Here is a 90,912-nt window from a genome sequence, read left to right on the forward strand (position 1 = left end):
AAAACCGCGTCGTCGAACACGGCGCCGCACTCGGCGTCGACGTCGAGACCGTCACCAAAGACCCCCAGGCCAAAGGCTTCAGCGTGGTCAAACGGCGATGGGTCGTCGAACGCACCATCGGCTGGCTCATGCACCACCGCCGACTCGTCCGCGACTATGAAGCACGACCCGACAACTCCGCCAGCATGATCACCCTCGCCATGATCGACAACCTCGCCAAACGCCTCACCGCCGAAACCACCCCAACCTGGCGAGAACCACTACAACCACAACACACACAAAATACGTGAATCAGACGTCCTCTAAGAAGTGATGCCCGCCAGGGCGTCACTGCGATCGGGACTTTCCTCCTCCCTCCTGCGGCGGGTGGTGGAGCCAAGGGGGTTGGCTCCACCACCCGCCGCGTCCTTGGTGACGGTGGTTCACCCCTGGGCGGGTGAACCACCGTCAACCCGGCTCTCCAGGCGCTGTCGGGGTGAACCAGGACCGGCCGGGCAGCGGAGGCGCATGTCCGTCTTGTCCGGTTTACTCGGGTGGCAACCGGGAATCCGCCCCCGACTGGCAGCCGTGCCGTGCTGGGGTGGGCATGGCGGTGCCCATGCCCACCAGGGGCCGGAGGGGGGACTCGTGGCGCGCAACCGCGGGGACGGCAGCGTGGCCGGACGGCCACTCCGGATCGCGATGGTGGTCCCGCCGTGGCTGTCGGTGCCGCCAGCCGGCTACGGCGGCCTGGAGCACGTCGTCGCCGCTCTGGTTGACGGGCTGATCGCCCGGGGCCATCCGGTGACCCTCTTCGGTGCGGGTGAGCAGACCGGGACCGCCGCCCGTTACGTCTCGACCGACGCGGAGCTGAAGTTTCACCGGATGGGTGAGGCGCTGCCCGAGTTGGCCCACCTCGTTCAGGTGAATCAGCGCATCACGCCGGAGCGCTTCGACGTGGTCCACGACCACACCACGATCGGACCGCTGTTGGCCGGACGTCGGTCTGTGCCCACCGTTGCGACCGTGCACGGCAACCCGGTCGGGGAGTATGGCACGGTCCTCGGGGAGATCGACCGGGGTGTCGGTCTGGTGGCCATCTCCCACGCCCAACGGCGACTCAACCTGCGGCTGCCCTGGGTCGGCACGGTGCACAACGGGCTGGACATCGAAGACATCCCGCACAAGTCGCAGCCGGGCCGGGGGCCGGTGCTCTGGCTGGCCCGGTTCAGTCCGGACAAGGGACCCGATCTCGCCATCCGTGCCTGCCGGGCGGCTGGCCTGCCACTGATCCTCGCCGGCAAGTGCAACGAGCCGGCCGAACGTCGCTACTTCGACGAGGTGGTCCGGCCGATGTTGGGCGACGATGTCACCGTCATCCTCGACGCCGACCGACGGGACTCGTTCCGCCTGCTCCTCGACGCCCGCTGTCTGGTGCTGCCGATCCAGTGGGAGGAGCCGTTCGGCGTCGTCATGCTGGAGGCGATGGCCACCGGGACCCCGGTGGTGGCGCTACGTCGAGGTGCCGTACCGGAGTTGATCGTGCCGGGCCGCACCGGTCTGATCTGCGAGAGCGGGGACGAGTTGCCGGGGGCGCTGCGGGTGGCGGGCGGACTGGACCCGGCGGTCTGCGTCGCGCACGTGGCGGAGAACTTCTCCACCCCTCGGCTGGTTGACGGCTACGAGGCGGTGCTGCAGCGGTTCGTCTCGGCGGTGGTCCCCGCGCGCGAGCCCGCCCCCATCACGTTCCGCTGAGGGGGGCGGCCGGATCAGTCCGCGCGGGGGAGGCGGGTGACGGGCCGCCGGGCGGGCTGCGGAGCCATGCCAGGATGGCAGCTATGGCTGAGGGTCCGGTGGCGTTCGTGCTCGGTGGCGGCGGCGTCCTCGGTGCGGTCGAGGTCGGCATGCTGCGCGCTCTGTTCCGCGCCGACATCCGGCCCGACCTGGTGTTCGGCACATCGATTGGTGCGGTCAACGGGGTGCTGGTGGCCGCCGATCCGTCCACTGCGGTCACCGACCGGCTGGTCCGCCTCTGGGCCTCCCCCGAGGCGAGCGAGGTGTACGGCGACTCGGTGGCCCGGCAGTTACGCCGGTTCGCCGCGCGTACCCATCTGCACTCGACGCGGCCACTGCGCAAGCTGTTGGAGCGGGAACTCGGCGCCGACACCACCTTCGCGGACCTGCGGGTGCCCTTTCGCTGCTGCGCGGCGAACATCGAGCGGGCCGCCGAGCACTGGTTTGACACCGGGCCGGTGGTGCCGGCTGTCCTCGCCAGCGCCGCTGTGCCGGGTCTTCTCCCCCCGGCCCAGATCGATGGCCAGCACTACATCGACGGGGGTGTGGTCAACTCGATCCCGATCGGCGAGGCGGTGGCGGCTGGAGCCACCCGGATCTTCGTGCTTCAGGTGGGGCGAATCGAACGCGAGCTCAGTCCACCGCGGCGCCCCTGGGAGATTGCCCAGGTGGCATTCGAGATCGCCCGCCGGCATCGGTTCGCCCGCGAGTTGGCCGCCGTGCCCGACGGGGTCCAGGTGCACGTGCTGCCGACCGGAGGCATCCAGCCTCGGGAGGACTCGCCGTGGGCGTACCGCGACCGGGCGGCGGTGGGGCGGCGGATCAGCCGGGCCTACACGGCCACGCGGCACTACCTGGCCCAGCTGGACCGCTGATGCGCCTACCACCCCGGTGGCTGCGCCGGCTGCTCCTGGCTCCGGGTGTGGTTGTGCTGGCGGTCACCGTGGTGACGACCGTGCCGGTGTGGGCCCTGCTCGCCCTGGCCGCCTCGCCGTTCGTGCCGGGCCGGCTGCGTCCACTGCGACTGCTCTGGATCGGTCTCGTCTATCTGGTGTGGGACGCGGTAGCGCTGATCGCGCTCTTCGTGCTCTGGGTCGCCTCCGGGTTCGGCTGGCGGGTCCGGTCCCCGGCGTTCGAACAGGCGCACTACCGGCTCGCCGGCTGGTTCCTGCGGGTGCTGTTCTGGCAGGCCCGGTGGACCCTGCGGCTCTCCATTGAGGTGGCCGGCGCCGATCCGGACACGGCCCTGGCCGGACGGCCGGAGCTGGTGTTGTGTCGGCATGCCGGCCCGGGTGACTCGTTCATTCTGATCCATGCTCTGGTCAACTGGTTCTGTCGGGAGCCGCGGATCGTGCTCAAGCACACCCTGCAGTGGGATCCGGCGGTTGACGTGCTGCTCAACCGGCTACCGAACCGCTTTCTCGCGCCCGGACCAGACGGCCGCGCGGCATTGCCCGAGCAGATCGGGCAACTCGCCACCGGCCTGGACGATGACAGTGCCTTCGTGCTCTTTCCCGAGGGCGGTAACTTCACGCCGAAGCGTCGCCTGCGGGCGATCGCCCGGTTGCGGGAACTGGGCCACGAGTTGATGGCGTCGCGGGCCGAACGGATGCGCCACGTGCTTGCCCCGCAGCCGGGCGGGCTGCTGGCCGCTTTGGACGCCGCCCCCGACGCCGGCGTCATCTTCGTCGCCCACACCGGCCTGGACCGGATGGTGACCATCGCCGACGTGTGGCGGGAACTTCCGATGGACAAACGGATCGTGATGCGCTTCTGGTCTGTGCCCCCGGAGGAGGTGCCGGTCGGTGCGCAGGCGCGCATCGACTGGCTCTTCGACTGGTGGGGGCGGATGGACGCGTGGATCGCCAAGCATCAGAACGGGGCCACGTAGGGTGACTGGGTGGAAGAGATCTGTGTGGTGACGACGGTGGTGGACGAGCGCTCGGTCGCCGGGGGGCTCGCGGACGCGGCGGTGGCCGCCCACCTGGCGGCCTGCGCGCAGGTGGGTGGCCAGGTGGACAGCACGTACTGGTGGCAACAGCGTGTCGAGACCAATTCCGAATGGTCCGTGCAGTTCAAGACCGCCCCGGACCGAGTCGGTGCGTTGGTCGGGCAGATTCGGGCCAACTACCCGTACGACGTCCCGGAGATCCTGGTCAACCGGGTGGAGAGTAACCCCGACTACGCCGCCTGGATCCACGAGCAGACCCATCCGTAACCCGCCCGGTAGGGCGTACCCCACCTCCAGCCGGGGGCGTACCACCACCTCCAGCCGGGGGCGTATTCCCACCTCCAGTTGGGGGGCGTACCGGCTTACTCGGCGCAACCGTCCTCGGCAGACTCGGTGGCGATGGTCGAGCTGACCGGCGCGACCGGAGTCGAGGAGGGGGTGGGCGATGACGCGGCAGCTGGTGGCGGATCCGCCGGTACGGGGCAGTGACTACGCCGAGTTGTCCCGGCGGATTCGGGCGGCGGGGCTCCTGGAGCGCCGTCCCGGCTGGTACGCGGTTCGGATCGCGGCAACCGCCGCGTTCTTCGGCGCGGTCTGGGCGCTGGTCATTCTCGTCGGCGACGCCTGGGGGCAGGTGGCGGTCGCGGCGCTGATGGCGGTGGCCAGCACCCAGGTGGCCTTCCTCGGTCACGATGCCGGGCACCGGCAGATGTTCCGGCGGCGGGGGCCCAGCGAACTGGTCGGCCTGCTCGCCGGGAACCTGGCGGTCGGGCTCAGCTACGGGTGGTGGGTGGAGAAGCACAACCGGCACCACGCCAACCCCAATCACGCCGACGAGGACCCGGACGTGGGGGCGGGGGCGTTGGTCTGGTCGGTGGAGCAGGCCCGGGCGACCCGAGGGTTCGCTCGATGGCTGGCTCGCCGGCAGGCGTTCCTCTTCTTTCCGATGCTGCTGCTGGAAGGGCTGAACCTGCACCTGTCGAGCCTACGAGCCATCGCTGGGCGGGGACCGGATGGGCGGTTCCAGACGCCGATGCGGCACCGGGGTGCCGAGGCGTTCCTGCTCGTCGCACACACCGTCCTCTACGTTGGTGGCCTGCTGCTGGTGATGGCACCGGGAAAGGCGTTGGTCTTCGCGGTTGTTCACCAGGGGCTGTGGGGGCTGTACATGGGGTGTTCGTTCGCCCCGAATCACAAGGGCATGCCGATGCCGACCGCCGTCGACCAGCTGGACTTCCTGCGTAAGCAGGTAATCACGTCGCGCAACGTGCGAGGTGGTTGGTTTGTCGATGTCGCGTTGGGTGGGTTGAACCAGCAGATCGAGCACCACCTCTTCCCGAGCATGCCGCGCGACAATCTGCGCCGAGCCCGACCGATCGTCCAGGCCTACTGCGCGCAGCGGGGTGTCCCGTACGTCGAGGTGGGGCTGGTGGAGTCGTACCGGCAAGCGCTCGCGCACCTGTATGCGGTTGGCCAGCCACTACGTTGAGTGAGTAGCTGAGTAGCGGGTCTCGGTGGCGAGGTGGCGCCGACACCCGCTGGTCAGCTCCGGGCCCGCGGTGCCGGTAGGGTCTGCTCATGGCAGACGTGTGCACCGGGCGGAGGGTGACCTTCGTGGGGGAGATCCGATGAGATTCGAGATCAGTAAGGTGCTGGACGCCATTGAGGGCCGGGTATCCACCGACCCCTGGCTGACCCGCGCGGTGCTCGACCTGGCCGAGGTGATCCGGTACCAGAATATTGACGGCGGCCGACCGGCCAGTCTGCTCCGCCTCGGCATGGTGATTGACGCCCTGTCGCGTCACCTGGAGGAGGACAGCGTCCCGGTCTACGCGGTGGTGCATCGGGGCGTGCTCTCCGACGCCGATCTGACCTCGAACGAGCGGATGGTGGTGCGGCGCTGGGCCGACGACGGCTTGGTGGAGGTGCTCGACAATCCCGGTGGTCGGATGCTGGAGGTCGCCGACCTGCTCGGGCTTCCGGTGCTGAGCCGCGCCCGGTTCGACGGGTTGCGGGGACGCTACCCCTGGGTGGCCGACCAGCCCGGCCGGGTGGTGGCCCCGGTGCCCGCCCAGAGTGGGCCGACCTTCGTCGCGCACGTCGGCGGCGGGGGCACCCTCTCCGCCGGGGACCGCTCGGTGGCCGGCAACAAGCTGTTGGCGCGGCACTGGCGGTGCCCCGAGTCCCCGTGCGCGCTCTTCGGCCAGGGCGGTGGGGGTGGAGCCTTCGCCGATCTGGCCGCGGTCAGCGATCGCAGCCCGGTGACGCAGCCGCCGCCCAGCCTGCGCGGCGGAGTGCCGACCTGCCCCCGGCACGGCGTTCGGCTCAGCGACGCGGGTCCGCGTCCGCGGTCGGCGGTGTTGGCGGTCCGGGTCGGTGGCCTGATCCGACGCCGGTTCGTGCTCACCGACTCCGAACCCGTGCTGGTCGGGCGTGCTCCGGAGGCCGACGACGGGATCGTCCTCGGTCAGTGGCTCAACGACGAGGCCCGCCGGTGGATCAGCCGCAGCCACCTGCGACTGGAGCTGCGCGTTGGCGAGATCATCGTCACCGACGTGAGCACCAACGGCTCGGGGATCCGGCCGAACGGCTCGATGGTTGAGGCGGAGCGAGTCCCGCTGGCACCGCAGCAGTCTCGGGTGCTGGCCGAGGGGTACATGGTGGAGCTGTACCCGGGCGTGCAGGTCGGGCGCCCGGACGAACTGCCGGCTGGCGCGCCGTACACCCCGGCCTCGGTGATGGCCGAGGCGCCGACGATGGCGATGCGCCTGCCGCGTTGACCGGCCCGGCAGGGGCGCCGGCTCACCCGGCCCGGCACCCCTGCCGCGATACGAGGGCTATTCGGCGAGAATCGCAGCGAGCTGCGCCACCGCGTAGTCGATCTCTTCCTCGGTGATGACCAGGGGTGGGGCCAGCCGGATGGTGGAGCCGTGGGTGTCCTTGGCGAGGACACCGCGGCTCATCAGCCGTTCGCTCGCCTCCCGCCCGGTCATCAGGGCCGGGTCGATGTCCAGGCCGGCCCAGAGCCCACGGCCCCGGACCGCGAGCAGGCCCTTGCCGACCAGGGCCTGAAGCCCGGCGTGCAACCGGGCGCCGAGCTCGGTGGAGCGGCGCTGGAACTCGCCGGTAGCCAGGAGCCGGACCACCTCGGTGGCGACCGCGGCGGCCAGGGGGTTCCCGCCGAAGGTGGAGCCGTGCTGGCCCGGTTGGAGTACGCCGAGCACGCGGGCATCCGCCGCGACGGCCGAGACCGGCACGATGCCACCGCCGAGAGCCTTGCCGAGCAGGTACATGTCCGGCACGACATCTTCGTGTTCGCAGGCGAACGTGGTGCCGGTGCGGCCGAGGCCGGACTGGATCTCGTCGGCGATCAGGAGCACGTCCCGGTCCGTGCAGACCCGCCGTACGCCCGGCAGGTAGCCAGCCGGGGGCACGATGACCCCCTGCTCGCCCTGGATCGGCTCGAGCAGCACCGCGACGGTGTTCTCGTCGATGGCGGCGGTCAGCCCCGCCAGGTCGCCATAGGCGACGAGGCGGAAACCCGGCGTGTACGGCCCGAAGTCGGCGCGAGCGTCCTCGTCGGTGGAGAAGCTGACGATAGTGGTGGTGCGACCGTGGAAGTTGCCCTCGGCCACCACAATGTTCGCCTGCTCCGCCGCGACTCCCTTGACCTGGTAGCCCCACTTGCGGGCCACCTTGATGCCGGTCTCGACGGCCTCGGCCCCGGTGTTCATCGGCAGCACCAGCTCCTTGCCGCAGAGCTGGGACAACTCCCGACAGAAGTCGGCGAACTGGTCGTGGATGAAGGCGCGGCTGGTCAGGGTGAGTCGGTCCAGTTGGGTGTGGGCGGCCTCGACCAGCTTCGGGTGGCGGTGCCCGAAATTGAGTGCCGAGTAGCCGGCCAGGCAGTCCAGGTAGCGGCGGCCGTCCACGTCGGTCACCCAGGCGCCCTCGGCCGAGGAGATGACCACCGGCAGCGGGTGGTAGTTGTGTGCTGTCCACCGTTGCGCATCACGTACGGCCGCGGGCGTCCGTACCTCGTCTTTGATCATCTATTCGCCTCCCTGCTGGAGTCGCAACGTGCAGCACTTCGGACCTCCGCCGGCCTTACGCAGCTCGGACAGGTCGATCCCGATCGTCTGGTAGCCCCGTTCCCGCAGCTGCGCCGCCAAGCCGGTGGCCTGCTCCGGCAGGACGACGTGCTGGCCGTCGCTGACCGCGTTGAGGCCCAGGACCGCGGCGTCGGCCATGCTGGCGAGTACGGCGTCCGGGAAGAGCCGGCGCAGCACCGCCTGGCTGCCGGGGGAGAAGGCCTCGGGGAGGTACGCGACGGTGCGCTCGTCCAGCACGGTCAGCGCGGTGTCCAGGTGGTAGAAGCGGGGGTCCACCAGCTGCATGGTGAGGACCGGGTAGCCGAAGACCTCCTGCAACTGCGCATGGGCGGGGTGCGCGGTCCGGAATCCGGTGCCGGCGAGGAGGTGGCCACCGGCGAGCAGGATGTCGCCTTCTCCCTCATTGACGTGCTTCGGGTCGTGCACCTCGAGGCCGGCGGCTTCGAACCAGGCGCGGTAGGCGGGTGCCTCGTCGGCGCGCTGCGGGTCCCGGAATTGCACCGCCATGGCCCGGTCGCCGAGGACCGTGCCGCCGTTCGCGGCGAAGACCATGTCGGGTAGGCCCGGCAGCGGGGTGATCTCCTCGACGGTGTGGCCGAGCTCCCGGTAGGTCTGGCGTAGCTGCTCCCACTGCCGGATCGCCAGGTCGACGTCGACCGGCGCGGTCGGGTCCATCCACGGATTGATGGCGTAGTCGACAGCGAAGTATGTCGGCCGGCACATGAGGAAGCGCTGGCGGGTGGCGTCCATCGGCATTGTCCTGCTCCCAGGGTTGGGCGCGCCCCGGCCACCGTGGCCCGCGGGCTGGCGCCGTTGCTCCACGGTATGTGGGGCAGGTCAGCAGGATCCACCGTCGGAAGTTGCTTTGGTCGTCGGATCATTGCGTTTGACGGCTCTTTTGCAGCGTTTCATTGCAGGTGCTCTGCAGCGGGGGAGTGTAGGTGCTCTCCCGAGGGAGTCCCCCGCTGCTTCGGCCCGGACGGGGAGGTGGGCCCGCGTCACCGCCCGAGGGCGTCGACGGCCTTACGCGCGGCGATCAGCACCGGATCCCAGACCGGGGAGTACGGCGGGGCGTACCCGAGGTCGAGGGCGGTCATGTCATCCACCGTCATGCCGTTCCAGAGCGCCACGGCCAGGGCGTCGATCCGCTTCGCCGCCTCCGACCAGCCCACGATCTGGGCGCCGAGGAGCCGACCGGTGGGCCGTTCGGCGATGAGCTTGACGGTCATCGGGCGGGAGCCGGGGAAGTAGCCGGCGCGGTTGGTGGACTCCGTGATCACCGAGACGAACTCGAAACCCGCCGCCGCGGCGTCCTGCTCCCGGAGCCCGGTGCGGCCGACCTCCAGGTCGCAGACCTTGATCACCGCGGTGCCGATCACCCCGGGGAAGGTCGCGTACCCGCCACCGATGTTGACGCCGGCGACCCGGCCCTGCTTGTTGGCGTGCGTGCCCAGCGGGATGTGTACGGGCATTCCGCTGACCCGGTGCAGGCACTCCACGCAGTCACCGGCGGCCCACACGTCGTCAACTCCGGGTACCCGCATGCGCCGGTCCACCCGTAGCGCCCCGCTGGGCCCGATCGGCAGCCCCGCGGCCTCGGCGAGCGCGACGTTGGGGCGGACACCGAGGCCGAGGACGACCAGGTCGGCGGGGATCGGCCCGTCGGAGGTGAGCACCGCGCAGACCCGCCCGTCTCGCTCCTGTAGGCCGGTCACCTCCAGGTCGGTGCGGATCTGCACCCCCACTCCGTGCATGGCCTCGTTGACCAGCTTGGCCATGTCCGGGTCTACGGTCGACATCGGTTGACTGGCCTTCTCGACCAGGGTGACCGCCAGCCCGCGCTGGATCAGCGCCTCGGCCATCTCGACTCCGATGTAGCCCCCGCCGACCACGACCGCCTGGCGGGGGCGCGGATCAGTGTCCAGCCACTCCCGGAGGGCGGCGCCGTCGTCGAGGGTCTGCACGCCGAAGACGCCCTCCACCCCGGTGCGCGCCCAGGCGGGCCGCAGCGGGTGGGCGCCGGTGGCGTAGACCAGGGTGTCGAATCGCTCGCGGACCTCGCCACCGTTGGCCAGGTCCCGGGCGACTACTTCGCGCCGGTCGAGGTCGACCGCGGTGACCTCGTGGCGTAGCCGGACCCCGATGTCGAACCGCTCGCGGAAGGTCGTCGGATCGCGGGCGATCAGCTGGTCGCGTTGCGGCACCAGGCCGCTGATCCAGTACGGGATGCCGCACGCCGAGTAGGACGTGAACCGGCCCCGCTCGAAGGCGATGATCTCCAGGTCGTCCGGGCTGCGGCGGCGGCGGGCCTGGGATGCCGCCGCCATCCCGGCGGCATCGCCGCCGATGACGATCAACCGTTCTGCCACCAGCTCATCCTGTCACGGATCGACCCGCGCCCGGGGGCGCTGTGCGGAGGTGAGGGAGATCGACATTGACAACTGCGTGGTGGGCACGTACAACACGGAGAGAGCGCTCTCTCGACCCGTCCCCCAGAGAGGCACGTTCATGCACACCCGACCCGGGGCGCCTGCCGCCCTGCCCGCGAGACGCCGGAAGCGACTGGCGTTGGCGCTGTTCACTGCCCTCACCACCACCGTCCTGGGCGGTGTCGCGGTCACCGCGAACGCCGCCGTACCCACGCCCGCCCCTGGCTGGAGTCTGGTCTGGAGCGACGACTTCGACGGCGCGGCCGGCACCCTGCCCTCCTCAGCCAACTGGATCATCGACCTCGGCACCAGCTACCCCGGCGGCCCACCCAACTGGGGCACCGGTGAGATCCAGACCTACACCAACAGCACCGCCAACCTCAGTCACGATGGTGCGGGCAACCTACGGATCACCCCCCTGCGGGACTCGGGCGGTGGGTGGACCTCGGCCCGGATCGAGACCGTACGGACCGACTTCAAGCCGCCGGCCGGAGGTGTCCTCGCGATCGAGGGCCGGCTCCAGGTGCCGAATGTGACCGGGGCTCCGGCGGCCGGCTACTGGCCGGCGTTCTGGGCGCTCGGGTCGCCGTACCGGGGTAACTACCAGAACTGGCCGAGTGTCGGCGAGTTCGACGTGATGGAGAACGTCAACGGGATCAACTCGGTGTGGGGCGTGCTGCACTGCGGCTTCGCGCCGGGCGGGCCGTGCGACGAGTTCAACGGCATCGGTGCCTCCCGAACCTGCCCGGGAGCCACCTGTCAGTCGGCGTTCCACACCTACCGGTTCGAGTGGGACGCCTCGGTCAGCCCGCAGGAGCTGCGCTGGTACGTCGACGGCGAGCAGTACCACACGGTGACGCAGACCCGGGTCGGTGAGCCGGCCTGGTCGCAGATGACCAGCCACGACGGCTACTTCCTGCTGCTCAACGTGGCGATGGGTGGTGCCTTCCCGAATGGTGTCGCCGGGGGAACCACTCCGACCGCCGCGACGGTGCCGGGCCGGCCGATGCTCGTTGACTACGTCGCGGTCTACAGCCGGGGCGCCGGCACCGCCCCGCCGACCACCGCCCCGCCGACCACCCCACCGCCGGGTGAGGCGCGGGACGCGTACGCGACGATCGAGGCCGAGTCGTTCGACGGTCAATACGGCGTTCAGGTGGAGGACGCCACCGAGGGCGGAGAGAACATCGGCTACCTACGCAACGGTGACTGGGCCCGCTACGACAACGTCGAGTTCGGCGCCACCGCACCACGGGACTTCGTCGCTCGGGTCGCCTCCGGCGCCGGCAGTGGGGTGAGTGGGTTGGTCGAGGTACGCCTGGACAGCCCGACCAGCCCACCGATCGGCAGCTTCGCGATCGGCAGCACCGGCGGCTGGCAGAGCTGGCGTTCGGTGCCCGGCAACGTCGCCGGCCCCACCGGTCGCCACACGGTCTACCTGACCTTCACCAGCGGCCAGCCGAACGATTTCGTCAACGTCAACTGGTTCACCTTCCGCCGTTAGCGGCGCGAGCGGCCCTGGTCGGCTTCCCGTCGGCGTACACCAGGGCCGCTCGGCTGCTCCTCCCCGTCGGTAGCACCGCTTCCGCATCGGCCAGCGAGTTGACCCGAATGGGTTAAGCTCCTTCGATCGATCGAGGTTACTGGGAGGTAGCATGTCGGAGCAGCGGGTCGCGATCGTGACCGGCGCGGCGCGGGGCATCGGGGCGGCCACCGCCCGACGGTTGGCCGCCGATGGGTTGGCCGTGGCAGTGGTGGACATCGATGAGTCCGCGACCAGTGCGACCGTCGCCGCCATCGCCGACGCGGGTGGGCGGGCGCTCGGTGTCGGCGCGGACGTGTCGGACCGAGCCCAGGTGGCGGCGGCCGTCGAGCGGGTCGCCGCCGAGCTCGGTGCGCCCACCGTTCTGGTGAACAACGCCGGTGTGCTGCGGGACAATCTGCTGTTCAAGATGTCCGATGCCGACTGGGACACGGTGCTGGGCGTGCACCTGCGGGGTGCCTTCCTGTTCAGTCAGGCCACCCAGCAGCACATGGTCGAGCAGCAGTGGGGCCGGATCGTCAACCTCTCCAGCATCTCCGCGCTCGGCAACCGGGGACAGGCGAACTACGCCGCGGCCAAGGCCGGTCTGCAGGGCTTCACGAAGACCCTCGCGATCGAGTTGGGCCCGTTCGGGGTGACGGTCAACGCGGTCGCTCCGGGCTTCATCGTCACCGACATGACCGCGGCGACCGCCACCCGAATGAAGGTCGACTTCGAGGCGCTGCAGAAACACGCTGCGGCGGAGATCCCGGTCCGCCGGGTGGGCCGCCCGGAGGACATCGCGCACACCATCTCGTTCCTGGCCAGTGCGGGCGCGTCGTTCGTCTCCGGGCAGGTACTCTACGTCGCTGGCGGACCGAAGGACTGATCCGACTCGACCCGCGACGGCCTCGGCCGGCTGGTCACAGCCAGGTCGAGGTCGTGGCGGGTCCGCCAGAGCCAGAGCAGACCGAGCACCGGCAGCACCAGCGGGATGTAGCCGTACCCACTGCCGAAGCCGGACCAGACCGTCTCGTCCGGGAACCACTCCGGCCGGGCCTGGCTGACCGCACCGACACCCACTACCCCGACCAACTCGACCGTGCAGCAAGCCAGCGCGATCAGGCGGCCGGTGCGACCGGCCCGGCCCAGCCCCACCGCCGCCACGATGTAGACCGCCGCGGCGAAGGCGGAGAGGAGGTACGCCATCGGCGCCGCCTCGAACCGGGTGGCGATCTGGAGGCCGGCCCGGCTGGTGGCGGCGATGGCGAAGAGCAGGTAGACCGCGATCAGGAGGCGGCCGGGGCCGGAATTGGTCCGGGTCCGGTCGACGGGTTGGGGGCGCTCGGCGGGTTGCGGGTCAGCCACCGAGCACCGTCCAGGTCTGCTGGAGTCGGACCAGAACCACCGGGGTGACCAGGCAGATCGTGCAGACGATGGCCGACCCCCAGCGGGTGGGCTCCATTCGGGCCAGCACCCAGGCCAGCGGGGGTAGGCAGACCAGGGTGGCCAGGTAGCCGAAGAAGGATCCCGGTTCGTCCGGCCGCTGGCCGCCGCCGAGGGCGATCAGGGTGAGAACGGTGAGCACGAGCAGCGCCGCTTCCAGCACGGCCAGGCCGGCGAACTGCGCCCGGTCCGGGGCGCGATGCCGCAGCGTCGCCACGAGGGCCCAACCCGCGACGAGGAGGGAGAGCGCGATCGGGACGGCGGCGAGGACCCCGTCGACTGGAAGGTCGCCAGCAGCGCTGGTGGTCGCGCTCGCTTCGGTCACCGGCACACTCTACTAATCCGGGTAGTACACCTGCCGGTGGCGTCCTGACCCCGCCGGATAGCGTTGTCTGCGACACTGCGGTGGGTCGCGGTGCCGACTGGTTGGAGGTTCGTGGTGCGGTTCGGGTTGTTCGGTACCGGGCACTGGGCGGGCGAGACGCACGGAGCGGGCCTGGCCGCCCATCCCCGTGCCGAGTTGGTCGGTGTCTGGGGGCGGGATCCGGCCAAGGCCGCTGCGCTCGCCAAGCGGTACGGCGTGCCGGCGTTTGCCGACGCCGACGCGTTGATTGAGGCGTGCGATGCCGTGGCGATCGCCCTGCCACCAGATGTGCAGGTCGAGTTGGCGACCAGGGCCGCCGCGGCGGGACGGCACCTGCTGCTCGACAAGCCGCTCGCGTTGACCCTCGCCGACGCCGACCGTCTGGTCGCCACGGCCCGGGCTGCCAACGTGGCGTCGCTGGTCTTCTTCACCCAGCGCTATCACCAGAACGTCACCACCTTTCTCGCCGCCACCGCCGCCGATGGCGGCTGGCAACACGCCGAGGCGACCCTCTTCACCTCGATCTTCCAGCCCGGCAGCCTGTACGTGGGCTCTACCTGGCGGCGTGAGCACGGCGGGCTCTGGGACATTGGTCCGCACGCGCTGTCACTGATCCTGCCGGTCATGGGGCGAGTCACCCGGGTCGCGGCGATGGACGGCCCCCGGGGTCTGGTGCACCTGCTGCTCAACCACGACAACGGCGCCACGAGCAGACTGTCGCTCACCCTGGACGCTCCCAGTTCAGTGGCCCGCCGGGACATCGTCTTCTATGGCGAGAGCGGCGTCGTGACCGCTCCCGACGGCAACGACACCCTGGCGGGGGCGTTCGAGACGGCGATCGACCAGCTCCTGGCGGAGGTCGACTCGGGGACCCGAGATCACCGCCTCGACGTCCGGTTCGGCCGTGATGTGGTGGCCATCCTGGCGGCTGCGGAGACGGCCCGCGCCGAGGCCCGCACCGTTGAGGTGCCCGCGTAGCCGCCCAGCACGTCCTGACCGACGTCGGTACGGCGAAAGACCGTACCGACGTCGGTATGGCGAAAATCGGTCGAGCGGGGGTGACCGGGGCGACTACAGTCCGGACCATGTTCGTGTACCCCCTGACCGAGTGGGCCGCCGTGCCGGCTGCCCACGGGCCGATGTTGGTGGTCCGCCCGCGCGGTCGGCGTCCGGCCTCGGCCGGCGCCCGCCGCGCCTGACCTAACCGCGCGCCAGCGCCGAGGGCCGTCCGAGTCCCGATCCACCCGGACAGGCCCCGATTCCGGCTGCCTGTCCAGTGTCGCCAGCGGGCGACAGACAGGACGACGATCCATGGCGCCCCGCCGTACCCGAGCAACCGAACGCGACCGGTCCCGTCGCGTACTTTCCCAGAACTTTCTCGTTGACCCGGCCGCGGTCAACCGGCTGACCCGGGCGGCCCGGCCCGACCCGGACCGCCTCCTGCTGGAGGTGGGTGCCGGGCGTGGCCGGCTGACCCGGCTGCTCGCCGCCCGCAGCCATCGCCTCGTCGCCTACGAGGTAGACCCGGTCGCCGCTGCCGAACTGGTCCGAAGCTGCGCGGACCTGCCCACTGTGACCTGTCGGCAGGCCGACTTCCTGACCGCCCCGCCGCCGCGGGCACCGTTCGACGTGGTCGGCAACATTCCCTGGTCGCTGACCTCCGCCGTGGTCCGATGGTGTCTGGCCGCTCCGGGCCTGGGCGCGGCCACCCTGCTCACCCAACTCGAGTACGCCCGCAAGCGCAGTGGTGACTACGGGCGGTGGACGCGGTTGACCGTGCGCAGCTGGCCGGAGTTCAGCTGGCGGCTGGCCGGGCGGGTGCCCCGGACGGCGTTCCGGCCGATACCGCGGGTGGATGCCGGCATCCTTCGCGTCGAGCGCCGCCGGGAGCCGCTGTTGCCGGTGGTGGCGCTGCCCGCGTACCGCCGGATGGTGGAGTTGGGCTTCGACGGCACCGGCGGCTCGCTCGCGGCGTCGCTGGCTCGCCGCCACCCGCGGGCACGGCTGGCGGCGGCGCTGCGCGCGACCCGACTTGATCCGGCGACCCCGGTCGGTCAGGTCTGGCCGGAGCAGTGGCTGGTGCTGTTCCGGCTGCTGTGGCCCTAGCGCATGTTCAGCGCCGCGGACAGCTCGGCCGGGGAGTTGAAGCTCTCCTCTGGCAGTAGCCGCAGCACCTGCAACAGCTCCGTGCTCATCCCGTTCTCCTGGCCCCAGCGGACCAGGTCCTCGCGGGAGACGGGGTAGTCGAGGACGGCGATGTAGTCCTGCAACTGCGCGCCGGAGACGGTCATGCGCCCGGGTACCCGCTCCGCGCGCCGGCACACCGGGTTTGCCCACCCGGCGGGCAGGGTAGCCGCCCAGCATGCTGGTGCAGCCGCTCGGCGCTCCGAGTGATTTTGATCCGTTGTTGGAGCGCGCCCGGGACGCCCGGATCGTGATGCTCGGGGAGGCGACCCACGGCAGCCATGACTACTACCGGCTACGCGGGGAGCTGACCCGGCGATTGATCACCGAGGGGGGCTTCTCGTTCGTCGCGGTGGAGGGGGACTGGCCGGACTGCGACCGGGTGCATCGCTCGGTCACGGCCGCCCCCGACGCCGCCGTCGAACCGCAGGCCGCCCTCGAACGGTTCGAGCGGTGGCCCACCTGGATGTGGGCGAACGCGGAGGTGGCCCGCTTCTGCCACTGGCTGCGGGAGTGGAACGGGCAACGGCCCGAGCCGGAACGGGTCGGTTTCCACGGGTTGGACGTCTACAGCCTGTGGGAGTCGATGCAGGCCATCTTCGACTACCTGGGGGAGGAGGCGCCCGGGACATTGGACGCCGCGCAGGACGCCTACCGGTGCTTCGAGCCGTACGGCCGGCGGATCGAGGAGTACGGCACCGCAAGCCGGTTCGTCTCCGCGCGCTGTGAGGACGAGGTGGTCTGCCTGCTGGCGCGGATTCGGGAACACGCGGCGACCGACGGTGCGGACGCCTTCTCGGCCTGGCAGAACGCGGAGGTCGTCTCCGGTGCGGAGCGGTACTACCGGGCCATGGTCGGCGGTGGCCCGGAGTCGTGGAACGTCCGGGACAACCACATGGCTGACACCCTGGACCGGCTGCTGGAGCGCTACGGACCGGGGGCGCGGGGGGTGGTGTGGGCCCACAACACCCACGTCGGGGACGCGCGAGCAACCGACATGGTCGCGGACGGCATGGTGAGCCTCGGCCAGTTGGCCCGGGACCGGCACGGCCGGTCCGAGGTCGTCCTGGTCGGCTTCGGCAGCCATCGGGGCACGGTGGTCGCCGCGCCGCACTGGGGCTCGCCGGCCGAGAAGATGAACGTTCCGCCGGCCCGGGAGGGGTCGGTGGAGTGGCGGCTACACGAACTGCTACCGGAACAGGCAGTGCTGATCTTCGGCGGCGGCGACCAGCCCGGCTGGGTGACCGAGCCGCTGGAGCACCGGGCGATCGGGGTGGTCTACAACCCCTCGTTCGAGTCCTGGGGTAACTATCAGCCGACGCGACTGGGGGAGCGGTACGACGGGTTCGTCTGGTGCGACGAGGCGACCGCCCTGGACCCGCTCCCCGCTCGGGGCACCGGCGGTGAGCTGGAGACGTACCCGGCCGGGGTGTAGCGGGGACGTACGCCGACGGGTAGCGGGGAGGGCCCCGATCCGGGGCCGCACAGGAGGGGCCCCTTGCCCGGCGCGTCCTACCCCGGGCAAGGGGCCCCGCACTGACCTCAGGTGCGGGCGGGCTCCTGCTCCGCCAGGTGGTTGCGCAGTCCCTCACCCTCCACATCCACGTTGGGCAGGACCCGGTTCAGCCAGCGCGGCAGCCACCAACCGGCGTCGCCGAGCAGGGACATGACCGCCGGCACGATCGTCATCCGGACCACGAACGCATCGATGGCGACGCCGACCGCCAGCGCGAAGCCCATCGACTTGATCACCGGGTCTTCCATGAAGATGAAGCCACCGAAGACGGAGATCATGATGAGCGCGGCCGCGGTGACCACCCGGGCACCGTGCCCCATCCCGTTGATGGTGGCCTGCCGGGCGGTGTCACCGTGGACGAAGTCCTCCCGCATCCGGGAGACGAGGAAGACCTCGTAGTCCATCGCCAGGCCGAAGAGGATACCGATGAGCAGGATCGGCAGGAAGCTGATCAGCGGCCCTGGCGTGTCCAGACCGACCAGTTCGGCGAGGTGGCCCTGCTGGAAGACCGCGACGGTGAGCCCGAAGGTGGCCGCCACGGTGAGCAGGAAGCCCAGCGCGGCCTTCACCGGCACCAGCAGCGAGCGGAACACCAGCATCAGCAGCACGATCGACAGCCCGACCACCAGGAGCAGATAGATCGGCAGGGCGTCGGCGAGCTTCTCCGAGACGTCGATGCCGATCGCGGTCACGCCGGTGAGGAACACGTCAGCGCCCTGGATGCCACCGACCGAGCCGCGGATGTCGTCCACCACCTGCTCGGTCGCCGGGTCGGTGGGCCCGGTCTCCGGGATCACGCCGAGTAGGGCGGTCCGCCCGTCCGGACTCAGCTGCGGTGGCGTCACGGCCAGGACGTTGTCGGTGTCCTGGACCAGGGCCGCGACCTGGGGTACGGCTGCCGCCGTCGCCTCCGGGCTGTCCCCGGCCACCACGATCGCCAGCCGACCGGTGAAGCCCGGCCCGAAGCCCTCACTGATCAGGTCGTTGGAGACCCGGGCCGGCGAGCCGACCGGCGCGGTCCCCTGGTCCGGGAGGGCCAGCCGCATGTCGGAGGTGGGCAGCGCGAGCGCGCCGAGCCCGAGCAGGGCGACCAGGATCACCGGCACCCGGAACCGGATGGCCAACCGAGCCCAGCGGAAGCCGAACGTGGAGCGGTCCTCGGCCGGCGCGGTCGGCTCGGGTGCATCGGTTCCCGGCTCGATCGGGTTGGCCCGGTACTGGTGTCGTTGCTTACGGCGGAGCACCCGCCGCCCGGCGAAGCCGAGCAGCGCGGGCTGCAGGGTGAGGGCGACCAGCACGGCGATGACGATCGTTCCGGCGGCGGCCAGACCCATCACGGTCAGGAACGGGATGTTCACCACCGCCAGACCGGAGAGCGCGATGACCACGGTGGCGCCGGCGAAGAGCACAGCCGAGCCGGCGGTGCCGACCGCCCGGCCGACCGCCTCGTCCGGCGGTAGCCCCTCGAGCAGGTTCTGCCGGTAGCGGGAGGTGATGAAGAGCGAGTAGTCGATGCCGACCGCGAGACCGAGCATCAGGGCGAGGATCGGCGCGGTGCTGGTCAACTCGACCGTGCCGCTGAGCGCGTAGAGACCGGCCATGCCGACGCCGACCCCGATCAGCGCGTTCAGCATGGTCATTCCCGCCGCTACCAGCGAGCCGAAGGTGACGACCAGGACGATTGCCGCGACGGCGACGCCGATCGCCTCCGAGGAGCCGGCCTGCGGCTCGGCGTTGAGCACCTCGCCGCCGGGGGCTACCTGCCAGCCCTCCGCCTTGGCCGCGGCGCCGACCTGTTCGTACGCCTCCCGCTCTTCGTTGGTGACCTTGTCCGCGCCCTCGGCGAACTGGACCTGGATCAGCCCGTACTGGCCGTCGGGGCTGATCGCCTGCGCCGTGAGTGGGTCCACCGCGCCGATCACACCGGGCAGCGTCGCGGCCTCCTGGGTGACCTCGGTCGCCACCGCCTGGCCCTCTGGCGTGCCGAGCAGGCCCGGCTGTGGAGCTTTGAGCGCGATCGTGCCGGTGGCGCCGCTGGCCGCGGAGAACTGCTCATCGAGCAGGTCCTTCGCCTGCTGCGACTCGGTGCCGGGCATGCTGAAGTCGCTCGCCGTCGGGCCGCGCAGGGTCAGGGCAGCCAGGCCGAGACCGACGAGCACGACGAGCCAGATCGTGGCGACGAGGCGTCGTCTGCGCATCGCACCACGGCCGAGCCGGTAGAGCAGGGTCGACATGGGTCGGTGTCCTCCGTCGTTATTGGTTGGGTCAGTTGACCGGTTCGAGTGCCCGGCGGACCAGCGCGAGTAGCGCCGGACGTAGTTCCGCCTCGGGGAGATCGATGAATTCCCCGCACGTCTCGGCGATGCCGGCGAGGATCACCAGCGCCGAGACCCGGGCAGCCGGGCGGTCGGAATGTCCGGCAAAGGCACGGACGAGCCGATCCGGGATGTGTTGTAGGTGGCTGAAGGGGGGTTGTTGGAACAGACCGGGGAACTCACCGCGGAGGAACGCGGTCTCGCGGCGGAACTGGACGGCCAGGTCGACGTAGCCCTCGGCCGCGACCCGTTGCGCCTCCGCCGGGCTGCTCGTGGCGGCGATGCGCTCGTCAAGTTCCCGTAGCTGATCGATCGGCCTGGCTACCAATTCGGCAAGAATGGCCTTCTTGTCGGCGAAGTGGTAGAGCACCGCCGCCTTCGAACAGCCCACGTCTGCCGCGATGTCCTGCAACGACGTGCCCCGGTAGCCGGATTGCGCAAACCGTCGCCCCGCCGCCGCGAGAATATCGTCGTGCCGCTCGGGCGCTGCCCGTGTCATGTCGGTCCCACCTCCTCGAACAGCATGCCTGACCGATCGGTCAGATGCCGACTGATGGGCAAACCAGTGGCGTTCGCCACATGCAGGTGGGTCCGTTTGGCCGTGTCGGAGGAACTTCGGGCGATGCTCTGGCGGTGGCTGCCGGTTCCGGGCCGAGGGGCTGGCCGCCATGCTCGCGTCGACGGCCGGGCGTGTTGACCGCTGCCTCCGCTGCCGGCAGGGTGATCCGATGGGCAAGGTCGAGGAGACCCGGGACGGGGTCGCACTGACTAACCTGAATCAGCCGCTGTTCGACGGGGCGGGCGCGACAAAGCGCGACCTGGTGAACTACCTGGACGCGGTGCGCGAACGGATCCTGCCGCAGCTGCGGCAACGGCCGCTGTCGGTGATGCGGGTACGCCCCGGGCAGCCCCCGTTCATGCAGAAGAACCTGCCGAAGTACACCCCGGACTGGGTTCCTCGTACCGGGGTGTGGGCGGCGGCGTCGCACCGCGAGATCTCGTACGCCCTCTGCGGCGACCGACGTACGTTGCTCTGGCTCGCCAACCAGCGGGCGGTGGAGTTCCACCCCACCGTCGCCACGGTCGCCGACCTGCAGTGCCCGACCCACCTCGTGCTCGACCTGGACCCGCCGGAGGGTGCCCCGTTCGAGACGGCGGTGGCCGCGGCCCTCCTGGTCCGACGGGCGCTCGCCGGTGCCGGGCTTGCCGGGGCGGTGAAGACCAGCGGCGCCAAGGGGGTGCACGTGTTCGTGCCGGTGACGGCGGAGGCGACGGCGGAGGAGTTGGCCGCCGCCACCCGAGCGCTCGCGCTTCGGGCGGCACGCCTCGACCCGGACCTCGCGACGACCGCCTTCATCCGGGAGGATCGGAGTGGGAAGGTATTCATCGACTCCACCCGAGCTGGCGGGGCGACGGTGGTGGCCGCGTACAGCCCGAGGCTACGGCCGGGCGTGCCGGTTTCGTTCCCGGTGCCCTGGGACGTCCTGCCCTCGGTCACGCCCGCCGACTTCACGATTCAGACCGCGCCCGCCCTGGTCGCCACCGGGGACCCGTGGGCGGACGGAATGCCCCCGGCGCAACGGCTCCCGGCCGAACTGATCGCCGAGGGGCGCACCATCCCGGTGGCTCGGGTGCAGGCGATGCAGGAGGGGAAGCGTCGGGCCCGTGTCCGGCGGGCCGCCGGCTGAGTGCCGTCGTGGTGACCGTCGGGCATCCGACGCCGTTCGAATGCCGCACCGCGTTCCGGCTTCGCTGTCAGCTGACGGCCACATCGAGGACGCCAGCGAGCTCAGCGGGGGCAGACAACATCGGCCAGTGCCCCGTGTGCAGGTCGAAACGCCGCCACGGCGGCTCGTGGAGGGACGCCAGAGCCGGTGCGCCGGCGTGCAACAACTCCCGGAAGTCGTTGCACGCGACCAGGACCCGGTCGACGTCGTGGTGGGGTTCGGCTGAGCCAGCGAGCCGCTGCTCATAGGTCCCGAATGGTTGGGCGGTGGCCCGCGCCCGCAGCAGCTCCCGCTTGTTCTGGTCGAGTCCGTCGAGGCTGCTGGACATTCCCAGAACTTCAACCGGGGGCATTGGTAGTCGCCACCCCTCGCCATCCGCTGCGACCTGCTGGCGCAGCTGGTCGGCGGCCTCCGGTGGCATGAGGTCGAGCATGCACATGCCCGGGGCGAACGGAGCGCTGTCCACGTACACCACTCGCTTCAGTCGTTCACCGAGTCGTGCGGCTGCTCCGGTGACGGGAGCGCCCGCGTAGCTGTGGGCGACCAGGGTGACGTCGTGCAGGTCACGTCGCGTGATGAAGTCGACTATGTCTGCGATGTGGGTTTCCAGGTTCGTCGCCGGAGTGCCACGGTCGGCGTACTCGCCGAGGCCGGTCAGCGTCAGCGGTAGCGCCGTGTGCCCGCGCCCAACTAGGGCGTGCGCGGTGTCTTGCCAGGCCCATGCGCCGAGCCAGGCGCCGGGAACGAGTACGAAGGTAGCCATGTCATCTCCCTGACCTGAGGTGTCGCAAGCGTAGGATCAATACAGGACAGATCTCGCCCGGATATGGTGAGTGACCCATGTCTCATCCGCTTACCCGCGTCCTGACCCTGCTGGAGCTCCTGCAGTCGCACCCGCGGCTTGCTGGTCGGGAACTGGCCGACCGGCTCGGCACTGACGTCCGAACTGTCCGTCGCTACGCCGCACACCTGCGCGATCTCGGGATCCCGGTAGCGGCCGAACGGGGCCGCCACGGCGGCTACCGCCTGGCCCGCGGCTATCGGATGCCGCCCTTGGTCCTCACCAACGACGAGGCCCTCGCCGTTGTCGTGGGACTGCTCGCCGCGGAGTGGCTGGGCATGAGCATGACAACTCCGGCGCACTCGGGTGCCCTGGCCAAGGTCGAACGGGTCCTCCCCCGCGGCCTGCGGGAGCCGCTGGCCGCCATCCGAGAGACCCTGTCCTTCACGACGAACGCGGTGACCGCACAGGCGCCCGAGACGGATGTGCTGCTGACCCTGGCCCAGGCGTCGCGCGCCCGCACGGCCGTCCGGATGAGCTACCTGTCCTGGCAACAGGAACAGACCGAACGCGACCTCGACCCTTACGGTGTCGTCTTCCATCGCGGCCGCTGGTATGTGGTCGGACGCGACCACCGGTACGACAGCCTGAGAACCTTCCGTATCGACCGGATCGCTTCGCTGGCAACTGGTACGCAGACCTTCACGGTGCCTGACGGTTTTGACCCCGTCACCCATCTGACGTCGGCGCTGGCTCGTGTTCCGTACCGCTGGGAGGTCGAAGTCCTCATCCACGGACCGCTGGACGACGTCGCCCGCCGACTGCCGCGCTCCGCCGTGACGCTCGAGGCAGATGTCGCCGGTGTCGTGCTGCACGCGCGGGCCGAGCGCCTGGACGGTATGGCCCGGTTGCTGGCCGCACTGGAATGGCCCTTCACCATCCGCCGCCCCGACGAGTTACGGCCGGCGCTGAGGAACCTGGCTGACCAGCTCACGGCAGCCGCAGACCGGGTGGCGAACGAGCCGTCGTAGCGGGATAGCGCGACCCGGGCGATGCCGACGGCATCGCACGGGTCCGTTCCGGATTCCGGTGTGGCTGTCGGCCTGGGTTGCTGGCCCTGACTGCGCGACTCGAGTGGTCACAGCCTCTTGATGGCGGCCCCCGGCAGGGCATGTCGCAGAACTGTGCAGGAATCGGCCGGTGGACCGTCAACAACCACCAGGGCACCGGCCAAGTCCAGATCGATGCCGGCACCCTCCGGCGACATCTACGAACTCGAGTCGTACGCCCTCGGCGGCATCGACGCCATGACCGCGACGTGGCTCAACGGGGGCGTGCCTCCGACGCAGGTAGCTGAGTGGGCAGGGCGCTCCGTCGAGGTGCTGCTGAGGACGGCCAGGCATGGCCGGACATGAAACGAAGCCCCCTGACCTGGTTTGTCTGGTCAGAGGGCTTTCGCTCTCGCTATCGATGGTGCCCCCGGCAGGATTCGAACCTGCGCTCCCGCCTCCGGAGGGCGGTGCTCTATCCCCTGAGCTACGGGGGCTCAGCGACCGGAGAAGAGTAGCAAACTCTTTCCGCGATCACCGAATCGGTATGCACGGATACGCTCCAGTCGCCCGCGCCCGGCCGAGTTGGGTCATGCGGCGACGGCGCGACCGCAGCTGGGCAATGGGTGCAGCGAGATGCGGCGGGGTAGCCGACGTGGCCACTCATTGCGGGGCCACGAGCCGTCCACGATCAGGTGGACGGTGCGTTGCTCCGCTCCGCTGAGTCGGAGTACAAAGTCGCGGGGGAGCGGGGGGTCCACCGACGGTGTAGTGACCATGAATTGGACCCGCCCTCGGGATGAGACCGCGGAGATGATGTCCGCCGCCGGCATCGTGCCGCGGAGCCGGATCCGGCCGATCCAGTGCACGTCGGCCAGGTGCTCCTGAGCGGCCCTGATGATCGCTGGATACTCGGTGCGTACCCAGCGCTCCACCGCGCCAACACAGAGCCCGCAGGCGCGCTCGCGTGGCTCCCGTGGGCCGAGTCCCCACGCCCGCAGGTACGCCCCGACGGCACCGGGGTCGAGCGGCAACCCGAACCGGTTCTGGATGAGGGTGTGTAGACCCTGTCGCGTCCAGAGCTCCTCGTCCAAGCCGAACGCGTCGGGGTAGCTGCCCCGCAAGGTGTCGATCAGCTCGAGTTCCTGTTCGCGGCTGAGCGCTCCTGGCTCGCTCTGCCGCACTCCGCGACGGACGGCCGCCACCGCCCCGTCACCGCCGATTGTGTGGCGCCGGCACCAGCTGGTGACCGAACGCCGTGCGTCTCTCAGTGCAACACCCACGTCTTACGCAACGAGCACGAATCGCAACTGGTCACGATATGTGCGGAGAAACTTCTCTTTGAGATGTATTCGCCCGCAAGGTGAGCAACCTCGCGAATCGGACTTACCGTGTCAGCTGGGTTTAGTCGGTCCCGCTCTGGCGCGCTGGGTGGGACCCCGACTCGGCGGGCCCGCGGAGCGCACCTCTGACCATGACAAACGACCCGCACCACCCGGTGGTGGTGCGGGTCGCAGGACGGCCCAGCCGCCCGATCAGCCCCGGATGCGCTCGAGTGCGTTGCGCAGGTTGGTCAGATCTGTCTGCTGGGTGTTCTTCATGGTCTGCGCGGTCTGGACCACGTCCTTCTCGTCGCTCTGCTCGAGCAGCGCATCAACCATGTGGATGCCGCCGATGTGGTGTGTGATCATCAGCTCGAGGAAGAGGACATCCAACTCCGTGCCCCGGGCCTCCCGTAACTGTGTCATCTGCTCCGCGGTCGCCATCCCCGGCATCAGCCCGTCGCGGATCATCTCGGTGCCGTCCGGCAGCCACGCCATCCGGGGCTCGGAGCCGGTCGGGTCCAGCTCCCACGATCGCAGCCAGGCCTGCATGATGCCGATGTCACCCTGCTGGCCAAGCGCGATGTCGTTACCGATCGTCTGGACCTCCCGGTCCGTGCCGTGCTTGAAGGCGATCAACCCCATCTCCACCGCCTGGGCGTGGTGGGTGGTCATGTCCCGAGCGAAACCCGCCTCGGCGGAGGTGTCCCCCGGCCGATTGAGGTCGGGGGTGAGTAGGCCGCCCGCGTAACCGAGCAGGAGGCCGATCACGATGGCAATCGCCACCACCGCCGTGCCGAACTGGGCAGCGGGGCGACGGGCGCTGTCGGCGGGCGGAGCCCCGTCTGGCTTGTCTTCGAGGGTCGTGAGGGCGGACATCCCGGCTCCTTAACTACTGCGGCATCTGCGGGCCGAGGTCCCGCGGCGTGGTGCCGACGGCGGTGACGCCCTGGGCGCAGAGGGCGGTCGGGCCCTCGACGGAGGCATTGACCCTCAGCGTCTTGATGAAATCGTCGATCCGACCGTCGTCGGCGTTGTCGACCTTGAGTTGGTAGCCCCAGGCCTGGAGCGAGATCGCCTTGTCCAGGCCTTCGTACGGGCTGAGGAAGAGCTTCTCGTTGCCGCGTACCCGCTCGGCCAGCTTCTCGACCTGGCCGGCGTCGAGGTCGGGCTGGTAAGTGATCCACACCGCGCCGTGCTCCAGGCTGTGCACGGCGTGCTCGCTGGCGATCGGGGCGTCGTAGATGTCGCCCATGCAGTTCTGCCAGGCGTCGTTGTGCGGGCCGGCGACCGGGGGCAGGACGGAGTACTGGATCGAGCCCTGCTGGTGGTTGCCGCCCGCGACCAACTCCGGGTCCTTCTCGCGGTAGTTGACGATGCCGGAGATCTCGTTCGCCCGCTCGTCCCACGGCTTGGAGCCCTGGAACGTCGCCCAGCCGCCGTAGCCAACGATCGCGACGGCGATCACGCCGACGGCGACGAAAAGGGCGATCGGCCCCCAGTTGCGTTCCTGGGTCACCTTGACCGGAGTGATCGGCTTGCGTGGCTTCTTGCCACCGCGCTGGCCGCCCGCTGCTTTGCCGGACCCCGGTCTGCCCCCCGCTGGCTTGCCGGACCCGGGCTTGCCACTGGCCGGTCTGCCCCCGGCTGACTTCTTCGTGGTGCTGGCAACGGTCGGGTGGCGTTCCGGGCCGCCCGGGGTGCTGATGCTCATCGTGCCTCGTCAGGTCGGTCGGTCGGGGGATCTGGCGGGCTGGGGTCACATGCTGGGTCGCCGCCGCGGGGACTGAGTCTACCCCCGATAGCATGGTTCGGTGACTCCCGCAGAACTCGCCGAGGTCGTCCTCACCGCAGCCCACGCCGTCTTCACCGAGCGGGGCCTGGACCGCTCCACGCTTCCGGAGCAGACCGCGGTGGAGCGACCCCGCAACGTCGAGCACGGGGACTACGCCTCGACGCTGGCCCTGCAGCTCAGCAAGAAGGTGGGGGTCCCGCCGCGGGAACTCGCCGCTGCGCTGGCCGAGCAGCTCGGCCAGGCCGTGGGGGTCAAGTCGGTGGAGGTCGCCGGCCCGGGCTTCCTGAACATCCGTCTCGACGCGGCCGCCGCGGGCCAGCTGGCCCAGGTGATCGTCGAGACCGGCGCGGAGTACGGCCGTAGTGGCCGGCTCGCCGGTCAGTCGATCAACCTTGAGTTCGTGTCGGCCAACCCGACCGGCCCGGTGCACATCGGCGGCGTCCGGTGGGCGGCGGTCGGTGACGCGTTGAGCCGGTTACTGCGCGCCACCGGCGCTGCGGTCGCGACCGAGTACTACTTCAACGATGCCGGTTCGCAGATCGACCGGTTCGCCCGCTCCCTGCTGGCCGCCGCGAAGGGGGAGCCGCCGCCGGAGGACGGGTACGCCGGCGCGTACCTCGCGGAGATCGCACAGCAGGTCCAGTCCCGGCGGCCGGACGTGCTGGCGCTCGACGACGCCGCCGCCCGGGAGGTGTTCCGGGTCGAGGGCGTCGAGTTGATGTTCGCTGAGATCAAGTCGTCGCTGCGTGACTTCGGCGTGGAGTTCGACACCTACTTCAACGAGAAGGACCTGCACGACCGGGGCGAGTTGGAGCTCACCCTGGAGCGGCTACGGCAGCAGGGCCACATCTTCGAAGCCGACGGCGCCACCTGGCTGCGCACCACCGACTTCGGCGACGACAAGGACCGGGTGCTGCGCAAGTCCGACGGCGAGTGGACGTACTTCGCCGCGGACTGTGCCTACTACCTGGACAAGCGGGAGCGTGGCTTCGAGCGGGTCGTGCTGATGCTCGGCGCGGACCACCACGGCTACCTGGGCCGGATGAAGGCGATGGTCGCCTGCTTCGGCGATGACCCGAGCCGCAACCTGGAGATCCTTATCGGGCAGATGGTCAACCTGGTCCGCGACGGGGCCCCGATGCGGATGAGTAAGCGAGCCGGCACCGTGGTGAGCCTGGAGGACCTGGTTGACGCGATCGGTGTGGACGCCGCCCGGTACGCGCTGGCGCGCTACTCCACCGACTCGCCGATCGACATCGACATCGAGCTGTGGACCCGGGCCACCCGCGACAACCCGGTCTACTACGTGCAGTACGTGGCGGCACGTACGGCGAGTGTCGGGCGCAATGCCGCGGAGGTCGGGCTGTCCCGGGGCGGCTCGGCGGACTTCCACCCCGAGCTGCTCGACCATGACAAGGAAAACGAGCTGTTGAAGGCGCTGGCTGAGTTCCCCGCCGTGGTGGCCACCGCCGCCGAGCTGCGGGAGCCGCACCGGATCGCCCGGTACCTGGAGGACCTGGCCGGGGCGTACCACCGCTTCTATGACAACTGTCGGGTGCTGCCACGGGGCGACGAGGAGATCACCGACCTGCACCGCGCCCGGCTCTGGCTCAACGACGCCACCCGCGTGGTCATCGCCAACGGTCTGCGGCTGCTCGGCGTCGCGGCCCCAGAGCGGATGTGACATGCGAGCGCGAGGAGTGAGCTTGCGAGCCCCGCAGTCGGGAAGCGGAGATAAGTAATGCGTGCACACGAGGCCGGTGCCCTGCACGGGGAGATCGGCAGCCAGGGGGCGGCATGGCTGCGTGCCCCGCGGGACGTGAACGCCCTGCTGCCCGGGCTGTGGCCGCGTACCGTCAGCCGGGCGGCCGACGGCGCGCTCGCCGTCGCAGGCTGCTCGGTGCGGGATCTCGCGGCCGAGTTCGGCACCGCGGTGTACCTGCTGGACGAGGAGGACCTGCGGAGCCGCTGTCGGGATTTCCGTGCCGCCTTCCCGACCGAGGATGTCTACTACGCCGGTAAGGCCTTCCTCTGTCGGGCGGTGGCCCGAATGGTTGCCGAGGAGGGACTGTACCTGGACGTGTGCAGCGGGGGCGAGTTGGCTACCGCGCTGGCGGCCGGGATGCCGCCGGAGCGGATCGGCTTCCACGGCAACAACAAGTCGGCCGCCGAGCTGAGCCGGGCGGTGGAGGTCGGGGTGGGGCGGATCATCGTCGACTCATCCCACGAGATCGACCGGCTCACCGCGTTGGCTCGCGAGTGGGGCGTCCGTCCCCGGGTGTTGGTGCGGGTCACCGTCGGCGTGGAGGCGCACACCCACGAGTTCATCGCCACCGCGCACGAGGACCAGAAGTTCGGTTTCTCGCTGGCGGACGGCGCGGCGATCGCCGCTGTGCTGCGCATCCTCGACGAGGGCGTGCTGGAGCTACGCGGTCTGCATTCGCACATTGGGTCGCAGATCTTCGACGCGAGCGGGTTCGAGGTCTCCGCCCGCCGGGTGCTGGCGCTCCAGGCGCAGATCCGCGACGCGCGGGGGGTGCAGCTACCGGAGCTGGACCTGGGCGGCGGCTTCGGCATCGCGTACACCTCGCAGGACGACCCGGCCACGCCGGCCGACCTGGCGAAACGGCTACGCAAGATCGTTGACGGGGAGTGTGCCGCCGAGCGGCTGGCGGTGCCGCACCTGTCGATCGAGCCGGGCCGGGCGATCGTCGGCCCGGCCATGTTCACGCTCTACGAGGTGGGCACGGTCAAGTCGGTGCCGGTCGGTGCCGGCGGGGATGCGGCCGACGGGCGTCGTTGCTATGTGAGTGTTGACGGCGGCATGAGCGACAACATCCGAACCGCGCTCTACGACGCGTCGTACTCGGCGACCCTGGCGTCCCGGGCGAGCGTCGCCGAGCCGGTGCTTGCCCGCGTTGTGGGAAAGCACTGTGAGTCCGGGGACATCGTGGTGAAGGATGAATTCCTGCCCGCCGACGTGCAGCCCGGAGATCTTGTCGCCGTGCCTGGCACGGGCGCGTACTGCCGGAGCATGGCCAGCAACTACAACCACGTGCCGCGCCCTCCGGTGGTCGCGGTGCGCGACGGTCGGGCTCGCCTGATCGTCCGCCGGGAAACCGAAGAGGATCTGCTCGCTTTGGATGTGGGATGACATCACCTGTGCGCTTGGCGCTGCTCGGCTGCGGCACGGTCGGCAGCGAGGTGGTTCGGCTGCTGCACTCGCAGTCCGCCGATCTCGCCGCCCGGATCGGTGCCCCGCTGGAGATCGCCGGCATTGCCGTCCGGCGGATCGGCCGGGACCGGGGGGAGCTGCCGGTCGATCCGGCCGTCTTCACCGCTGACCCGTTCGACCTGGTCAAACGGGACGACATCGACGTGGTGGTCGAGTGTGTCGGCGGCATCGAACCGGCCCGGAGCTGGCTGGTGGAGGCGCTGCGGGCGGGTAAGAGCGTGGTAACCGCGAACAAGGCGCTGCTCGCCGAGGACGGCGGGACGCTGCACGACGCGGCGGCGCAGGGCGGGGGCGACCTCTACTACGAGGCGGCTGTGGCCGGCGCGATTCCCCTGCTGCGCCCACTGCGGGAGTCGCTGCACGGGGATCGGGTCACCCAGGTGACCGGCATCGTCAATGGCACCACCAACTTCATCCTCTCCGCCATGGACACCACCGGCGCCGGCTTCGCCGAGGCGTTGGCCGAGGCGACTGATCTGGGGTACGCCGAGGCTGACCCGACGGCCGACGTGGAGGGCTTCGACGCGGCGGCAAAGGCGGCGATCCTCGCCTCACTGGCCTTCCACACCCGGGTCGGCGCGGCGGATGTGCACCGGGAGGGCATCACCGAGGTGACCGCCGCCGATGTCGCCAGCGCCAAGGCGATGGGCTGCACCATCAAGCTGCTCTGCATCGCGGCGCGGGGTATCGCCGCAGATGGCCGGGAGACCGTCAGCGTACGGGTGCATCCGGCGATGATTCCGCTCACCCATCCCCTCGCCAGCGTGGGCGACGCCTTCAACGCGGTGTTCGTGGAGGCCGAGGCGGCGGGGCAGCTGATGTTCTACGGGCCGGGTGCGGGTGGGGCGCCGACCGCCAGCGCGGTGCTCGGCGACGTGGTGGCGGTTTCCCGCAACCGGCTGGCCGGGGTCCGGGCGGCCAGTGAGTCCGCCTACGCCGACCTGCCGGTGCGGCCGATGGGGGAGGCGCTCACCCGCTACCACATCAGCCTCGACGTGACCGACCGACCCGGGGTGTTGGCGGCGGTGGCGGGCGTGTTCGCGCAGCACGATGTATCGATCGCGACGGTTCGGCAGGGCGCCGCGGGCAGCGGCATGGCCGGCCGGGACGAGGACGCCGACCTGGTCATCGTCACCCATGTCGCGCCGGACGCCGCACTCGCCGCGACGGTCCAGGAGTTGCGCGGGCTGGACGCGGTCCGGTCGGTAGCCAGCGTGCTGCGGGTCGAGGGCAGCGCATAGCTCAGTCCGGGCGGGACCGGGAGAGGCGGAGGAGAGGACATGTGGCGGGGTCTTATCGACGCGTACCGAGATCGGCTGCCGGTCACGGCGGCCACCCCGGTCGTCACCCTGCACGAGGGGAACACCCCGCTGCTGCCGGCGCCGGTGCTGTCGGCGCGGACCAGGTGTGAGGTCTATCTGAAGGTCGAGGGCGCCAACCCGACCGGCTCCTTCAAGGATCGGGGGATGACCGTCGCGGTCTCCAAAGCGGTCGAGGCCGACAACAAGGTGATCATTTGCGCCTCGACCGGCAACACCAGTGCCTCGGCCGCGGCCTACGCGGCGCGAGCTGGCCTGACCTGCGCGGTGCTGGTGCCACAGGGCAAGATCGCGTTGGGCAAACTCGCCCAGGCGTTGGTGCACGGTGCCCGACTGCTCCAGGTCAGCGGCAACTTCGACGACTGCCTGTCGTTGGCCGCCAAGCTCGCCCAGGACTATCCGGTGGCCCTGGTGAACTCGGTGAACACGGATCGTCTACACGGCCAGAAGACCGCCGCGTTCGAGATCGTCGAGGCGCTCGGCGCGGCGCCGGACATCCACTGCATGCCGGTCGGTAACGCGGGGAACATTTCTGCCTACTGGCTCGGCTACTCGGAGGAACAGGCGGCCGGAAATATCACCCGGGCCCCAAAACTCTATGGTTTTCAGGCCGCTGGCGCCGCGCCGATCGTCACCGGCCAGGCGGTGCGGGAACCAGCCACGATCGCCACCGCGATCCGGATCGGTAATCCGGCGAGCTGGCCGAGAGCGCTGGATGCCCGGGACGCCTCGGGCGGTCTGATCGCCGCGGTCACCGACCGGGAGATTCTGACCGCGTACCGGCTGCTCGCTCGCGAGGTCGGGGTCTTCGTCGAGTTGGGTAGCGCCGCGAGTGTCGCGGGACTGCTCCAGCAGGCCGCCGCGGGCACGGTGCCGCCGGGTTCGACGGTTGTCTGCACGGTTACCGGTCATGGCCTGAAAGACCCGGAGTGGGCGATCTCGACCGCCCCGGCGCCGGTGACCATCGCCAATGACCCCCTGGCTGCGGCCCGTTCGCTCGATTTGGCCTGAGGGCCGGGGCTGGGCTCGCCCGCGGTACCGGCGAGCGAACTCGCGGGGTGCCGAGCCGAACCCCGCCGTACCGGTGTAGAACCAGTACGGGACACTCGACTCACCCGCACCCAATTTTCCCGCATCAGGAGTGAGCCCAGCCGATGTCGCTGCTCGCCAGATTTAGTCTTGCCAATAGAGGGCTGATAGCCCTTGTCGCGGTGGTCACCACGGTGTTCGGAGCGTTCGCCGTACCGTCGCTGAAGCAGCAACTCCTGCCGTCGCTGGAGTTCCCGGCCGCCTTTATCGTGGCGGCCTATCCGGGCGCCGGTCCGGAGGCTGTTGAGTCACAGGTAACCGCGCCGATCGAGAACAGCCTGCAGGGCGTCACCGGGTTGGAGAAGATCACCTCCACCTCGCGCGAGGGGTCGGCGACCATCCAGGTTGAGTACGAGTTCGGTACCGATGTGGATGATGCGGTCAACCAGCTGCAGAGCGCGGTCAACCGGGTCGTCGAGCTGCCGGACGGGGTTGACCCGCAGGTCATTGCCGGCGGCACGGATGACCTGCCGGCGGTGGTGCTCGCCGCCTCCGGCGATGCCGACCAGCGGGCGCTCGGCGAGCAGCTGCGCAGTACGGTCCTGCCGGAGCTGGCCGCGATCGAGGGCGTCCGTACGGTCGACCTGACGGGCGCCCGCGACGAGGTGGTGGTGATCACACCGGATGTGGCGAAGCTCACGGCGGCCGGGATTCAGCCCAGCGCCTTCGGCGGGGCGTTGCGGGCCAACGGCGTCGCCATTCCGGCCGGCGCGGTTGTGGACGGCCAGCAGACGCTCCCGGTGCAGGTCGGCACCCCGCTGGGCACCCTCGACGAACTGCGTGGTCTCATCCTCACCGTGGCGCCGGCTGCCCCGGTGCGCCTCGGCGACGTGGCGACGGTGGAGGAGCGGCTCACGCCGGTCACCGCGATCACGCGTACCAACGGCCAGGAAAGCCTCGGCATCGCCGTAACCGCGACCCCGGACGGGAACGCCGTGAAGATCTCCCAGGAGATCCGGGACCGGCTCGCGGAGCTGCGCACGGCCTCCGGCGCCGAGCTGACCGTCGTCTTCGACCAGGCCCCCTTCGTCGAGAAGTCGATCAAGGGTCTCGCCACCAAGGGGCTGATCGGCCTTGTGATGGCCGCCTTGGTGATCCTGGTCTTCCTCCTCTCGGTGCGCTCCACCGTCGTCACCGCGGTCTCCATCCCGTTGTCGGTGCTGGTCGCGCTCATTGCGCTCTGGATCGGTGACTACTCACTCAACCTGCTCACCCTCGGCGCATTGACCATCGCCGTCGGCCGCGTCGTCGACGACTCGATCGTGGTGCTGGAGAACATCAAACGACATCTCGAGTACGGCGAGTCCAAGCAGGAGGCCATCCGTGCCGCGGTCCGCGAGGTGGCCGGTGCGGTGACCGCCTCCACCCTCACCACGGTCGCCGTCTTCGCCCCGATCGCGCTGGTCGGTGGATTCATCGGGCAGCTCTTCGCGCCGTTCGCGATCACCGTCACGGTGGCGCTCCTCGCCTCGCTGCTGGTGTCGCTGACCCTCATTCCGGTGTTGGCGTACTGGTTCCTCCAACCGGCCGGCCAGACGGCGGGCGAGGCGGCGGTGCGCCGGGCGGCGGAGGAGAAGGAGCTGCGTAGTCCGCTGCAGCGCGCATACCTGCCGGTCATCGGCTTCGCCACCCGCGAGCGGTCGACCCGATGGATCACCCTCGGCCTCGGCGTCCTGGTCCTCTTCGGCACGTTCGGCCTCTCCCGCCAACTGGAGACGAACTTCCTCGACGACTCCGGCCAGGACACGATGACCATCACCCAGGAACTGCCGGCGGGCACCGGACTGGCCGGAACGGACGCGGCGGCCCAACAGGTGGAGGAGGTGCTGGCCGAGACCGAGGGCATCGAGACCTACCAGGTGACGGCGGGCGCCGGGGGCAACCCGTTTGCCGGTTCCGGCGGCAACAACGTGGCGACCTGGTCGCTTACCCTCGTGGATACCGACGCCGAGCAGATGCGCGCTGTCCTGCGCGAGAAGTTCGACGGGTTCGGTGCCGAGGCGGGTGAGTTCCGGTTCGGGGCCGGGCAGGGCGGTGCCGCCGCGAATCAGCTCGAGGTGGTCGTACAGGCTACCGATCCGGCGACCCGGACCCAGGCCATCGACGCGGCGTCGGCGGCGATGACGGAGCTGCCCGGCGTCGAGGATGTGACCACCAGCGTGGCCACCCAGGTCGGGCAGGTCGAGGTCAAGGTTGATCGGGCGAAGGCGGCGGCGGCCGGGCTCACCGAGGCGACGGTCGGGCAGCTCGTCGCGCAGGTCTTCCGGGGTGCCCCGCTGGGGCAGCTGACGATCGAGGGCCAGCAGCGGGACGTGGTCCTGCAAACCGCCCAGCCGCCAGTGTCCATCGAGCAGTTGCGGGCGCTGCCGGTCGGTGCGGTCCCGCTGGGCGCCATCGCTGAGGTGAGTGAGGTTCTCGGCCCCCAGCAGATCACCCGGATCGACGGTGCGCGCAGCGTCTCGGTGACTGGCACGGCCACCGGCTCCGACCTCGGCGCGACCAGTCAGGAGCTGCAGGAGCGGCTGGACGCGATCGATGTCCCCGGGGCCACCTTCGTCATCGGTGGGGTCAGCGCGGACCAGGAGGAGGCCTTCGCTGATCTGGGGCTGGCGGTGCTCGCCGCGATCGCGATCGTCTTCCTGATCATGGTTGTGACCTTCCGTAGCCTGACTCAGGCGTTGATTCTGCTGGTCTCCGTGCCGTTCGCGGCGACCGGCGCGATCGGGCTGCTGCTTGCTACCGGTACCCCGCTGGGCGTACCGGCGTTGATCGGTGTTCTCATGCTGGTCGGCATCGTGGTGACCAACGCGATCGTCCTGCTCGACCTGGTCAACCAGTACCGGGCGCAGGGCCTGGGGGTCCGGGAGGCGGTTGTCGAGGGCGGCCGGCGTCGGCTGCGCCCGATTCTGATGACCGCGGTCGCGACCATCTTCGCGCTGCTGCCGATGGCCCTCGGCCTCACCGGCGAGGGCGGTTTCATCTCGGAGCCCCTGGCGATCGTGGTGATCGGTGGTCTACTCAGCTCGACGTTGCTCACCCTGGTGCTGGTACCGACCCTGTACGTCATGGTCGAGCACGCCAAGGAGTCGATCCGGGACTGGCGGGCCGGTCGGCGGGGGACGCGGGCCGTGGCCGAGACCTCGGTCGCCACGTCCACCTCGGCTGCGCCGGCGGCCAGCGGGCCCGGTGCGGCCTCCCCGGCGGCCACCGAGCCGGGTGCGGCTGAGCCGGCAAGTCCAGGCGCCACCGCCACCACCACCGGGGAGGCGTCCGAACAACCGACGCCCTCGCCGGCGCTGGTTGAGGGAACCGACCAGTTTGAGGTGCTGCGACTGCCCAGAAGCCGTACCTCGCCGCTTCCGCCGGCGGAGTAGCGGCCCTGGCCCGCGGACGCCCTCGACAGTTGGTCGAGGGCGTCCGCGCCGTTTCCGGGCCCCTGCTGTCCGCACGATGACCGAAGCGCGGCACGGCGGTGGATAGGGTTCGGGGATGCCGTCCGTCCTCTCGGTCCTGCGTCGTAACCGGAATTTCCGCAAACTGCTCTTGGCCGAGCTGATGGTCTTCGGCGTTGACTGGTTCGTCATGGTGCCGTTGCTGGTGCTCTTGCCGGCGTTGACCGGCAGCGGCGTGTGGGGTGCGCTGCTGCTGGCCATGGACACCGGCATCGTGGCGCTGCTGCTGCCGTACACCGGGGCGGTCGCGGACCGGTTCGACCGTCGCCGGATCATGATCGGAGCCAACATCGCCGCGCTGGTCGGCGTCCTGCTGCTGCTCGGCGTACGCGATGCCAACACCGCCTGGCTGGCGTTGGTCGGGATCGGGGTGGTGGCGGTAGCCAAGGCGTTCTACTCGCCGGCCGCCCAGGCCGCGCTGCCAAACGTGCTGGACCGGGACGAGTTGGCTGCGGGTAATGCGGTTGCGGGTTCGGCGTGGGGCACGATGACGATTGTCGGGGCGTCGCTGGGTGGTGTGCTGAGCAGCGCCACCGGACCGTACGTCGCCTTCTGGGTCGCCGCCGGCGGCCTGGTCCTGGCGGCGGTCCTGGCCGGGATGATCCGTCGGCCGCTGCAGGCTCCCCGAGATCGGGACCGGCCGGTACAGCCGACCTGGGCGGCTGTTCGGGAGGCGCTCGGCTACATCGGCCACCGGCCCCGGGTGCTGGCGTTGGTGACGGTGAAGTCGGCGGTCGGTCTCGGTAATGGGGTGTTGACGGTCTTTCCCCTGCTGGCAGCGACCTATGGGGCAGGCCCGATCGGTGCCGGTCTGCTCTTCGCGGTACGTGGGGCGGGGGCTCTGGTCGGTCCGATCCTGATGCGACGGGTCCTGGGCAACCGGGCCTGGCTGCTGCCGGGCCTGGCACTGTCCATGTCGCTGTACGGGCTGGCCTATCTGGGCACCTCGGTGGTGAACTGGTTCCCGCTGGTGCTCGCGTTGGTCTTTGTGGCGCACTTCGCCGGGGGCAGTAACTGGGTCATGTCCAACTACGCCCTCCAGGGCGAGGTCCCGGATCGGCTACGGGGGCGGGTCTTCGCCACCGACATGATGCTGGCGACCCTTGCCATCTCGGTGAGCCAGCTGGTGGTGGCATCGGTGATCGACGTGGTGGACGAACGGGTGGTGCTGGCCGGTGGCGGTCTGGTCACCCTGGTCTACGCGATCGGCTGGCGGGTGGCGACCCGCCGCCTTTCGCTGACCGGGCCGGTCGCCGATTCGGAGTCGGCGCTGCGCTGACCTGCCGAGGGTTCTCCGCCCGCTATCTTCCCGACAGTCGGGCCGGGGGCGGTGGTTTGGAACGTCGGTGCGCGGTCCTAGCATGAGCGCGTGTCCACTAACTTCAAGCCCGGTCCGGTCCGGGTGCGAGTCGCTGCCACGAGCGCCAATCTGGGGCCGGGTTTCGACGCCGTCGGGCTCGCCCTTGGACTCTACGACGACGTCTGTGCCGAGGTTACCGCTGACGGTGTCACCGTGCAGGTGGTCGGCGAGGGCGCCGGTGATCTGCCCAGCGACGAGCGGCACCTCGTCGTGGGCGCGATGCGGGCCGCCTTTGCCGAGTGCGGCAGCCAGCCAGCGGGGCTGGCGGTGGAGTGCGTCAATCGGATTCCCCAGGCGCGTGGCCTCGGCTCGTCCTCGGCGGCGATCGTAGCCGGGGTGCTGCTGGCCCGGGCGTTGGTGCGCGACGGGCGGCAGCGGCTGGACGACGCGGCCGTGCTCCGTCTCGCGGCCCGGCTCGAGGGCCACCCGGACAATGTGGCGCCCTGCCTGCTGGGTGGGTTCACCGTCGCGTGGACCGAGCCGGAGGGCGCCCGAGCGGTGTCGCTTCCGGTCGCCGCCGGGGTCCGGCCGACGGTGTTCGTGCCGACGGAGCGGGGGCTCACAGCCGCCGCGCGGGCCGCGCTGCCGGCCACTGTGCCGCACCAGGATGCGGCGCACAACGCTGGCCGGGCCGCCCTGCTGGTCCATGCGCTCGGTGCCGCGCCGGAACTGTTGCTGCCGGCCACGGTTGACCGGTTGCACCAGGACTACCGGGCCGAGAGCATGCCGGCGACGGCCGCGCTGGTTGCCGAGCTACGCGCGGCGGATGTGCCAGCGGTGGTGTCTGGGGCCGGCCCGACTGTGCTGGCGCTGCGCGATCCCCCCGCCGACCTGGAAACGGGGCCAGAATGGCAGGTTTGGTCGTTGCCGGTAGAGGTGCACGGCGCCCGGGTTGGGCGAGGTAGACTGGGACACGCGGAGCGGGATCCTGTTGCCGCAGGTCGGAAGAGTTGATTACGCTCTAGACTTAGCACAGCCGCGAAGCACGCGATTTTCCTACGGGTCGGCGCACCCCCGAAGCTGTCGGCGGTCTGCCCGTCACCCCTGCCTAGACACGCCGCACCGCAGTGCGCACCGGTCGCGGCAGACGGCGAGCCCGTCCTCATCACCTCGGTGAGTCGGGAAGGCGACCGGCTGCTGTGTCACCATCTCCCGCGACGCGTCCATGCGAGGCGGGTGCACCGAGGCCGCCCGGCCACCTGTTTGTCGATCCCGGGCAGTCCCGGCCTATCGAGGGAAGGATTCCATTGAGCGACACCACCGACGTGACGTCGGATGTTTCCAACGTCGCTGGCGATGCCACGACCGCTGCTCCCACCCGTCGTCGGCGTAGCGGCACAGGTCTGTCGGCGATGCTGCTGCCGGAGCTTCAGAGCCTGGCCGCGTCGCTCGGCATCTCGGGCACGGCTCGCATGCGCAAGGGTGAGCTGATCAGCGCGATCACCGAGCGCCAGAGTGGCGGGGCAGCCACCGGAACCCCTCGACCGCGGGCCGAGGTTGCGGCTGCTGCGACCCCTGCCCGGGGGGAGGTTCACGCGGAGGTCTGGGAATCGGGCGAGCGGCCGGAGACCGAGTCGCGTCCTGCCGAGTCGTCGACAACCACGCCGACCACGTCGACCACCGGCCGCGCCCGTGGCCGACGTGGTCGGGCAGTCAGTGAGGCCGGTGAGGCCCGCGCCGAGACGCGTACGGAGGGTGCCGAGGCCGGCGAACGCCGGGAGCGGGGTGAGGGCCGCGGTGGCCGGGACCGTGCCGACCGTGCCGACCGTGCCGACCGTGCCGACCGTGCTGAGCGTGCCGACCGTGCCGAGCGTGGCGACCGTGCTGAGCGTGCCGAGCGTGGCGACCGTGCTGAGCGTGCCGACCGTGCCGAGCGTGGCGACCGTGGCGACCGTGCTGAGCATGGTGACCGTGGTGACCGTGGTGAGCGTGGTGACCGTGCTCGGGGCGAGCGTGGCGACCGTGCCGAGCGTGGCGACCGGAACGACCGGAACGACCGGGGCCAGCGTGACAACGATGGCGAGGAGGAGAACGAGGGCGGCGGTCGGCGTGGCCGGCGCAGTCGCTTCCGGGACCGTCGGCGCGGCCGTGGCGACCGGGACGGCGATGGCGGTCGGGAGCCCCAGGTCAGCGAGGACGACGTCCTCGTCCCAGTGGCAGGCATCATCGATGTGCTCGACAACTACGCCTTCGTCCGCACCACCGGCTATCTTGCCGGGCCGAATGATGTTTACGTCTCGATGTCCCAGATCAAGCGGTATGGTCTGCGGCGCGGTGACGCGATCACCGGTGCCGTGCGTGCGGCGCGGGAGGGCGAGCAGCGGCGGGACAAGTACAACCCGCTGGTCCGACTGGACACCATCAACGGGATGGAGCCGGAGGAGGCGAAGCGCCGACCGGAGTTCTATCGCCTGACCCCGCTCTACCCGCAGGAGCGGCTGCGGTTGGAGAGCGAGCCGCACATCCTCACCACTCGAGTGATCGACCTGGTGATGCCGATCGGTAAGGGACAGCGGGCGCTCATCGTTTCGCCGCCCAAGGCCGGTAAGACGATGGTGTTGCAGGCGATCGCGAACGCGATCACCCACAACAACCCGGAGTGCCACCTGATGGTGGTGTTGGTGGACGAGCGCCCAGAAGAGGTCACCGACATGCAGCGGTCGGTGAAGGGTGAGGTCGTCGCGGCCACCTTCGACCGTCCGCCGCAGGACCACACCACCGTCGCCGAGCTGGCGATCGAGCGGGCGAAGCGGCTGGTTGAGCTGGGCCACGACGTGGTCGTGCTGCTCGACTCGGTGACGCGGCTCGGCCGGTCGTACAACCTGGCGGCGCCGGCCAGCGGCCGGATCATGTCGGGTGGTATCGACTCCACCGCGCTGTACCCGCCCAAGCGGTTCCTCGGTGCGGCCCGCAACATCGAAAACGGCGGTTCGCTGACCATCCTCGCCACCGCGCTGGTGGAGACCGGTTCGACGGCGGACACGGTCATCTTCGAGGAGTTCAAGGGCACCGGCAACGCGGAGTTGAAGCTGGACCGGAAGATCGCCGACAAGCGGACCTTCCCGGCCATCGACATCCACCCGTCCGGTACGCGCAAGGAGGAGATCCTGCTCGCGCCGGAGGAACTGGCCATCGTCCACAAGCTTCGGAAGGTGCTGCACGCGCTGGACTCGCAGGCCGCGCTGGACCTGCTACTGGACCGGCTCAAGCAGTCGCGGACCAACATCGAGTTCCTGATGCAGATTGCGAAGTCGACGCCCGGGGAGTGAGCCCCAGGTCGGCCCGGGGCGCGGCCGCGTGGGTCGTGCCCCGGCGCCGGTAACAGCGGCGAGACTGCGGCGGGTTGTGCGCGTACCCGGAACGGGACCGCCGGGGCGAATGCTCGGCGGCGGATCGGGGAATGCGGTGGTACGGGCCGACGTTTGCGCTGCCAGTGCCGCGGTTCGGCCCGCCTGCCGAGCCGACCTGCCCCCGTGGCAGACTGGTTAGTCGGCCACTGGTTCCGGTTCACGCCCGATCCGCGTACACCCGCGGCCGGGCGACCCGGCGACCACCAACGAGAGGACCGAGGCGACATGAAGCCCAACATCCACCCGGAGTACGTGACCACCGAGGTCGTCTGCTCCTGCGGTAACACCTTCACCACCCGCAGCACCGCCAAGGGCGGTTCCATCCACGTGGAGACCTGCAGCGCCTGCCACCCGTTCTACACCGGTAAGCAGCGCGTTCTGGACACCGCCGGCCGGGTGGCCAAGTTCCAGCAGAAGTACGCCAAGGTTCAGGCCAAGAAGGGCAAGTAACGCCCAACGCGGCGCCCGTGTCCGGTTTCCTGTCCGGGCGCGGGCGCTGTCCGTATTCCGCCCCGGTTCCGGGGCGTCGCCGTCCAGCGCCGTTGTCGAAGGAGTAGCTGTCCATGAGTAGCGAGCGTCTGGCCACCCTCCTGGACGAGTACGCGGAGCTGGAAGAGCGGCTGGCCGACCCGGCGATTCACGCCGACCAGAACCGGGCTCGCCGAGTCGGCCGCCGGTACGCGGAGCTGGTGCCGCTGCACAAGGCCGCCACCGAGCTGGCGCAGGCCCGAGACGACCTGACGGCGGCGAAGGAACTGGCGGCCGAGGATCCTGCCTTCGCCGCCGAGGCTGAGGCGATTGCGGCGACCCTGCCGGCGCTGGAGGAGTGCCTCGCCGAGCTGTTGATTCCGCGGGACCCACACGACGCCAAGGACGTCATCGTCGAGATCAAGGCGGGGGAGGGGGGCGAGGAGTCGGCGCTCTTCGCCGGCGACCTGCTGCGGATGTACACCCGGTACGCCGAGCGCTGTGGCTGGCTGGTCGAGGTGATCGACGCGCAGGATTCCGACCTGGGTGGCGTGAAGGATGTCTCGCTGGCCATCAAGAGCAAGGGAGTGCCGGAGGGCAGCAACGGGGTGTGGTCCCGACTCAAGTGGGAGGGCGGCGTGCACCGCGTGCAGCGGGTGCCGGTCACCGAGTCGCAGGGACGCATCCACACCAGCGCGGCCGGCGTGCTGGTGCTGCCGGAGGCCGAGGAGATCGACGTGACGGTCGACCCGAACGAGCTTCGGATTGACGTGTTTCGTTCGTCTGGTCCCGGTGGTCAGTCGGTGAACACCACCGATTCCGCGGTCCGGATCACCCACCTGCCGACCGGCATCGTCGTCTCCTGCCAGAACGAGAAGTCCCAGTTGCAGAACCGCGAGCAGGCGATGCGGATCCTGCGGGCCCGACTCCTGGCGGTGGCGCAGGAGCAGGCCGACGCCGCCGCCTCCGATGCGCGTAAGGCGCAGGTACGGACGGTGGATCGCTCGGAGCGGATCCGCACGTACAACTTCCCGCAGAACCGGATCACCGACCACCGGATCGGCTACACGGCGTACAACCTGGACCTGGCCCTGGCCGGAGAGCTGGACGGCGTGCTGGCGGCGCTGGCGGAGGCCGACCGGGCAGCCCGGCTGGCGGGCAACGCGGACCTGGGCCGCCGCTGACCCCACCGGCTCGCCCCGGTCGGTGGTCTGCGGGGCCGTCAGGAGGCGCGGGGGCGGGTCTTGGCGCGCAGCATCTCCCGGTCGGCGGTCTCGAAGGCGATGCTCAGGGCATCCTGTACGTCGGGACCGGTGGCGGCGACCTCGGCGAAGCCGATGCTGACCCCGACCGGAGTGCCGGGCACGAGGGATTCCCAGTCCTCGGTCCGCACGGCGGACCTGATCCGGCGCGCCACCTCCTCCGCCTCGGCCATGTTCGTTCCGGGTAGCACCACGACGAACTCGTCGCCGCCGTAGCGGGCCACGAAGTCGTTGCGCCGCATCACCCGGTTGACCACTCCGGCGACGCGCTGTAGGACCAGGTCGCCGGAGTGGTGCCCGTGGTACGTGTTCACCGCCTTGAACCCGTCCAGGTCGCAGACGCCGATCACCACCCGCTTCCCCTCGGCCATCACGGTGGCGATGTGCCGTTCCAGCCGGCGTCGGTTGGGTAGCCCGGTCAGTGGGTCGGTGAGTGCCTCTCCCTCGAAGCGGGCGGCCTCGCGGCGCATCTCCTCGTGGTCGATGCGGGCGGCGATTCCGTCGATGTAGACGTCTCGAAGTCGATCGTTGCGCTGCGCGGCGAGCCGGAATGCCCGCCGGTCGGCCCGGTGCGCGGCGACGTGTTCACCGGCCCGGCCGAGCGCGATGCTGCGGAGCCGATCGGGCTCGGCCGCGCCCAGGGTCTCGGTGGAGACCTGCACAGTGTCCAGCCGGGCAACCGCCTCGATCGGGCGGTCGGCCGTGATGGCCAGGCAGACCTCGCCGAGTTGGTGCATGTCTCGCGCGCGGGCGCTGTCGCCGCCGTGGCTCAGCAGTCGGGTCGGGGCGGCGTCCGTTCCCACCTCCAGCCGGTCACCCAGGGCGGCCTGCCGCGCTGCGGCGTAGCCGTATGCGGCGAGGCTGCTGGGGCGGAGCCGCCCGGCCTGTCCGCCGTGCAGGAACTGCGCCAGGTCGCTGGCGATGTCGCGGAGCACCCGCAGGCAGCCGTCGCTGTCGCCGGTGTGGTCCAGCGCCACGGCGTTGCGCAGTCGGATGCCGGGGGCGGCGAAGGTCTCGGCCGGGATGCCGGCGGCGAGCCCGAGCTGCCGGGCCCGTTCGATCGCACCCAGCGCGTATCCGTGGAAGCTGAGGTATGAGTAGGCCATCGCGAGGTCGTGCCAGCCCCAGGCGGTGTCCCGGTCGGGGTCCTCGACGGCACCCAGCGCGCGAGCGGCCCGCACCAGGTGCATGACACAGCGGTCCAGGGCGCCCTGGTGGTGGGCGGCGAGTGCGGCGAGCGCGTGGAGGTGTCCGTGCGGGTACGGCTCGGCGAGGTCCCGGACGGCGGTGGTGGCCTCCTCGATTGCCCGGGTGTACTCCGCGGTGCGGCCCAGGTTGACGACCGCGGAGAGACGTTGCACCAGGGCGTCGGCCCGGGCGTACCGGTCGTTGGTGGTGGCGAGCACGCCCGAGAGGATGCGGTATGCCTCGGCGGAGCGGCTCGACTCCTGTAGCCCGCGTGCCCGGGTCAGGGTGTCAACCTGGTCGCCGACCTGGTCCAGCCAACCCACCCACGACCTCCTGTCTGTGTGCGCCTGACCGCACCGGCTCGTGGTCGGTTGCGCAACGCCTCATGATTATGGCGTGAGCACTTTGTCGCAACAGCCGTCCGAAGGGACGAATCGGGAGCGACCCACCCTGGCGGTCGTCCGGGCCGCCCGGGTGCTGGCCGACGCCGGTGTCCAGGGGCCCCGGGGGGAGGCGGAGGTGCTGGTCGCGTACGTGCTGGGGGTGCCACGGGGCCGGCTGGCGCTGGCCGACGGGCTGAGCCCGGACCAGCGTCGCCGGTTCGACGCGTTGGTGGCTCGGCGGGCTGGCCGGGAGCCGTTGCAGCATCTCACCGGCAGCGCACCTTTTCGGCATCTCGACCTGGCGGTCGGCCCGGGCGTCTTCGTGCCTCGTCCGGAGACGGAGCTGCTCGCCGGCTGGGGCGTCGAGCAGGCACGCCGGGAGACGGCGCCGCTGGTGGTGGACCTGTGCAGCGGCTCCGGGGCGATCGCCCTGGCGGTGGCGCAGGAGGTCCCGGCGGCTCGGGTGGTCGCGGTGGAACGTTCCCCGGCGGCGCTGTCGTGGCTGCGGCGCAACGCGACCAGCCGGGCCGCCGCCGGGGATCGGCCGGTTGAGGTGGTGGTCGCCGATGTCACGTCGCCGGATCTGCTCGACGACCTCCTGGGCCGGGTGGACGTGCTGCTGTGTAACCCGCCGTATGTGCCGGCGGACGTGGTGGTGCCGCCGGAGGTCGGCCAGCATGATCCGGCGCCTGCGGTCTTCGCCGGCGCGGACGGGTTGGCCGTGATCCGGCCGGTGGTGCCCCGGGCCGCGCTGCTGTTGCGGCCCGGGGGTCGGCTCGGGATCGAGCACGACGACACGCAGGGCGCGGCGGTACCCGGGCTGCTGGCGGGGGACGGCCGGTACGACTCGATCGCCGACCATGCCGACCTCGCCGGCCGGCCCCGATTCGCCACCGCAACCCGGCGTCGGGACGCGGTGGACGCGCGAGGCTCCGGTGGCGCTGGCGGGTAGGCCGGTGAACTCGCCCACCTCTGGGGCGGGGGTGGGGCGCGTGTGTTCCGCGGCCCGGGTACGGCCGGCACACCGCCCGGAGGTGGGCGTGGCAGACTGCTGCTCGTGATGCTCTACGACTGCCGGTCGCCCGCCGACCGGGACCGCGGCATCGCGGCAGCCATCAAGGCGATCCGCGACGGCGAGTTGGTCGTCCTGCCAACCGACACGGTCTATGGGATCGGGGCGGATGCGTTCACTCCGCACGCGGTCAAGGCCCTGCTCGATGCCAAGGGCGGCCAGCCGGTGCCGCCACCGGTGCTGATCGGCTCCCGGCACACCCTGGACGGCCTGGTCTTCTCGTTGCCCACCGCGGCCCGTGACCTGGTGGCGGCGTTCTGGCCGGGTGCGCTGACCATCGTGGTGGAGCACTCGCCCAGCCTGCGCTGGGATCTGGGGGAGACCGCGGGCCGGATCGCGGTGCGGATGCCGTTACATCCGGTGGCGCTGGAGGTCCTCCGGGAGATCGGCCCGATGGCGGTGGCGTCGGCGAATACGGCTGGTCTGCCTGCGGCCACCACCGCCGAGGCGGCCCGCGGGCAGCTCGCCTACTCGGTGCGCACGTACCTGGAGGCGGGTCCGGCGGTGGATCCGGTGCCGAGCACGATCGTGGATCTGACCGGGGAGGTGCCCCAGCTGCTCCGCGCCGGTGCGATCGAGCTGGACCGGCTGCGCGATATGGTGCCGGACATCGTCTCGAAGCAGGTGGCCTGAGTGCTGCCGTTTACCGTTCTCCACGTCTGCATGGGTAACATCTGTCGCTCTCCGATGGCGGAGCGGCTGCTGGTCCTGGCTGTCCAGGAGCAGCTGGCCCGGCGCGGCGACGCCACACCTGGGCTCGCCGACGGGCTGGTGCACAGTCACAGCGCCGGCACCGGCGGCTGGCACGCCGGTGAGGAGATGAACCCGCCGGCGGCCCGACAGGTGACCGGGCGGGGCGGTGGCACCGACGGCTTCACGGCCCGCAAGCTGCGTTCGGAGCACATCGAGGGTGCTGACCTGGTGCTCACCGCGACCGCCGACCAGCAGGAGTTCGTGTCGGAGTTGCGGCCAGACGCGAGCTCCCGCACCTTCGTGTTGGGTGAGTTTGGCCGCCTGCTGCCCGCGGTGGACCTGGCTGGTCTGCCGGCGGCTGGAGCGAGCCCCACCGCCGTGTACGCGCGCGGTGTGGCGCTGGTCGAGGCGGTTGACGCCGTTCGGGCGGGGGCCGGGCCGCTCCCCGCGGACGACCTGGATGACCCGTGGGGTCGGGGCGACCAGTGTTTCGGCCGGGTCGCGGACGAGGTCGAGGAAGCGGTGCGTCCGCTGGCGGCGGTGTTGTTGCCGTAACCCGCCCGGGTTACCCAGCAGCGGAACGAGGCGGACAAGAGGCGCATTCGGGTCATTCTTGACGGGTCCTGCCGGCTCCTGCGGGGAGAGCTGATGACCCGGGCACACCTGAACAAGCTGATGACAGTCCTGCTCGCCGGCCTTCTGGCCGGTCTCGGGCTGGCGGTGGCGGCCTTGCCCGCCGCGCTGGTGTACGGAGTAGGCCTCTCGGCGCTCGCCGCGCCCTACACGGAGCTGCCGAACACCCTGCGGACGCCGCCAACCCCCCAGCGGTCCAACCTGTACGCCAACGACGGCAGTACGTTGATCACCTCCTTCTACCAGGAGGACCGGGTGGATGTGCCGCTGCACGAGGTGGCCCCGGTGATGCGTCAGGCGATCCTCGCCGCCGAGGATGCCCGCTTCTACCAGCACCGGGGGGTGGACCTGCGCGGCGTGGTCCGGGCGTTCACGGCCAACCAGCGTGGCGGTGCGGTCCGGCAGGGGGCCTCCACACTGACCATGCAGTACGTCCGCAACGTTCTGGCCAGTGATCCGCGCCTGACCGAGGAGCAGCGTCGGGCCGCCACCGAGGTCACCTCCGCCCGCAAGGTGCAGGAGGTGCGGTACGCGTTGGCCCTGGAGCGGGAGCTGAGCAAGGACGAGATCCTCGCCCGCTACCTCAACATCGCGTACTTCGGCGCCGGCGCGTACGGAGTGGCGGCCGCGAGTAGGCGCTACTTCACCAAGTCGCCGGCGGACCTGACCCTGGCCGAGGCGGCGTTGCTCGCCGGGCTGGTCCAGTCCCCGCACACCGACGACCCACTCAATGGGGACGCCGATGCCGCATTGCAGCGCCGGGGGTACGTGCTGGACCAGATGGTCGAGGCCGGTCAGCTCGCGGCGGACGAGGCGGCCCGGGTGGCGGCGCAACCGCTGCGGCTGCGCCCCACCGAGACGCCGAACGACTGCGCGGCGGTGCCGGCGGAGCAGAACGACTGGGGCTTCTTCTGCGATTGGTTCACCCGCTGGTGGAATTCGCAGGAGGCGTTCGGATCGACGGTTGACGAGCGGCAGCTCGCCCTGCGCCAGGGCGGCTACGAGATTGTGGCGTCCCTGGACCCGGCGGTGCAGCAGGCAGCGATCGAGCAGGTGCAGCAGATCTACTCGGCGAACCACCGGTACGCGCTGCCGACCGCCGTGGTCCAGCCCGGTACCGGACGGGTGCTCGCCATGGCGGTCAACCGCACCTACGGCGTGCAGCCGAACCCGGTCGGGTGGAAGAACCGCCCGAACACGGTCAACCAGCTGGTCGCGGGCGGCGGCGCGATCCAGGGCTATCAGGGCGGGAGCACGTTCAAGCTGTTCACACTCCTGGCCGCGGTGGAGGCTGGGCTGCCGTTGAACACAGTCTTCGACGCGCCCGACCGGATCGTCACCCGCTTCCCGGTCAGCGGGCCGGCGAGCTGTGACGGGAGGTGGTGCCCCCGCAACGCCAGCTCGTCGGTCGACGGTGAGCACACCATGTGGAGCGCGTTCGGGAAGTCGGTCAACACGTACTTCGCCTGGTTGACCGAGCGGGTCGGTGCGGATCGAGTGGTGGAGATGGCCGAGCGGTTGGGCATCGTGTTTCGGGCGCCCGGTGACGAGCAGCTGGCCCGGCACGGTGCCCGCGCGTGGGGGCCGTTCACGCTGGGTGTATCGGCCACGACTCCACTGGATCTGGCGAACGCGTACGCCACCATCGCGGCCGAGGGGCGATGGTGCGCGCCGCTGCCGGTGGTGCGGATCACCGATGCGGCCGGGCGGACGGTCGCGGCCGGGTCACCGGACTGTCGGCAGGTCGTGGCCCGGGATGTGGCCCGGGCCGCGGTGGACGCCGCGCGCTGTCCGGTCGGGGACCAGTCGATGTACCGGGGCTGTGAGGGGGGTACCGCACCGGAGCTCCGCTCCCAGCTGGGACGCCCGGTCGCCGGCAAGACCGGTAGTTCGGAGGGGTACGGCACGGAGTCCATCGTCGCCGTCACGCCGCAGCTCGCGGTGGCGGCGATCGCCACCAACCCGGACGACCCGCGCGATGCGGTGGGGCACGCGGTCCAGGCGCGGATGGCCGACGGGGTGGCGGAGCTGATGTCCATCGCTCTGCGGGGGCAGCCGATTCGGGACTTCGTCCCGCCGAGCGAGGTAACCGCCTTCGACGTCACCCGTGCCCGGACCGGGGAGTAGGAGCCCGCGCCCGGGGCGAACGTTCGTGCCGGTGGGCCGCGTGCTCTCGCCGGTGCGGGTGTGCGTTCTCGCCGGTGGGGCGCGGGTGCTCGGCCGCGGGGCGGGCCTCGCCCGCCGGTGTGCCCGGTCGCACCGCCGCACCTGGCGTCGCGCGGCCACCGGCGGGGGGAGCAATAGACTGTGGTGCTGTGAACACCGAGACGACGCCGACCGCCCAGGAGCGGGACGACGACCAGCCGCGGGCGACCGATCCGGCCGCGGGCGAGCCAGGCGCGATTCGCGCGCGGCTGCCCTACCTGCGACTGCCCCTGGCCGCGTGTGCCCTCCTCGCGGTCGCCGCGGTACCGGTCGCGGCGGTGCTCCGGGGCACCACCTCCGCGGTCGCGGTGGCGGCGGGGATCGCGCTCGTTGTCGTGAGCTACCTGGTCTCCGGGCTCTCGGTGGCCTGGGCGGACGCGGTCAGCCCGCAGCTGATCATGTCGGTTGGGCTGGTCACCTACGTCACGAAGATCGTCGTGCTGGGCGTGGTGATGGCGGCGGTCGCCGCGACTGGTTGGGCCGGGCTGCCGGATATGGGGGTGGCCATCATCGCCGCCGTCGTGGTCTGGACAGCCGCCCACCTGACCTGGGCGCTGCGCGCTCCGTTGCCCACAGTGGACTCGTCGGCACGGAGCTGAGTGGCGGGCGGGCGGGCGCAGGTGTACGACTGGCGTTAGCTCGACGTTTTGATGTCCTGTGCGGTGTGTCGGACAGGAGTAGGCTGGCCCGGATTGATGCGCCAGCCGCCGCCCGCACGCCGCCCTGCAGTGTGGGGGGTGCCGCACACTCCTGCAAGCTACGGCTGATAATGTACGCGTCGTAATGGCCGACAACCCAGACCGCGAACCGTCCGACGCGCACTCGTCGGAGGGTGTAGCGGGTGCCGTGCTTGGCTACCTCCTCGCCGGCATCCTGGTCTGGGGATTTCTCGGCTGGTTGGCAGAGGGCTTCCTCGGCGTGCCGACCGGCGTGGGGATCGCCGTCGGCATGATGCTCGGCGCTGCCGTAGCGATCTACCTGATCATGAAGAGGCTCGGTGCCTGAGTGTCGGCACGCGCCGGTCTGTCGAGTGTGGAGGATGACACGGTGAGCGGACAGCTGGTCGTCGCCCAGGACCTTCCCTGGCCCCCCAGCGTCAATGACTTCTACCCGCCAGCGGTGGCTGGACCGTGGGTCACGAAGTTCACCCTCATGGTCTGGCTGGCCGTCGGGCTGGTGATCATCTTCTACATGGCCGCCTACCGGAACCCGAAGCTGGTCCCCAGCAAGGGGCAGTGGCTGGCCGAGTCGGTCTACGGGCTGGTGCGGGACAACATCGCCCGGGAGCAGATGGGTAATGCCGGAATCCGGTTCGCCCCCTACTTCACGGTGCTGTTCAGCTTCATTCTGATCACCAATATCTTCAGCATCGTTCCCGGGCTGCAGATCTCGCCGAACTCGCACATCGCCTTCCCGATCGTGCTCTCCGCGATCTCCTACGTGCTCTACCTCGCTGTCGGGGTCCGCAAGCACGGTCTCCTCAAGTACCTCAAGATGAGCCTGATCCTGCCGGGCGTGCCGTGGCCGATGCACATCCTGCTGGTCCCGATCGAGTTCCTGCAGAACTTCGTCGTGCGGCCGGTTACCCTGGCCCTCCGGCTCTTCGCCAACATGTTCGCCGGTCACCTGCTCCTGCTGGTCTTCACCGTCGGTGGCTTCGTGATGCTGTCCGCGGACAACCTCTTCGTTCAGGTGACCTCGGTCTTCTCCTTCGCGATGGCGATCGTGATGGCCTTCTTCGAGGCGCTGGTGGCCGTGCTGCAGGCGTACGTCTTCGTCACGCTGACCGCCAACTACGTCGGCACCTCGCTGGCCGAGGAGCACTGAGATCCCGCTCGGCGGGCTGCCCGGCCCGACCAAGCTTCTGGTAGAAACCCCGAACGCGTGAGACCTCACGTGTGAGCTAGGAGGAATACCCGCAATGGACGTTCTCGCCCTCGAAGGCAGCATCAACACCGTCGGCTATGGCCTCGCCGCCATCGGCCCCGGTATCGGTGTCGCGCTGGTCTTCGCGGCCTACATCCAGGCCAGCGCCCGCCAGCCGGAGTCCGCCGGCTTCAACCGCACCTGGCTGGTCCTGGGCTTCGCCCTGGTCGAGGCGCTCGCCCTCTTCGGCCTGGTGCTCGCCTTCGCCGTCTGACGAGTACCCGTCCCCGACCCGGAGGTCTGACATGTATCTCGCCGCCGAAGGGCACAACCCGATCTTGCCGATCTGGCAAGAGCTTGTCGTCGGGACCATCGCCTTCGCCCTACTCGTCTTCGTGCTGCTGAAGTTCGTCATGCCGCGCATGGAGACGATGTACCAGGCGCGGGTGGACGCGATCGAGGGCGGCCTCAAGCGCGCCGAGGCTGCTCAGGCCGAGGCCAACCAGCTGCTCGAGCAGTACCGGGCCCAGCTGGCCGAGGTGCGCACCGAGGCGGCCCGGATCCGGGACGACGCCCGGGCCGACGCGGAGGGCATCCGGCAGGACATCCTCGCCAAGGCGCGGGAAGAGTCCGACCGGATCATCGCCGCGGGCAAGGAGCAGCTCGTCGCCGAGCGGACCACCATCGTGCGCGAGCTGCGTACCGAGGTCGGCACGCTCGCGGTGGACCTGGCCAGCAAGATCGTTGGTGAGTCGCTCGCCGACGAGGCACGCCGCGCCGGCACGGTCGACCGGTTCCTGGACGGTCTCGAGAGCGCGGGGGCCCGCTGATGCAGGCCGCCACCAGCCGGGAGTCGTACAAGATCGCGGCCGACCGCCTCGACGAGTACGTCCGGGGCGCGGAGTCTTCGGCGGTGTCCGCCACCGCCGAAGACCTTCTCTCCGTCGCCGATCTGCTCCGGCGTGAGCCACGGCTGCGCCGGGCCCTCGTTGACCCGGCCCGCTCTGGTGCGGACCGGGCCGACCTGCTCGCCGGAATCCTCCGCGGGAAGGTCGGCGGGGACGCGCTCGACCTGCTGACCACGCTGGTCTCCCACCGTTGGTCGGCCCCGTCGGAACTCCTCGACGGTGCCGAGCGGCTTGGTGTGGCCGCGCTGCTGGCCGCCGCCGACAAGGCGGGCGACCTCGGTGAGGTCGAGGACGAGCTGTTCCGTTTCGGTCAGGTCGTGGCCGGCCAGTCGGCGCTCTCCAACGTGCTGTCGGACCCGGCGGCCCCGGCCGCGCAGCGGGCCACCCTCGCCGGTGAGCTGCTCGCCGGCAAGGCCCGCCCGGTCACCGTCCGGCTGGTCGAGGTGGCGCTCGGCGGGTTCGGCGGGCGCTCCTTCGTCGGGGCGCTTACCCGGTTGGTCGAGCTCGCCGCCGACCAGCGGGACCGACAGGTGGCGTACGTGACTGTCGCGGCCCCGTTGGGTGCGGAGGAGGAGCAGCGCCTGGTCGCCCGCCTCTCCGCCATCTACGGTCGCGAGGTGACCGTCAAGCAGTCGGTCAACCCCGAGGTCCTCGGTGGGGTCAGCGTCCAGGTCGGCTCCGACCTGTACGACGGCACCGTCCTGCGCCGCCTCAACGAATCCCGTAACGCGCTCGCTAAGCGCTGAGCCGGAACTGCCGCGCCAGCGCCTGACCAGACGTCATTCGGACCGGTCGGTACTAGGTATCCCGGGCCCCTGATACTTAAGGAAGCAGAGGATGGCCGAGCTGACCATCTCGACGGAGGAGATCCGCGGCGCGCTGGAGCGCTACGTCTCCTCCTACAGCGCCGACGTGTCCCGCGAGGAGGTCGGCACCGTCGCTGACGCCGGCGACGGCATCGCCCACGTCGAGGGCCTGCCCTCGACCATGACCAACGAGCTGCTCGAGTTCGAAGACGGCACGATCGGTGTGGCGCTGAACCTCGACGTCCGGGAGATCGGTGTCGTCGTCCTCGGCGACTTCGCCGGTATCGAGGAGGGGCAGCGCGTCAAGCGCACCGGCCGGGTGCTCTCGGCCCCGGTCGGCGACGCCTTCCTCGGCCGCGTGGTCAACGCGCTCGGCGAGCCGATCGACGGCCTCGGCGACATCCCGAACGAGGGCTTCCGGGAGCTGGAGCTCCAGGCCCCGAACGTGATGTCCCGGAAGTCGGTCGACGAGCCGCTGCAGACCGGCATCAAGGCCATCGACGCGATGACGCCGATCGGCCGGGGCCAGCGCCAGCTGATCATCGGTGACCGGAAGACCGGTAAGACCACCGTCGCCCTGGACACCATCCTCAACCAGCGGGACAACTGGCGCTCCGGCGACCCGAAGAAGCAGGTCCGCTGCATCTACGTCGCCGTCGGCCAGAAGGCCTCCACGATCGCCTCGATCAAGGGCGTGCTGGAGGAGGCGGGCGCGATGGAGTACACCACCATCGTGGCCTCTCCGGCGTCCGACCCGGCTGGCTTCAAGTACCTCGCCCCGTACACCGGCTCGTCGATCGGGCAGCACTGGATGTACGGCGGCAAGCACGTCCTCATCGTCTTCGACGACCTGAGCAAGCAGGCCGAGGCGTACCGGGCCGTGTCGCTGCTGCTGCGTCGCCCGCCGGGCCGTGAGGCGTACCCGGGTGACGTCTTCTACCTGCACTCCCGGCTGTTGGAGCGCTGCGCGAAGCTCTCCGACGAGATGGGCGGCGGCTCGATGACCGGTCTGCCGATCATCGAGACCAAGGCGAACGACATCTCGGCGTTCATCCCGACCAACGTCATCTCCATCACCGACGGCCAGATCTTCCTGGAGACCGACCTGTTCAACCAGGGCGTCCGGCCGGCGATCAACGTCGGTACCTCGGTCTCCCGGGTAGGCGGCGCCGCGCAGGTGAAGCCGATGAAGAAGGTTTCCGGCTCGCTGCGGCTGAACCTGGCCCAGTACCGTGAGCTGGAGGCCTTCGCGGCCTTCGCCTCGGACCTGGACAAGGCCTCCCGGGCCCAGCTGGAGCGGGGTGCTCGCCTGGTTGAGCTGCTCAAGCAGTCGAACTACTCGCCCTTCCCGGTGCAGGATCAGGTCGTCTCGGTCTGGGCCGGTGTCGAGGGCAAGCTGGATGACATCCCGGTCGGCGAGATCCGTCGCTTCGAGTCCGAGTTCCTCCAGTACCTGCGGCACAAGCACGAGGGGATCCTCGCGCAGATCGCGGACGGCACCTGGGGCGACGACGTCCTCGCCTCCCTGGACGCGGCGATCAGCGACTTCAAGAAGCTCTTCCTGGGCAAAGAGGACGAGCGGCGGATCAACGAGCCGGCCGCCGAGCCGCTCGCCGGCGCGGAGGAGCGGGAGACGGTTACCCGGTTCCAGGACGAGCCGACCGACCGTCCGGCTGGAAGCTGACCGATGGCCGCCCAGGTACGCGTACTCCGCCAACGCATCCGCGCGGCGAAGTCGATGAAGAAGATCACCAAGGCGATGGAGCTCGTCGCGACGAGCCGGATCGCCAAGGCCCAGGAGCAGGTGGCGGCCTCCCTGCCCTACTCTCGGGCCATCACCGAGGTGCTCACGGCGCTGGCGTCCAACACGCGGATCAACCATCCGCTACTCACTCCCCGGGAGCGGGTGCGGCGGGCCGGCGTGCTGCTGGTCACCAGTGACCGGGGTCTGGCCGGTGGCTACAGCTCCAATGCCATCAAGACGGCGGAGTCGCTGCTCGCCCGGCTGCGCGCCGACGGCAAGGAGCCTTCGCTCTACGTCATCGGTCGCAAGGGCGTGCAGTACTACCGGTTCCGCAACCGGCCGATGACGGCGTGCTGGACCGGCTTCTCGGAGCAGCCGACCTTCGCCGACGCCCGCGAGGTGGGTGAGACGCTGATCAAGGCGTTCACTGCCGGTGTGGACGACGGTGACGGGGACCCGGGGCTGGACGGGGTCTTCGGTGTGGACGAGCTGCACATCGTCTCCACCGAGTTCAAGTCCCTGATGACCCAGGTGCCGGTCCCGAGGATCCTTGGACCGATGGAGATCGAGGACCGGCCCCGTTCCGAAGGTGCGCTGCCGGCCTACGAATTCGAGCCGGAGGCGGAGGCGCTCCTCGACGCGCTGCTGCCGAAGTACATCAACACCCGGATCTACGCGGCGTTGGTCGAGTCGGCGGCGAGTGAGTCGGCGTCCCGGCGGCGGGCGATGAAGAGCGCCACCGACAACGCCGAAGAGATGATCGAGAAGTACACGCGCGAGATGAACTCGGCCCGCCAGGCCGGGATCACCCAGGAGATCAGCGAGATCGTCGGCGGCGCGAACGCGCTGGCCGCGTCGGGAAGTGAAGTGTGATGACTGTTTCCGCTACTGCTGATGGGCCGGCCGGCACCAACGCGGCCACCGGTCGCGTGGTCCGGGTCATCGGCCCGGTCGTCGACGCCGAGTTCCCGCGCGACGCGATGCCGGACCTGTTCAACGCCATGCACGTCGACGTGACCCTCTCCGGCGGCGAGAAGACGCTGACCCTGGAGGTCGCCCAGCACCTGGGGGACAACCTGGTCCGCGCCATCTCCATGCAGCCGACCGATGGCCTGGTCCGCGGGGTTGAGGTGCGGGACACCGGTTCGCCGATCACGGTGCCCGTGGGTGACACGGTCAAGGGCCACGTGTTCAACGCGATCGGCGAGTGCCTCAACCTGGAGCCGGGTGAGACGCTCAGCCCGGACGACCACTGGCAGATCCACCGCAAGGCCCCGGCCTTCGCGGACCTGGAGCCGAAGACGGAGATGCTGGAGACCGGCATCAAGGTCATCGACCTGCTCGCCCCGTACGTCAAGGGTGGCAAGATCGGCCTGTTCGGCGGCGCCGGCGTGGGCAAGACGGTGCTGATCCAGGAGATGATCACCCGCGTTGCCCGGAACTTCGGTGGTACCTCGGTCTTCGCCGGGGTGGGTGAGCGTACCCGTGAGGGTAACGACCTGATCGCCGAGATGACCGAGTCCGGCGTGATCGACAAGACCGCGCTGGTCTACGGCCAGATGGACGAGCCGCCGGGCACCCGTCTCCGGGTCGCCCTCTCCGCGCTGACCATGGCGGAGTACTTCCGGGACGTGCAGAAGCAGGAGGTGTTGCTCTTCATCGACAACATCTTCCGGTTCACCCAGGCCGGCTCCGAGGTCTCCACGCTGCTCGGCCGGATGCCGAGCGCGGTGGGCTACCAGCCGACGCTCGCCGACGAGATGGGCGAGCTCCAGGAGCGGATCACCTCGGTCCGGGGCCAGGCGATCACGTCGCTGCAGGCGATCTACGTGCCCGCGGACGACTACACCGACCCGGCGCCGGCCACCACCTTCGCCCACCTGGACGCGACCACCAACCTGGAGCGTTCGATCTCCGACAAGGGCATCTACCCGGCGGTGGACCCGCTGGCATCTTCGTCCCGGATCCTCGCCCCGGAGTTCGTCGGCCAGGAGCACTTCACGGTGGCCACCGAGGTGAAGCGAATCCTGCAGCGCTACAAGGACCTGCAGGACATCATCGCGATCCTGGGTATTGAGGAGCTTTCCGAGGAGGACAAGCTCACGGTCGGCCGGGCGCGTCGGATCGAGCGCTTCCTGTCGCAGAACACCTACGCCGCTGAGCAGTTCACCGGCATGAAGGGCTCGACGGTCCCGATCAAGGAGACCATCGAAGCCTTCAAGAAGATCAGCGAGGGCGAGTACGACCACTTCCCCGAGCAGGCCTTCTTCATGTGCGGTGGCCTGGACGACCTGGAGCGTAAGGCCAAGGAGCTGATGGCGGAGGGCTGAGTGCCCCGCTGCGGCTACCGCCGCAGGTCGCGCGAGTAGCGGCGAAAGGCCGCCCTGGTACACGCCGGGGCGGCCTTTCCGTGCATCCGTTGCCGCAGTTCCGGTCGCTGATGCCCTTTCGCCAGTCGGTGATCTTGAAGGGTGGCGAGGTACCGTTTCACGCGCGTCGTGCTGACTGTGCGCCCATTCGTGCAATCATTCGCTGACGTACGCCCGTCCCGATAGACGTTGACGAACGGAGATGATCGTGGGTAAGGCCGGCAAAGGCGGCAAGAAGAAGCCGTCGGTGTGGGCGGGCGTGCCGCGGTGGGCCCAGGTGTGCACCGTCTTCGGCGCCGTCTTGATGTTCGTCAGCGGCGTGGCCCTGGTTGGGGCCGAGGCGCTGGTGGCGCGGTACGAGGGCGCGGTGGGCAAGGCGGACCTGTTCGGAGACCAGGCGGCGGGAGCCAGTGAGCGCACGAGCGACATCAAGGGCCCGCTCAACATCCTGCTCGTCGGCGTTGACCCCCGCAAGGAGACGCAGCTACCCCTGGCCGACTCCATCATGGTGCTGCACGTGCCGGAGGGGCTCGACCAGGCCTACCTCTTCTCGATGCCCCGGGATCTCTACGTCCAGATTCCCGCCTTCGACAAGGCCGGATTCCCCGGCAGTACGGACAAGCTCAACGCGGCGATGTCCTACGGCAGCCGGGTGCAGGGGGAGAACCCCAGCACGGCGCAGGGCTTCGAACTGCTCGCCAAGACGGTCCAGTCAATCACCGGGATCCAGCGGTTCGACGCCGGGGCGATCATCAACTTCGGTGGCTTCATCAAGATTGTGGATGCGATGGGTGGCGTCACGATGGACATCGAGCAGGAGGTGCGCTCGAGGCATCGCCGCCCCGACGGCACGCACCGGGAGCTGCGCCCCGGCGGTGGGGGATACATCGGTGAGCAGGCGGTCTACCCGGCGGGAGAGCAACTCCTCGAAGGCTGGCAGGCGCTGGACTACGTTCGTCAGCGCTACCCAGAGAACGGTGTGGATGACGGTGACTACGGCCGCCAGCGGCACCAGCAGCAGTTTGTCAAGGCAATGGCGAGTCAGGCCCTCAGCGCTGATGTGGTGACCAACCCGATCAAGCTGGACCGGGTGCTCCGGGCCGCCGGTGAGTCACTGGTCTTCAACGGCCGGGGGCACAACGTGATTGACTTTGGCCTGGCCCTGAAGGACCTCCGGCCGGGCAACATCCAGATGATCAAGCTGCCGGGTGGTGCCATCTTGGATAACGGGAAGTACAAGGGCGAGCGCTTCGTGCCGGCCGTTTGGGACTTCTTCCAGGCGCTGCGGGACGAGCAGCTCGATGCGTTCCTGTTGGAGCATCCGGACTTCCAGAACAAGAGCTGACCGCATCGGTGCCGACTTCCAACCCGAGTGGCGTACGTCTCGCCACCCGCGTTACCGGTGCCCCGATGGCGAGACTAGAATTTCGGCAACCCGCCGCCGCAGCAAGGAGACAGCGTGGCACAGCAGCTTCACGTCGAGCTGGTAGCCGTCGAGGAGACGGTATGGTCCGGCGAGGCCGAGATGGTCATGGCCCGGACGACCGAGGGTGAGCTTGGCGTGATGCCAGGGCATGCTCCCCTACTCGGCCAGCTCGCGGAGTCCGGCCAGGTTCGGATCAAGGTTGCCGGAGGCGACCAGCTCTCCTACGAGGTGGCTGGCGGCTTCCTCTCCGTGAGCAACAAGGGCGTCACCGTCCTGGCCGAGAGCGCCAGCCCGGTCCCGGCCGCGCAGGGTAGCTGAGCGCCACCCGGCGATGGGGATCGTCGAAGGGGTCGCGATCGGCATCGCCGTCGTCATCGGCGCGCTTCTGGCTCTCTTTGTCCGGCGGGGGTTGGTGACTCGCAGCGGAGGAATTATCCGGCTCAACGTCCGGACCTCCACGATCCTCGATGGGCGGGGTTGGGCCCCGGGCTTCGGCCGCTTCGTGGGGGACGAGCTTCGCCTCTACCGCATGTTCAGTTTCGCTCTCCGCCCCCGGCGGACGCTCTCCCGTAAGGGCCTCGCGGTGGAACGCCGTCGGCTGCCCGAGGGGCAGGAGCGGTTCTCGATGCCCGCCGACTGGATCATCCTCCGCTGTACCAGCCACCGCGCCCCGGTCGAGATCGCTATGGCGCGCTCGACCGTCACCGGTTTTCTCTCCTGGCTTGAGGCCGCCCCTCCGGGGGCGGCCTCGCCGAATCTGACCGCCCAGGACTGGCCAGCGGCCTGAGGCCCCGTCGCGGGGCCAGTGGGAGTCTCCCGGCACGCGCCGCCCGGTGCGGACTTCACCGGCCGAACGGCACGGGGAATTCCCGGCCGAACAATCCTGCTGTCTTCCCCGCCGAGCTGCTGCCTCTGGGCGCGGATGGTAGCCGGCAGGTCGGGTATGCAGCCCTCGGCGTGGCGTGACGCGCCGGCTACCACACCGGCGCGTCGGACGGTCGATCGGTCAGTGCTTGCCGCCGGGCACCCATAGCACATCTCCGGCCGGATTTGCCGTTCTTGACAGGATAAAGAGTAGATCGGAGAGCCGGTTGAGATACTTTGCCGGGAGCGTGCTGGTTCGGTCGGGGTCATGGGTGATCAGGGCCCAGGCTGCACGCTCGGCGCGCCGGGCTACCGTCCGCGCAACATGTAGTAGCGCCGCGCCAGCGGTGCCACCGGGGAGGGTGAAGGAGTCGAGCTTGCTCAGGCGTGCGTTGTACTCGTCGCACCAGCCCTCAAGGCGCTCGATGTACGCCTCGGTGACCCGCAGCGGCGGGTACTTCGGGTTCGGCTCGACCGGCGTGGCCAGGTCGGCCCCCACGTCGAACATGTCGTTCTGGATTGATCCGAGTATCGTCCGCAGCTCTTCGTCGAGTTGCCCGAGAGCGAGCGCCACGCCGATCGCCGCGTTGCACTCGTCTACGTCCGCGTACGCGGCGATCCGGGGATCAGTCTTCGGAACCTGCTCGTTGTTGCTCAGCCTGGTCGTGCCGGCGTCGCCGGCCTTGGTGTAGATGCGCGTGAGGTGGACGGCCATGACGCACAGCCTACGGACACCGGATCTCATGATCCCGGACCGGCCGGACCCCGCCTGGCTGACCAGTCCGGGCGATGCCGGCGGCACGGCGGTTGACGACGTCATCCGGGTGCGTGGTGGCACCCGCTTGACCGGCACCGTGCATGTGGTGGGCGCCAAGAACTCAGCTTTGAAGCTCATGGCCGCGGCGCTGCTGGCGCCGGGCCGTAGCGTCATCACCAACGTCCCACGGATCACTGATATCGCGATCATGGGAGAGGTGCTGCGTCGGCTCGGCTGCGGGGTTCAGTTCGACGCGGACGATCCGGTGGACCCGATGGTGGCGTACGGCGGGGTTCCCCGCTCCCGGTCGGTGACCATTGATGTGCCGGAGGCCCCCGGCAGCGACGCGGACTGCGACCTGGTTCGCCGGCTGCGCGCGTCGATCTGCGTACTCGGGCCCCTGCTGGCGCGCCGTGGATCTGTTCGAGTGGCCCATCCGGGGGGCGACGCGATCGGCTCGCGCGGGTTGGACATGCACATCGCCGGGCTTAGCCGGATGGGCGCCGAGATCTCCGGTGAGCGCGGCTGCGTGGTCGCCACGGCCCCGCACGGGCTGCACGGCACCGAGATCGTGCTGGACTTCCCGAGCGTCGGTGCCACCGAGAACCTGGTGATGGCGGCGGTGCTCGCCCAGGGCACCACGGTCATCGACAACGCCGCCCGCGAGCCGGAGATCGTGGACATCTGCACGATGCTCCGGCAGATGGGTGCGCTCATCGACGGTGCCGGCACCTCGACGTTGACCGTCGTCGGTGTGCCCGGGCTGCACCCGGTGCGGCACGCCACCGTGGGGGACCGGATCGTCGCCGGTACGTGGGCGTTCGGCGCGGCGATGACTCGGGGTGACGTGACGGTGACCGGTGCCTCCCCCGCCTTCCTCGACATCGCCCTGGACAAGCTGGTCTCCGCCGGTGCGCTGGTGGAGACGCGACGGGACGCCTTCCGGATCCGGATGGTGGACCGCCCCCGTGCGGTGGACGTGGTCACCCTGCCCTACCCCGGGTTCGCCACCGACCTGCTACCGATGGCGATCGGGCTGGCGGCGGTCAGCGACGGTGCCTCCCTGATTACCGAGAACATCTTCGACGGTCGGTTCATGTTCGCCAACGAGATGATGCGACTCGGCGCGGACATTCAGACCGACGGCCACCACGCCGTGGTCCGCGGGCGACCGCGGCTCTCCGGGGCGCTGGTGCGGGCAACCGACATCCGCGCCGGAGCGGGTCTCCTGATCGCTGGGCTCTGCACCGAAGGGATCACCGAGGTGTCCCAGGTGCACCATGTGGACCGGGGCTACCCGGACTTCGTGGCGGACCTGCGGGCCCTCGGCGTCGAGGTGGAGCGGGGCGACGCTGCCGACGGGGGCATCTCCCTCGGCCGGTGAGGGCGGCGAGGTGGGCTTCGCGGGTCCTCAGCCGACCGCCGCCCTGCCCTTAAGCTGCGTTCAGGTCTGCCGGTTAGGGTGCAGGCAGACACCAATCGCAGTGAGGGAGAAAGCAGATGGCGGGTCGACTCGCGGTCGTCGGTGCTGGACTGATGGGCTCGGGAATCGCCCAGGTAGCGGCGCAGGCGGGCTGGCAGGTGACGCTGCGGGACCTGGACGACACGGCCACGAAGCGGGGCCTGGCGGGCATCCAGCGGTCGCTGGAGAAGTTCGCCGAAAAGGGGAAGATCTCGTCGGCCGACGCCGAGGCGGCACTCGGCCGGATCACCCCCACCACCGACCTTGCGGCTGCTGCCGACGCGGACATCGTCGTCGAGGCGGTCTTTGAGAAGCTCGAGCTCAAGCACGAGGTCTTCCGCGCGTTGGACAAGATCTGCAAGGCGGATGCGGTGCTCGCCACCAACACCTCGGCGATCCCGGTCACCCAGATCGCCACCGCCACCGAACGCCCCGAGTCGGTGGTCGGCACCCACTTCTTCTCCCCGGTGCCGATGATGAAGCTGTGCGAGTTGGTCCGCGGCTACAAGACCAGTGATGCCACCATCGCCACGGCGAAGGCGTTCGCCGAGGAGATTGGCAAGACGGTCGTGGTGGTCAACCGGGACACTGCCGGCTTCGTGACGACCCGGCTGATCTGCGCGTTGGCGATGGAGGCGGTCAGCCTGGTCGAGTCCGGCGTGATCTCCGCCGAGGATCTGGACAACGCCTGCAAGCTCGGCTTCGGCCACGCCATGGGCCCGTTGGCGACCGTGGACCTGACCGGGGTGGATGTCCTGCTCAACGCCACCCGCAACATCTACACCGACACCGCCGACGAGAAGTTCTTCCCCCCGGAGCTGCTCCAGCGGATGGCCACCGCCGGAGACCTGGGCCGCAAGACCGGCCAGGGCTTCTATTCGTACGGCTAACCCAGCCGACCGGCAGGGGAGGGCTCCTTTGAGACAGCGGTCCGCAGGGGCCCTCCACCACCGCAGGGTTGACCTGGGCTCGCTTCGCCCCTCAGCCGTCGCGGCGGGTGGTCCAGCGGAAGGTGCCGAGGCAGAGCAGGAGCCCGATCACGCACCAGGCGGCCAGCACCAGGGCGACCCGACCCAGCTCGTACGAGCCACCCGGCTCCTGCCCGGCGAAGGTGTCCGGCAGGAAGACCGAGCGCAGCCCCTGGCACATCCACTTGAGCGGGAAGAGCGCGGCCACCTGCTGCATCCAGCTCGGCAACTGGGTGAAGACGAAGAACACCCCGGAGGTGAACTGGAGGATGAGGGCGACCGGGGTGACCACCGCCGAACCGCTGCGGGCCGTCCGCGCCAACGAGGAGATCGCGATGCCGCAGAGCGTGCAGGCGGTGATGCCGAGGACGGACACCCAGCCGAAGGTTAGCCACTTCGTGGCGGTGCCCGGTAGTTGTAGGTCGAACGCGGCCACCGAGACGGCGAGCAGCAGCGCTGTCTCGACGACACCGACCACCACGACCATGATCACCTTGCCGGCGAAGTACACCCACTTCGGCATCGGTGTGCCGCGGTAGCGCTTGAGTACCCCGCGGTCTCGTTCGATCGGAATCCAGATGCCGAGGTTCTGGAAGCTGACGGTCATCAGACCGGCGGCGATCATGCCGGTGATGAAGTACTGGGGAAAGCTCACCCCGGGTGCGATCTCGCCGTCGAAGACCGCGGCGAAGATCAGGATCATGATGATCGGGAATCCCATCGTGAACACGACGGACTCCCGGCTGCGCAGGAACTGGGTGAGCTCCAGCCGACCCTGCCGCAGCGCGAGGGCGAGTGGGCCGAGCTGGTGGCTCCCTGCCCGGGCGGCCGTGGCGGGCTTCAACGTCGTGGTCATCGGTGTCCGATCATCTGCAGGTAGATGTCCTCGAGGGTTGGCCGGGTAACCGTGAGCCCGGGCACCTCACCGCCGAAGCGCGCGGCCAGCTCCGTCACCAGCTCCGTGGGCGTCGCGCTCTCCGTGCTTTCGATCAGCCCCTCGGGCGTACGCCAGGAGACCGTCGCGTGGGCCTGTTGCCGGTTGCCCAGCTGTTCGGGTGCGGCTACCTCGATGAGCCGGCCGCCGGCGATCACCCCCACCCGGTCCGCGAGCGCCTCCGCTTCGTCGAGATAGTGCGTGGTCAGCACGATCGTCGTCCCGGCCGCCGCCAGATCCCGAATCAGCTGCCAGAATTCGCGCCGCGCCTCTGGGTCGAAGCCGGTGGTCGGTTCGTCGAGGAAGAGCAGCTCGGGCCGGCCGATGATGCCGAGCGCCACGTCCAGGCGGCGCTTCTGTCCGCCGGAGAGGGTATGGGTGCGGGCCCGGGCCTTGCCGGCCAGCCCGACCCGGGCGATCACCTTCTCCGGATCGTCGGCGTCGGCGTAGAAGCCAGCGAAGTGGTGGACCAGCTCGGAGACGCTGAGCTCGTCGAACTCACCGACGCCCTGGAGGACGATGCCGATCCGGTTGCGCCAGTCCGCGGCGGGGGCCGCCGGGTCGCTGTCGAGCACCGAGACCTCGCCAGCGTCGCGTCGCCGGTAGCCCTCCAGGATTTCTACGGTGGTCGTCTTGCCGGCGCCGTTCGGGCCGAGGAGGGCGAACACCTCACCTCGGCGGACCTCCAGGTCCACCCCGGCCACGGCCACGTTCTTCCCGTATGCCTTGCGTAGCCCCCGCGCGACGATCGCGAGCTCGTTGTCCATGCAACAAGTGTGCTGCCCCCGCGCAACCAGTCGAGCGCCGGGGTGCGGGTGGTCGCTGTGGAATTTTCCACAGCCCACTCTACCCATCAGTAACTTAAACTCCCGCCATGGACGAGAAGGCCCCCCCAGGTCGGCTGCCCGAGCGGGACCGTCCGTGGGTGATGCGAACCTATGCCGGGCACAGCTCGGCCGCTGCGACCAACGCGCTCTTCCGCCGCAACCTGGCGAAGGGGCAGACCGGGCTCTCGGTCGCCTTCGACCTGCCCACCCAGACCGGGTACGACCCCGATCACGAACTTGCCGCCGGCGAGGTCGGCCGGGTGGGGGTGCCGGTGGCGCACCTCGCCGACCTGCGGGCTCTCTTCCAGGGCATTCCCCTGGCCGAGATGAATACCTCGATGACCATCAACGCGCCGGCGATGTGGCTGCTCGGCCTCTACAGCACCGTCGCCACCGAGCAGGGGGCGCAACTCGACCGCTGCGCCGGCACGACCCAGAACGACATCATCAAGGAGTACCTGTCCCGCGGGACCTACATCTTCCCGCCGGCAGCGTCTCTGCGGCTGACCGCCGACCTCATCGCCTACACCCTCGGCGAGATGCCCCGGTGGAATCCGGTCAACATCTGCTCGTACCACCTCCAGGAGGCCGGCGCCACCCCGGTCCAGGAGGTCGGCTTCGCGCTCGCCACCGCGGTCGCCGTCCTCGACGCCGTCCGGGACTCCGGCCAGGTGCCGGCCGAGCGGATGGGAGATGTGGTCCAGCGGATCAGCTTCTTCGTCAACGCCGGGGTGCGCTTCGTCGAGGAGATCGCGAAGATGCGTGCCTTCGGTGCGCTCTGGGACGAGATCACCCGCGATCGGTACGGCGTGGCGAACCCGAAGCAGCGCCGGTTTCGGTACGGCGTCCAGGTCAACTCCCTGGGGCTGACCGAGGCGCAGCCGGAGAACAACATCCAACGCATCGTCCTGGAGATGCTCGGCGTAACCCTCTCCCGGAACGCCCGGGCCCGGGCGGTGCAACTCCCCGCCTGGAACGAAGCCCTTGGCCTGCCCCGCCCGTGGGACCAGCAGTGGTCGCTGCGGATGCAGCAGGTGCTCGCGTACGAGTCGGACCTGCTGGAGTACCCCGACCTGTTCGACGGTTCGCACCTGATGACGGCGCTGGTTGAGGACATCGTCTCCGGAGCCCGGGTCGAGCTGGAGAAGGTGCTGGAGATGGGGGGCGTCGTCGCCGCGGTCGAGACCGGCTACCTGAAGAGCGCCCTGGTCGCCTCGCTCGCCGACCGGCGTCGCCGGATGGAGGCCGGCACCGATGTGGTGGTCGGCGTCAACCGGTTCACCGAGACCGAGCCCTCCCCGCTGACCGCGGCCGGTGCCGCGGCGATCGAACAGGTCGACCCGGCGGTGGAGGCAGCCGCCACGACCGCCGTACGCCGCTGGCGGGCCAGCCGGGACGCGACGGCCGTGGACGCGGCGCTCGCCCGGCTCCGCGCGGACGCCGCGTCCACCACGAACCTGATGTCGGCCACGCTCGACTGCGTACGCGCCGGGGTGACCACCGGTGAGTGGGCGGGCGCGTTGCGGGAGGTCTTCGGGGAGTACCGGGCCCCCACCGGCCTGTCCGGGGCGGTCGGTTCCGGCGCCGACGGCCCGCTGTCGGCGGTCCGGGCCCGGGTCGCCGCCACCGCCCGACAACTGGGCAGTGGACGGCTGCGGCTGCTGGTCGGCAAGCCCGGTTTGGACGGGCACTCCAACGGTGCCGAGCAGATCGCGGTCCGGGCCCGTGACGCCGGCTTCGAGGTGGTCTATCAGGGCATCCGGCTGACCGCCGGGCAGATCGTGGCCGCCGCCGTGGAGGAGGATGTGGACCTGGTCGGCCTCTCGGTCCTCTCCGGCTCGCATCTGGCGGCCGTGCCCGCCGTCCTGGCCGGGCTGCGCGCCGCTGGGCGGGGTGATCTGCCCGTCGTGGTCGGCGGCATCATCCCGGAGTCGGACACGCAGACCCTTCGAGACGCCGGGGTCGTCCGGGTCTTCACGCCGAAGGACTTCGCGCTCACCGGGGTCATCAACGAGTTGGTGACCGTGGTCCGCCACGCCAACGGCCTGCCGGAGCAGTAGCTCCGTTACCCTCGTCGGGTGCGGTTGGTGATTGCGAAGTGCTCTGTGGACTATGTTGGACGGCTCTCGGCCCACCTGCCGCTAGCCACCCGGCTGGTGATGGTGAAGGCGGACGGGTCGGTGTCGATCCACGCCGACGACCGCGCCTACAAGCCGCTGAACTGGATGAGCCCCCCGTGCCGGCTGGAGGAGGCCCCGGGCGTCTGGCGGGTGGTCAACAAGGCCGGTGAGGAGCTGCGGATCACCCTGGAGGAGGTCTTCCAGGACACCGCGTACGAGCTGGGTGTCGACCCGGGCCTGCGGAAGGACGGCGTGGAGGCGCACCTGCAGGAACTGCTGGCGGCCAGCCCGGAGACGCTGGGTGCGGGTTTCACCCTGGTCCGCCGGGAGTACATGACGGCGATCGGCCCGGTGGACCTGTTGTGTCGGGACGCGGCGCAGGGCGCCGTCGCGGTCGAGGTGAAACGTCGCGGTGAGATCGACGGTGTGGAGCAGCTCACCCGCTACCTGGAACTGCTCAATCGGGACCCACTGCTCGCGCCGGTGCAGGGCGTCTTCGCCGCGCAGGAGATCAAGCCGCAGGCGCGGGTGCTCGCCACCGACCGGGGGATCCGCTGCGTGGTCGTGGACTACGACAAGCTGCGCGGCATCGAGCGGGACGAGCTGACCCTGTTCTGAGCCCCCAGCCCCCAGCCCCCAGCCCCCAGCCCGAGGGCAGGGGGCGACCGCGGGCGGGTCAGCGGCCGTAGAAGCGCTTGACCAGCTTGACCAGCCGGGCGACGTCCGCGTCGGTGCGGTCGAAGGTCGTCGCGGGCAGCAGCGACCGGGCCCGGCGCCGGGTGATGGCCTTGGGGCGGGCGAACTCCCGCAGCCCGTCCGCGCCGTGGATCCGTCCGAAACCGGAGTCGCCCACGCCGCCGAAGGGCAGGGTGGACATTCCGGCGAAGGTCAGGGCCGAGTTCACCGAGGCCATTCCGGAGCGCAGCCGCCGCGCGACCGCCATGGCCCGACGCCGGCCGAAGACCGAGCCGCCGAGACCGTAGCGCAGCGCGTTGGTCCGGGCGACCGCCTCGTCAACGTCGCGCACCCGGTTGATGGTCAGGGTGGGACCGAAGGTCTCCTCGCGTACGGCGGCTGAGTCCTCTGGCACGTCCACCAGCACGGTCGGCTGCACGTACGGCGGCTGCACCGCGTCTGCCCCGCCGAGTACCGCCCGGCCACCGCGGGCCAGCGCGTCGTCGATGTGCCGGCGGATCACCTCCAGCTGGCTCGGCATGGTGATCGGGCCGATATCGGTGCCGTCGGCGCCCACGGTGATTCGTCCGGCCCGCTGGACCACCCGGTCAACGAAGCCGTCGAAGACCCCCTCGACGGCGTAGACCCGCTCGATGCCGATGCAGGTTTGGCCGGCGTTGGTGAGACCGCCCCAGACAGCTGCCGTGGCCGCGGCGTCCAGGTCGGCGTCGGTGTCGACGATCATCGCGTCCTTTCCGCCGGCCTCGATGAGCACGGGGGTCAGGGACTCGGCGCAGGCGGCCATCACCTTTCGACCAGTAGCTGTGGACCCGGTGAAGGCCAGCTTGTCGACCCCGGACCGGCACAGCGCCGCGCCGACATCGCCGAGGCCGTGCACCGCGGAGAACACCGGCTCCTCGGTGACGACCTCGGCGAAGCTGTCAACCAGCCACTGGCCGACGGCCGGGGTGTATTCGCTGGGCTTGAGGACCACGGCGTTGCCCGCGGCCAGGGCGTAGGCGATGGAGCCGATCGGGGTGAACACGGGGTAGTTCCACGGGCCGATCACGCCGACCACCCCGTACGGCTGGTATTCCAGGTGGGCGGAGAACTCCGCCAGCATCAGCCGGGACCGTACCCGGCGGGGGCCGAGCACCCGCTTGGCGTTGCGGGCGGCCCAGTCGAGGTGCTCGACGGCGGTGACCACCTCGACGACGGCCTCGGCGACCGGCTTGCCGCCCTCGACATGCACCAGTTCGGCGAGTTCCTCGATTCGGGACGCCAGCCGGCCCCGCCAGCGCAGTAGCCGTTCCCGTCGGGCGGCGACGCCGAGCCCGGCCCACCACTCGCCGGCGGCACGGGCCTGGGCGACGGTTGCTGCGACGTCGGCGGGGGACGCGACCGGTAGCCGCCCGGCCTCCGCGCCGGTCGCCGGGTTCGTCGAGACGAGTCGACCATCCTCGATCACGGGGGTGCCCGGAACATGTACAGCCGTCATGGCGGAAGTTTAGACCCGGTTTGCTACTCACCGGTAGGGCAGGCGGCGCCCGCTTACTGCCGGCCCGGCTCCGTGACATACCCCACGGCATCTCGACAACCCTGCGGCACATGGCAGACTCGCGCGCATACCTTAGCGGCCGTTAACGCCGGCTGCATGGAGCTGACCAGGGAGGCTTGGCGTGACGCGCGAGTTCGCCAGTGTGGGTGTGGTGGGTCTGGGCACCATGGGTGCCGGCATCGTCGAAGTCTTCGCCCGAAACGGCATCGACGTCGTCGCCGTCGAGGTGACCGAGGCAGCGCTGGAGCGCGGCCGGGCCACCCTGACCGGCTCGACCGACCGGGCAGTCGCCAAGGGCAAGCTCGCGGCGGCCGACCGGGACGCGCTCCTGGCCCGCGTCAACTGGCAGGTCGGGCTGGGGGCCCTGCACTCGGTCGACCTGGTGATCGAGGCCGTTCCCGAGCAGCTCGAGCTGAAGCAGCGAATCTTCGCGGAGCTGGACCGGGTCTGCAAGCCTGAGACGGTTCTGGCCACCAATACCTCGTCGCTGTCGGTAACCGAGATCTCGGTGGCCACGGCCCGCCCCAACCAGGTCATCGGCATCCATTTCTTCAACCCGGCGCCGGTCATGAAGCTGGTCGAGATCGTCCGGACGGTGGTTACCTCGGCCGAGGTCGTTGCCGACGTGGAGGGGCTCTGCGCGCGGCTGGGCAAGGTCGATGTGACGATCAGCGACCGAGCTGGCTTCATCGCCAACGCCCTCCTCTTCGGCTACCTCAACCATGCGGTCAGCCTGGTCGAGGCGCGGTATGCCAGCCGGGAGGACATCGACGCGGCGATGAAGCTCGGCTGCGGTCTGCCGATGGGCCCGTTGGCATTGATGGATCTGATCGGCCTGGACACCGCGTACGAGATTCTGGACACGATGTACCGGCGGGGTGGCCGGGACCGGCGACACGCCCCGGTGCCGCTGATCAAGCAGATGGTCACCGCCGGGCTGCTCGGTCGGAAGTCGGGGCGCGGCTTCTACACCTACGAGCGGCCCGGTTCGCCGGTGGTCGTACCGGACGAGCAGACGCCGGTGAGCGCGGAGTCGACGCTCGAGGCCCGCGCGCGGAGCATTGCGAAGGTCGGCGTCGTCGGTTCCGGGACGATGGCGACCGGCATCATCGAGGTCTTCGCCAAGGCTGGCTACGAGGTGGTCTCGGTGACCCGCGGGGCGGAGAAGTCCGCCAAGGTTTTCGAGACGGTCAAGACCTCGCTCAACAAGGGCGTGGTGCGGGGTCGGCTGGGCGAGGCCGACCGGGACGCCGCGCTGGGGCGGATCACGTGGTCCGCGACGTTGGAGCACCTCGCCGAGGTCGACCTGGTGGTCGAGGCGGTCATCGAGGAGCTGAGCGTCAAGAAGGCGCTCTTCGCCAGCCTCGATGAGATCTGCAAGCCCGGTGTCGTTCTCGCCACCACCACCTCGTCGCTGCCGGTGATCGATATCGCGATGGCCACCCAGCGTCCGGCGGACGTGGTCGGCCTGCACTTCTTCAACCCGGCACCGGTCATGTCGTTGGTGGAGATCGTGCAGACCATTCGCACGTCGGCGGAGACGACCGCGACCGCGAAGGCGGTCTGCGGGGAGCTGGGCAAGACTGGTGTGGTCTGCGGTGACCGCTCCGGGTTCATCGTCAACGCGCTGCTCTTCCCGTACCTCAACGACGCGGTGAAGATGCTGGAGGCGAGCTACTCGACCGCCGACGACATCGACCATGCGATGAAGCTCGGCTGTGGGTACCCGATGGGTCCGTTCGAGTTGCTCGACGTGGTCGGCCTCGATGTCTCCCTGGCTATTCAGCGGGAGCTGTACCTGGAGCTGCGCGAGCCGGGGTTCGCTCCCGCGCCGCTGCTGGAGCACCTGGTCACGGCCGGCTATCTGGGTCGGAAGACTGGGCGGGGCTTCCGCGACCACACGCGTCGCTGAGCGGTAGGGCAGGTGCGGGCCGGTCGCGTCGCCGGCCCGCCGAAGCCGTACGGCGTCGTCCCGCCGTACGCTGAAGGGTGTGAGCCCTCGTCGTAACCGATCCCGCCGGAAGGAGAGCGCGCAGGTTGATTCCGCGCGGCTCCGGCAGGGGGTCGAGTCGGTGCAGCAGTGGCGGGACGGCGACTGGCAGGTTCGGTTGATCAGCGGCGGCGCGTCGGTGAAGACCTACCGCTGCCCCGGCTGTGACCAGGAGATTCGGCCCGGTGTGGCGCATGTCGTGGCGTGGCCCGCTCAGGGGTGGGGGGACCTGACCGACCGCCGGCACTGGCACAGTGGCTGTTGGCGGGCCCGGGACCGGCGGGCACCGAGCGTGCAGCGGGGCCGCGGTGCGCCCCGCCACGGCTGAGGCGCGATCTGGACCGCCGTCTTCCCGACCCCGACCCCGGCCGGGTTGCCGGGCTGGTGACGGGGGAGACTGGGCGGGTGAGCACACCCATCCGCGCCTCGTCGATCCTGCCCGGCCGTCGGGAGGAGATTGAGCTGCACACCGCCGACGGGCTGTGCCTCGTCGGTGAGCTGGCCCGTCCGGCCGACCGTGCGCCGGTCGCCACGCTGGTCTGCCTGCATCCGCTGCCCACCCATGGCGGGATGATGGACAGCCACGTGTTCCGCAAGGCCGCCTGGCGCCTGCCGGCCCTGGCCGACCTGGCGGTGCTGCGTTTCAACACGCGGGGCACGACCAGCATGCGCGGTACCAGTGCGGGGACGTTCGACAACGCGGTCGGTGAGCGGTACGACGTGGCCGCCGCCATCGAGTACGCGGAGTTCCACGAGCTGCCGGAGATCTGGCTGCTGGGTTGGTCGTTCGGCACTGACCTGGCCCTGCGATACGGCTGTGACCCAGCGGTGGCGGGTGCCCTCCTGCTCTCCCCGCCGCTGCGGTTCTCCGGCCCCGAGGACCTGGCGAACTGGGCCGCCGCCGGCAAGCCGGTCACGGCGCTGGTGCCGGAGTTCGACGACTACCTGCGGCCGGAGGAGGCGCGGGAGCGCTTCGCGGCTGTGCCGCAGGCTGAGGTGGTCGGAGTGCCGGGCGCCAAGCACCTGTGGGTCGGTGACGCCGAGACCGTCCTCGACGAGGTCGTCCGGCGGGTCAACCCCTCCGTCCCCGTGCCGTTGCCGACCACCTGGGATGGCCCGGTGGAGACCGGCGATGTCAGCGCCTACGCCGATCGCACGGTGGCGGCCTTCGCCGACCGGCCGGTGCCGGGTCCGGCGGCCGACTAGCGGGAATCCTGGCGTGGGATGACCACCTCGCGCAGGATAAGCTGGAACGCCGCGACGGTGGGGATCGCGATGAGGGCGCCCACCACGCCGAGCAGGGCGACGCCGAGCAGCGCCGCAACCAGGGCGGCCACCTCGTTGACCTGCACCGATCGGCGCATCACCTTGGGGTAGATCAGGTAGTTCTCCACCTGCTGGTAGACGAGGAAGAACAGCACGCAGGCGATCCCCACCGGTAGGGCGGTGGCGAAGCCGACCAGGCTCACGATCACCGCCCCGAGCGTGGCACCGATCTGTGGGATCAGGTCGGTCACCGCCACCACGACGGCCAGGGCGAACGGGTACGGCAACTCGGCAATCAACGCGAAGACGAAGGTGGTCGTACCGGCGAGGAGGGCGATGATGAGCGCCCCGACGATGTACGCGCCGACCTTGGCGATGATTTCGTCGCCGATGAGGCGTACCCGTTCCCGACGGGATCGGGGGACGAGCGCGTACCCGAGCGACCGCAGCCGGTTGAAGTACGCCAGGAAGTAGATGGTGAGTACGAGCACGGTCAGGGTCCGGAAGGCGGTGCCGAAGATGAGCTGGGCACCGCCGAGTACTCCGTCGAGTGCCTGGCCGAGGGTGTCGGTGTCCGCGGCCTGCTGCGCCCTCTCCACCAGGTCGTACCGCTCGATCAGCTCGTTGATGGTCTCATTGCGCCGCAGCGTCTCCAGGTAGCTGGGGAACTGCTCGATGAACTGGTTGGACTGGGTGATGATCGGTGGCACCAGGGCGACCACGCCGCTGCAGAGCAGGAGGAGCAGGGTCAGCATGACGACCGCGACCGCCAGCCCGTGGGGCAGCCCGAACCGGCGTAGCCGCGCCACCGCCGGATACAGCCCGACGGCGAGGAAGAGCGCGATCACGACGGGGACGAGTAGGCCGGCGGCATTGCGCAGGCCGAGGAAGAGGGCGTAGGCCAGCAGCGCACCGAGCGCGCCGGTGAAGCCGACGAGGAAGCTGCTACGCCGCAGGGGCAGCCCCGGCACGCCGAACCGTCCGGCCCCCTGCTCGGCGCGGTGCTGCTGCGACTCCGGCTCGCCCGGTGCCACCGGAGCTCAGGCCGCCCGCCCAGCGCCGTGGCCGGCCCGCCACGCCTCGCTCCGTGGTCGGCAGCGGCGAGCCTGGCCCGGGACCGCCGCCCAGCCGGCCGGCTCAGTCCTTGTCAACGACGACCTTGCTCGGCTTGGAGCTGCGCTCGTCGGTGGTGGGCTTCGCCGGTCGGTTGTTGTTCTCACCGGTACTCGTGATCTTTGTGGGGGCGGCTGCCCGACCCCCTTCACCCGGGACGGCCGCGACGGTCGGCTCACCGTCCACCCCGGCGCTGGCCTCATCACCGTCCTTCGTGGTAACCGACTTCACGCTGCCCTTCGCGGACTCGTCAACGGCCGGCTCGATCCGTCCGCGGGCTGGCTGGCCGGCGTCCGCCGGCTCGACCTTGCCCACCCCGGCGCGGTCCCCAGCGGGCGGCGCCGGTGCGGCCGTGGCGGCCCGACCGTTGTCGGAATCGCCGCCCGCGGGTCCGACCGGGGCGGGCTTCGCCGCACCGGTCAACTCCAGCCGAAGTTCTGCCACCTGTCGCTGCAGGTCGTCGGACTCCTGGCGGGATCGCCAGGTCTCCTGCCGCAGGTCAGCGAGCTGCTGTTGCGCCTGCGCGATTTCCAGCATCACCTGGGCGAGCTGCTGCCGGCCGGTCGCAGCCTCCTGCTGCGTCGCCGCCAGGTGCTGCTGGGTGGTGGCCAGGGCCTGCTGGGTGGTGGCGGCGTACTCCTCGAACTGGCGGCGGGAGGTGGCGGCGTACTCGTCGGCGGTACGGCGCTGCTCGGCCGCCGCCTCCTCGGCCTGGCTCAGCAGCGCCGATGCTTCCTGGTCCGCACGCTCGCGGAGGGCCTGGGCATCCTGCTCGGCGGTCTGCCGGATGCTCTCGGCGGCACCCTCGATCTCGTTTCGGCGGGCCGTGTACGTGGACTCCAACTCGGTCTTGCGCGAGGTGAACTCGGTTTCCAGCTCTTGCTGTCGGGTCGTGAGCCCAGTCTCCAGCTCTTGCTGTCGGGTGGCGAATCCGGTTTCCAGCTCCTGCTGCCGGCTCGTGTACTGCTGCTCCAACTCGGCGTGCCGGGACTCGTGTCGCTGCTCCAACTCGTCGCGGCGGCTGGTGAACTCCTGGTCGTCGGCGGCCCGGCGCTCGGCCAGCTCATGGTCTGCCGCCGCCCGGCGGTTGTCGACCTCCTTCTCCACCCCCGCCCGCCACGCTCCCAGCTCCTGTTGGGTCTGGGCTCGGGTCTGCCGGGCGTACGCCTCGGTCTCGGTGCGCGTCTGCTGCGCGTATGCCTCGGCCTCGGCCCGCTGCCGCTTCGCCGCGTCGGCGGCCTGCTTGGCGAGCAGCTCCGCCTCCTGACGGGCCTTTGTGTGGGTGGCCCGGCCGGCGGTGCTGGCGTCGTCGATGATCTGCTTGGCCTCCTGCTGGGCCTTGGCGTGGGTAGCCCGGCTCGCCTCGGTCGCCTGCTCCACGAGGCGTCCGGCTTCCTCCTGCGCCTTGGCCTGCAACTCCTTGGCGGCCTCCCGCAGCTCGGTCGAGTCCTGCTGGGCTTTGGTCTGCGCCTCACGGGCGGCCTCGCGCAGCTTCGTCGCCTCATGTTGGGCCCGCGTGTGCACCGCTTTCGCGGTGTCCCGCAGTTGGGTAGCTTCCTGCTGGGCCTTCGTCAGCGCCTCCTGCGCGGTCTTGCGTAGCCGGGCGGCCTCCTCGGTCGCGGCTCTGACCGCGGTTTCCGCCTGCTCGGTCGCGGTTTTGACCGCGGTTTCCGCCTCCTCGGTCGCGGTTTTGACCGTGACGTCTGCCTGCTCGGTCGCGGCCTTGACCCGGGCGTCGGCCTCCTTGGTCGCGGCCTTGACCCGGGCGTCGGCCTCCTTGGTCGCGGCCTTGACTGCGGCGTCGGCCTCCGCCTTCCGGGCTGCGGTGTGCCGCTCCTCCTCGGCGCGGCGAGCGGCCAGCGCCAGCTCGAAGTCCTTGAGGGCTCTGGCTGCCTCCGCCCGCGCTTCGTCAATGATGTGTTCGGCGGCGGCTCGGCGGGACTCGATCTCCTTGTTGGCGGCAGCGAGGATCTCTTCGGCCTGCTCTTCGGCGAGGGTGAGGACCTGCTCCACGCGGGGTCCAAGGTGCCGGAAGGAGGCGCGGTCCACCACGCCGACCTGCTTGCGCACCTGGGCCAGGTCCCGCTGGAGCACCTCCACCTGGCCGGCCAGCTTATGGATTTGGGTGTAGGCCTGCTCTCGCTCGGCGGTCAGGGTGGCGATCTCGTGCTCGGCGCGAGCGACGTACCGGTCGACCTGCCCCTTCACGTACCCCCGCAGGCCGGCCTCGAAGCTGGGCTCCGTGGTCACATCCCCGCCGAGAGCGAACAGTTCCTCGCCGTTCGACATGCCCCCATCCTCACACGCAATTGGCCCTCTTGGGGCGATACGGACTCGTCGGATGCAGCGGTTCAACCAGTGCGATCCGGACTTGGAACGACGTACGGCGCGGGGCGACACCGGATGCCCAGCGTCGCCCCGCGCGGTGGAGCAGGCCCCAGCCGAGCCGGTCAGCTGGAGGTTTCCGTGCGCTCGCTCTTCTTCGCCTCCGCTGTGGCCTCCGACTTCGCCTCCGTGGCGGCGGCCACGGCGGAGGCTGCCGCCACGGCGGCGTCCGGTCCCGTACCCGGGACGATGCCGGCGAGCCCGGAGAGCATCTGGCCGAGCTGGGAGGTGACCGCGTCCTTCTGGCGGGTGAGATCCTCGACCTCGCGGCGGGCCGTCTGCGTAGCCAGGTCGGCCTCGGTGCGGGCCTGGGTGAGCAGGCGATCCGCCTCGGTCTTCGCTTCGTTCAGGCTCTTCTCGGCGGCCGACTTGGCTTCTTCGACCGTGTCGTGGGCGGTGCGTTCCGACTCGACCCGCCGCGCTTCGGCGCGCTGCTCGATCTCCTTGGCCCGTTCCTGGGCTGCCCGGGCCCGCTCCTCGGCCTCGTTGACAAGCTTCTGGGTCTGGGCGACCTGGGCGGCGTGCCGCTCCGACTCCTCGCGCTCGGCCTTCTCCCGCCGCTCGGCCAGCTGCAGCTCAAGGGCCTGCAGATCCTTGTCGCGCTTGTCTCGAGCGTCGGTGAGGAGCTTCGTTGCCTCGGCGCGCTTCTCCTCGGCCTCGCGGGCGGCCTTCGCCCGCTGCTGGGTGATCTCCCGTTCCGCGGTCGCACGGAGGGTGGAGACCTCCCGCTCGACGGTGGACTTCAGCTCGGCGACCTCGTGCGCGGTGACGGTGCGCAGCTGCTTGGTCTCCCGATCGGCGTCGGCCCGCAGGGTGTCGGCCTCGCGGCGGGCCTGGACGCGGACCTCGGCCGCCTCCCGCTCCGCGGTGGTCCGGACGTTGCCCGCCTCCCGCTCCGCAGTGGCCTTCATCGCCGCCACCTCGGCCCGTGCCTTGTCAGTGATCTCCCGGGCCTCGAGGCGGGCGGCGGAGAGAATGCCCTCGGACTCCCGCTTCGCCTCGTTGCGGTGGTCGTTGGCGTGCTCCTCGGCGAGCCGAAGGATCTGCTCAACGCGGGTGCCGATGCCGGAGAGGGTCGGCCGATTGTTCTCTTCGAGTTGCTTGCTGGCCTCGGAGAGCTTCTGCTCGAGGGCGGTCATCCGCTGCTCGGCCTGGCGGAGCCGGCGCTGCGCGTCGTTCATCCGCTGCTCGGCCTCGGCACGGGCCTGCTCGGACTGGGTCAGTGCGGCGCTCATCCGACCAAGGAAGTCGTCAACCTGCCCGGTGTTGTAGCCGCGCAGGCCGACCGTGAAGTCCGGCTGGGTGTTCGCGTTATCGAAGAACGCAAGAGGGGAGGACTGCTGCTGGGGCATTGGGACATACTGGCAGACGACCTGGGGGCCTTCGCAAGAGCGCCCCGACCTTTGCCATCCTCATTACAGGGTGGACCCCGGTCGCGGCGCGGCGGCCAGACCAAACGGCGATCTTGGCAGCTCCCAGATGCCGCGGCGGTCTGAAGTGGGCTCTGAAATGGGGCCGTGAGCAAGGACTCGCGGCCCCATTCCGTTCTGCGCCGGTATCGGGGGAGCCGGTATCGTTCGAATGGGTGGCCAGACCAGCGAAAGGAAAGGCAATCCAGCCGCCACATTGGTGGCGCCCCTTGTCCGTCTGATCAGTGACCGCGGAACCGGTTGATCGCTGCCTCGTGCCGCCCGCGGAACTCGGGGTCGCGCACACCGAGGCCGTCGGCCGGAGCAAGGCAGCGGACCCCGACCTTGCCCTGGTGCGCGTTCCGGTGCACCTCATATGCGGCCTGGCCGGTCTGTTCCAGGCTGTAGGTCTTCGACACGGTTGGGTGGATCTTGCCGAGGGCGATCAGCCGGTTCGCCTCCCACGCCTCCCGGTAGTTCGCGAAGTGGCTGCCGACGATCCGCTTCAGGTGCATCCAGAGGTAGCGGTTGTCGTACTGGTGTTGGTAGCCGCTGGTCGAGGCGCAGGTGACCACGGTGCCGCCGCGTTTGGTGACGAAGACGCTGGCTCCGAAGGTCTCCCGCCCCGGGTGCTCGAAGACGATGTCGGGGTCCTCGCCGCCGGTCAGCTCGCGAATGCGTTCACCGAAGCGGCGCCACTCGTCCGGGTTCTGGGTCTGCTCGTCCTGCCAGAACCGAAAGCCTTCGGCGGCCCGGTCGATCACCAGCTCCGCGCCCATCCGTCGGCACAGTTCCGCCTTTTCCGGCGAGGAGACCACGCAGACCGGAATCGCCCCGCCGGTGAGCGCCATCTGGGTGGCGTAGCTGCCCAGGCCGCCGGAGGCGCCCCAGATCAGCACGACATCCCCCTGCTTCATGTTGGCGCCATGGTGGGAGACGAGCTGTCGGTAGGCCGTGGAGTTGACCAATCCCGGGCTCGCCGCCTCCTCCCAGCTGAGGTGGCGGGGCTTCGGCATGAGCTGGTTGGCCTTGACGATCGCCAGCTCGGCCAGACCGCCGAAGTTGGTCTCGAAGCCCCAGATCCGCTGCTGTGGGTCGAGCATGGTGTCGTCGTGTCCGGCGGCCTCCTCCAGCTCCACCGAGAGGCAGTGGGCGACGACCTCGTCGCCGGCCTGCCACCGGGTTACCCCGGGGCCGGTGCGGAGCACGACGCCGGCCGCGTCCGAACCGACCACGTGGTACGGCAGGTCGTGTCGCCTGGTCAGCTCGGAGAGTCGGCCATAGCGCTGGAGGAACTTGAAGGTCGGCAGTGGTTCGAAGATGCTCGTCCACACCGTGTTGTAGTTGATGGCGCTGGCCATCACCGCGACCAGCGCCTCGCCGGGACCGGGCTGCGGGGTCGGCACCTCCTGGACGTGTAGCGCCTTGCGGGGGTCCTTGTCCCGCGTGGCCATTCCGTCGAAGATCTGTGTCTCCTCGGCGCGTACGACGACGCCTCGGTAGGACTGTGGAATCGGGAGCCGGGCAACACCAGCGAGTTCACGTTCAGGCTGTGCCGAACCCTCTGCGGCCATGATCGTTTCGAGGATGTCCTGCACTTCGACCTCCCGTTCGTCTGCCCCGCGCGTCGCCGGTAGGGGCGTGCCATCGTCGGCGCCCGGCGTGTCGGTCACCGGCTCGGTATCGACGCATCCGGCATCGACCGCGCTGCTATGGAGGCGGATGTTACTGAACGGTAGCTTTGCTCGGAAGTGCTGTGTGAAAAAGTGCATCGATTGGTGGGTGGGCCCTGCCCGGCGGGGAGCAGGGGCGGGCCCACCTGGCCTCAGTGGTCCACAGCAGGCTCGACCAGCTCGACCAAGACGCCACCGGCGTCCTTCGGGTGGACGAAGTTGATCCGGGAGTTCGCGGTGCCCCGCTTCGGCTGCTCATACAGCAGGCGGAGACCCCGCTCGCGTAGCTTGGCGCAGGCTACGTCGATGTCGGCGACCGTGTACGCGACCTGCTGCACGCCCGGGCCCTGCCGGTCGAGGAACCGCGCGATCGTAGCCGCCGGCGAGAGTGGGGCGAGCAGCTGCACGCAGCCACCGGCGGATGTCGGGCCGACCGCCAGCATCGCCTCGCGGACGCCCTGCTCCTCGTTGGTCTCGGTGTGTACACACCGCATGCCGAAGGCGCGCTGGTAGAAGTCGATCGCCTCGTCCAGGTCGGGTACGGCGATACCGACATGGTCGATGCGGCGTAGTCCGATGTCTGTGTCGTGGTCCGCAGCGGACTCGACGGGGGGATTCTCGGCCATGGCGTCAGTCTGGCCGAACGGGTGCGCGGGAAGCGCAGCCGGTTGGCTATCTCACGCCACGGGAAGGTGCTGACCTGTGCCACGGGAAGGCTGTCGCCTGCGGTCGCCGGTGCCGGTGGAGAGGTCGACGCGGGGCCCGGGGCGCCGGGGGCGGCGGTCGGCGCCCGCGTGACTGGGCGCGAGCCGCTACGCTGTCCGGGCGGTCGCTGCGAAGTTCCCGTGTCCCTTGTGCGGCGGGGCGACGAGGCCGTGCACCGGGTTGGCCCTACCGTGCGTCGTCGATGTGCGCGGGGTCACCGTCGCCAATCTGCTCCCAGAAGCTAAGGTGCGTCCTAACAATCGTTAAGGCGTACAGGTCGGGACCCTCGGAGGCAGGTATGGCTTCGGTGATCGTCAGCGGCGCTCGAACCCCGATGGGGCGACTGCTGGGAAATCTCAAGGATCTTTCCGCGACCCGGCTTGGTGGCGTGGCGATCAAGGCAGCGCTGGAGCGTGGCGAGGTCGCCCCGGACCAGGTCCAGTACGTGATCATGGGGCAGGTGCTCCAGGCGGGCGCCGGTCAGATTCCGGCCCGGCAGGCGGCCGCCGAGGCGGGCATCCCGCTCTCTGTTCCAGCGCTGACCATCAACAAGGTCTGCCTCTCCGGGCTGGACGCGATCGCGCTGGCCGACCAGTTGATCAGGGCTGGGGAGTTTGACGTCGTCGTGGCCGGCGGCATGGAGTCGATGACCAACGCCCCGCATCTGCTGTTGGGGCAGCGGGGTGGCTACAAGTACGGCGACGTGGTGATCAAGGATCACATGGCCCTCGACGGGCTCACCGACGCCTGGGACTGCTGCTCGATGGGGGAGTCGACCGAGCGGCACGGCAGCACCAAGGGGATCAGCCGCGCGGAGCAGGACGCCTTCGCCGCAGGAAGCCACCAGCGTGCCGCCGCGGCCCAGAAGAACGGGCACTTCACCGAAGAGATCACCCCGGTTGTTCTCCCGCAGCGCAAGGGTGAGCCGCTGGTGATCAGCGAGGACGAGGGCATTCGTCCGGATGCCACCGCTGAGTCGCTGGCGAAGCTACGTCCGGCCTTCGCCCCGGAGGGCAGTATCACCGCTGGCAGCTCGTCGCCGATCTCCGACGGGGCTGCCGCGGTCGTGGTGATGAGTAAGGCCAAGGCGAAGGAGCTAGGGCTGACCTGGCTGGCCGAGATCGGTGCGCACGGCAACGTCGCCGGCCCGGACAACTCGCTGCACTCGCAGCCATCCAATGCGATCGGCCACGCGCTTCGGAAGGCGGGCCTCACCATCAACGACCTGGATCTGATCGAGATCAACGAGGCGTTTGCGCAGGTGGGCATCCAGTCAACCCGTGACCTCGGGATCAGCCCGGACAAGGTCAACGTCAACGGCGGTGCGATCGCCCTCGGGCACCCGATCGGTATGTCCGGTGCCCGGCTGGTCCTGACCCTGGCGCTGGAGCTCAAGCGGCGCGGTGGCGGCACCGGCGCGGCAGCGCTCTGTGGCGGTGGTGGCCAGGGCGACGCGCTGATCATCCACGTCCCAGCGGGGGCCGAGAGCCAGGGGTGAGCCAGACCGGCGAGCCCCGTGGTCGGGAACGAAAGGCACCATGACTGACGCCGTCAACAATGTCCCGGCCGCGCCGCCGGTGCGCCGCAGCCGGGATATTCCCATGCTCGTCGAGCGGGCCCGCGCGGGTGACCCCCGTGCGGTCGCCCGGCTCATCACGTTGGTCGAATCCGGGGACGGGACACTGCCGCGGATCGCGGCGGCTTTCGCCCCGTACGCGGGCCAGGCCCAGGTGGTCGGCCTGACGGGTTCGCCCGGAGTGGGTAAGTCGACCACCACCAACGAGTTGGTGCGAGCGCTGCGCTCCCGGGGACACCGGGTCGGCGTGCTGGCCATCGACCCGTCCAGCCCCTTCACCGGTGGGGCGATTCTCGGCGATCGGGTTCGGATGCAGGACCACGCCACCGATCCCGGCGTCTACATCCGTTCCATGTCCAGTCGCGGGCACCTCGGTGGGCTCTCGGCGGCAACGCCGCAGGCGGTCCGGGTGCTGGAGGGCGCCGGCTGCGACGTGGTGTTGGTGGAGACCGTCGGCGTGGGGCAGGCGGAGGTGGAGGTCGCCTCGCTCGCGGACACCACGCTCGTGCTGCTCGCGCCTGGAATGGGGGACGCGATCCAGGCGGTCAAGGCCGGCATCCTGGAGATCGCCGACGTGTTCGTGGTCAACAAGGCCGACCGGGACGGCGCCGATGCCACGGTCCGGGACATCCAGGGCATGATCGCGCTGGGGGAACGAGGGCCGGGGCAGTGGCGGCCAGCGGTGGTGCGTGCTGTCGCCGTACGCGGTGAGGGGATCGACGACGTCGCCGCGGCCATCGACAAGCATCGGGGTTGGCTGGTCGAGCGGGGTGAACTCCGCCGTCGTCAGGAGGCACGGGCCGCCGCTGAGGTGGAGGCGATCGCGCTGGGCGCGCTCCGGGCTCGAATCGGTTCGCTGCGGGATGGCACCGAGCTGTCGACGCTCGCTGCCCGGGTGGCCGCGGGCTCGCTCGACCCGTATGCGGCGGCTGATCAGCTCCTCGCCCAGATCGCCGGCGACAGCGCCGGAGATCCTACCGGCCGGTACGAACGTCCTTAGCGAGCGTTCAGGGCAGGATCTACACTCGGAGGCGGAGTCGCAGACCCGAGGAGGAGCCCCGCGGATGAACGCCGACGAGATCGCCGCTGGACGCAGACGCTGGCAGGACCGCTATGATGCCGCGCGTAAACGGGACGCCGACTTCACCACGCTCTCCGGGATGACTGTCGCCCCGGTGTACGGGCCGCCGGAAGGGGTGGACCACCCCGGCTTTGAGCGGATCGGCTGGCCGGGTGAGTTCCCGTACACCCGTGGTCTACACCCGACCGGCTACCGAGGGCGGGCCTGGACCATCCGGCAGTTCGCCGGCTTCGGTAACGCCCGGCAGACCAACGAGCGTTACAAGATGATCCTGGGCGCGGGGGGCGGTGGGCTCTCCGTCGCCTTCGACATGCCCACGTTGATGGGGCGTGACTCGGATGACCCGCAGTCACTCGGCGAGGTCGGGCACTGCGGGGTCGCGGTGGACAGCGCCGCCGACATGGAGGTGCTCTTCGACGGCATCGACCTGGCCGGTGTCACGACGAGTATGACCATCTCCGGGCCGGCCGTACCGGTCTTCTGCATGTATCTGATCGCTGCCGAGCGGCAGGGCGCGGACCTCTCCCGCCTGGATGGCACCCTGCAGACGGACATCTTCAAGGAGTACATCGCACAGAAGGAGTGGCTCTTCGACCCGGAGCCGCACCTGCGCCTCATCGGCGACCTGATGGAGTACTGCGCTCGGGAGATTCCCCGGTACAAGCCGCTCTCCGTCTCCGGCTACCACATCCGGGAGGCGGGCTCGACGGCGGCGCAGGAGCTGGCGTACACCCTCGCCGACGGCTTCGGCTATGTCGAGCTGGGCCTCTCCCGTGGCCTCGACGTGAACGTCTTCGCCCCGGGCCTGAGCTTCTTCTTCGATTCCCATGTGGATTTCTTCGAGGAGGTCGCGAAGTTCCGTGCCGCCCGCCGGATCTGGGCTCGCTGGCTGCGCGACGTCTACGGTGCCACCAGCGAGAAGGCGCAGTGGCTGCGCTTCCACACGCAGACCGCCGGGGTCTCGCTGACCGCACAGCAGCCGGTCAACAACGTGGTCCGGACCGCCGTGGAGGCCCTCGCGGCCGTGCTCGGCGGCACCAACTCGCTGCACACCAACGCCCTCGACGAAACCCTGGCGCTGCCCACCGACGAGTCGGCCGAGATCGCCCTGCGGACCCAGCAGGTGTTGATGGAGGAGACCGGGGTGACCAACGTGGCCGACCCGCTGGGCGGCTCCTGGTACGTCGAGGCGCTCACCGACAAGATCGAGGCCGAGGTGGAGGAGATCTTCGCCCGGATCCGGCAGCTCGGCGGTGAGGGACCGCACGAGATCGGGCCGATGACCTCGGGAATCCTGCGGGGCATTGAGGATGGCTGGTTCACCGGACACATCGCCGAGGCGGCATTCGCCTACCAGCGGGCGCTGGAGAAGGGCGAAAAGAAGATCGTCGGGGTCAACTGTCACACCGGCACGGTCGCCAAGGACCTGGAGATCCTGCGGATCTCGCACGAGGTCGAGCTGGAACAACGGCGCATGCTCGGCGAGCGGAAGACAGCCCGGGATGACGCCGAGGTCAGCGCGGCGTTGGAGCGGATGGTCGCGGTCAGCCGGACCAGCGGGAACATGATCCCGGCGATGCTCGACGCGGTCCGTGCCGAGGCGACCCTGGGCGAGATCTGTGATGCGCTGCGCCTCGAGTGGGGCGTCTACCGCGAACCGGCTCGCTTCTGACCGCCGGTATCCCGCAGGCGTGGCGGGGAGGTGTGGTGACCTGCGTGAGAACCGTGACCTTCGGCGTCGCCGAAGGGCGGAGATTGGCGTCACCCGTGCGAGACTAGGTAACCATGAGCGACCCACGGATCACCCCGTCGATCTTTACCCGCGGCGCGGTAGACCTCAGCGCGCTGCGCACCCCCGCACCCTCCCCGGCCCCCGCGCCTGCCCAGACCGGCCCGTCCGATGGCGGCGCCGGGAGTACTGCCACCGTCATTGATGTCACCGAGGCGACCTTCCAGGCCGAGGTCCTCGAACGGTCGCTCAGCACACCGGTGGTCGTCGACTTCTGGGCCGAGTGGTGCGAACCCTGTAAGCAGCTCTCGCCGGTGCTCGAGCGGCTCGCCGTCGAGGGCGGCGGCGCCTGGGTGCTGGCCAAGGTCGACGTGGACGCCAACCCCCGGCTGGCGCAGATGTTCCGGGTGCAGGGCATTCCGATGGTCTACGCGGTGGTCGGTGGCCAGCCGGTTGACGCGTTCTCCGGGGTGGTGCCCGAGGCGCAGCTGCGGCAGTGGATCCAGGCGGTTCTCAAGGCTGGTGGCGCGAGCGTGGCCGAGACGGCCGACCCACGGTTGGACGAGGCCGACGAGTCGCTGCTCAACGGCGACCTGGACGCGGCGGAGCAGGCGTACCGCAAGATCCTGGCCGAGGTGCCGTCGGACGCCGCGGCGGAGGCGGGGCTGGCCCAGGTCGGACTGGCCCGTCGGGTCGCCGGTTCCGACCCGCAGGCGGTGCTCGCCGCGGCGGCCGCAGCCACCGACGACCTCGACGCCCAGCTGCTCGCCGCCGATGTCGAGGTGCTTGGCGGGATGGCGGAGCAGGCCTACGAACGTCTGGTCGGGCTGGTTCGTCGCACCGCTGGTGAGGACCGCGAGAAGGTGCGTCAGCACCTAGTCGGCCTCTTCACCATTGCCGGCCCCGACGATTCCGCGGTGGCGCTGGCCCGTCGGGCACTGGCCAGCGCCCTGTTCTGATCCAGTCACGTCGGCGCGGGCCGGTTGCCGACCGGCCCGCACGAGCTTGAGGACGGGAGCCCATGATGCGCCGGATCGCCGTCCTCGACGCGCCCACCAACCTCGGGCTGCGTCCGCCCACCGCCACCTCGGTGCCGGGCTGCGGCAAGGCTCCTGGTGCCCTGCGTGACCAGGGCCTGCTCGGCCGGCTCCGCGCCCGGGACGCCGGCTGCCTGACCCCGTCCCGGTACGACCCGGGCGACTGGCGACCCGGTGATGGCGTATGTCACGCGTATGAGATAGCCAACTACTCGGTGGCGCTCGCCGACCGGATTGGCGCAGTCATCGACCGAGGTGAGTTTCCGTTGGTGCTCGGCGGGGACTGCTCGGTCGTGCTCGGCTCGGCGCTGGCCATGCACCGGCTCGGTGCGGCGGTGGGTGGTCGGGTCGGGCTCGTCTTCGTGGACGGGCATTCGGATTTCCGGCACCCCGGCAACGCCTCGTACGTGGGCGCGGCGGCCGGTGAGGGGCTGGCCCTGGTCACCGGTCGCGGTCAGCTCGACCTGACCGCGATTGAGGGCCGGCGGCCGTATTTTCGGGACATCGACGTGGTGGTGCTGGGCATCCGGGCGCAGGACGACTATCGGCTCGACCTCCAGGCCGCTGGGATCACCACCCGACCGGTTCCGGCGCTGCGCGCGGAGGGTGCGGCCCGGACCGCGCAGTGGGCGCACGACCAGCTCACCCACTGCGCGGGTTACTGGCTGCATGTTGACGTGGACGTGCTGGACCCGGCCGTGATGCCCGCCGTTGATGCTCCCGACCCGGGCGGAATCGCCTTTGCCGAACTGGAGAGTCTGCTCGCCGGCCTGGTCGACACCCCGCACTGTCTGGGTGTTGAGCTGACCGTTTTTGATCCGGACTACGACCCGGACGGGTCGTACGCCGCCGAGATCGTTAACACCCTGGTCGGGGGCCTCCGCCCGGTCACTGCGTCGGGATCGGTCCCACCTCGGCTGCCGACCGCTGCCCCGCTGCGCCGGGGAGCGGAGCGCCGCCGGAGCCCGGAGCAGCCGGTCCTCCTCGTCAACCAGGGTGGGCCGGTCGGTGTGGAGCCGTCCCCGGAGCCGCCGACCGGTGCGGGGGCGCCCGCCGATCCGGCGGCACCGGCGGAGGCCCGACTCCCGGCGACCCGGAGGCGACCAGTCAGCTGACGCCGGTTGGTCGCCTCGACACCCCCAGATTGCTGGCCTTTCTGCACCGTAATACAGCTGTATCGGCTGGTTTGTCCCTGGCCGTAGGCCGAGACGCCGAAGACGGGCCGCGACCGGGTGATGAACATCCGGAGGCGGGGTAAACCAGGTGGGTCGACCCCTATCGCAGTAGGTGAAAGACGGCAGTCCCGAACCGGACGTCCGGATGATGGTCCGCCGACCAAGGCGCGGATAGGCAGGGCCTAGGCTGGGCGCAGAGTGACCCACGACGCGGTGGGTCGAGGGGAGTGGCACCGATGGACCGGCGTCCGGCTACCAAACCGGGACCCGACCTCCGGCAGGTTGATACCGGCCGGGACGACAACTTCGATTCGGCGACCGATTCCGACGGGTTCGGTGACGTCGAGACTGGTGTGACCGGCCTGACCGGTTCGAGCATCGACTCGATCTACGACTTGGGCCTGCCCGCCGACGCATTGGGGGACGACGCCGAGGATTCGGACCTCGATGAGACGGTACCCAACGCGGAGCGCCTAGTGGCGCAGGCGATCGCGCTCGCCGGCGACGACCACGACGCGGCGTCGCTGGTTCGCCGCTACTGGCGGTTCGCACCAGATGAGGAGCTGATCGGCTTCACCGCCGAGGAGATGCTCGACTCCGTACGTACCCACCGGGAACTGGCCGAGCAGCGGGTACCGGGCGAACTCAGACTGCGCATCCAGGAGCCGGATGCCGACCAGCACCACTCGGTGGTCGAGATCGTCACCGACGACATGCCCTTCCTGGTGGACTCGGTCACCGCCCTGCTCAATTCGCATCACCTGGATGTGCACCTACTGGTCCATCCGTTGCTGGTGATTCGGCGCGAGCCGCTGGGCCGGCTGATCGAGGTGGCCGCCGATGTGGAGCCCGACGAGGTGACCACCGGTGGCCTGATCGAGAGCTGGATGCGGATCGAGATCGACCCGGTCCGGGACGCGGCGGACCGGGACAACCTGCGTCGGGAGCTGCAACGGGTGCTCACCGACGTGCGGGAGGCGGTCGAGGACTGGCCCAGGATGCGCCAGCAGGCGCTGACGCTCGCCGACGAGCTGGCCGCCGCGCGGAACAGCGATAGCCGGCCGCCGGTGCCGGAGAAGGACATCACCGACTCGGTCGAGCTGCTGCGCTGGCTCGCCCACGACCACTTCACCTTCCTCGGCTACCGGGAGTATCGCCTGGTGGACGCCGAGGGGGAGGCGGGCGGTAAGGCCCTGCGCGCGGTGCTCGGCACCGGCCTCGGGATCCTGCGCTCGGACTCCACGGAGTCCCGCGCGTTGTCGTCGATGACGCCCGAGGCGCACGAGCGGGTCACCGAGAAGCGCCTGCTGGTCATCACCAAGGCGAACTCACGGGCTACCGTGCACCGATCCGCGTACCTGGACTACATCGGCTTCAAGGTGTTCGACGAGGCCGGCGAGGTGGTCGGGGAACGTCGGTTCATCGGTCTGTTCGCCACCGCCGCATACCGCACCAGCGTGCAGGAGCTGCCGGTGGTACGGCGCAAGGTGGCGGAGGTGGTCGACCGGTCCGGTCTGAGCCTGCGCAGCCACTCCGGCAAGGATCTACTCCAGATCCTGGAGACCTATCCGCGCGACGAGCTGTTCCAGATCAAGACCGATGACCTGTACCACGCGGTGATCGGTGTGCTGCGGATGGCTGGCCGCCGGCAACTGCGGGTGTTCCTGCGCCGGGATGCGTATGGACGCTTCATCTCCTGCCTGATCTATCTGCCGCGGGACCGGTTCACCACCCAGAATCGGCTGCGGATGCAGGACATCCTGCTGCGGGAGCTGAATGGGGTCGGGGTCGACTACACCACCCGGGTTACCGAGTCGATGCTGGCCCGGGTGCACTTCATCGTGCGTACCGACCCGACCAAGCCGCCGGGGGACATCGACGCCGACCTGCTCGCCGAGGAGTTGGCCGACGCCACCCGACTCTGGGACGACGACTACCGGCTGGTGCTGGAGCGCAAGCTCGGCGACGAGCAGGCCAAGCACCTATTCTCCCGGTACGCCGACGCCTTCCCGGAGGGCTACAAGGACGGGCACACGCCGTACGAGGCGATGAAAGACCTGGCGAAGCTGGAGCTGCTGGAGGAGCCCGGCCAGCTGGAGATGCACCTGTTCCGGAAGCAGCTGGCGCCTCGTGCGGCGAGTCGGGTGGCCGGCGGCGACGAGTCGATGGACGTCCGGTTCAAGGTCTACCGCTACGGCGAGCCAATGATGCTCTCGGCGGTGCTGCCGGTGCTGCACTCGCTCGGGGTGAAGGCGGTTGACGAGCACCCGTACGAGGTAGAGCGCATTGACGGCCGGATCTGGCTGTACGACTTTGGCCTGCGGTTGCCGGAGGGGCACCAGGAGTTGGCCGAGGTGCGCCCGCACGTGGAGAACGCCTTCGCGGCGGCGTGGCGGGGCGAGGCCGAGGTGGACGGCTTCAACGCGCTGGTCCTGCGCGCCGGCCTCACCTGGCGGCAGGTGGTCGTGTTGCGGGCGTACGCCAAGTACCTGCGGCAGGCGGGCACGGTCTTCTCCCAGGACTACATGGAGTCGACGTTTATCGCGTATCCGCGGATCGCGGCCCTGCTGGTGCGGCTCTTCGAGGCCCGGTTCGCGCCGGGCTCAACGAGCGCCGAGCAGCGTCAGCAGCAGAGCAGGGAACTGGTCGCCGAGCTGCGTGCCGCCCTCGACGACGTGGCCAGCCTCGACCAGGACCGAATCCTCCGGTCGTACCTGACTCTGATCCAGGCCACCCTGCGGACGAGCTTCTACCAGAAGCGCGTCGACGGGCGGCCGAAGCCGTATGTTGCCCTGAAGCTGGATCCGCAGGCGGTGCCGGATCTGCCGGCGCCGCGGCCCCGGTTTGAGATTTTCGTGTACTCGCCCCGGTTCGAGGGTGTGCACCTGCGCTTCGGGCCAGTGGCCCGGGGCGGGCTGCGCTGGTCCGACCGGCGGGAGGACTTCCGCACCGAGGTACTCGGTCTGGTCAAGGCGCAGATGGTGAAGAACGCCGTGATCGTCCCGGTCGGTGCCAAGGGTGGCTTCGTGCTCAAGCAGAAGCCGGGTGACCGGGACGAAGCCGTGGCCTGCTACAAGGAGTTCATCGCCGCGCTGTTGGACGCCACCGACAACATCGTCAGCGGCGAGATCGTGCCGCCGCCGGATGTGGTTCGCCACGACGGGGACGACCCGTACATGGTTGTCGCGGCGGACAAGGGGACCGCCACCTTCTCCGACATCGCCAACGAGATCTCCACGGCCCACAACTTCTGGCTGGGCGACGCGTTCGCCTCCGGCGGATCGGCGGGCTACGACCACAAGAAGATGGGGATCACCGCCCGCGGCGCCTGGGAGTCGGTGAAACGGCACTTCCGCGAGTTGGGGCACGACACCCAGACCCAGGAATTCACGGTGGTCGGCGTCGGCGACATGTCCGGTGACGTCTTCGGCAACGGGATGCTGCTGTCCCGGCACATCCGGCTGGTGGCCGCCTTCGACCACCGGCACATCTTCCTCGATCCGTTTCCGGACGCCGCCACCTCCTGGGTGGAGCGGAAGCGGTTGTTCGACCTGTCTCGGTCGACGTGGGAGGAGTACAACCCGGAGTTGATCTCCGAGGGGGGAGGCGTGTTCCTCCGTACCGCGAAGTCGGTGCCGATCTCGCCTCAGGTACGGGCGGCGCTCGGTATCGAGGACGGCGTGTCGCAGCTCAGCCCGCAGGAGTTGATGAAGGCGATCCTCACCGCCTCGGTCGACCTGTTCTGGAACGGCGGCATCGGCACCTACATCAAGGCCTCGAGTCAGACCAACGTCGAGGTGGGGGACAAGTCCAACGACGCGATCCGGGTCGACGGCAAGGACCTGCGCTGCCGGGTCGTCGGTGAGGGGGGCAACCTGGGCTGCACCCAGCTCGGCCGGATCGAGTACGCCGAGGCCGGCGGTCGGATCTACACCGACTTCATCGACAACGCGGCCGGGGTGGACTGCTCGGACCACGAGGTGAATATCAAGATCCTGCTGAACACGGCGGTCGCCGACGGGGAGCTGACCGTTGGGGAGCGGGACGAGTTGCTCGCCGAGATGACCGACGAGGTCGCCGAGTTGGTGCTGCGGGACAACTACGACCAGGCACGGGCGATCAGCAACGCACAGGCCCAGGCACCGTCGCTGTTGCCGGTGCACCGGCGGATGATCGTTGATCTGGAGCGCTCCGGTGCCCTGGACCGGGCGCTGGAGGCGCTGCCGCCGGACGAGGAGCTGGCCGTCCGGATGGAGTCCGGGATGACCGCGCCGGAGTTCGCGGTGCTTCTCGCGTACGTCAAGATCGTGCTCGAGAAGGAGATCCTGGCGGAAGGCCTGGCTGACGAGGAGTGGACGACTGAGCTGTTGGTCAACTACTTCCCCACGCCGATGCGGGAGCGGTTCGCCGAGCGGATGTCCCGCCACCGGTTGCGCCGGGACATCGTCACCACCATGTTGGTGAACGAGACGATCAACCGGGGCGGTATCTCGTTCGTCTACCGGGTGGTCGAGGAGACCGGGGCGAGCGCCGCCGACGTGCTCCGCGCGTACGTGGTGGTCCGCGAGGTGTTCGGGCTGCGCGGGATCTGGAACGCCGTCGAGGAGCTGGACAATCGGGTCGCCCCTGACCTGCAGACCGACGTATACCTGGACTTCCGGCGCCTGCTGGACCGGGCGGTGCGGTGGCTGGTGACCAACCGCCGCTCTCCGATCGATGTGCCGGCGGAGGTCGCGCGGCTGCGCGACGGAGTCGCCCACCTCCTACCGCGGATGGAGACGCTCTTCTACGGCAGCGAGCGGGAGGCAATCGCGGCGCACATCGAGTCGATGGTCGCCAAGGGGCTGCCGCGGGACCTGGCGCAGCAGACGGTCCGGTTGATATACAGTTTCGGCTTGCTCGATGTCGTCGAGACTGCGGCGAGCAGTGGGCGGGACGTGTCCGAAGTCGCATCGGTCTACTTCGTCCTGTCGGACCGCTTCCGGGTGGACTCGCTGCTGTCGAAGATCTCGCTACTACCGCGAGAGGACCGGTGGCAAACACTAGCCCGGATGGCGCTGCGGTACGACCTGTATGCCGCGCTCGCTGCGTTGACCACCGAGGTGCTGGGGGGTACCCCGGGCAACCTGCCACCGGTGGAGCGGGTGCAGCAGTGGGAGCAGTCGAACGCTACCTCGATCCACCGTGCACAGCGGGCGATGGGGGAGTTCGACGAGTCCCGGGCCGACCTGGCCGCCCTGTCGGTGCTGCTGCGTCAGATCCGAACCCTGGTGCGGACCTCGGCGGCGTCCTGACCCGCGGGGTGTCCCGGCGGCCGGGCCTCGGCCGCCGGGACCTCCGACCCCTGGGTCATTGGGCCTGGGTGGCGAAGACGACGATGTTGTCCGGGTAGCTGCCGGCCGCCTCGTCGAAGACACCACCACAGGTCACCACCCGTAGTCCGATCTGGTCCGTGGAGCCGTAGACCAGTTCGGCTGGGAAATCGTTCTTTGGATAGGTTTTCACCGACTCGACGGTGAAGTCGACCTGTTCGCCGTCCTCCCGGGCCACTCCAACCGTGTCGCCCGGTCGCAACTCACCGAGGGAGAAGAAGACCGCGGGTCCGAGCTCTGCCGAGTCGACGTGTCCGACAATGACGGCGTTACCGACTTCGCCGGGGCTCGCTCCCGGCTCGTACCAGCCGGCCAGCTGTGCCTGATCGAGCGGGGGCACCTCGACTGTCCCATCCGGATTGGTACCGATCTTCATGATCGATGCGTCGACACCGATCTTGGGGATGACGATCTGGTTGGGAGCGGAGCGGGGGCGGCCGGAGGGGGCAGGCCGGGCGGCGTCCGGGCCGGTGGCCGCTGCCCCGACGGGAGAGTCGGCCAGCGCGGGAGGCTGCGGGGGGCGGGCCGATGGGCTCTCCGTAAACGATGCCCCGATCAGGCCGAAGCCGGCCAGGGCGAGCAGGACGACGACGACGGGGCCGGCGGCACGCCACGGAAGTCCGTGACGGCCACCGGCCCGGGTCGTCGTCCCCTCAGACCAGGGAACCATCGGTACGACGCCGCAGCAGCACCAGACCGCCCAGGGCGGCCGCGCCGAGCAGGCCAGCCCCACCGACGGCCAGGCCCCGGTTGTCGCCGGCACTCATGCCGCCGTCACCGCCGTCAACCCCGCCCCGCGGCAGCACAACGAGTTCACCCTCGCCGCACGAGCCTTTGAGCTTGTAGGTGCCCGGCTTGGCGTGCTTGTCCACCTCGGCTTCGCCGTAGTAGACGTAGTCCCGCTTGTGCTCCCAGCGGTCCCCGCCCCGGTCGTCGCCGTGCCGGTCGTCGTGCCGGCCGTCGCGGTCGTCATCGTTCCAGCCGCCGCGGCCTTCGGACTCCCAGTCGTCCTTGTGGTCGCGGCCCTTGTCGTCCCAGTCGTCCTTGTGGTCGCGGCCGTCGGAGTCCCAGCCGTTCTTGTGGTCGTAGTCGTCCTTGTGGTCGCGGCCGTCGGAGTCCCAG

General features: G+C 70.0%; 77 protein-coding genes, 1 tRNA gene and 1 pseudogene. 54 read left to right on the top strand and 25 right to left on the bottom strand.

Going from position 1 to position 90,912, the window contains the following annotated elements; genetic code table 11:
- The 7 genes from K228_RS25475 to K228_RS0109855 form a co-directional block, all read left to right on the top strand.
- A partial coding sequence (locus K228_RS25475; RefSeq protein WP_025618289.1) for a transposase occupies positions 1-290 on the top strand: 290 nt, incomplete at its 5' end.
- 337 nt (positions 291-627) lie between these two features.
- Positions 628-1,734 (top strand): glycosyltransferase family 4 protein, encoded by a 1,107-nt coding sequence (locus K228_RS0109830; RefSeq protein ID WP_025618290.1) that lies wholly within the window; start codon positions 628-630, stop codon positions 1,732-1,734.
- 83 nt (positions 1,735-1,817) lie between these two features.
- Positions 1,818-2,648 (top strand): patatin-like phospholipase family protein, encoded by an 831-nt coding sequence (locus K228_RS0109835; RefSeq protein WP_025618291.1) that lies wholly within the window; start codon positions 1,818-1,820, stop codon positions 2,646-2,648.
- A complete protein-coding gene (locus K228_RS0109840; protein ID WP_025618292.1) occupies positions 2,648-3,664 on the top strand; it encodes a 1-acyl-sn-glycerol-3-phosphate acyltransferase in 1,017 nt (338 codons plus the stop codon). The genes K228_RS0109835 and K228_RS0109840 overlap by 1 nt, the downstream gene beginning before the upstream one ends.
- A gap of 9 nt (positions 3,665-3,673) precedes the next feature.
- Entirely contained in the window at positions 3,674-3,991 is a 318-nt protein-coding gene (gene cutA, locus K228_RS0109845) for a divalent-cation tolerance protein CutA (RefSeq protein ID WP_025618293.1), read from the top strand.
- 178 nt (positions 3,992-4,169) lie between these two features.
- Positions 4,170-5,213, top strand: a complete 1,044-nt coding sequence (locus tag K228_RS0109850) for a fatty acid desaturase family protein (RefSeq protein WP_025618294.1) — start codon at positions 4,170-4,172, stop codon at positions 5,211-5,213.
- Between the two features lie 139 nt (positions 5,214-5,352).
- Complete coding sequence (locus K228_RS0109855) at positions 5,353-6,504, top strand: FHA domain-containing protein (RefSeq protein ID WP_025618295.1); 1,152 nt, start codon at positions 5,353-5,355, stop codon at positions 6,502-6,504.
- Between the two features lie 57 nt (positions 6,505-6,561).
- Here K228_RS0109855 and rocD read toward each other — a convergent pair whose 3' ends face one another.
- The 3 genes from rocD to K228_RS0109870 all read right to left on the bottom strand — a co-directional run bounded on the left by rocD (position 6,562) and on the right by K228_RS0109870 (position 10,205).
- Complete coding sequence (rocD, locus tag K228_RS0109860; RefSeq protein ID WP_025618296.1) at positions 6,562-7,776, bottom strand: ornithine--oxo-acid transaminase; 1,215 nt, start codon at positions 7,774-7,776, stop codon at positions 6,562-6,564.
- The gene (gene ddaH, locus K228_RS0109865) at positions 7,777-8,586 is read right to left on the bottom strand and encodes a dimethylargininase (protein WP_025618297.1); all 810 of its coding nucleotides are present in this window, start codon (positions 8,584-8,586) and stop codon (positions 7,777-7,779) included.
- Between the two features lie 248 nt (positions 8,587-8,834).
- Positions 8,835-10,205, bottom strand: a complete 1,371-nt coding sequence (locus tag K228_RS0109870; RefSeq protein ID WP_025618298.1) for an FAD-dependent oxidoreductase — start codon at positions 10,203-10,205, stop codon at positions 8,835-8,837.
- Positions 10,206-10,344: 139 nt separating this feature from the next.
- Between K228_RS0109870 and K228_RS0109875 the strand changes: the two genes are divergently transcribed.
- Positions 10,345-11,769 carry a carbohydrate-binding protein gene (locus K228_RS0109875; protein ID WP_025618299.1) on the top strand — a complete coding sequence of 475 codons (1,425 nt, stop codon included), beginning with the start codon at positions 10,345-10,347 and terminating at the stop codon, positions 11,767-11,769.
- A 151-nt stretch (positions 11,770-11,920) separates the two neighbouring features.
- Positions 11,921-12,676: a 3-oxoacyl-ACP reductase FabG gene (gene fabG / locus K228_RS0109880; protein ID WP_025618300.1), complete on the top strand. Its 756-nt coding sequence runs from the start codon at positions 11,921-11,923 to the stop codon at positions 12,674-12,676.
- Here fabG and K228_RS0109885 read toward each other — a convergent pair.
- Both K228_RS0109885 and K228_RS0109890 read right to left on the bottom strand, forming a co-directional pair.
- The gene (locus K228_RS0109885) at positions 12,649-13,155 is read right to left on the bottom strand and encodes a hypothetical protein (RefSeq protein WP_025618301.1); all 507 of its coding nucleotides are present in this window, start codon (positions 13,153-13,155) and stop codon (positions 12,649-12,651) included. The genes fabG and K228_RS0109885 overlap by 28 nt on opposite strands.
- Positions 13,148-13,564: a hypothetical protein gene (locus tag K228_RS0109890; RefSeq protein ID WP_025618302.1), complete on the bottom strand. Its 417-nt coding sequence runs from the start codon at positions 13,562-13,564 to the stop codon at positions 13,148-13,150. Before K228_RS0109890 ends, K228_RS0109885 begins: the two co-directional genes overlap by 8 nt.
- A 105-nt stretch (positions 13,565-13,669) precedes the next feature.
- Between K228_RS0109890 and K228_RS0109895 the strand changes: the two genes are divergently transcribed.
- Together K228_RS0109895 and erm are read left to right on the top strand one after the other, a co-directional pair.
- Positions 13,670-14,575 carry a Gfo/Idh/MocA family protein gene (locus tag K228_RS0109895; protein WP_025618303.1) on the top strand — a complete coding sequence of 302 codons (906 nt, stop codon included), beginning with the start codon at positions 13,670-13,672 and terminating at the stop codon, positions 14,573-14,575.
- 333 nt (positions 14,576-14,908) lie between these two features.
- Complete coding sequence (erm, locus tag K228_RS0109905) at positions 14,909-15,703, top strand: ErmE/ErmH/ErmO/ErmR family 23S rRNA (adenine(2058)-N(6))-methyltransferase (RefSeq protein ID WP_025618304.1); 795 nt, start codon at positions 14,909-14,911, stop codon at positions 15,701-15,703.
- Here the strand turns inward: erm and K228_RS0109910 are convergent.
- Positions 15,700-15,888, bottom strand: coding sequence for a DUF2795 domain-containing protein (locus K228_RS0109910; protein ID WP_025618305.1), 189 nt, complete (start codon positions 15,886-15,888; stop codon positions 15,700-15,702). The genes erm and K228_RS0109910 overlap by 4 nt on opposite strands.
- A 71-nt stretch (positions 15,889-15,959) precedes the next feature.
- On the opposite strand from K228_RS0109910, the gene K228_RS0109915 reads away from it, so the two are divergent.
- Positions 15,960-17,216, top strand: coding sequence for an erythromycin esterase family protein (locus K228_RS0109915; RefSeq protein ID WP_025618306.1), 1,257 nt, complete (start codon positions 15,960-15,962; stop codon positions 17,214-17,216).
- Positions 17,217-17,323: 107 nt separating this feature from the next.
- Here the strand turns inward: K228_RS0109915 and K228_RS0109920 are convergent, their stop codons facing one another.
- Together K228_RS0109920 and K228_RS0109925 are read right to left on the bottom strand one after the other, a co-directional pair.
- A complete protein-coding gene (locus tag K228_RS0109920) occupies positions 17,324-19,531 on the bottom strand; it encodes an MMPL family transporter (protein ID WP_025618307.1) in 2,208 nt (735 codons plus the stop codon).
- 31 nt (positions 19,532-19,562) lie between these two features.
- Entirely contained in the window at positions 19,563-20,111 is a 549-nt protein-coding gene (locus K228_RS0109925) for a TetR/AcrR family transcriptional regulator (RefSeq protein WP_025618308.1), read from the bottom strand.
- Positions 20,112-20,340: 229 nt separating this feature from the next.
- On the opposite strand from K228_RS0109925, the gene K228_RS0109930 reads away from it, so the two are divergent.
- Positions 20,341-21,300 carry a DNA polymerase domain-containing protein gene (locus tag K228_RS0109930; RefSeq protein ID WP_245603441.1) on the top strand — a complete coding sequence of 320 codons (960 nt, stop codon included), beginning with the start codon at positions 20,341-20,343 and terminating at the stop codon, positions 21,298-21,300.
- Positions 21,301-21,367: 67 nt separating this feature from the next.
- Here K228_RS0109930 and K228_RS0109935 read toward each other — a convergent pair whose 3' ends face one another.
- Positions 21,368-22,102 carry an alpha/beta fold hydrolase gene (locus K228_RS0109935; RefSeq protein WP_025618310.1) on the bottom strand — a complete coding sequence of 245 codons (735 nt, stop codon included), beginning with the start codon at positions 22,100-22,102 and terminating at the stop codon, positions 21,368-21,370.
- Positions 22,103-22,179: 77 nt separating this feature from the next.
- On the opposite strand from K228_RS0109935, the gene K228_RS0109940 reads away from it, so the two are divergent.
- Both K228_RS0109940 and K228_RS28235 read left to right on the top strand, forming a co-directional pair.
- Positions 22,180-23,151, top strand: a complete 972-nt coding sequence (locus tag K228_RS0109940) for a helix-turn-helix transcriptional regulator (RefSeq protein ID WP_025618311.1) — start codon at positions 22,180-22,182, stop codon at positions 23,149-23,151.
- Positions 23,152-23,364: 213 nt separating this feature from the next.
- Positions 23,365-23,535, top strand: coding sequence for a hypothetical protein (locus K228_RS28235; RefSeq protein WP_155251568.1), 171 nt, complete (start codon positions 23,365-23,367; stop codon positions 23,533-23,535).
- Between the two features lie 56 nt (positions 23,536-23,591).
- On the opposite strand, the gene K228_RS0109950 is transcribed toward K228_RS28235, so the two are convergent.
- From K228_RS0109950 to K228_RS0109965, 4 genes are all read right to left on the bottom strand, one after another.
- Positions 23,592-23,666, bottom strand: a tRNA-Arg gene (locus K228_RS0109950).
- A 93-nt stretch (positions 23,667-23,759) separates the two neighbouring features.
- A complete protein-coding gene (locus K228_RS0109955) occupies positions 23,760-24,452 on the bottom strand; it encodes a winged helix-turn-helix domain-containing protein (protein ID WP_033776722.1) in 693 nt (230 codons plus the stop codon).
- Positions 24,453-24,704: 252 nt separating this feature from the next.
- On the bottom strand, positions 24,705-25,370 hold the full coding sequence (locus tag K228_RS0109960) for a DUF305 domain-containing protein (RefSeq protein WP_025618313.1): 666 nt from the start codon (positions 25,368-25,370) through the stop codon (positions 24,705-24,707).
- Positions 25,371-25,383: 13 nt separating this feature from the next.
- The gene (locus K228_RS0109965) at positions 25,384-26,205 is read right to left on the bottom strand and encodes a thioredoxin-like domain-containing protein (protein WP_025618314.1); all 822 of its coding nucleotides are present in this window, start codon (positions 26,203-26,205) and stop codon (positions 25,384-25,386) included.
- Between the two features lie 100 nt (positions 26,206-26,305).
- Between K228_RS0109965 and argS the strand changes: the two genes are divergently transcribed.
- The 10 genes from argS (at position 26,306) to prfA (ending at position 41,743) form a co-directional block, all read left to right on the top strand.
- On the top strand, positions 26,306-27,970 hold the full coding sequence (gene argS / locus K228_RS0109970) for an arginine--tRNA ligase (RefSeq protein WP_025618315.1): 1,665 nt from the start codon (positions 26,306-26,308) through the stop codon (positions 27,968-27,970).
- A 57-nt stretch (positions 27,971-28,027) separates the two neighbouring features.
- Complete coding sequence (gene lysA / locus K228_RS0109975) at positions 28,028-29,440, top strand: diaminopimelate decarboxylase (protein WP_025618316.1); 1,413 nt, start codon at positions 28,028-28,030, stop codon at positions 29,438-29,440.
- A gap of 8 nt (positions 29,441-29,448) precedes the next feature.
- Complete coding sequence (locus K228_RS0109980) at positions 29,449-30,762, top strand: homoserine dehydrogenase (RefSeq protein WP_025618317.1); 1,314 nt, start codon at positions 29,449-29,451, stop codon at positions 30,760-30,762.
- 39 nt (positions 30,763-30,801) lie between these two features.
- Positions 30,802-31,851, top strand: coding sequence for a threonine synthase (gene thrC, locus K228_RS0109985; RefSeq protein WP_025618318.1), 1,050 nt, complete (start codon positions 30,802-30,804; stop codon positions 31,849-31,851).
- 143 nt (positions 31,852-31,994) lie between these two features.
- Entirely contained in the window at positions 31,995-35,303 is a 3,309-nt protein-coding gene (locus tag K228_RS0109990; protein WP_025618319.1) for an efflux RND transporter permease subunit, read from the top strand.
- A gap of 115 nt (positions 35,304-35,418) precedes the next feature.
- Positions 35,419-36,660: an MFS transporter gene (locus tag K228_RS0109995; RefSeq protein ID WP_025618320.1), complete on the top strand. Its 1,242-nt coding sequence runs from the start codon at positions 35,419-35,421 to the stop codon at positions 36,658-36,660.
- Positions 36,661-36,750: 90 nt separating this feature from the next.
- Complete coding sequence (gene thrB, locus K228_RS0110000; protein WP_025618321.1) at positions 36,751-37,695, top strand: homoserine kinase; 945 nt, start codon at positions 36,751-36,753, stop codon at positions 37,693-37,695.
- Positions 37,696-37,988: 293 nt separating this feature from the next.
- Positions 37,989-40,010 carry a transcription termination factor Rho gene (gene rho / locus K228_RS0110005; RefSeq protein WP_080671568.1) on the top strand — a complete coding sequence of 674 codons (2,022 nt, stop codon included), beginning with the start codon at positions 37,989-37,991 and terminating at the stop codon, positions 40,008-40,010.
- A gap of 306 nt (positions 40,011-40,316) precedes the next feature.
- The gene (gene rpmE, locus K228_RS0110015) at positions 40,317-40,541 is read left to right on the top strand and encodes a 50S ribosomal protein L31 (RefSeq protein WP_025618323.1); all 225 of its coding nucleotides are present in this window, start codon (positions 40,317-40,319) and stop codon (positions 40,539-40,541) included.
- A gap of 113 nt (positions 40,542-40,654) precedes the next feature.
- Positions 40,655-41,743, top strand: coding sequence for a peptide chain release factor 1 (gene prfA / locus K228_RS0110020; RefSeq protein ID WP_025618324.1), 1,089 nt, complete (start codon positions 40,655-40,657; stop codon positions 41,741-41,743).
- A 38-nt stretch (positions 41,744-41,781) separates the two neighbouring features.
- Here the strand turns inward: prfA and K228_RS0110025 are convergent, their stop codons facing one another.
- Positions 41,782-43,332 carry a GGDEF domain-containing protein gene (locus tag K228_RS0110025; RefSeq protein WP_025618325.1) on the bottom strand — a complete coding sequence of 517 codons (1,551 nt, stop codon included), beginning with the start codon at positions 43,330-43,332 and terminating at the stop codon, positions 41,782-41,784.
- 73 nt (positions 43,333-43,405) lie between these two features.
- On the opposite strand from K228_RS0110025, the gene prmC reads away from it, so the two are divergent.
- The 16 genes from prmC (at position 43,406) to K228_RS0110105 (ending at position 57,901) form a co-directional block, all read left to right on the top strand.
- Positions 43,406-44,344 (top strand): peptide chain release factor N(5)-glutamine methyltransferase, encoded by a 939-nt coding sequence (gene prmC, locus K228_RS0110030; RefSeq protein WP_025618326.1) that lies wholly within the window; start codon positions 43,406-43,408, stop codon positions 44,342-44,344.
- A gap of 108 nt (positions 44,345-44,452) precedes the next feature.
- A complete protein-coding gene (locus K228_RS0110035) occupies positions 44,453-45,097 on the top strand; it encodes an L-threonylcarbamoyladenylate synthase (protein WP_025618327.1) in 645 nt (214 codons plus the stop codon).
- Entirely contained in the window at positions 45,098-45,712 is a 615-nt protein-coding gene (locus K228_RS0110040; RefSeq protein ID WP_025618328.1) for an arsenate reductase/protein-tyrosine-phosphatase family protein, read from the top strand.
- Between the two features lie 93 nt (positions 45,713-45,805).
- Positions 45,806-47,917, top strand: coding sequence for a transglycosylase domain-containing protein (locus K228_RS0110045; protein ID WP_025618329.1), 2,112 nt, complete (start codon positions 45,806-45,808; stop codon positions 47,915-47,917).
- A gap of 188 nt (positions 47,918-48,105) precedes the next feature.
- Positions 48,106-48,594, top strand: coding sequence for a hypothetical protein (locus K228_RS0110050; protein WP_025618330.1), 489 nt, complete (start codon positions 48,106-48,108; stop codon positions 48,592-48,594).
- Between the two features lie 184 nt (positions 48,595-48,778).
- Positions 48,779-49,000, top strand: coding sequence for a hypothetical protein (locus K228_RS0110055; RefSeq protein WP_025618331.1), 222 nt, complete (start codon positions 48,779-48,781; stop codon positions 48,998-49,000).
- Complete coding sequence (gene atpB / locus K228_RS0110060; RefSeq protein ID WP_025618332.1) at positions 49,001-49,822, top strand: F0F1 ATP synthase subunit A; 822 nt, start codon at positions 49,001-49,003, stop codon at positions 49,820-49,822. It abuts the gene before it with no gap.
- A gap of 94 nt (positions 49,823-49,916) precedes the next feature.
- Positions 49,917-50,135 (top strand): ATP synthase F0 subunit C, encoded by a 219-nt coding sequence (gene atpE / locus K228_RS0110065; protein WP_018745782.1) that lies wholly within the window; start codon positions 49,917-49,919, stop codon positions 50,133-50,135.
- Between the two features lie 31 nt (positions 50,136-50,166).
- A complete protein-coding gene (locus K228_RS0110070; RefSeq protein ID WP_018252192.1) occupies positions 50,167-50,691 on the top strand; it encodes a F0F1 ATP synthase subunit B in 525 nt (174 codons plus the stop codon).
- A complete protein-coding gene (locus K228_RS0110075; protein WP_025618333.1) occupies positions 50,691-51,515 on the top strand; it encodes a F0F1 ATP synthase subunit delta in 825 nt (274 codons plus the stop codon). The genes K228_RS0110070 and K228_RS0110075 overlap by 1 nt, the downstream gene beginning before the upstream one ends.
- A 91-nt stretch (positions 51,516-51,606) precedes the next feature.
- Complete coding sequence (gene atpA, locus K228_RS0110080) at positions 51,607-53,259, top strand: F0F1 ATP synthase subunit alpha (RefSeq protein ID WP_025618334.1); 1,653 nt, start codon at positions 51,607-51,609, stop codon at positions 53,257-53,259.
- Positions 53,260-53,262: 3 nt separating this feature from the next.
- The gene (locus K228_RS0110085; protein WP_025618335.1) at positions 53,263-54,192 is read left to right on the top strand and encodes a F0F1 ATP synthase subunit gamma; all 930 of its coding nucleotides are present in this window, start codon (positions 53,263-53,265) and stop codon (positions 54,190-54,192) included.
- Positions 54,192-55,649: a F0F1 ATP synthase subunit beta gene (gene atpD / locus K228_RS0110090; protein WP_025618336.1), complete on the top strand. Its 1,458-nt coding sequence runs from the start codon at positions 54,192-54,194 to the stop codon at positions 55,647-55,649. The genes K228_RS0110085 and atpD overlap by 1 nt, the downstream gene beginning before the upstream one ends.
- 241 nt (positions 55,650-55,890) lie before the next feature.
- Positions 55,891-57,033, top strand: coding sequence for an LCP family protein (locus K228_RS0110095; protein ID WP_025618337.1), 1,143 nt, complete (start codon positions 55,891-55,893; stop codon positions 57,031-57,033).
- Positions 57,034-57,147: 114 nt separating this feature from the next.
- A complete protein-coding gene (locus K228_RS0110100; RefSeq protein WP_025618338.1) occupies positions 57,148-57,432 on the top strand; it encodes a F0F1 ATP synthase subunit epsilon in 285 nt (94 codons plus the stop codon).
- Between the two features lie 13 nt (positions 57,433-57,445).
- Positions 57,446-57,901 (top strand): DUF2550 domain-containing protein, encoded by a 456-nt coding sequence (locus K228_RS0110105; protein WP_025618339.1) that lies wholly within the window; start codon positions 57,446-57,448, stop codon positions 57,899-57,901.
- 219 nt (positions 57,902-58,120) lie between these two features.
- Here the strand turns inward: K228_RS0110105 and K228_RS0110110 are convergent, their stop codons facing one another.
- Positions 58,121-58,693: a cob(I)yrinic acid a,c-diamide adenosyltransferase gene (locus K228_RS0110110; protein WP_018252183.1), complete on the bottom strand. Its 573-nt coding sequence runs from the start codon at positions 58,691-58,693 to the stop codon at positions 58,121-58,123.
- On the opposite strand from K228_RS0110110, the gene murA reads away from it, so the two are divergent.
- Both murA and K228_RS0110120 read left to right on the top strand, forming a co-directional pair.
- Positions 58,692-60,119 (top strand): UDP-N-acetylglucosamine 1-carboxyvinyltransferase, encoded by a 1,428-nt coding sequence (murA, locus tag K228_RS0110115; protein WP_025618340.1) that lies wholly within the window; start codon positions 58,692-58,694, stop codon positions 60,117-60,119. The genes K228_RS0110110 and murA overlap by 2 nt on opposite strands.
- Positions 60,120-60,235: 116 nt before the next feature.
- Positions 60,236-61,087: a 3-hydroxyacyl-CoA dehydrogenase family protein gene (locus tag K228_RS0110120; protein WP_025618341.1), complete on the top strand. Its 852-nt coding sequence runs from the start codon at positions 60,236-60,238 to the stop codon at positions 61,085-61,087.
- A gap of 91 nt (positions 61,088-61,178) precedes the next feature.
- On the opposite strand, the gene K228_RS0110125 is transcribed toward K228_RS0110120, so the two are convergent.
- Together K228_RS0110125 and K228_RS0110130 are read right to left on the bottom strand one after the other, a co-directional pair.
- The gene (locus tag K228_RS0110125; protein ID WP_025618342.1) at positions 61,179-62,021 is read right to left on the bottom strand and encodes an ABC transporter permease; all 843 of its coding nucleotides are present in this window, start codon (positions 62,019-62,021) and stop codon (positions 61,179-61,181) included.
- Complete coding sequence (locus K228_RS0110130; RefSeq protein WP_025618343.1) at positions 62,018-62,866, bottom strand: ABC transporter ATP-binding protein; 849 nt, start codon at positions 62,864-62,866, stop codon at positions 62,018-62,020. The genes K228_RS0110125 and K228_RS0110130 overlap by 4 nt, the downstream gene beginning before the upstream one ends.
- A 107-nt stretch (positions 62,867-62,973) precedes the next feature.
- Between K228_RS0110130 and K228_RS0110135 the strand changes: the two genes are divergently transcribed.
- Positions 62,974-64,986 (top strand): protein meaA, encoded by a 2,013-nt coding sequence (locus tag K228_RS0110135; RefSeq protein WP_025618344.1) that lies wholly within the window; start codon positions 62,974-62,976, stop codon positions 64,984-64,986.
- A gap of 18 nt (positions 64,987-65,004) precedes the next feature.
- Positions 65,005-65,664 carry an endonuclease NucS gene (gene nucS, locus K228_RS0110140; RefSeq protein WP_025618345.1) on the top strand — a complete coding sequence of 220 codons (660 nt, stop codon included), beginning with the start codon at positions 65,005-65,007 and terminating at the stop codon, positions 65,662-65,664.
- A gap of 58 nt (positions 65,665-65,722) precedes the next feature.
- On the opposite strand, the gene K228_RS0110145 is transcribed toward nucS, so the two are convergent.
- The gene (locus K228_RS0110145) at positions 65,723-67,219 is read right to left on the bottom strand and encodes an aldehyde dehydrogenase family protein (RefSeq protein WP_025618346.1); all 1,497 of its coding nucleotides are present in this window, start codon (positions 67,217-67,219) and stop codon (positions 65,723-65,725) included.
- A 181-nt stretch (positions 67,220-67,400) separates the two neighbouring features.
- Here K228_RS0110145 and K228_RS0110150 point away from each other — a divergent pair, with 181 nt between their 5' ends.
- The 3 genes from K228_RS0110150 (at position 67,401) to K228_RS0110160 (ending at position 70,475) form a co-directional block, all read left to right on the top strand.
- Positions 67,401-69,191, top strand: coding sequence for a 3-hydroxyacyl-CoA dehydrogenase family protein (locus tag K228_RS0110150; protein ID WP_025618347.1), 1,791 nt, complete (start codon positions 67,401-67,403; stop codon positions 69,189-69,191).
- A gap of 79 nt (positions 69,192-69,270) precedes the next feature.
- Entirely contained in the window at positions 69,271-69,597 is a 327-nt protein-coding gene (locus K228_RS0110155; protein ID WP_080671569.1) for a hypothetical protein, read from the top strand.
- A gap of 77 nt (positions 69,598-69,674) precedes the next feature.
- A complete protein-coding gene (locus tag K228_RS0110160) occupies positions 69,675-70,475 on the top strand; it encodes an alpha/beta hydrolase (RefSeq protein ID WP_025618349.1) in 801 nt (266 codons plus the stop codon).
- Here K228_RS0110160 and K228_RS0110165 read toward each other — a convergent pair.
- The 5 genes from K228_RS0110165 to mce form a co-directional block, all read right to left on the bottom strand.
- Entirely contained in the window at positions 70,472-71,569 is a 1,098-nt protein-coding gene (locus K228_RS0110165) for an AI-2E family transporter (RefSeq protein WP_025618350.1), read from the bottom strand. The genes K228_RS0110160 and K228_RS0110165 overlap by 4 nt on opposite strands.
- Before the next feature lie 103 nt (positions 71,570-71,672).
- Positions 71,673-73,937 (bottom strand): hypothetical protein, encoded by a 2,265-nt coding sequence (locus K228_RS0110170; protein WP_025618351.1) that lies wholly within the window; start codon positions 73,935-73,937, stop codon positions 71,673-71,675.
- Between the two features lie 161 nt (positions 73,938-74,098).
- The gene (locus K228_RS0110175) at positions 74,099-75,385 is read right to left on the bottom strand and encodes a DivIVA domain-containing protein (protein ID WP_025618352.1); all 1,287 of its coding nucleotides are present in this window, start codon (positions 75,383-75,385) and stop codon (positions 74,099-74,101) included.
- Between the two features lie 299 nt (positions 75,386-75,684).
- The gene (gene ccrA, locus K228_RS0110180; RefSeq protein WP_025618353.1) at positions 75,685-77,040 is read right to left on the bottom strand and encodes a crotonyl-CoA carboxylase/reductase; all 1,356 of its coding nucleotides are present in this window, start codon (positions 77,038-77,040) and stop codon (positions 75,685-75,687) included.
- Positions 77,041-77,267: 227 nt separating this feature from the next.
- Complete coding sequence (gene mce / locus K228_RS0110185; RefSeq protein WP_025618354.1) at positions 77,268-77,741, bottom strand: methylmalonyl-CoA epimerase; 474 nt, start codon at positions 77,739-77,741, stop codon at positions 77,268-77,270.
- A 377-nt stretch (positions 77,742-78,118) separates the two neighbouring features.
- Between mce and K228_RS0110190 the strand changes: the two genes are divergently transcribed.
- From K228_RS0110190 to K228_RS0110215, 6 genes are all read left to right on the top strand, one after another.
- Complete coding sequence (locus K228_RS0110190) at positions 78,119-79,318, top strand: acetyl-CoA C-acetyltransferase (RefSeq protein WP_025618355.1); 1,200 nt, start codon at positions 78,119-78,121, stop codon at positions 79,316-79,318.
- 40 nt (positions 79,319-79,358) lie between these two features.
- On the top strand, positions 79,359-80,396 hold the full coding sequence (gene meaB / locus K228_RS0110195; protein WP_025618356.1) for a methylmalonyl Co-A mutase-associated GTPase MeaB: 1,038 nt from the start codon (positions 79,359-79,361) through the stop codon (positions 80,394-80,396).
- Positions 80,397-80,460: 64 nt separating this feature from the next.
- Entirely contained in the window at positions 80,461-82,149 is a 1,689-nt protein-coding gene (gene icmA / locus K228_RS0110200) for a coenzyme B12-dependent isobutyryl-CoA mutase large subunit (protein ID WP_025618357.1), read from the top strand.
- A 113-nt stretch (positions 82,150-82,262) separates the two neighbouring features.
- Entirely contained in the window at positions 82,263-83,165 is a 903-nt protein-coding gene (locus tag K228_RS0110205; protein ID WP_025618358.1) for a tetratricopeptide repeat protein, read from the top strand.
- 62 nt (positions 83,166-83,227) lie between these two features.
- Entirely contained in the window at positions 83,228-84,358 is a 1,131-nt protein-coding gene (locus K228_RS0110210; RefSeq protein WP_025618359.1) for an arginase family protein, read from the top strand.
- 296 nt (positions 84,359-84,654) lie between these two features.
- Positions 84,655-89,712: an NAD-glutamate dehydrogenase gene (locus K228_RS0110215; protein ID WP_025618360.1), complete on the top strand. Its 5,058-nt coding sequence runs from the start codon at positions 84,655-84,657 to the stop codon at positions 89,710-89,712.
- Between the two features lie 55 nt (positions 89,713-89,767).
- On the opposite strand, the gene K228_RS0110220 is transcribed toward K228_RS0110215, so the two are convergent.
- Both K228_RS0110220 and K228_RS28795 read right to left on the bottom strand, forming a co-directional pair.
- Positions 89,768-90,460, bottom strand: coding sequence for a class F sortase (locus tag K228_RS0110220; RefSeq protein WP_025618361.1), 693 nt, complete (start codon positions 90,458-90,460; stop codon positions 89,768-89,770).
- A pseudogene (locus tag K228_RS28795) lies at positions 90,444-90,912 on the bottom strand (hypothetical protein); the annotation flags it as partial. The gene K228_RS0110220 and the pseudogene K228_RS28795, both read right to left, overlap by 17 nt.

Origin of the sequence: Salinispora cortesiana (assembly GCF_000484695.1) — a bacterium.
GTDB classification, from domain to species: Bacteria; Actinomycetota; Actinomycetes; order Mycobacteriales; family Micromonosporaceae; genus Micromonospora; species Micromonospora cortesiana.

Bases quoted from the DNA above. Each gene is read 5' to 3' on its own strand.
- K228_RS0109835 (WP_025618291.1), top strand. From the start codon at position 1,818: ATGGCTGAGGGTCCGGTGGCGTTCGTGCTCGGTGGCGGCGGCGTCCTC.
- K228_RS0109840 (WP_025618292.1), top strand. From the start codon at position 2,648: ATGCGCCTACCACCCCGGTGGCTGCGCCGGCTGCTCCTGGCTCCGGGT.
- K228_RS0109850 (WP_025618294.1), top strand. From the start codon at position 4,170: ATGACGCGGCAGCTGGTGGCGGATCCGCCGGTACGGGGCAGTGACTAC.
- K228_RS0109855 (WP_025618295.1), top strand. From the start codon at position 5,353: ATGAGATTCGAGATCAGTAAGGTGCTGGACGCCATTGAGGGCCGGGTA.
- rocD (WP_025618296.1), bottom strand. From the start codon at position 7,776: ATGATCAAAGACGAGGTACGGACGCCCGCGGCCGTACGTGATGCGCAA.
- ddaH (WP_025618297.1), bottom strand. From the start codon at position 8,586: ATGGACGCCACCCGCCAGCGCTTCCTCATGTGCCGGCCGACATACTTC.
- K228_RS0109875 (WP_025618299.1), top strand. From the start codon at position 10,345: ATGCACACCCGACCCGGGGCGCCTGCCGCCCTGCCCGCGAGACGCCGG.
- fabG (WP_025618300.1), top strand. From the start codon at position 11,921: ATGTCGGAGCAGCGGGTCGCGATCGTGACCGGCGCGGCGCGGGGCATC.
- erm (WP_025618304.1), top strand. From the start codon at position 14,909: ATGGCGCCCCGCCGTACCCGAGCAACCGAACGCGACCGGTCCCGTCGC.
- K228_RS0109910 (WP_025618305.1), bottom strand. From the start codon at position 15,888: ATGACCGTCTCCGGCGCGCAGTTGCAGGACTACATCGCCGTCCTCGAC.
- K228_RS0109915 (WP_025618306.1), top strand. From the start codon at position 15,960: ATGCTGGTGCAGCCGCTCGGCGCTCCGAGTGATTTTGATCCGTTGTTG.
- K228_RS0109920 (WP_025618307.1), bottom strand. From the start codon at position 19,531: ATGTCGACCCTGCTCTACCGGCTCGGCCGTGGTGCGATGCGCAGACGA.
- K228_RS0109925 (WP_025618308.1), bottom strand. From the start codon at position 20,111: ATGACACGGGCAGCGCCCGAGCGGCACGACGATATTCTCGCGGCGGCG.
- K228_RS0109930 (WP_245603441.1), top strand. From the start codon at position 20,341: ATGGGCAAGGTCGAGGAGACCCGGGACGGGGTCGCACTGACTAACCTG.
- K228_RS0109935 (WP_025618310.1), bottom strand. From the start codon at position 22,102: ATGGCTACCTTCGTACTCGTTCCCGGCGCCTGGCTCGGCGCATGGGCC.
- K228_RS0109940 (WP_025618311.1), top strand. From the start codon at position 22,180: ATGTCTCATCCGCTTACCCGCGTCCTGACCCTGCTGGAGCTCCTGCAG.
- K228_RS28235 (WP_155251568.1), top strand. From the start codon at position 23,365: ATGCCGGCACCCTCCGGCGACATCTACGAACTCGAGTCGTACGCCCTC.
- K228_RS0109960 (WP_025618313.1), bottom strand. From the start codon at position 25,370: ATGTCCGCCCTCACGACCCTCGAAGACAAGCCAGACGGGGCTCCGCCC.
- K228_RS0109965 (WP_025618314.1), bottom strand. From the start codon at position 26,205: ATGAGCATCAGCACCCCGGGCGGCCCGGAACGCCACCCGACCGTTGCC.
- lysA (WP_025618316.1), top strand. From the start codon at position 28,028: ATGCGTGCACACGAGGCCGGTGCCCTGCACGGGGAGATCGGCAGCCAG.
- thrC (WP_025618318.1), top strand. From the start codon at position 30,802: ATGTGGCGGGGTCTTATCGACGCGTACCGAGATCGGCTGCCGGTCACG.
- K228_RS0109990 (WP_025618319.1), top strand. From the start codon at position 31,995: ATGTCGCTGCTCGCCAGATTTAGTCTTGCCAATAGAGGGCTGATAGCC.
- K228_RS0109995 (WP_025618320.1), top strand. From the start codon at position 35,419: ATGCCGTCCGTCCTCTCGGTCCTGCGTCGTAACCGGAATTTCCGCAAA.
- rpmE (WP_025618323.1), top strand. From the start codon at position 40,317: ATGAAGCCCAACATCCACCCGGAGTACGTGACCACCGAGGTCGTCTGC.
- prfA (WP_025618324.1), top strand. From the start codon at position 40,655: ATGAGTAGCGAGCGTCTGGCCACCCTCCTGGACGAGTACGCGGAGCTG.
- K228_RS0110035 (WP_025618327.1), top strand. From the start codon at position 44,453: ATGCTCTACGACTGCCGGTCGCCCGCCGACCGGGACCGCGGCATCGCG.
- K228_RS0110045 (WP_025618329.1), top strand. From the start codon at position 45,806: ATGACCCGGGCACACCTGAACAAGCTGATGACAGTCCTGCTCGCCGGC.
- K228_RS0110055 (WP_025618331.1), top strand. From the start codon at position 48,779: ATGGCCGACAACCCAGACCGCGAACCGTCCGACGCGCACTCGTCGGAG.
- atpE (WP_018745782.1), top strand. From the start codon at position 49,917: ATGGACGTTCTCGCCCTCGAAGGCAGCATCAACACCGTCGGCTATGGC.
- K228_RS0110070 (WP_018252192.1), top strand. From the start codon at position 50,167: ATGTATCTCGCCGCCGAAGGGCACAACCCGATCTTGCCGATCTGGCAA.
- K228_RS0110075 (WP_025618333.1), top strand. From the start codon at position 50,691: ATGCAGGCCGCCACCAGCCGGGAGTCGTACAAGATCGCGGCCGACCGC.
- atpA (WP_025618334.1), top strand. From the start codon at position 51,607: ATGGCCGAGCTGACCATCTCGACGGAGGAGATCCGCGGCGCGCTGGAG.
- K228_RS0110085 (WP_025618335.1), top strand. From the start codon at position 53,263: ATGGCCGCCCAGGTACGCGTACTCCGCCAACGCATCCGCGCGGCGAAG.
- atpD (WP_025618336.1), top strand. From the start codon at position 54,192: ATGACTGTTTCCGCTACTGCTGATGGGCCGGCCGGCACCAACGCGGCC.
- K228_RS0110095 (WP_025618337.1), top strand. From the start codon at position 55,891: ATGATCGTGGGTAAGGCCGGCAAAGGCGGCAAGAAGAAGCCGTCGGTG.
- K228_RS0110105 (WP_025618339.1), top strand. From the start codon at position 57,446: ATGGGGATCGTCGAAGGGGTCGCGATCGGCATCGCCGTCGTCATCGGC.
- murA (WP_025618340.1), top strand. From the start codon at position 58,692: ATGACGCACAGCCTACGGACACCGGATCTCATGATCCCGGACCGGCCG.
- K228_RS0110110 (WP_018252183.1), bottom strand. From the start codon at position 58,693: ATGGCCGTCCACCTCACGCGCATCTACACCAAGGCCGGCGACGCCGGC.
- K228_RS0110120 (WP_025618341.1), top strand. From the start codon at position 60,236: ATGGCGGGTCGACTCGCGGTCGTCGGTGCTGGACTGATGGGCTCGGGA.
- K228_RS0110125 (WP_025618342.1), bottom strand. From the start codon at position 62,021: ATGACCACGACGTTGAAGCCCGCCACGGCCGCCCGGGCAGGGAGCCAC.
- K228_RS0110130 (WP_025618343.1), bottom strand. From the start codon at position 62,866: ATGGACAACGAGCTCGCGATCGTCGCGCGGGGGCTACGCAAGGCATAC.
- K228_RS0110135 (WP_025618344.1), top strand. From the start codon at position 62,974: ATGGACGAGAAGGCCCCCCCAGGTCGGCTGCCCGAGCGGGACCGTCCG.
- K228_RS0110145 (WP_025618346.1), bottom strand. From the start codon at position 67,219: ATGACGGCTGTACATGTTCCGGGCACCCCCGTGATCGAGGATGGTCGA.
- K228_RS0110170 (WP_025618351.1), bottom strand. From the start codon at position 73,937: ATGTCGAACGGCGAGGAACTGTTCGCTCTCGGCGGGGATGTGACCACG.
- K228_RS0110175 (WP_025618352.1), bottom strand. From the start codon at position 75,385: ATGCCCCAGCAGCAGTCCTCCCCTCTTGCGTTCTTCGATAACGCGAAC.
- mce (WP_025618354.1), bottom strand. From the start codon at position 77,741: ATGGCCGAGAATCCCCCCGTCGAGTCCGCTGCGGACCACGACACAGAC.
- K228_RS0110190 (WP_025618355.1), top strand. From the start codon at position 78,119: ATGGCTTCGGTGATCGTCAGCGGCGCTCGAACCCCGATGGGGCGACTG.
- meaB (WP_025618356.1), top strand. From the start codon at position 79,359: ATGACTGACGCCGTCAACAATGTCCCGGCCGCGCCGCCGGTGCGCCGC.
- icmA (WP_025618357.1), top strand. From the start codon at position 80,461: ATGAACGCCGACGAGATCGCCGCTGGACGCAGACGCTGGCAGGACCGC.
- K228_RS0110205 (WP_025618358.1), top strand. From the start codon at position 82,263: ATGAGCGACCCACGGATCACCCCGTCGATCTTTACCCGCGGCGCGGTA.
- K228_RS0110210 (WP_025618359.1), top strand. From the start codon at position 83,228: ATGATGCGCCGGATCGCCGTCCTCGACGCGCCCACCAACCTCGGGCTG.
- K228_RS0110215 (WP_025618360.1), top strand. From the start codon at position 84,655: ATGGACCGGCGTCCGGCTACCAAACCGGGACCCGACCTCCGGCAGGTT.
- K228_RS0110220 (WP_025618361.1), bottom strand. From the start codon at position 90,460: ATGGTTCCCTGGTCTGAGGGGACGACGACCCGGGCCGGTGGCCGTCAC.